At 47.2% G+C, this 115,343-nt stretch carries 117 protein-coding genes (2 of these 117 only partly in view); 49 read left to right on the top strand and 68 right to left on the bottom strand.

The annotated features are described in order from the left end of the window. On the bottom strand, positions 1-39 hold the 5' end (the start) of the coding sequence (mraZ, locus tag VLX91_02545; GenBank protein HUI29070.1) for a division/cell wall cluster transcriptional repressor MraZ. 420 nt of this gene lie to the left of the window's left edge; 39 of the gene's 459 nt are visible here — the first part of the coding sequence; it begins with the start codon at positions 37-39; its stop codon lies off the left edge, out of view. Positions 40-575: 536 nt separating this feature from the next. Between mraZ and lexA the strand changes: the two genes are divergently transcribed. Further along, on the top strand, positions 576-1,202 hold the full coding sequence (gene lexA, locus VLX91_02540) for a transcriptional repressor LexA (GenBank protein HUI29069.1): 627 nt from the start codon (positions 576-578) through the stop codon (positions 1,200-1,202). A gap of 59 nt (positions 1,203-1,261) precedes the next feature. Here the strand turns inward: lexA and VLX91_02535 are convergent, their stop codons facing one another. Continuing rightward, positions 1,262-1,624 carry a hypothetical protein gene (locus VLX91_02535; GenBank protein HUI29068.1) on the bottom strand — a complete coding sequence of 121 codons (363 nt, stop codon included), beginning with the start codon at positions 1,622-1,624 and terminating at the stop codon, positions 1,262-1,264. Between the two features lie 4 nt (positions 1,625-1,628). Further along, on the bottom strand, positions 1,629-3,563 hold the full coding sequence (acs, locus tag VLX91_02530; protein HUI29067.1) for an acetate--CoA ligase: 1,935 nt from the start codon (positions 3,561-3,563) through the stop codon (positions 1,629-1,631). A gap of 302 nt (positions 3,564-3,865) precedes the next feature. Between acs and VLX91_02525 the strand changes: the two genes are divergently transcribed. The 6 genes from VLX91_02525 (at position 3,866) to VLX91_02500 (ending at position 9,102) form a co-directional block, all read left to right on the top strand. After that, positions 3,866-4,972 carry a 4Fe-4S dicluster domain-containing protein gene (locus tag VLX91_02525; protein HUI29066.1) on the top strand — a complete coding sequence of 369 codons (1,107 nt, stop codon included), beginning with the start codon at positions 3,866-3,868 and terminating at the stop codon, positions 4,970-4,972. Between the two features lie 18 nt (positions 4,973-4,990). Further along, positions 4,991-5,560: a cyclic nucleotide-binding domain-containing protein gene (locus VLX91_02520; protein ID HUI29065.1), complete on the top strand. Its 570-nt coding sequence runs from the start codon at positions 4,991-4,993 to the stop codon at positions 5,558-5,560. 78 nt (positions 5,561-5,638) lie between these two features. Continuing rightward, positions 5,639-6,502 (top strand): FAD/NAD(P)-binding protein, encoded by an 864-nt coding sequence (locus VLX91_02515; protein ID HUI29064.1) that lies wholly within the window; start codon positions 5,639-5,641, stop codon positions 6,500-6,502. 1 nt (position 6,503) lies between these two features. Further along, a complete protein-coding gene (locus VLX91_02510) occupies positions 6,504-7,289 on the top strand; it encodes a hypothetical protein (GenBank protein HUI29063.1) in 786 nt (261 codons plus the stop codon). After that, positions 7,282-8,574, top strand: coding sequence for a Ni/Fe hydrogenase subunit alpha (locus VLX91_02505; GenBank protein HUI29062.1), 1,293 nt, complete (start codon positions 7,282-7,284; stop codon positions 8,572-8,574). The genes VLX91_02510 and VLX91_02505 overlap by 8 nt, the downstream gene beginning before the upstream one ends. Before the next feature lie 66 nt (positions 8,575-8,640). Then, positions 8,641-9,102, top strand: coding sequence for a hydrogenase maturation protease (locus tag VLX91_02500; protein HUI29061.1), 462 nt, complete (start codon positions 8,641-8,643; stop codon positions 9,100-9,102). Positions 9,103-9,130: 28 nt separating this feature from the next. Here the strand turns inward: VLX91_02500 and VLX91_02495 are convergent, their stop codons facing one another. The 18 genes from VLX91_02495 to miaB all read right to left on the bottom strand — a co-directional run bounded on the left by VLX91_02495 (position 9,131) and on the right by miaB (position 27,689). Next, entirely contained in the window at positions 9,131-9,823 is a 693-nt protein-coding gene (locus VLX91_02495) for a tetratricopeptide repeat protein (GenBank protein ID HUI29060.1), read from the bottom strand. A gap of 104 nt (positions 9,824-9,927) precedes the next feature. Continuing rightward, the gene (locus tag VLX91_02490) at positions 9,928-10,482 is read right to left on the bottom strand and encodes a YceI family protein (GenBank protein HUI29059.1); all 555 of its coding nucleotides are present in this window, start codon (positions 10,480-10,482) and stop codon (positions 9,928-9,930) included. A 134-nt stretch (positions 10,483-10,616) separates the two neighbouring features. After that, positions 10,617-12,287, bottom strand: a complete 1,671-nt coding sequence (argS, locus tag VLX91_02485; protein ID HUI29058.1) for an arginine--tRNA ligase — start codon at positions 12,285-12,287, stop codon at positions 10,617-10,619. Continuing rightward, positions 12,284-12,733 carry a ribosome silencing factor gene (gene rsfS, locus VLX91_02480; GenBank protein ID HUI29057.1) on the bottom strand — a complete coding sequence of 150 codons (450 nt, stop codon included), beginning with the start codon at positions 12,731-12,733 and terminating at the stop codon, positions 12,284-12,286. The genes argS and rsfS overlap by 4 nt, the downstream gene beginning before the upstream one ends. Before the next feature lies 1 nt (position 12,734). Continuing rightward, positions 12,735-13,217, bottom strand: a complete 483-nt coding sequence (locus tag VLX91_02475) for a LytR C-terminal domain-containing protein (GenBank protein ID HUI29056.1) — start codon at positions 13,215-13,217, stop codon at positions 12,735-12,737. 144 nt (positions 13,218-13,361) lie between these two features. Beyond that, entirely contained in the window at positions 13,362-13,838 is a 477-nt protein-coding gene (locus VLX91_02470) for a hypothetical protein (GenBank protein ID HUI29055.1), read from the bottom strand. A 294-nt stretch (positions 13,839-14,132) separates the two neighbouring features. Beyond that, positions 14,133-14,873 (bottom strand): nickel pincer cofactor biosynthesis protein LarB, encoded by a 741-nt coding sequence (gene larB / locus VLX91_02465; GenBank protein HUI29054.1) that lies wholly within the window; start codon positions 14,871-14,873, stop codon positions 14,133-14,135. A 50-nt stretch (positions 14,874-14,923) separates the two neighbouring features. Then, positions 14,924-15,775, bottom strand: a complete 852-nt coding sequence (larE, locus tag VLX91_02460; GenBank protein HUI29053.1) for an ATP-dependent sacrificial sulfur transferase LarE — start codon at positions 15,773-15,775, stop codon at positions 14,924-14,926. Between the two features lie 131 nt (positions 15,776-15,906). Continuing rightward, on the bottom strand, positions 15,907-17,271 hold the full coding sequence (locus tag VLX91_02455) for a sigma-54 dependent transcriptional regulator (GenBank protein ID HUI29052.1): 1,365 nt from the start codon (positions 17,269-17,271) through the stop codon (positions 15,907-15,909). A gap of 201 nt (positions 17,272-17,472) precedes the next feature. Beyond that, the gene (locus VLX91_02450; GenBank protein ID HUI29051.1) at positions 17,473-19,533 is read right to left on the bottom strand and encodes an ATP-binding protein; all 2,061 of its coding nucleotides are present in this window, start codon (positions 19,531-19,533) and stop codon (positions 17,473-17,475) included. 146 nt (positions 19,534-19,679) lie between these two features. Beyond that, positions 19,680-20,396, bottom strand: a complete 717-nt coding sequence (ubiE, locus tag VLX91_02445; GenBank protein HUI29050.1) for a bifunctional demethylmenaquinone methyltransferase/2-methoxy-6-polyprenyl-1,4-benzoquinol methylase UbiE — start codon at positions 20,394-20,396, stop codon at positions 19,680-19,682. Next, positions 20,389-21,465 carry a hypothetical protein gene (locus VLX91_02440; protein ID HUI29049.1) on the bottom strand — a complete coding sequence of 359 codons (1,077 nt, stop codon included), beginning with the start codon at positions 21,463-21,465 and terminating at the stop codon, positions 20,389-20,391. Before VLX91_02440 ends, ubiE begins: the two co-directional genes overlap by 8 nt. Before the next feature lie 129 nt (positions 21,466-21,594). Further along, entirely contained in the window at positions 21,595-23,115 is a 1,521-nt protein-coding gene (locus VLX91_02435) for a cellulose synthase family protein (GenBank protein ID HUI29048.1), read from the bottom strand. An 18-nt stretch (positions 23,116-23,133) separates the two neighbouring features. Then, the gene (locus tag VLX91_02430) at positions 23,134-23,625 is read right to left on the bottom strand and encodes an LptE family protein (GenBank protein HUI29047.1); all 492 of its coding nucleotides are present in this window, start codon (positions 23,623-23,625) and stop codon (positions 23,134-23,136) included. Continuing rightward, complete coding sequence (locus VLX91_02425; protein ID HUI29046.1) at positions 23,625-24,770, bottom strand: sigma-54 dependent transcriptional regulator; 1,146 nt, start codon at positions 24,768-24,770, stop codon at positions 23,625-23,627. The genes VLX91_02430 and VLX91_02425 overlap by 1 nt, the downstream gene beginning before the upstream one ends. A gap of 45 nt (positions 24,771-24,815) precedes the next feature. Then, positions 24,816-25,574, bottom strand: a complete 759-nt coding sequence (locus tag VLX91_02420; GenBank protein HUI29045.1) for a ribonuclease Z — start codon at positions 25,572-25,574, stop codon at positions 24,816-24,818. Next, a complete protein-coding gene (locus VLX91_02415) occupies positions 25,571-26,350 on the bottom strand; it encodes an SPOR domain-containing protein (GenBank protein HUI29044.1) in 780 nt (259 codons plus the stop codon). The genes VLX91_02420 and VLX91_02415 overlap by 4 nt, the downstream gene beginning before the upstream one ends. Before the next feature lies 1 nt (position 26,351). Next, complete coding sequence (gene miaB, locus VLX91_02410) at positions 26,352-27,689, bottom strand: tRNA (N6-isopentenyl adenosine(37)-C2)-methylthiotransferase MiaB (GenBank protein ID HUI29043.1); 1,338 nt, start codon at positions 27,687-27,689, stop codon at positions 26,352-26,354. A 557-nt stretch (positions 27,690-28,246) separates the two neighbouring features. Here miaB and VLX91_02405 point away from each other — a divergent pair. The 6 genes from VLX91_02405 to VLX91_02380 are packed head-to-tail and all read left to right on the top strand — an operon-like array spanning position 28,247 to position 35,053. After that, the gene (locus tag VLX91_02405; protein HUI29042.1) at positions 28,247-29,266 is read left to right on the top strand and encodes a D-alanine--D-alanine ligase; all 1,020 of its coding nucleotides are present in this window, start codon (positions 28,247-28,249) and stop codon (positions 29,264-29,266) included. Next, positions 29,263-29,571, top strand: a complete 309-nt coding sequence (locus VLX91_02400; GenBank protein ID HUI29041.1) for a septum formation initiator family protein — start codon at positions 29,263-29,265, stop codon at positions 29,569-29,571. The genes VLX91_02405 and VLX91_02400 overlap by 4 nt, the downstream gene beginning before the upstream one ends. Beyond that, on the top strand, positions 29,537-30,913 hold the full coding sequence (locus tag VLX91_02395; protein ID HUI29040.1) for a replication-associated recombination protein A: 1,377 nt from the start codon (positions 29,537-29,539) through the stop codon (positions 30,911-30,913). Before VLX91_02400 ends, VLX91_02395 begins: the two co-directional genes overlap by 35 nt. Continuing rightward, a complete protein-coding gene (locus VLX91_02390; protein HUI29039.1) occupies positions 30,910-31,857 on the top strand; it encodes an ROK family protein in 948 nt (315 codons plus the stop codon). Before VLX91_02395 ends, VLX91_02390 begins: the two co-directional genes overlap by 4 nt. A gap of 45 nt (positions 31,858-31,902) precedes the next feature. Beyond that, on the top strand, positions 31,903-34,500 hold the full coding sequence (locus VLX91_02385; protein ID HUI29038.1) for a putative LPS assembly protein LptD: 2,598 nt from the start codon (positions 31,903-31,905) through the stop codon (positions 34,498-34,500). Then, entirely contained in the window at positions 34,490-35,053 is a 564-nt protein-coding gene (locus VLX91_02380) for an N-acetyltransferase (protein HUI29037.1), read from the top strand. The genes VLX91_02385 and VLX91_02380 overlap by 11 nt, the downstream gene beginning before the upstream one ends. Before the next feature lie 8 nt (positions 35,054-35,061). On the opposite strand, the gene VLX91_02375 is transcribed toward VLX91_02380, so the two are convergent. The 4 genes from VLX91_02375 to VLX91_02360 all read right to left on the bottom strand — a co-directional run bounded on the left by VLX91_02375 (position 35,062) and on the right by VLX91_02360 (position 39,270). Then, positions 35,062-36,177: an acyltransferase family protein gene (locus tag VLX91_02375; protein HUI29036.1), complete on the bottom strand. Its 1,116-nt coding sequence runs from the start codon at positions 36,175-36,177 to the stop codon at positions 35,062-35,064. Positions 36,178-36,376: 199 nt separating this feature from the next. Further along, positions 36,377-36,886: a thioredoxin fold domain-containing protein gene (locus VLX91_02370; protein HUI29035.1), complete on the bottom strand. Its 510-nt coding sequence runs from the start codon at positions 36,884-36,886 to the stop codon at positions 36,377-36,379. Between the two features lie 15 nt (positions 36,887-36,901). Continuing rightward, a complete protein-coding gene (locus tag VLX91_02365) occupies positions 36,902-38,167 on the bottom strand; it encodes a GNAT family N-acetyltransferase (protein HUI29034.1) in 1,266 nt (421 codons plus the stop codon). Continuing rightward, positions 38,164-39,270, bottom strand: a complete 1,107-nt coding sequence (locus VLX91_02360; protein HUI29033.1) for a glycosyltransferase family 9 protein — start codon at positions 39,268-39,270, stop codon at positions 38,164-38,166. The genes VLX91_02365 and VLX91_02360 overlap by 4 nt, the downstream gene beginning before the upstream one ends. Positions 39,271-39,638: 368 nt before the next feature. Here VLX91_02360 and VLX91_02355 point away from each other — a divergent pair, with 368 nt between their 5' ends. From VLX91_02355 to recG, 6 genes are all read left to right on the top strand, one after another. After that, positions 39,639-40,817 carry a M24 family metallopeptidase gene (locus VLX91_02355; GenBank protein ID HUI29032.1) on the top strand — a complete coding sequence of 393 codons (1,179 nt, stop codon included), beginning with the start codon at positions 39,639-39,641 and terminating at the stop codon, positions 40,815-40,817. Between the two features lie 81 nt (positions 40,818-40,898). Further along, a complete protein-coding gene (radA, locus tag VLX91_02350; GenBank protein HUI29031.1) occupies positions 40,899-42,248 on the top strand; it encodes a DNA repair protein RadA in 1,350 nt (449 codons plus the stop codon). Positions 42,249-42,250: 2 nt separating this feature from the next. Next, positions 42,251-42,508 carry a PQ-loop domain-containing transporter gene (locus VLX91_02345; protein ID HUI29030.1) on the top strand — a complete coding sequence of 86 codons (258 nt, stop codon included), beginning with the start codon at positions 42,251-42,253 and terminating at the stop codon, positions 42,506-42,508. A gap of 22 nt (positions 42,509-42,530) precedes the next feature. Continuing rightward, the gene (gene rdgB, locus VLX91_02340) at positions 42,531-43,127 is read left to right on the top strand and encodes an RdgB/HAM1 family non-canonical purine NTP pyrophosphatase (GenBank protein ID HUI29029.1); all 597 of its coding nucleotides are present in this window, start codon (positions 42,531-42,533) and stop codon (positions 43,125-43,127) included. Positions 43,128-43,208: 81 nt separating this feature from the next. Then, positions 43,209-43,919: a deoxynucleoside kinase gene (locus VLX91_02335; GenBank protein HUI29028.1), complete on the top strand. Its 711-nt coding sequence runs from the start codon at positions 43,209-43,211 to the stop codon at positions 43,917-43,919. A gap of 7 nt (positions 43,920-43,926) precedes the next feature. Beyond that, entirely contained in the window at positions 43,927-46,104 is a 2,178-nt protein-coding gene (recG, locus tag VLX91_02330; GenBank protein HUI29027.1) for an ATP-dependent DNA helicase RecG, read from the top strand. Between the two features lie 323 nt (positions 46,105-46,427). On the opposite strand, the gene VLX91_02325 is transcribed toward recG, so the two are convergent. From VLX91_02325 to VLX91_02200, 26 genes are all read right to left on the bottom strand, one after another. Beyond that, on the bottom strand, positions 46,428-47,054 hold the full coding sequence (locus VLX91_02325) for a methyltransferase domain-containing protein (protein HUI29026.1): 627 nt from the start codon (positions 47,052-47,054) through the stop codon (positions 46,428-46,430). Between the two features lie 164 nt (positions 47,055-47,218). After that, positions 47,219-48,184: an alpha/beta hydrolase gene (locus tag VLX91_02320; protein ID HUI29025.1), complete on the bottom strand. Its 966-nt coding sequence runs from the start codon at positions 48,182-48,184 to the stop codon at positions 47,219-47,221. A 201-nt stretch (positions 48,185-48,385) separates the two neighbouring features. Then, positions 48,386-49,213: a CPBP family intramembrane glutamic endopeptidase gene (locus tag VLX91_02315; GenBank protein HUI29024.1), complete on the bottom strand. Its 828-nt coding sequence runs from the start codon at positions 49,211-49,213 to the stop codon at positions 48,386-48,388. A gap of 71 nt (positions 49,214-49,284) precedes the next feature. Continuing rightward, positions 49,285-49,683 (bottom strand): hypothetical protein, encoded by a 399-nt coding sequence (locus VLX91_02310; GenBank protein HUI29023.1) that lies wholly within the window; start codon positions 49,681-49,683, stop codon positions 49,285-49,287. Positions 49,684-50,009: 326 nt separating this feature from the next. Next, positions 50,010-50,564, bottom strand: coding sequence for a hypothetical protein (locus tag VLX91_02305; GenBank protein ID HUI29022.1), 555 nt, complete (start codon positions 50,562-50,564; stop codon positions 50,010-50,012). Between the two features lie 952 nt (positions 50,565-51,516). Beyond that, positions 51,517-51,987 (bottom strand): hypothetical protein, encoded by a 471-nt coding sequence (locus tag VLX91_02300; protein ID HUI29021.1) that lies wholly within the window; start codon positions 51,985-51,987, stop codon positions 51,517-51,519. 154 nt (positions 51,988-52,141) lie between these two features. Beyond that, on the bottom strand, positions 52,142-52,879 hold the full coding sequence (locus VLX91_02295; protein ID HUI29020.1) for a carboxypeptidase regulatory-like domain-containing protein: 738 nt from the start codon (positions 52,877-52,879) through the stop codon (positions 52,142-52,144). 136 nt (positions 52,880-53,015) lie between these two features. Further along, positions 53,016-53,792 carry a carboxypeptidase-like regulatory domain-containing protein gene (locus VLX91_02290; protein HUI29019.1) on the bottom strand — a complete coding sequence of 259 codons (777 nt, stop codon included), beginning with the start codon at positions 53,790-53,792 and terminating at the stop codon, positions 53,016-53,018. Positions 53,793-53,805: 13 nt separating this feature from the next. After that, positions 53,806-54,441, bottom strand: coding sequence for a hypothetical protein (locus tag VLX91_02285; GenBank protein HUI29018.1), 636 nt, complete (start codon positions 54,439-54,441; stop codon positions 53,806-53,808). Between the two features lie 254 nt (positions 54,442-54,695). Next, complete coding sequence (locus tag VLX91_02280; protein HUI29017.1) at positions 54,696-56,090, bottom strand: hypothetical protein; 1,395 nt, start codon at positions 56,088-56,090, stop codon at positions 54,696-54,698. A gap of 183 nt (positions 56,091-56,273) precedes the next feature. Next, the gene (locus tag VLX91_02275) at positions 56,274-56,780 is read right to left on the bottom strand and encodes a hypothetical protein (protein ID HUI29016.1); all 507 of its coding nucleotides are present in this window, start codon (positions 56,778-56,780) and stop codon (positions 56,274-56,276) included. A gap of 159 nt (positions 56,781-56,939) precedes the next feature. Further along, positions 56,940-57,341, bottom strand: a complete 402-nt coding sequence (locus VLX91_02270; GenBank protein HUI29015.1) for a hypothetical protein — start codon at positions 57,339-57,341, stop codon at positions 56,940-56,942. A 515-nt stretch (positions 57,342-57,856) separates the two neighbouring features. Beyond that, entirely contained in the window at positions 57,857-58,129 is a 273-nt protein-coding gene (locus tag VLX91_02265; protein ID HUI29014.1) for a hypothetical protein, read from the bottom strand. Further along, complete coding sequence (locus VLX91_02260) at positions 58,129-58,365, bottom strand: hypothetical protein (GenBank protein HUI29013.1); 237 nt, start codon at positions 58,363-58,365, stop codon at positions 58,129-58,131. The genes VLX91_02265 and VLX91_02260 overlap by 1 nt, the downstream gene beginning before the upstream one ends. Positions 58,366-58,371: 6 nt before the next feature. After that, positions 58,372-59,010 (bottom strand): hypothetical protein, encoded by a 639-nt coding sequence (locus tag VLX91_02255; GenBank protein HUI29012.1) that lies wholly within the window; start codon positions 59,008-59,010, stop codon positions 58,372-58,374. Between the two features lie 174 nt (positions 59,011-59,184). After that, on the bottom strand, positions 59,185-59,556 hold the full coding sequence (locus tag VLX91_02250) for a zinc ribbon domain-containing protein (GenBank protein HUI29011.1): 372 nt from the start codon (positions 59,554-59,556) through the stop codon (positions 59,185-59,187). 65 nt (positions 59,557-59,621) lie between these two features. Continuing rightward, entirely contained in the window at positions 59,622-60,230 is a 609-nt protein-coding gene (locus VLX91_02245) for a hypothetical protein (protein ID HUI29010.1), read from the bottom strand. A 93-nt stretch (positions 60,231-60,323) separates the two neighbouring features. After that, on the bottom strand, positions 60,324-60,614 hold the full coding sequence (locus tag VLX91_02240; GenBank protein ID HUI29009.1) for a hypothetical protein: 291 nt from the start codon (positions 60,612-60,614) through the stop codon (positions 60,324-60,326). 54 nt (positions 60,615-60,668) lie between these two features. Further along, on the bottom strand, positions 60,669-62,315 hold the full coding sequence (locus tag VLX91_02235) for a restriction endonuclease (GenBank protein ID HUI29008.1): 1,647 nt from the start codon (positions 62,313-62,315) through the stop codon (positions 60,669-60,671). 179 nt (positions 62,316-62,494) lie between these two features. Further along, on the bottom strand, positions 62,495-62,851 hold the full coding sequence (locus VLX91_02230; GenBank protein HUI29007.1) for a hypothetical protein: 357 nt from the start codon (positions 62,849-62,851) through the stop codon (positions 62,495-62,497). A 290-nt stretch (positions 62,852-63,141) separates the two neighbouring features. Continuing rightward, complete coding sequence (locus VLX91_02225; GenBank protein ID HUI29006.1) at positions 63,142-63,828, bottom strand: hypothetical protein; 687 nt, start codon at positions 63,826-63,828, stop codon at positions 63,142-63,144. Further along, complete coding sequence (locus VLX91_02220) at positions 63,825-64,007, bottom strand: hypothetical protein (GenBank protein ID HUI29005.1); 183 nt, start codon at positions 64,005-64,007, stop codon at positions 63,825-63,827. The genes VLX91_02225 and VLX91_02220 overlap by 4 nt, the downstream gene beginning before the upstream one ends. A gap of 4 nt (positions 64,008-64,011) precedes the next feature. Further along, positions 64,012-64,395, bottom strand: a complete 384-nt coding sequence (locus VLX91_02215; protein ID HUI29004.1) for a hypothetical protein — start codon at positions 64,393-64,395, stop codon at positions 64,012-64,014. A 306-nt stretch (positions 64,396-64,701) separates the two neighbouring features. Beyond that, positions 64,702-65,364, bottom strand: coding sequence for a hypothetical protein (locus VLX91_02210; protein HUI29003.1), 663 nt, complete (start codon positions 65,362-65,364; stop codon positions 64,702-64,704). Positions 65,365-66,441: 1,077 nt separating this feature from the next. Continuing rightward, entirely contained in the window at positions 66,442-66,816 is a 375-nt protein-coding gene (locus tag VLX91_02205) for a hypothetical protein (protein ID HUI29002.1), read from the bottom strand. A gap of 131 nt (positions 66,817-66,947) precedes the next feature. Continuing rightward, entirely contained in the window at positions 66,948-67,964 is a 1,017-nt protein-coding gene (locus VLX91_02200) for an NAD-dependent epimerase/dehydratase family protein (protein HUI29001.1), read from the bottom strand. Between the two features lie 156 nt (positions 67,965-68,120). Here VLX91_02200 and VLX91_02195 point away from each other — a divergent pair, with 156 nt between their 5' ends. After that, positions 68,121-69,140, top strand: a complete 1,020-nt coding sequence (locus VLX91_02195) for a zinc-binding dehydrogenase (GenBank protein ID HUI29000.1) — start codon at positions 68,121-68,123, stop codon at positions 69,138-69,140. A gap of 178 nt (positions 69,141-69,318) precedes the next feature. Here VLX91_02195 and VLX91_02190 read toward each other — a convergent pair whose 3' ends face one another. The 11 genes from VLX91_02190 to VLX91_02140 form a co-directional block, all read right to left on the bottom strand. Continuing rightward, positions 69,319-70,818, bottom strand: coding sequence for an aldehyde dehydrogenase family protein (locus VLX91_02190; protein ID HUI28999.1), 1,500 nt, complete (start codon positions 70,816-70,818; stop codon positions 69,319-69,321). Between the two features lie 8 nt (positions 70,819-70,826). Then, entirely contained in the window at positions 70,827-71,303 is a 477-nt protein-coding gene (locus tag VLX91_02185; protein HUI28998.1) for a DinB family protein, read from the bottom strand. A gap of 29 nt (positions 71,304-71,332) precedes the next feature. Next, positions 71,333-71,818: a hypothetical protein gene (locus VLX91_02180; GenBank protein HUI28997.1), complete on the bottom strand. Its 486-nt coding sequence runs from the start codon at positions 71,816-71,818 to the stop codon at positions 71,333-71,335. Between the two features lie 93 nt (positions 71,819-71,911). Further along, the gene (locus VLX91_02175) at positions 71,912-72,448 is read right to left on the bottom strand and encodes a hypothetical protein (GenBank protein HUI28996.1); all 537 of its coding nucleotides are present in this window, start codon (positions 72,446-72,448) and stop codon (positions 71,912-71,914) included. 19 nt (positions 72,449-72,467) lie between these two features. Then, the gene (locus tag VLX91_02170) at positions 72,468-73,673 is read right to left on the bottom strand and encodes a 3-hydroxyacyl-CoA dehydrogenase NAD-binding domain-containing protein (GenBank protein ID HUI28995.1); all 1,206 of its coding nucleotides are present in this window, start codon (positions 73,671-73,673) and stop codon (positions 72,468-72,470) included. Continuing rightward, positions 73,673-74,515, bottom strand: a complete 843-nt coding sequence (locus VLX91_02165) for a Phenylacetic acid catabolic protein (protein ID HUI28994.1) — start codon at positions 74,513-74,515, stop codon at positions 73,673-73,675. Before VLX91_02165 ends, VLX91_02170 begins: the two co-directional genes overlap by 1 nt. 64 nt (positions 74,516-74,579) lie before the next feature. Further along, positions 74,580-75,368, bottom strand: a complete 789-nt coding sequence (locus VLX91_02160) for an enoyl-CoA hydratase-related protein (GenBank protein ID HUI28993.1) — start codon at positions 75,366-75,368, stop codon at positions 74,580-74,582. Between the two features lie 37 nt (positions 75,369-75,405). Then, positions 75,406-76,179, bottom strand: coding sequence for an RluA family pseudouridine synthase (locus VLX91_02155; GenBank protein ID HUI28992.1), 774 nt, complete (start codon positions 76,177-76,179; stop codon positions 75,406-75,408). Between the two features lie 27 nt (positions 76,180-76,206). After that, entirely contained in the window at positions 76,207-76,995 is a 789-nt protein-coding gene (locus VLX91_02150) for an enoyl-CoA hydratase-related protein (protein ID HUI28991.1), read from the bottom strand. Between the two features lie 155 nt (positions 76,996-77,150). Further along, positions 77,151-77,858 (bottom strand): YggS family pyridoxal phosphate-dependent enzyme, encoded by a 708-nt coding sequence (locus tag VLX91_02145; GenBank protein ID HUI28990.1) that lies wholly within the window; start codon positions 77,856-77,858, stop codon positions 77,151-77,153. Positions 77,859-77,929: 71 nt separating this feature from the next. Then, positions 77,930-78,922, bottom strand: coding sequence for a putative zinc-binding metallopeptidase (locus VLX91_02140; GenBank protein ID HUI28989.1), 993 nt, complete (start codon positions 78,920-78,922; stop codon positions 77,930-77,932). 230 nt (positions 78,923-79,152) lie between these two features. On the opposite strand from VLX91_02140, the gene VLX91_02135 reads away from it, so the two are divergent. The 8 genes from VLX91_02135 (at position 79,153) to VLX91_02100 (ending at position 88,484) form a co-directional block, all read left to right on the top strand. Continuing rightward, a complete protein-coding gene (locus VLX91_02135; protein HUI28988.1) occupies positions 79,153-79,551 on the top strand; it encodes a hypothetical protein in 399 nt (132 codons plus the stop codon). Beyond that, positions 79,548-82,031, top strand: a complete 2,484-nt coding sequence (locus VLX91_02130) for a T9SS type A sorting domain-containing protein (GenBank protein HUI28987.1) — start codon at positions 79,548-79,550, stop codon at positions 82,029-82,031. Before VLX91_02135 ends, VLX91_02130 begins: the two co-directional genes overlap by 4 nt. Positions 82,032-82,158: 127 nt before the next feature. Continuing rightward, on the top strand, positions 82,159-82,485 hold the full coding sequence (locus tag VLX91_02125) for a hypothetical protein (GenBank protein ID HUI28986.1): 327 nt from the start codon (positions 82,159-82,161) through the stop codon (positions 82,483-82,485). A gap of 17 nt (positions 82,486-82,502) precedes the next feature. After that, positions 82,503-82,799, top strand: coding sequence for a hypothetical protein (locus VLX91_02120; protein ID HUI28985.1), 297 nt, complete (start codon positions 82,503-82,505; stop codon positions 82,797-82,799). 5 nt (positions 82,800-82,804) lie between these two features. Next, the gene (locus tag VLX91_02115; GenBank protein HUI28984.1) at positions 82,805-83,173 is read left to right on the top strand and encodes a hypothetical protein; all 369 of its coding nucleotides are present in this window, start codon (positions 82,805-82,807) and stop codon (positions 83,171-83,173) included. 30 nt (positions 83,174-83,203) lie between these two features. After that, the gene (locus VLX91_02110) at positions 83,204-84,469 is read left to right on the top strand and encodes an FAD-dependent oxidoreductase (GenBank protein HUI28983.1); all 1,266 of its coding nucleotides are present in this window, start codon (positions 83,204-83,206) and stop codon (positions 84,467-84,469) included. Positions 84,470-84,687: 218 nt separating this feature from the next. Further along, positions 84,688-86,664, top strand: a complete 1,977-nt coding sequence (locus VLX91_02105) for a PAS domain S-box protein (protein ID HUI28982.1) — start codon at positions 84,688-84,690, stop codon at positions 86,662-86,664. Positions 86,665-86,684: 20 nt separating this feature from the next. Continuing rightward, positions 86,685-88,484, top strand: coding sequence for a lamin tail domain-containing protein (locus tag VLX91_02100; GenBank protein HUI28981.1), 1,800 nt, complete (start codon positions 86,685-86,687; stop codon positions 88,482-88,484). On the opposite strand, the gene VLX91_02095 is transcribed toward VLX91_02100, so the two are convergent. Next, positions 88,399-89,901, bottom strand: a complete 1,503-nt coding sequence (locus tag VLX91_02095; protein ID HUI28980.1) for a recombinase family protein — start codon at positions 89,899-89,901, stop codon at positions 88,399-88,401. The two genes, VLX91_02100 and VLX91_02095, sit on opposite strands and share 86 nt — an antisense overlap. Before the next feature lie 276 nt (positions 89,902-90,177). Here VLX91_02095 and VLX91_02090 point away from each other — a divergent pair, with 276 nt between their 5' ends. Both VLX91_02090 and VLX91_02085 read left to right on the top strand, forming a co-directional pair. Continuing rightward, positions 90,178-90,747 (top strand): SET domain-containing protein-lysine N-methyltransferase, encoded by a 570-nt coding sequence (locus VLX91_02090; GenBank protein HUI28979.1) that lies wholly within the window; start codon positions 90,178-90,180, stop codon positions 90,745-90,747. Between the two features lie 63 nt (positions 90,748-90,810). Beyond that, on the top strand, positions 90,811-91,437 hold the full coding sequence (locus VLX91_02085) for a hypothetical protein (protein HUI28978.1): 627 nt from the start codon (positions 90,811-90,813) through the stop codon (positions 91,435-91,437). Positions 91,438-91,662: 225 nt separating this feature from the next. On the opposite strand, the gene VLX91_02080 is transcribed toward VLX91_02085, so the two are convergent. Both VLX91_02080 and VLX91_02075 read right to left on the bottom strand, forming a co-directional pair. Then, on the bottom strand, positions 91,663-92,355 hold the full coding sequence (locus VLX91_02080; GenBank protein ID HUI28977.1) for a HEPN domain-containing protein: 693 nt from the start codon (positions 92,353-92,355) through the stop codon (positions 91,663-91,665). 202 nt (positions 92,356-92,557) lie between these two features. Then, a complete protein-coding gene (locus VLX91_02075; GenBank protein ID HUI28976.1) occupies positions 92,558-93,880 on the bottom strand; it encodes a type IV secretion system DNA-binding domain-containing protein in 1,323 nt (440 codons plus the stop codon). 138 nt (positions 93,881-94,018) lie between these two features. Between VLX91_02075 and VLX91_02070 the strand changes: the two genes are divergently transcribed. The 9 genes from VLX91_02070 (at position 94,019) to VLX91_02030 (ending at position 101,105) form a co-directional block, all read left to right on the top strand. After that, entirely contained in the window at positions 94,019-94,456 is a 438-nt protein-coding gene (locus VLX91_02070) for a hypothetical protein (protein ID HUI28975.1), read from the top strand. Continuing rightward, positions 94,440-95,249 carry a PD-(D/E)XK nuclease family protein gene (locus tag VLX91_02065; protein ID HUI28974.1) on the top strand — a complete coding sequence of 270 codons (810 nt, stop codon included), beginning with the start codon at positions 94,440-94,442 and terminating at the stop codon, positions 95,247-95,249. Before VLX91_02070 ends, VLX91_02065 begins: the two co-directional genes overlap by 17 nt. A 4-nt stretch (positions 95,250-95,253) precedes the next feature. Continuing rightward, positions 95,254-95,487 carry a SymE family type I addiction module toxin gene (locus VLX91_02060; GenBank protein HUI28973.1) on the top strand — a complete coding sequence of 78 codons (234 nt, stop codon included), beginning with the start codon at positions 95,254-95,256 and terminating at the stop codon, positions 95,485-95,487. A gap of 54 nt (positions 95,488-95,541) precedes the next feature. Further along, on the top strand, positions 95,542-95,763 hold the full coding sequence (locus VLX91_02055) for a DUF3276 family protein (GenBank protein HUI28972.1): 222 nt from the start codon (positions 95,542-95,544) through the stop codon (positions 95,761-95,763). Positions 95,764-95,832: 69 nt separating this feature from the next. Continuing rightward, entirely contained in the window at positions 95,833-96,843 is a 1,011-nt protein-coding gene (locus VLX91_02050) for a DUF932 domain-containing protein (protein HUI28971.1), read from the top strand. A 388-nt stretch (positions 96,844-97,231) separates the two neighbouring features. Beyond that, entirely contained in the window at positions 97,232-98,278 is a 1,047-nt protein-coding gene (locus VLX91_02045; GenBank protein ID HUI28970.1) for a radical SAM protein, read from the top strand. A gap of 408 nt (positions 98,279-98,686) precedes the next feature. After that, complete coding sequence (locus tag VLX91_02040; protein ID HUI28969.1) at positions 98,687-99,514, top strand: protein kinase; 828 nt, start codon at positions 98,687-98,689, stop codon at positions 99,512-99,514. Beyond that, positions 99,511-100,062, top strand: coding sequence for a hypothetical protein (locus tag VLX91_02035; GenBank protein ID HUI28968.1), 552 nt, complete (start codon positions 99,511-99,513; stop codon positions 100,060-100,062). Before VLX91_02040 ends, VLX91_02035 begins: the two co-directional genes overlap by 4 nt. 230 nt (positions 100,063-100,292) lie before the next feature. Next, entirely contained in the window at positions 100,293-101,105 is an 813-nt protein-coding gene (locus tag VLX91_02030; GenBank protein ID HUI28967.1) for a hypothetical protein, read from the top strand. 256 nt (positions 101,106-101,361) lie between these two features. Here VLX91_02030 and VLX91_02025 read toward each other — a convergent pair whose 3' ends face one another. Both VLX91_02025 and VLX91_02020 read right to left on the bottom strand, forming a co-directional pair. Continuing rightward, positions 101,362-102,012, bottom strand: a complete 651-nt coding sequence (locus VLX91_02025; protein ID HUI28966.1) for a hypothetical protein — start codon at positions 102,010-102,012, stop codon at positions 101,362-101,364. A gap of 206 nt (positions 102,013-102,218) precedes the next feature. After that, complete coding sequence (locus tag VLX91_02020; protein HUI28965.1) at positions 102,219-102,971, bottom strand: glycerophosphodiester phosphodiesterase family protein; 753 nt, start codon at positions 102,969-102,971, stop codon at positions 102,219-102,221. A gap of 514 nt (positions 102,972-103,485) precedes the next feature. On the opposite strand from VLX91_02020, the gene VLX91_02015 reads away from it, so the two are divergent. From VLX91_02015 to VLX91_01995, 5 genes are all read left to right on the top strand, one after another. Continuing rightward, positions 103,486-103,755 carry a hypothetical protein gene (locus tag VLX91_02015; protein ID HUI28964.1) on the top strand — a complete coding sequence of 90 codons (270 nt, stop codon included), beginning with the start codon at positions 103,486-103,488 and terminating at the stop codon, positions 103,753-103,755. A 574-nt stretch (positions 103,756-104,329) separates the two neighbouring features. Next, the gene (locus tag VLX91_02010) at positions 104,330-104,593 is read left to right on the top strand and encodes a hypothetical protein (protein ID HUI28963.1); all 264 of its coding nucleotides are present in this window, start codon (positions 104,330-104,332) and stop codon (positions 104,591-104,593) included. Between the two features lie 107 nt (positions 104,594-104,700). Beyond that, positions 104,701-106,449, top strand: coding sequence for a recombinase family protein (locus tag VLX91_02005; GenBank protein ID HUI28962.1), 1,749 nt, complete (start codon positions 104,701-104,703; stop codon positions 106,447-106,449). Positions 106,450-106,516: 67 nt separating this feature from the next. After that, positions 106,517-107,602: a site-specific DNA-methyltransferase gene (locus VLX91_02000; protein ID HUI28961.1), complete on the top strand. Its 1,086-nt coding sequence runs from the start codon at positions 106,517-106,519 to the stop codon at positions 107,600-107,602. Further along, entirely contained in the window at positions 107,599-109,902 is a 2,304-nt protein-coding gene (locus VLX91_01995) for a hypothetical protein (GenBank protein HUI28960.1), read from the top strand. Before VLX91_02000 ends, VLX91_01995 begins: the two co-directional genes overlap by 4 nt. Positions 109,903-109,916: 14 nt before the next feature. Here VLX91_01995 and VLX91_01990 read toward each other — a convergent pair whose 3' ends face one another. Continuing rightward, positions 109,917-111,800: an ATP-dependent helicase gene (locus VLX91_01990; GenBank protein HUI28959.1), complete on the bottom strand. Its 1,884-nt coding sequence runs from the start codon at positions 111,798-111,800 to the stop codon at positions 109,917-109,919. A gap of 429 nt (positions 111,801-112,229) precedes the next feature. Between VLX91_01990 and VLX91_01985 the strand changes: the two genes are divergently transcribed. The 5 genes in view from VLX91_01985 to VLX91_01965 are tightly spaced (at most 43 nt apart) and all read left to right on the top strand, a layout consistent with a single transcriptional unit that may run on beyond the window. Beyond that, entirely contained in the window at positions 112,230-112,967 is a 738-nt protein-coding gene (locus VLX91_01985; protein ID HUI28958.1) for a hypothetical protein, read from the top strand. 35 nt (positions 112,968-113,002) lie between these two features. Beyond that, a complete protein-coding gene (locus VLX91_01980; protein ID HUI28957.1) occupies positions 113,003-113,341 on the top strand; it encodes a hypothetical protein in 339 nt (112 codons plus the stop codon). Position 113,342: 1 nt separating this feature from the next. After that, positions 113,343-114,566 (top strand): PfkB family carbohydrate kinase, encoded by a 1,224-nt coding sequence (locus tag VLX91_01975; GenBank protein HUI28956.1) that lies wholly within the window; start codon positions 113,343-113,345, stop codon positions 114,564-114,566. Further along, complete coding sequence (locus VLX91_01970; protein ID HUI28955.1) at positions 114,563-115,159, top strand: 7-cyano-7-deazaguanine synthase; 597 nt, start codon at positions 114,563-114,565, stop codon at positions 115,157-115,159. The genes VLX91_01975 and VLX91_01970 overlap by 4 nt, the downstream gene beginning before the upstream one ends. A 43-nt stretch (positions 115,160-115,202) precedes the next feature. Beyond that, positions 115,203-115,343, top strand: partial view of a nitroreductase family protein gene (locus tag VLX91_01965; protein ID HUI28954.1) — the start only. It continues 489 nt past the right edge of the window; the window shows 141 of its 630 coding nt (coding positions 1-141); its start codon is at positions 115,203-115,205; its stop codon lies off the right edge, out of view.

Below are 115,343 nucleotides of genomic sequence, written 5' to 3'. Positions count from 1 at the left end.
GTCTAAGACGTATTCGTACCGGCCTTTAAACGACGACATATTCCTCTATGCGTCCACATTTTTTTAGTAAACAAGGGAAAAACTGGGGTCTTCCCCACTTTTCCCCACCACGTTGGAAATTTAACCAATTGGCTCCAAATGTCAAGCGAATTTTTATCACTTTTTCCCGCCAAAACGAATTGATACAAAAATGAACAAATTTGAGGGCATTTCAGAGATTTACTGCCGTTATAATCTTTACACTAAACAAAGGGAACAAAAATTTAGTATCCTTCTTGACCGCTAAACTTGTGTTTTGTAATTTATTCCTGTCAAAAAAATTCTTCATCTCTTTACTTTGTTGTATCGAACTTGGCGCCGGAGCAGTAAAATCTCATGAACCATGAAAAGGTAATCTCAACGAGAAATGACTCAAGCAATTACATGTTTCTGCAGCAAACTGGCATCTCTGACTTTGCCAGCACTGCTGTTTTCTTTTGCAGGAAGACATTTCTTCGTTCGCTGCTCCAGGGAATCCTGTCAGGCCAATTCATGGTGCAACTCTCGTTCGATTGCGGCTGTGTTGGATTAGGTTGATGGCAAGAGGACTTACAAAACGACAGGGCGAGGCTCTCGAATTTATTCGGCGATTTATTAAAGAGCATTCTAAACCACCGACTTTCCGCGAGCTTGGCAAGCAGCTGGGAATTAATTCAACGCGAGCTGTCAGCGATTTACTTAAGGCCCTTGAGAGGAAAGGCTACATCGAACGTGAAGCGGGTCGCTCGCGCGGAATCAACCTTCCAAAAACCGAGCAAACCAATCCCGACTTGCCCCCCTCGGTGCGGACAATTCCAGTCGTGTCACGAATTGAGTCGCGCGAGATTATTTTTTCCAACATAGTCGACGTTCTACACTTCGACTCCAAACTTCTTCCGGAAGGTGAGCTATTCGCAGTGAAAGTCTCGGATGACGCAATGAATTATGTCGGATTGTATAAGGGCGATTACGTGATATGTAGGAGAGTGGCGGCGCCGGAGCAGAATTCGCTCGTCCTTGGAAGTGCATCAGGAATCTTAGTTGTAAGATTTTTTGAGTTGGTAAACGGGAAAGTACATTTGAAGCCGTCGAACAAGTCTTATCAGGTATTAAATTTTTCGCCCGACGACAGACAATTTTTTGTTGCAGGAGAAGTTGTGTTGACCTTCAGAAAGACGAAATGATGAATTGTGCCACAGACCAGCGGCTCTCCCGCAGCACACGGAGAAACGGCAGGAGCTTATTAGCTCCCGATGTATGTTACCTGTACCTTTGACACGCCTTCAAGCTCTTCCGCGGTGAGAATCCTCGTTACTCCCCGACGTAGGTTATCCTGATGCAAAATTCTTCCGCCGGTATCGAAGTTCAACGTAACTGCTGCAGTGGTGGCCGCATGGAACGTCATCCCGCCTCCATCGGTCTGATTCAGAGATGATGGACTTTTTGTCTGATTTGCTGGAGTGAAATTGATTCCGGGGCCGGAGATTACCGTTACAGTCACTTTAGCTGTTACTCTCAATAACTGCGCTCGCGTAGATGAAGTACAAGTCATCATTCCGAGTATCAGGACGATAATGAACATCGTATCTCTTACCGGGTCTGTCATTCTGCTAATCTTCCAGTGTGCTCAAATCACCTTCGGGCATCCCCAATGCCCGCGCCTTCAAGACCCTTCTCATTATTTTTCCACTGCGAGTTTTCGGAAGCGAGTTAGTGAAATTTATTTTCTCGGGTTTTGCAATCGGTCCCATCTCATGCGCCACATGTTGTATCAGCTCTTCAGCCAAAGGTTCGCTGCCTTCAAAACCGCTTTTCAACATCACATAAGCATGGATCGCGATTCCCTTTATCTCATGTGGTAGCCCTATAACGGCTGCTTCGGCAACCGCGTGGTGGCTCACCAAAGCGGATTCAAGCTCAGCCGTTCCCAGCCTGTATCCGCTGACTTTTATCACATCATCCACTCTACCTATTACCCAGAAATACCCGTCTTCGTCCTTTCGTGCAGAGTCGCCGACAAAATAATAGCCAGGATAACGACTCCAATAAGTATTTACGTACCGTTCCGGGTCCTTGTAAATTGTTCGCAGCATTGAGGGCCATGGTCGTTTGAGAATCAGGAAGCCTTCCTCACCTGGTTTGACCGGTTTGCCGACATCATCAACAACATCGGCGTGAACGCCAAAGTAAGGCTTTGTTCCGGAACCGGGCTTGAGCGGGGTCGACGGGAGCGGCGTTATCATGAATGCTCCGGTCTCTGTCTGCCACCACGTGTCCATGATAGGACATTGTTCCTTCCCGATGACTCTATGATACCATCTCCAGGCTTCCGGGTTTATCGGTTCACCTACGCTGCCAAGGAGACGAAGCGTGGAAAGATCATGGCGGTTGGGCCATGCCTCGCCATAACGCATAAGTCCGCGAATCGCAGTCGGCGTAGAATAGAGAACTGTAATACCGTACTTTTCTATCATGGTCCACCATCTATCAGGGTACGGAAAAGTTGGAGCGCCTTCATACATGAATGAAGTCGAGCCGTTAAGAAGCGGGGCGTAAACTATATAGGAATGCCCCGTCACCCAACCAGGATCAGCAGTGCACCACCATCTGTCTTCCTCTTTCAAATCAAAAACGTCCTTCAGGGTGGAATAAGTCCCAACCATGTATCCGCCATGGGTATGGAGGATAGCCTTCGGCTTTCCTGTGGTACCCGACGTGTATAAAATATAAAGGGGGTCTTCAGCGTCCATCTCTTCTGTTGCACACTTCGATCCGTTGCGAGTCAATGGCAGACTCATCAATTCATGGTACCAAAAATCACGACCGGCTTCCATCGGAACATCTTTGCCGTTGCGTTTCACTACGATCACCGTTTCAGGCGCAGCCGTTCTCCTCAAGGCCTCATCTACAATTTTTTTCAGTTCGACGATTTTTCCGTTCATAAATCCACCGTCAGCTGTTACGATCACACGCGATTCGCTGTCTTCTATCCTTCCGTGGAGAGCCTCAACTGAAAATCCGCCGTAAACTACGGAATGTATTGCACCTATTTTCGCTGTCGCAAGCATTGCTATCACAGTTTCCGGAATACGCGGCATATAAATAGTTACTCTGTCTCCTTTGCCGACACCCATGCTTTTCAAAACCGTTGCAAATTTGCATACCTCCCTATTCAAAGCGTGATATGAAAACGTCCGCAATTCTCCGTTTTCGCCCTCCCAAATCAAAGCAAGCTTATTCCGCCGCCAGGTATTTACGTGCCGATCAAGCGCATTAAGAACAATGTTGGTCTTCCCTCCGACAAACCATTTATAAAAAGGCTTGTTAGTTTCGTCCAAGACCTTGTCCCACTTTTTGTACCACTCGAGTTCACTTGCCCGTCGCGCCCAGTAGCCTTCTAGATCATCTTCTGCCTCTCGGTAGACGGCATCGGGATTCTGGACATTCGCCTGCAAGACTATTTCCTCCGATGGATAAAAGACTTCGCCGTGAAGTTCCTTTTTGACTTCATGGTCTTGTAGAACTCTGTGTACCTTTTCAGCCATCTCTTAGCTTACTCCTTCCCAATTCCTATTCTTGAATCATAAACACAACATTTTCTAACAACGAACAGTTTCCATATTACTGCTTATTCTTGACGACAGCATGGAACATTATCTGTAGAATAATTAAGCGGAAACGATCGTTTTTCGAGACAAAAAATTTACAGTGTCAGAATCGGACTTGCGTCTTTTTTTGTCCCACATCGAGAATTCGGACAATGAGCCGCACGTTTATTCCGACGGTTTAAGTGAAACATGGTGGCACAATCGTTGATAGTTTCTGCTTGATAAAACCCTGGCCCTTAATGAATACGATCTTTAAACTCAGCGAAGAAAACTTTCACAAGCTTTTTACCGCATTAAAAAGTAAAGACTATACGCTCGTTGCACCGGTCGTCCATGATGGTGCAATTATTTATGACAAGGTAGAGTCTCCCGATGAATTGCCTGTCGGATGGACAGACCAACAGAGCCCATCTACGTACAGACTCTCGAGGGAGACCAGAGGTAAGTATTTTGGTTTTCACACGGCACCGCAGTCGTGGAAACGATTTCTCTATCCTCCAAAAAGGAGTCTGTTCCAAATGAAAAGGAATGGGAAATCTCTGGAGTTTCTAAAGGAGACGACACTCCGACCGAAATACGCCTTCATCGGTGTGCGTCCTTGCGAGTTAAACGCAATTCTCATTCAGGACCTGATATTTAACTCGGAAGAGTATGGAGACGAAGATTATAAACTGCGACGCAAAGATTTGTTTATCGTCGCAGTAAATTGCACTGAAACTACGGAAAACTGTTTTTGCTCGTCCTTGAAAACGGGACCGAGGTCGAAAACCGGCTTCGATCTCGCACTAACCGAGGTTGTGAACAAGGGAGAGCATTACTTTGTGGCGGAAGTCGGAAGCGACAAAGGCGCAGCCGTCATGGAACAGACCAACCCTTCGGATGCAACCGAACAGGAGATAAGCGACGCGTCAAGGCTTGTCAAACACGCGGAAAACAAGATGAAGAAATCCGTGGAGACCTCCGATCTTCCGAAGATCTTATCCAATAATTTGGACCACCCGCACTGGGACAACATAGCGAAGAGATGTTTGACTTGCGGCAACTGTACCATGGTATGTCCGACCTGCTTTTGCTTCGCCGTCGAGGACATTACAGACATTACCGGCAACAAAGCGGAGCGGGTGAGAAAATGGGATTCTTGTTACACCATGGACTTTTCAAAGGTGGCAGGAGGTAACTTCCGAATAACACCAAAGTCGAGATACCGGCAATGGTTGACGCATAAATTTTCGTCATGGATGGAACAATTCGGCGTACTTGGATGCGTTGGGTGCGGAAGATGCATCACTTGGTGTCCCGTCGGCATCGACTTAACAGCCGAAATAAATTCAATAAGAGGCGCTTAACGAAAAAGGAAGGTGAGCATGGAACCGCAAGATCTAACCGAGTCATTACACAAGCATCCATTTCTTAGCAACATGGATGAAAGCCTCGTCAAGACCTTGACGTCATGTGCGTCCAACATCGTCTTCAAGGAAGGGACGCGGCTTTTCCGTGAGGGTGATGACGCAAAACTCTTTTTCCTGGTACGAAGCGGCAGGGTCGTACTTGAAACTCAAGCAGGTGAAAAGGGAACAATCAGGATCCAAACGGTCGGCCCCGGCGAAGTGTTAGGATGGTCGTGGCTCATCTCTCCATTCAAATGGCACTTCGATGCAATTGCTCTCGAACAAGTCCATGCTTTTTCAATTGACGCGAGCTGTTTGAGAACGAAATGCGAAACTGACAACCATTTCGGATATGAAATGCTACGGAGATTTTCAGAGGTCCTAGAAAGGCGACTTGCAGCAACGCGCCTGCAACTTCTTGACATTTATGGATCGGCCCCAGCAGAATCCCGTTGGCACACTAAACATCGTCGACCTACGATAAAACAGAAATCAAATAAGAAAGCGCACAAGGGGGCAAAAAAAAGAAAAGTTCATCGGATCTGAGTCCGGCGCAAATTCAGCAGAAGTGACAAGTTTTGGTCATCATGAAACCTAATTCACAATTTATCGGAGTCTACTTAATTGAGCGAAACAATTATTGAAAACACGGTCGACATCGAAAGCCCAATGGCTCCATCGTTGGCCGTGATTCGACGGGTCATCTGGGAAACCGACGATACGTTCACTCTTCTCATCGATCCTCCACAGAACGACGGAAGAGGATTTTCATTCTTACCGGGCCAGTTTAATATGGTTTACGCCTTCGGGATTGGAGAATCCGCCATTTCCATAAGCTCGGATCCTGCAAAACCGAACATACTGGCACACACAATTCATCGCGTTGGAACAGTGACGTCTGCGCTATCCAAAGTCAGGCGGGGAGACTTGATAGGGATACGGGGTCCTTACGGAGGCGGCTGGCCGCTGGAGGAGGCGGTTGGCAAGGACATATGCATCGCAGCCGGTGGAATCGGGCTAGCCCCATTGAGGCCAGTCATCTATTCGCTCATACGGAGACGGGATGAATTTGGAAGAATAATAATTCTCTACGGAGCGAGAAGTCCGCTGGATTTGTTGTACCGAGTTGAGCTTGAACAATGGAGCAAGCTGCCAAATACCGATGTGATCATAACTGTTGACCGCGGCGACTGGACTTGGAAGGGTTACATTGGGGTCGTTACAAATTTGTTTTCTTATATCAAAATGGACTCCAGGGAGACCGTCGCCATGGTGTGCGGTCCGGAAGTCATGATGAAATTTACCGTCGAAGAGCTCCAGCGAAGGGGGCTTACGCCGGAACAAATCTACATATCAATGGAAAGAAATATGAAATGCGGTGTTGGACTTTGCGGACATTGTCAATTTGGTCCGAAGTTCATATGCAAAGATGGACCCGTTTTTCGATTGCCGGAAGTATATCACTTACTTGAGAAAAAGGAAATTTAATATGCCAAGTCGTTCAACGGACAAAAAGCCAAAGGTAGCCGTTTTCAAATTTGCGTCTTGCGATGGCTGCCAGCTTTCTCTTCTCGATGCGGAAGACGAACTTCTCGCGGTGGCAAATGCAATCGACATAGCATTCTTTCCCGAAGCGAGTTCGAGAATGCTTAAAGGTCCGTACGACATCGGGATAGTGGAAGGCAGCATAACCACCCCTCACGATGTGGAACACATCCGGGAAATCCGAAAATCATGTTCGGCACTGATCACGATCGGTGCGTGTGCAACAGCCGGCGGAATTCAATCGCTCAGAAACTGGAAGGACATAAAAGATTTTATACGGATCGTTTATGCATCGCCTGAGTATATTTCCACCCTCGACAGGTCTCTTCCGATCGGCTCCTTCGTTCATGTGGATTACGAGCTTCGCGGTTGTCCGATAAACAAGTATCAGCTCATCGAGGTAATCAGCGCGTTTCTAAACAAGCGAAAGCCGACCATCGACACACACAGCGTGTGCATCGACTGCAAACGGAAAGGCAATACCTGCGTCATGGTCAGCCATGGCATACCTTGCCTCGGTCCAGTGACACAATCAGGATGCGAGGCGCTTTGTCCGGCTTATGACCGCGGATGTTTCGGATGCTTCGGTCCGATGGAATCTCCAAACACGTCGTCACTTGCAGAACACTTCAAAGAACTTGGTGAGACAAAGTTAGATATCTCGCTTGCCTTCAGAAAATTTAATGCTTATGCAGACGCATTCCGCAGAGAAAGTGAAGCACATGAGTAACACTAGAACCTTAAAAGTCGACTACCTTCCGCGAGTAGAGGGTGAAGGAACCCTCTTCATCAAGACACGAAATTCGCATGTCGAAGATATCAAGTTCAAAATATTCGAGCCGCCCCGTTTCTTTGAAGCATTCCTCCGCGGCAGGAAATATTCCGAGGCTCCCGACATTACAGCACGCATCTGTGGAATCTGTCCGGTCGCTTACCAGATGAGCTCCGTCCACGCCATGGAAGATGTCTTCGGCGTTAAAGTCGAGGGACAGCTTCGCGAACTACGTCGCCTGCTTTACTGCGGAGAATGGATAGAGAGTCATGTGCTTCACGTTTATATGCTCCACGCTCCCGATTTTCTCGGATACCAAGATGCAATTCAACTAGCAAAAGATCATCCCGAAGCGGTCCAGCGGGGATTGCGGATGAAGAAAACCGGCAATGATCTCGTTGCCCTTCTGGCAGGAAGAGAAATTCATCCAATAAACGTGAAGGTCGGCGGATTTTATAAACTTCCGCGTAAGGAGGACTTTTCCGAAATTCTCGAAAGACTTAAACAGGCAAGAGACGAAGCTTATGAAACAGTCCTCTGGACTGCGACTTTGCCGTTCCCGAATTTTGAATACGATTACGAGTTCGTGTCTCTGAGCCATCCAAACGAGTACCCGTTAAACGAAGGGAGACTCATATCGAACAAAGGACTCAACATCGACATTCGCGAGTATGAACTGATGTTCCATGAAACACATGCTCCGTATTCAAATGCACTGCAATCGACCATGAAAGGAAGGGGAGCCTATCTCACCGGACCGTTGGCGAGGTATAATCTCAACTTCGAGAAGCTTTCTCCGCTGGCGATGCAGGCGGCAAAAGAAGTCAAAGCTACGCCTCCCGTATTGAATCCTTTTAAAAGCATAATTGTCCGCGCCGTCGAGACGGTTTTTGCCTGCGAAGAAGCAATCAGGATAATTGAGAATTACACACCTCCTGAAAATCCGGCAATTAATTATCCCGTAAAACCCGGCTTCGGGTTTGGATGCACCGAGGCTCCGCGCGGGATACTTTATCATCGTTACCTGGTCGGCGACGATGGCCTTATCAAAGATGCAAAGATCGTTCCGCCGACTGCACAGAACCAGAGAATGATTGAATCTGATCTGAGGAATTTCGTTACGGCAAACATAAATCTGCCCAAACAGGACCTGACACTCCAGTGTGAACAGTTAGTTCGCAACTATGACCCTTGCATCTCCTGTGCAACGCATTTCTTGAAATTAGAAATCGAAGAGATTTGACAGACGAAACAAGTTGATCTCGGATATAATTCATCGGAGAAAAAGGGGAAGTCTCCGATAACGATTGTGGGAATAGGCAACGAATTCCGCGCGGATGACGGTGTCGGACTGCTTGTTCTGAAAAGTCTAAAAGGCGTCCTCTCTTCTCAAGTCAAAGTGGTCGAATTGACCGGCGATCAATCCAACCTGGTTGAACTGATGCAACGCACGGATAACATGATAATCATTGATGCGGTTTCCTCGCCTGCGCCCGCGGGAACCGTCTTCCAAATTAATGCCAGTGAAGAGGCGTTCCCTAATAATTTTTTCACCGTCTCCACTCACAGCATCGATCTTGCGCAGTCGATCGAGCTGGCGCGTACCATGAACCAGCTTCCTGATCTTGTCTTGATTTACGGAATTGTCGGGAAAGATTTTTCTTTTACCACATCGATGAACCAGCAAGTCAAGGAGTCCGCGGAGACAGTCAAAGACAAGATACTCATCGATGTGGACCGGATATTAGGAAGTGAGACTGCGAAGGCATGACCAACCCCCTCGAGCCGTTATGCCTGTCTCACTCGATTTTCGCTTCTGCCATATAATAATCTAGATTCATCGCGTAGGGAGAATCGGGAAAGTTTTTGCGAACCCGAGTGAGCAACTCGGTTGCCTTGTCTTTTTTTTCGATCTTGATGTAACTTCTCGCGGCACCCACAAGATACTGTGGAGTGAGAAAATTCTTCGAATCGCGAGAAGCTGCACGATCATAGTACTCTGCAGATTTCCTGTAATCCCCCTTGACTTCGTAAACTTCGGCAATGCCTGCATCCGCACTCGCTTCAAGCAGCTTGTCGCTCCCGTCGTAATCTTTGAAATATTTCAAAGCATTATCATAATCGCCGAGATAGTAATAGCAGTCTGCAAGGTAAATCTTAGCCTGTTCTCCGCTTTCGGAGCCTCCATAACTTTCGACTATCGATTTCAGCCCGGCGATATTACGAGCTGGATCACCGTTGATCGCTACTTGATACGCCCCGCCGTTAAATAGACTCAAGACCTGTGAAAGCTCAGTTGCGGCTTTCAGGTTATCGGCGCGCCTGTTGTTCAAATACACGACGATGACGATGGCCGCGATCACCAACCCTGTGATGGTACCGCTTACCATTTTCCTGTTGCTCCTGAAAAAATCCACCGCCTTGACGTAGGTGGTGATCAGTTGATCTTGCTTGAGTTCTTTCTTTGTTATTCTCTTCCTGGGTTTTAGCATGAATTATTCCTTTAGAAACTTATCAAATTCTTGACTGAAACGGAACAAAAATTTAGCCAAAAAAAGGGAAGAGTAAAAGAGATATTTTCGTCCCAAGTCTAATCTCAGAATGTGCTATCGAAAACAATGTGAAACTTTATTCCAAATTTATTACCGATTGAAATAAAAAATATCGACGGTCGTTCTACGTTGTAATCGCTGAAGTTTGCCTCGAAACCACCTTCACAATCCGTCGTGCCCGATTCATAATTCAGGGAAACCGGCATGGATATTTCATTGGTGATCCCATGGAACGATAATTTTCCCACCACGAACAAAGTCGAATCCGAGACATAGTTGATCGTATCACTTTGAAAGACAACTTGCGAATAATGCTCGGCATCGACAGCATTCATTGCGGTTTTATCGCGGCTTGAATTACCACTGTTGAAAGAAAGGACATTGGCAGATACATTGATCAATTTTAGCTTATGGCTGATGCTGTCTAATTGACCGGAACAGAATATTTCGCTACTCACACCGTCAACGGAATGAAAGATATGATAGACATGGTAAGTGATCGAAGACAGCCTCCTATCGGCCTCAATGTTTTTGGCCTGTCCGTAAACCACGGTGAGCGATGAGAGTACCGCAAATCCGAACGGAATAATTTTTCTCATTGAAGACCTCTTTTTGATTCAGGAAATTTTCTTTGAGTAATAACTAAGCCGATTGGACGACGGTTCCGACCGCACGGTAGAAAGAGATTTGAATCACACCCAAATGAGATCGTCTTAACAAATCCCCGATTTGTCTACATCTTCTCCGGAGCGCTAATTCCCAGAATCTCAAATCCATTTGCAAGAACAATCTTCGTCGCAAGGCACAGTGCCAATCTCGATTTGGCAAGCTCCCTATCAGGAATTACAACACGGTGGAGGTGGTAGAATCTGTGGAACGCCTCGGCTACTTCCTGCAAGTAGCTGATTATCCTATGAGGCTCGAATGTTGAAGCAGCCGCTTCGATGACTTCCGGTAGCTCCCCGAGCATTTTCGCGAGCTCGATTTCCTCTTTCTCTCTCAATAGCTCAAGGCTCTCGGCGGATAGTTTGCTACCGACAGTTGAGAGTTGTCCGGGGGCATCCTTTGGAGAAATTCCCTCGCTCTCGGCGAAGCGAATGATGCTCGCGATTCTTGCATGTGCATATTGTAAATAAAAAACAGGATTTTCGTCACTCTGTTTTTTTGCGAGATCGATGTCGAAATTCAAATGTGTTCCGATGCTTCTCATTAAGAAGAAAAATCTAACGGCGTCGGCTCCGACCCAATCAATCAGCTCATCGAGTGTTATGAAATTTGCCTTTCGAGTTGACATCTTGACGACTTCGCCGTTCTGAAAAATCGTCACGAACTGGTGGATTAAGACCTTTATTTTCTCGGTGTCGTACCCGAGCGATTTTAGAGCAAGCAGAACATCGGGGTACGTTGCAATATGGTCGGATCCGAAAATGTCTACGATTAGCTCGAAGCCGCGGCGAAATTTTTCGATATGGTACGCAACATCGGGGAGACGGTACGTTGGCTCACCGCTGCTTTTTACGATGACTTTATCCTGGTCGCCGCCGACCGCGGTTGCCTTGAACCATTTCGCCCCCTCTTTATCGTAGGCGAGCCCCGCAGATTCAAGTGCGGAGATGACTTCCTTTATTTTTCCTGTCTCGTAGAGTGAGTTTTCGTTATAAAATACGTCGAATTCTATTCGAAGACGGTTTAGAGTCTTCTTTATGTCTTCAAAGATTTCGTGTTCGGCTTTTTCTTTAAAAATCCCTTCGGGCGGTTCATTTGCTATGCCGGTCCCGTGCTCATCATACAAATGTTTCGCTATCTCTCGGATATATTCTCCCTGATAGTAATCGTCGGGGAAATTAATCCCTTCACCGAGTAGCTCCTTGTAACGCAGACGTACAGAGTCACCGAGCACACGCATTTGTCTTCCGGCATTGTTAAAATAATATTCTCGCGTCACTTCATGGCCCGTCCATTCGAGGAGGTTCGCAACCGTGTCTCCGAAAACTGCATTACGTCCATGTCCCACCGTCAACGGTCCTGTCGGGTTAGCGCTCACGAATTCGACTTGCGTTTTCTTTCCCGCACCGGCACTGGACCTTCCAAAAGCCTCGCCGTTATTCAGAACTTCTCTTATGAACGAAACAAAATATTTCTTCGTGAATTTGAAATTGATGAAACCAGGACCGGCAATTTCACAACTCTCGACTAACGACGAATCCACTTCGATATGTCCGACTATTTTTTGCGCAATCTCCCGCGGCTTCATCTTAAACTCTTTTGCAGCAAGGAGTGCGAAATTAGTCGAGAGGTCACCGTGTGATTCCGCTTTCGGTTTCTCGAAAAAGATATCCACAGATGTTTCAATTCCCGATTTCCGAAGGGCTTCCAGAAGTTTTGATTTAAGATAATCCTTCATTCTGCAGCCCGCTCCACATCGATGGATTTTTTCCGCCTTGTCGTTCCGCCCGATTTCCTGCTACGCGCGGGCGACGCCGCGTCGGCAACCCGCTGGACTTTCGCATCGCCCCAAAGTTTTTCAAGTCCGTAGAACGATCTCGCATCCTTGTGGAATATGTGTACCACGACGTCAACATAATCGAGCAGGACCCACTGCAAGTTCTGCATACCTTCGACGTGCCATGCCTTCTCTCCAAGTTCCTCCATACCGTACATAATCGCGTTGGCAATTGCTTTGACCTGCGTTTCCGAATCGCCGGTACATACGACGAAGTAATCTGTCATGGAAGTCAGCCTGCGTAATTCAAGGATTACTACGTCTCTGGCCTTCTTCGTTAATGCAAGCTCGGCAATCTTATATTGCATGGTTTTCTCTTCGCCGCGAGCGGGATTTTTGGCCGGCATACTATTCAATACTCCTGGTTGGTTTTAGATTTTGGTAATCCATTCCTATGAGGACTTCAACATCGACATAACTGCGGCGATCTAATTTGCTGACGACATTTTCTTTTCTCACGCCAAGGGCTTCGGCAACTCTAGTGGCGTTCTCGTAGTTTCCAGCAGCATCGACGACGGTCGTAACTTCCCTGTTCTGGATCGATCCGTTTGTTGTCTCTACGACATCGAAGCCCCTCTTCCGCAAATAAGATGTAAAGCCCATCGCTATGTTTTTTGTACCGCACTCGTTGCGCACGCTGATCTGAATCATCTTTTCAATTTTTGTAGGAGAACTTTTCTCAATTCGATCCGACCTGAACGGAGGATGAATCAAGAAACGATCAGCTAGAGAATAGACCAACACGACGGCAAGGAAAACGACAAGAACGCGTAATGCAACGACTGCGGGGCCCTTTGCACTCGATAAAAATTTTCCTTTACGCCTCTTCATCAACAAAAATTAATGCGCCAGCATAGCCGGGACATTCTTGATGACCTGAAAGAGAGAATGCAAGAAAAGTATTTAATTTGCCCGATACAAACCCGCGGCGGAAATGAGGGAGAATAATTTTGTTCAAATTACCCCGGCGGCCTATTACCATCCCCACGGATTGTAGTAGTAATAATAAGGATTGTAATATCGATAAAGCGGGTTCTGGTTAAACTGCAAGTCTATCTGAAAACTATTTGTCGGATGATAATTGAGATCTGCACGCGTCAAATAAATGCCGTTCAATCCTTGCGAAAAATTTTTGCCGAGCGAACTGTACGGAGAATTCAAAAGGCTGACATCAGCGCTCAATGTCAAAGGGTCACTGATCTTGTAGCTCATGCTGTTCGTATACGTGCCGAGAGCCAATCCCTGACCTCCGAAAGTCATGTAGCTCATCGAAACCGACTGTCGCATGGAAAAATTTGCGGGATTGAAAAAACCAAAAAGCAAACTACTTTCGTCCGAATGCACCAAGGAGCTTTGTACGCTCGGTTGATTCGAGAGTTGATCTTTAAACTGGGCAAAGCCCACCGAACTCATAATCAGTATCAATGCTAGCGTGCTACTTACCTTCTTCATCTCGATTTCCTCCGTGATGCAAACAAATTTTAAATAAATTTATGATAAATGTCAAATCATTAAGTTAGACGCTTCAACTAATTAACGGTTCAACGGCAGTTTTTCGTTCCACTGGAAACTTAAAATCTTAAGCCCCAGATTCGAATTTCTAAACGCTCATCTACGGTATCCGGACATACGAGCGTTTCCGCGGGGAAAATCAAGATCCAAAACTCTAAAGCACTGAAGTCCTTTACCGACCTTTTTTCAAGGTTTTGAAAATTCAGATTTTGAGGAATTAGGTTTGTTTAGAGTTCAGTGTCCGGAATTCAAAATTTCTTCTTTTAACATGTTCGTCACCCTGCATGCCGCGAATGCCGCCGAAAAGCCGCCGTTGATATTCATTACCGCGATCCCGGGCGCGCAAGAAGAGAGCATTCCAAGCAATGCAGAGAGTCCCTTGAAGTTGGCTCCATATCCGATGTCGGTGGGAACTGCAAAGATAGGTTTTGGCACTAGTCCCCCGATAACGCTCGGCAGTGCACCTTCCATCCCCGCAATGACAACGACCGCAGACGCTGCTTGCATCACATCTAAATTCTTCATAACGCGATGTATGCCGGCAACTCCAACGTCGTAGAGTTTCACAAAGGCAACCCCCATTGCTCCACAGACATCTGCCGCTTCTTCCGCGACAGGAATATCGCTCGTACCTGCCGTTATGATGCAAACGTACGGCTCATCTCTGTTATTCTCCCTCAAAGGAATGGGGTTAATAGTAAATGTGCTCGAAAGATGATTCGATCGTCCCTTCGGAAACTTTTTCTGCAACACTTTCATCTTTACATCGGAGAGTCTCGTAATTAAAATCGGCTCCTTTGCCTTGGAAAGTTTTCCCGCGATGCCGACTATTTGCTCGATTGACTTGCTCTCTCCATAAATAACCTCTCCCAACCCCAGTCTCAATCCGCGGCCATGGTCTATCGTGGCGTAACCAAGCTCCTCAGCGTCGAAGAGAGCATTTTTAATTTTCTCATAAGCTTCGTCCGTGCTCACTTTCCCTTTCCGGACATCAGCGAGGATTTGTTTGATAGAGATTCGCTTGCTCAGGCGTTCCCCCCGCCGGTTTTGTATCCTTCGAGGTCGAGTGTCACCCAATCGTAGCCGCGCTCTTTTGCCGCCTTCACTAGTCTGTCCTTCAATTGGATTGCGAGCGCGATCTCATCCGGCGATGCTTCCAGCCTCAAGAACCGCTTGCGGTTTAGTTCATGGAGGCGCAGACGGAAAATCTTCATTCCACCTTCGCGCAATATGTCCTCAAGGACATCGATGTCTCTCAATTCTTGTTTCGTAATTTCGACTCCTCTCATGATTCTTGAACTCAAGCATGGGCTCGAAGGCTTATCCGACAACTTAAGGCCGTGAGATCGCATCAACTCCCTGATTTCATCCTTTGTGAAATCATAAGCTGCAAGAGGAAATACGACATCATTTTCAATAGCGGCTCTATGACCCGGACGAATATCGGTTTTATCGGATGCGTTGTATCCGTATGCAATTTTTTTACAATTGTTTTCCATAGCAACTTTTTTAGCGATGCCAAATAGTTCGGTCTTGCAATAGTAGCACCTCTCCGAATCGTTTTTTATATAATCCGGATTATCAACTTCGGTACTGTCTCTCCAAACATGTCGAACACCGGCATGTTTCACGAAGTCTTCGACATCGACTTTATCATGGACCGGCATGCTATCGCTATTTGTTGTTAATGCAACCAAGATACCGCCGTATTGCTTTCTTGCTTCTTCTGCCGCCCAAAGCAGAAAGCCGCTATCGACCCCTCCCGAAAAGGCTACTACCAGTCCTTCCACGGTATATCTTCCAAGACAACTTTTCAGTGCATCATATTTTTTGAACAAATCACTCATAGTCACATCTACATCTAATACTTCATTCATAAAAAATTCTTTTCAACTTTTCTCAAGCGAATCTCCGCACAATTTAATACCTTATCTGCCATTCCCGCAAACCGACAAATCTTGAATGGGAAAATTGGACCGTCGACAGCAAGAAAACAGACAGCGTTCGCTTATTCTTGCACCAGATTATACTCTTTGATCTTCCTATACAAGGTCTTCCGGTCTATTCCCAAAATCTGAGCAGCTTTCGACTGGTGCCAGTTCGTTCGCTGGAGTATCTTGACGATATATCTTTTTTCCACTTCCGTCAGCGGCATGTTGTCTGTCGCAAGGTCATCTATGAGATCGCTGGACTTCATCTGGAAAAGATGCTCCGGCAGATCCTTGGTATCAACCACTTCTCCGCTGGAGAGAGCGATGCTCCTCTCAATTATGTTCTCCAGCTCCCGGACGTTGCCGGGCCATGTGTACTTGAGAAGGCAGGCAGACGCTTCATGAGTTATCCGAATGTTCGGCTTCCCGAATTGTTCGCCATATTTTTTCATGAAGTGGTCGACCAAAATCGTGATGTCTTCGGGTCTATCTTTTAGATCGGGGACGTGAATCGAGATGACATTTAACCTGTAAAACAGATCTTCTCTGAATTGATCGTGCTTTATCAGTTCCTTTAGGTCACGATGCGTCGCGGCGATCACCCGGACGTCTACTCTTTTGACCTCATCGCTTCCGACAGGGCGAACCTCACCGGATTCGACCACTCGCAGCAATTTCGACTGAGACCCGAGCGGCATATCTCCAATTTCATCAAGAAAGAGGGTGCCGCCGTTTGCAGTCTCAAAGAGTCCGCGCCTTGAAGTTATGGCGCCGGTGAAGGCACCCTTCTCATGTCCGAAGAGTTCGCTCTCAAGGAGAGATTCGGGGATCGCACTGCAATTGACCGTCACGAACGGCATCGCACGCCTGTCGCTGTTGTAATGCAGCGCCTTAGCGATCATTTCCTTTCCTGTGCCGCTTCTTCCGGTTATCAGAACATTGCTCCGGGCGTGGGATAATCTCTGGATCAATGCAAATATATCCTGCATCGCCTTGCTCTTTCCGATAATGTTCGAGAAAGAATATTTGCGCTCTACTTCCTGACGAAGGAACTCCACTTCCCGTTGAAGTCTTCGCTGCTGCGTCGCGCGTTCGAGGAGCGCTAGTATCTCATCCATGTTAAAAGGTTTACTGACGTAATCGTATGCACCGGCTTTCATTGCATTGACCGCCGAGTCGACCGAGCCGAAGGCGGTAATAATAACGACCATGGTATCTTTCTGCAGTTCCTTAACGCGTCTCAAAATGTCCATGCCGGTCGCGCGCGGCATTTGAATGTCTGTGATGACAATGTCGTAGTTTTTATCATCGATTAACGACATCGCTTTCATGCTTTCGGAAGTTGTATCCACGGTATAACCTGCCCGCTTGAGAAACTTCTCAAGCATCGCCAGCATATTTACATCGTCATCAACTGCAAGAATTGATATGTCTGCTTTCATATTGTCCCGAAAAATTCATTGAAATTTAGTGAATGCACCAAAACACACATGAGGCAATCCGGCTCGCCGGAACTGTTTTCCGGCTTATCCCGAAGGAATGAACCCGGGCGAAATCCGATGAGCGCCCGCCCGTGGTACAAAAAAATCTTTGATGGCACAAAATGCAGGTGATAATTGACCGAAATATTCTTGCTGTTCCTATCACTCTACCGCAATACTTGTGTTTTTATCTTTTTCAATGGCAATTACATCATAAGCGGGAAAACTCAACTTGAAAATCGTTCCCTTGCCGACATTACTCTCGACTGAGATCGCCCCTTTGTGATCCTGAATTATCCTTTGAGTAATGGCAAGGCCAAGCCCGGTCCCCTTGCCCACTTCCTTCGTGGTAAAGAAGGGATTAAATATTTTCTCCAGATCTTCCTCGGAAATTCCGCACCCCGTGTCGGCGATCGTGACCTCAACAACATTATCACCCTTTCCTCTGGCAATCTCGGTTTTGATGCTGAGCCGGGGACCAACTGCGTTGCGCGCGATATTCTCCATAGAATGAATTGCGTTCACTATTAAATTTACGAAAACTTCCTGAAGTTGGGCAGCGTCGCCGAACACCAGGGGGAGATTTTTTTCCAGGTCCAATTCGAGCTCGATGGACGATTTGTCGATCTGGCTTTTCATCAGCTGAAGTACGGCATTGATTTCGGAATTCAAATCGACTTGTTTTGTTCTCATTTTTTTCGGCCGTGCAAAGTCGAGAAGCTGCTGAATCAGTTTTGCGATCCTGTTTGTTTCACCCGCTATCATTTTCAACTCATCATAGCCTTCCTCATTCGGCTTCAAGTCCATCATCAGGTACTCAGCATTGCCTAAAATTATATTGAGTGGAGTCCCGATTTCATGAGCAATGCCGGCGGAAATTTGTCCAATGAAGGAAAGCTTCTCGGTCTGACGCAACTCCTGCTCGTACTGCTTGAGCTGGGTTACATCCCGCATGATCAGAGCTTCGCCAATGGATATCCCTTGTTCATCTCTCAAAATGCTTCCCGTCAAGCTGACCGTGACTCTATGCCCGGACTTTGTCACACATTCAAGTTCGAAATTTCTCACAATTCCTTCACTCCGGATGCGTTCCGCGGTAACTTCGCCGGCCATTCTTTTCTCGCCCGGGAGTAAAACTGAAAAAGGTTCCCCGTTTACTTCTGCAGGCTGGAATCCGAAAAGAAGTGTGGCACCTTTGTTCCACGATGCTATTTTCCCTTGTTCGTCGAGTCCGACTATCGCGTCGGCAGAATTCTCAGTCAATATTGAAATGTATCGTGCCTTGGAAATGACTTCTTCCTCGAGCAAGAATCTTTTTAAACCGTAGCCCAGCTGATCCACCATGGCCAGCAGGACGTTCAAACTTTCTTCCGGTCCCAGAGGAATCCGTTCAGACAACTCCGAAATGCTGCTTTCTCTCATCGGAACCGGGAGAAATGCGAGAAGGAGCAAGCCGATCAAGGATTCGCCCGCAGAAACAGGAAGCATCAGCACAAGCTTTCGATGTCCGGAGATTTCCTGCATCATCCCGTAGCTGCGGCGCGCGCTCGATTCACTCCCGAATTGATTAGCAAGGGCTCTAAGAAAATCGCCGCTCGCCGTCGGAGTTTCTTCGGGAACTGCCAGTCTAAATGTCAAACATTGAGACGTGGCTTCAAATGCAAAGAACTCGACCGAAGCTGAACGCGATTCCTCCTTTATGATCCGGATCCCGGCGCTTAATGCTTCGTCGTAAGAATTCGCCGACCCGATCGCATTCGTAAACTTCATCAACGTCTCGCGCTGCTGCTCTATCACCTTTCTCTGCGACGCGCTGACCTCGGCCTGATATGACTGATAGGCATTTGCATACTGGTAGATTATTTCGTGGAAGCATCCGTCAACCCTTCGTGAGTATTCGAAAATGTCGTCTCTCCTTTCCATTTTCTCCTTGACGACGGAAATGATCGAGTCTTCTCCCAGCAGGAATGTTTCATGAACCGAGGTAAGAGTGAGCAGACCGTTATAAGGCGGCTTCACAATCCGTTCTGTGAATCTGATTAGACGCGATGGACCGACGCCCACAAGAAGGTCAACGATGCAATGGAGGAGCTCGGTAATCTGGCTTTTGTAGAACGATATTTGTGTACTGCCGAAATACTTTGGCATAGTTCCGACTGATGCTACCCACCGGTCGGCTATCGCATCGAAGTTATTCGCAACTATTTGGACGAGTTCATCCATATATCTGAAACAAATTTTGAATTTTAAATCCCAAATTTTCGGTTAAAAGAGGCGGGCGGCTGACCCGGAAAGCGTGGTGCACATTGATTTCATAACCTTGACCTCTCTTAATTCGCAATTCGCCGTTCACAATCTGAAATTGTTTTTTACCTCACTCCGAAATATGCGGTGGCAACTCCGAAAGTAAGTGGAAACGAACGCACTTCGTGGAAATTTATCTCTCGTAAAATATTCTCAAACGACTCACCATCCGGGAAAACTATGACGGAATCCGGAAGATACGAATAAGCTGCCCGATCTCCCGAAACCAACCGCCCGATCGACGGCAAGATTCTCTTGAAATAAAAAAAATAAATTTGTCTCACCAAAAAGAGCTGCGGCCTGGAAAATTCAAGAATCACAACCCTTCCTCCTTTTTTTACGACTCTGCGCAACTCGATCAGACCCTCTTTTAAACGGCCGAAATTTCTAACTCCGAAGGCAACGGCGGCAGCATCGAAAGTTTCGTCCGCAAAAGGAAGCTTCTCGGCATCTGCCTGGACCGGGTTAAGCTTTCCAGCGATATCTAAATTTTTTCCCTTCTCGACAAATATCCGAAGCATCCCTTCCGCAAAGTCGAGGGAGGCTATCCTTGCCGGATTTTTTTTCGCGGCTTCGATAGAAAGATCACCGGTACCGCATGCGACATCCAGGAAAAATTCTCCCGAACGCAGTTGTAAAACATCTATCGCCCGTTTTCTCCAATGCCGATCAATCCCGGCACTTAAAAGATGGTTAAGAAAATCATAACGATGGGATACATTGTTGAACATTTGCCGAACATAGCTGCTCTTCTGTTCTGCAGAAAAAAAATCCTCAACCATTCGTTCTCTGCGTCAGCTCGGCAATCTTCTGCTGATAAACTTCTGCCTGTTCGGGTTTTTTCCGCATCAAGATGCCGTATGCTTCGATTGCAGTCTTCAGCTGGCCCTGCTGCTCGAAAATTTGAGCAAGCGTCTCGGTTACAATTTCGGGGGTGAGCTCTATTCCGGATTCGTCGCTGCGATCCCGTGGATGATCCTCCTGTGGTTTTATCGGCCCCGCCGCTTCAAGCTCGCGCGCGAGATCATCAAGATTGAAATCACCGGAATCGAGTTCAGCCTCGTCTGGCCCAACGTCCCCGGACGTTTCAGGCGGAACGCGTGCCGATGCCGGCCGTTCCGCAGCCGCAGAGTCAGTCTGCGGGGGTGAGCTCCCATTCGTTGAGCCGCCGGAATCGGAAGGTGCCTTCGATTCAATTTCTCTCGTTACTTTTTCTATTATCGCTCTTGCGATCGTTGAAGACTCTTTTCTTTTGTCGCCGGGCAATTCCCGACCATCACGATCGACATCGCGATACTTTGACAACGTTTCGGCCTGAGAATGGATTAATGACGGTGTTTTTAATTCCGGTGTGATCTTTCCCGGCTCGCCGCCAACTATTGCATCGAGACCCGGTATTATGGAATCATCGTTCCGGACCTTTTGCCGATAAACTTCTATCGTGTCCTCGATGGTTTTCATCAAATCCTTGCCTCCGGTTCTGTTCGCATGGAATTGCTCGGCAAGTTTTTTCCCGATTTCATCTGCCTGCTCCTGTTTGTCTAAAGCCGCAGACAGGCTTTCGATGGTTTTTGAATCGGGATTCAGCTCGGCTGCCCTGACTAATTCCTTCCTGGCATCATAGAAAAGGCGGGCTTTCATCATGGCCATCGCAAGGATTGCATGGCCGGTCGAATAATTAGGGTGGGCGATGACGCCGCGCTGGGCTATCGACAATGCCTCCGCGACTTTACCTATCTCAAGATAAAAATACGACAGCATCGCAAAAAAAGATGACGACGGATTTCTCTCCACGCGTTCTTCAAGATAGCGAAGGAGGCTTACATCGCTGCTGCCATAACGATAGTTCATCGTCACGAAGAAAATTCTACAGAAGTCTTGTCGAAAAGTTAAACCGGAAGGTTCGGTAAATCCCGCAAAGATTTCCACGCTTAAGATACTTCGCAGCTCCTCGGTCTTTACATTCAAAATGCATAAGAATCACTTTCCGATGTTTTGTACGACCGGTTCCGTCTTCGGAGTAAATCGCACAGCCGTTTTTCTCGCGAGGACGGCCTGCTTTATAGAAAGGTAAGAAATTGCGCCGAAGCCCGAGAAATACAACAATTGGAATGGGATCGCGGCGATCTCAAGATCAACAATCGACATAATTATTCCCGCCAGGCAGTAAATCGCCAGAAGAATCTCGGCAATCGAGACCCAGTTCACTTTTTTCTCGGTATATTTCTTATCGGCCCACGAACCCTGTTTGCCGGTCACACCGTATTTCGGAGTTCGAACAAATTCGGTTTTCCAGCCCAACAAGCCTTCGATAACCGCCTTAGTATTGTTAACCGAGAGTCCCATGCTTCCTGCCATGAAAACAGGGAAGAGATAAATCCTTCTCCTCCAATCTTTGTAAACATCCTTCTGACTGTAAAGATAGAACATGAATGAACCAAAAAAAGCAAAAATGAACCCGCTCATTAACATAAATGTAGGATCATACTCGCCGCTGTGTTTTATGTAAACTATCGGCACTTGAAGAATCCCGATCAGCAAGACGAAAGGATAGACCATGGCAGCGGAGAGATGGACAGTGGAATGTATTTTGACTCGCAACGGCAGTTTGGACTTCCAAACTCTCGGCAGAAGTTTTTTCGATGCTTCGATTGCGCCTTTAGTCCATCTGAATTGCTGCGAACGAAGAGCATTCACATCGGCCGGAAGCTCCGCAGGCGACGTGTATTCCTTCAAGAACACAAACTGCCAGCCTTTAAGCTGAGCACGATAGCTCAGGTCCAGGTCTTCGGCAAGCGTATCGCTTTCCCAATTACCCGCGTCTTCGATGCAGCTTCTTCTCCAAACTCCTGCTGTGCCGTTAAAGTTGATAAAGAACCCGGCTTTGTTGCGAACCTGCTGTTCAATTACAAAATGGCCATCCAACGCGATCGCCTGCGCACGGGTAAGAAGTGAGTAGTTGCTGTTGATATGTTCCCACCGGGTCTGAACCAGGCCGACTTTTCTGTCTGCAAAATAAGGAAGTGTCTTTTTCAAAAAATCCACACGCGGGATGAAATCGGCATCGAATATGGCAACATATTCGCCGCGCGCCTGGGCCAGGCCGTATTTCAATGCGCCTGCTTTGTAACCTTCTCGATTTCCCCTTCTTATGTGTTTGATGTCAAAACCCTCGCGCGCTTTCTCAGAGACTTTCTGTGCCAGGATGGAAGTGGTCTCATCATTCGAATCATCCAAAACCTGGACCTCAATTTTGTCCTTTGGGTAATCCATGGCACAGATTGCGTCCACGACGCGGTTCACGACGTACAGTTCATTGTAAACAGGAAGCTGGATTGTAACAACCGGAAAGTCCTTCAGTTCCCCCTTACGGGCAACTTGTTTTTTGCGGTATTTGAAATAATAATAGATCATCAAAAAACCGTTTGAGCCGAATATGAAAGGAAAGCTCAACACAATTATGTAGAAAATCAATAATGCGTTCTCAACGCGGGGTGACATTTTATGCTCCTTTGGCATTTACCAATTCGTGACTACAGCTAAGAGAATATCGTCTGTTAGTTTATTTTCTGCCTCGTTTAAACCGAGATCTCTGTTCGAAGGACCTGCACTTGGGTCATAGTCGCCGTAATTCGAGAAGTCTTTCGTCCAGATGTTTTTCTGAGTTTTCAGGTTTTCAAATTTTATTGAAACATTCACAGTGATTCGCCATTCGCTGACTTGCTGGTTCCCGCTGACGGCGCTGGGTTGCGTATTCACGCTTGTCACCGCGCCGATTATTGCGGCATCGGCATTCGACATATTCGTTACTCTTAGCGTATTGTCAGTTATCAATTTCTGCGTCAACTGATTCGTCAGATTAGTTCTCAGATTCGGATCGCCGAAACCGCTATTGTCATCGAACACCTGCACGGCGACGCTATGAACACCCGGCGGCAGTGAAGCTCCCCGGAAAGAGTAAGCGCAGCCGCCTAAAACAATCAAAAACACCAAAACCGCGCAGTATTTCATCAGACATCCTTTAATTTATACTGTTGAACCTTGCGATACAAAGAACGCATGCTTATCCCGAGAGCGTTTGCCGCGAGCTGCTTGTTGCCGTAAAATTTTCGAAGAGCCTTCTGGATCAAAGACTTTTCCATCTCCTCAATATTCAGTTCTCTTCCGTCTTCGGATTCCCCGGACTCATATCGTGGAACGGGTAATGCCAGTTTTTTTTCCAATGCGTTTGACTCGATCGAATTTCTAAGATCCACTATATCATTTTTGATTTCCCACAGAGCCCGCAAAATCAATTCGCGGTCTGATTCCTCAGGTGTCTTGCCGACATGCACCGGGAGAAATCTGCTCGCCACCTCGGCGGAATAAGATGCTCCCGATTTCGGCAGGTGTTTATCCAAAGCTGCGGCGTTCACCTGATTGCCCCGCTCAAGCACGATAATGCTCTCAATCAAATTTTTTAGCTCGCGCACGTTCCCGGGCCATTCCAAGCTGCTAAGCATTTCTATCGCTTCGGGTGAGAACCCGCCAAATTTTATTTTTTGGCTCGCCGTAAATTCCTGTACAAATTTTTCAGCAAGTATGGGAATGTCTTCGCGGCGGTCTCTCAACGGCAGAATAAAAATATTCACCGATCTCAACCTGAAGTAGAGATCCTGCCTGAAATACCCGCGTGCGACTTCAGCTTCTAACGACTTGTTCGAAGCTGCTATGACCCTCACATCAACCTTTTGGTTTGAAGAAGAGCCGACACGCATGAACTCGCCGGTCTCAATGATGCGGAGCAATTTGACCTGAGTGGCAAGCGGGGTATCGCCGATTTCATCGAGAAACAGCGTCCCGCCGTCGGCAATTTCGAAATACCCCTTGCGAGACTCCACGGCGCCGGTGAACGCTCCGCGTTGATGCCCGAACAATTCGGATTCGAGTATTCCTTCGGGAATTGCACCGCAATTCACTGCAACAAGTTGGTTGCCCGCTCGTCTGCTTGCACCGTGAATCGCACGTGCGATTACTTCCTTTCCGACGCCGCTCTCACCGGTTACCAGCACGGTCACATCGGTCGGCGCAACTTGCATTACGGTTGCGACTACTTCCTTCATCGCAGTCGACGCAGCGATTATCCCATACCTCTCTTGAAACTCTTCGACCGTCATTTTATTCGCGACAAACCCTGGATTTTTCTGGATCGTTCTGGGTTATCAAATTGTGAAGATCTGCCCATCATGGATGATATTTATTTTTTGCGTTCCAAACTTTGAATACAATTCCCTGGCCCACGTTCCGCCGGTTTCGAGTTCCTGCGGGATGTGTGTGAAGAAAAGGTTGTTGTGTCCTTTCCTGGAAATTCTAGCGATTTCTTCGAGTTCCGGATGTGCCGCTTCAATGAACGAAATCGTACTGTCAGCATGAGAACCGATCTCCTCGATTGAATCGATGTCGCTGCTGAAGTAGAATGATTTCTTTCCTTCGCGGACAATTACAGAAAAACTCATCGCATTAATTCCGGCTTTCAATGCCGTCTCCATGTACCTATCAAGATGATTTGTCGGGCTGAACTCAAGCTCTATATCATCATACGGTTTTTTCTCACCCGGACTCAATGGGACCAAATCGATCCTGAAAGACCATCTCTCATTATAAATGAAGAAGTTCGCAAGCCATGATTTTACAAATTCAAGCTGACCTGATGGAACATGAACTCTTATGGGTTCCTTTCGCTCAAGCACATGCATAGCAGTTAAGACTGCTGGAATCCCGCCGCAATGGTCGGCGTGCATGTGAGTTATGAAGATATCCTGAATCGAAAACAGATCGGAGCCCGCTTTTTGCAAAGCGCGGAGTGCGTCCGAACCGCAGTCGATCATGAAGCATAAATTGCCCGTTTCCACCAGATAGGCGCTGTTAAACCTCGTTAGGTCGGAAAAAGCCGAACCGGAGCCCAATACCGTAATTTTCATTCTCTTGATTCTCCAACCTTCACCACTATACAATCAATCGACCGGTTTTTTAAGCTCGTCGCAAAAGTGACTGCAGCGTCGCGTGTCGGAAAATTTCCAGTGGTGACAACGTAAAGTGTCTTTGCGGCTCCGGCTTTTTCAGAAACCGACGCCTTAACGTCCTCAGCCTTCATATCAGCTGCGAATTTATCGGCATTCTCGCGGGTTGAGAATACGCCTAGCTGAACTTCATAGGTCCCCTTCTCATACGTCGTTGCCGTCTGTGGAGTCTCCGGACTTTGCTGACTCGCTGGCGACACTGCGCTTTGAAGCGAGTCTTTTTCCGAAGGAACCCTGTCGGACAAACCGAGAGGATCAACCAGCTGTGCCGCTCCGGGATATTTACACAATTCGACATAATCGGTGTGAGCTAAACGGTAGTCTCCGGCTGCATAGTGGTACTTGTAAAGCTGGAGGAGAGCTTCGCGGGCAATCGGCTTACCCGGATATTCATTGACAATCACTCTGTAAATACCGACGGCCTGTGCAGCGTTCTCTGTCAGAGCGGCGCGAACATACGTCGCAAAGGGGTTTTCGGGATCCGCTGAAGCCAAATATTTTCTCGCGTCATCGATTTCCCCTCCCTTAAAAGCGAGATATGCTTTTTCAGCATTTATGAAACCGGTATCGGGCTTCACACGGGTCTGTGTTGTCTGCTCCTTGCCGGTGAATCTCTGTGCACTAGCGGAGCTAGACATGACAACTACTAATGAGACAACAAACGGGTAGACTTTCATTTCAATTAAGGTTGCTGACGACCTCCCCGAATAGAGTGGCTGCCGATGCTCTATTTATCCTGACCTCTGCAACGTCGCCCGGTTTGAGTAAGCATAGAGGAAAAACAACAGTCTTGTTAGTATCCGTCCTGCCACTTTGCTGCAAATCGGATTTCTTGCTTACGCCGTCGACCATTACCTCGAAGACCTTACCAATTTCGGATTGATTTATTTCATAAGAAACTCTTTGCTGCAGTGCGATAATTTCGTTCAGCCTCCTGGTTTTTGTTTCTTCAGCTACATCATCGCCCAGCCTGTATGCCGGGGTTCCTTCCCGTGGAGAATACTTGAACATGTATGCCCCGTCATATCGCAGTTCTTCCATCAAGCGCATAGTCTCGCGGTGTTCATCTTCTGTTTCAGTTGGGAACCCGCTTATTATGTCTGTCGACAAAGCAACGCCGGGGATTCTCTCTCGAATCTTATTTACAAGCTCGACGTATTGCTGACGAGCATAAGTTCTATTCATCGCTTCAAGAATTCTGTTCGACCCGGATTGCACGGGGAGATGGATATACTTGCAGAGATTGTCATGGCTCGCAATTGTATCTATCAACTTATCGGACAGATCCTGCGGATGAGAAGTGGTGAATCTCACGCGGAGCCTGCGGTCCACGTTAGCCACTGCAGCAAGCAAATCCGAAAAATCGTTTGTATTGTCGCGGTAAGAGTTCACATTCTGACCAAGCAACGTAATTTCACGAAAACCCTGATCGACAAGCTGTTCCACTTCCCTCACAACGCTGCCGAGAGTTCGGCTTCTCTCGCGACCGCGGGTGAATGGAACGATGCAGAATGTACAGAACTTATCACATCCCCGCATGATGGAAATCCATGCAGAGATTCCTTCGGTTCTCAGAGGAACAATGTCGTCATACGTCTCCGTCCTTGAGAGTTGTACCCCGATACCTCGAACACCGGCAAACGCGCCTTCGAGAAGCTGCGGAAGCTTTCGGTAATCGTCAGGACCGACCACGATATCGACATTGTGCTTCTCCAAAAGACTCTTGCGCAACCGTTCCGCCATACACCCCAACACTCCGACCAACAGATCGGAATTTTCAGATTTCCGTTTCATTATTACATGAAGACGCTGGTGGATTTTTTCCTCGGCATGATTGCGAACGCTGCACGTATTCAAGAGAACCACATCCGCATCATCTATGCTTTTCGTAGGCGAGTACCCCCACTTGTTCATTATGCCGAGAACAATCTCAGAATCAGCCAGATTCATTTGGCATCCATATGTCTCGATATACACTTTCAATTCTCGCGACTTTCGATCATCATGACTGTTCATCAGCGCCATTTTGACACTTTTATGTTAATTTTCGGCAATAAGTTAAATCAAGCAGGGCGAACAAGCAATCCATTCAAGACAACTAGCAGTTGGAGTCCTAAATGATTGCATAATGTTCACCATTCATGCATGCCCTCACCATATCAGACGTCCCATGAACAGTGGGGCACATTGAGACTGAGGAATTGGTATTCCGAATCCAGGTGGGACTCTGCATAATGATTGGCAAATCTCAAGCTGGCATGAATCCCCAGCGGTCAAACAGAAATGACTTATCGACCAGGCAAAAAAAAGTGCCTGTTAGGCTGGCAACAGGCACCGTCGTGTCTTAAAGAAAATCAGACACTCCCCAAAGGGCTGGTATTTCTCCCCACCTCTGCCTAAAAATAATGATTTAGTCCTGCAATAGCTTTGACGATTTTCACACTTGAGCGGGAACAAATGGCACGCTATTCGAGAATTGTATTTCGCCAAGCCGTTAAATAACTTGTAACGGCAAGATTGGAATCAAAAAAGTTTTACAGCAAACCTATCGGGAAAAAAACCTTGGAGCTTGAGTGAAGATCGCGGTTCTGCTCGGCGGGAGTTCGCCGGAGCGGGAGGTCTCTATCGCCTCCGGCAAAGGAGTCATGAAGGGGCTCCGCGAATTGGGACACGAAGCAGTCGCCATTGACCCCGCTCTCGGCAATGATCAAATTTCTGAGACGGAATTGTTTTCACGGGCGATTGAGGCGGCTCCGCCGTCCCGGGAATTTCTGGCAAAATTATCTACAAAAAATTATTTGGCTACCGTTGAATCGCAGATTACCGGCAATTTCGATCTCGTATTCATCATACTTCACGGCAGATGGGGAGAAGACGGAATAATCCAATCGCTTCTTGAGTTAGCTCCCATTCGTTACACCGGCTCGGGGATCATGGCAAGTGCGATTGCGATGGACAAGGTCATGTCGAAAAAATTATTCATACACCACGGCATACCGACTGCAAAGTGGTACGATTACAAAAGGAACTCGCAGCCGAGGCCCGAAACGATCAAGAAGGAAATTACAAAATTAGGATATCCGAACGTTGTTAAGCCGAACGACCAGGGATCATCGGTTGCAATTTCAATAGTAAAAAACGAAAGCGAACTCGAGACCGCACTTGACGAGGCTGAGAAACATTCCGACGTGGTACTCGTTGAAGAGTATATTCCCGGCGCCGAATTAACGGTAAGCATACTCGGCGATGAGCCGCTTCCAGTGATTGAGATAAGACCTCATGACGGCTTCTACGATTATCTTCACAAATACACAAAAGGAATGACAGACTATCTCGTGCCGGCACCCATCGAAAAATCATTCGCGCTTAAACTCCAGGAAATTGCGCTCAACACATTCAAATCTCTCTGCTGCAAAACCTTTGGAAGGGTCGATTTCAGAATCGGCGATGACAATGTTCCCTACTGTCTCGAGGTGAATACAATTCCTGGAATGACTGAGACAAGTCTTGTTCCTAAGGCAGCGGCCGCTGTCGGAATTTCCTTCAAAGAGCTCGTTGGAAAGATCGTCGAGCTGAGCCTGCAAGGCAAATGACTTTAAAAAATTTCCGGGGATTTCTCAAAAGGCTGAAGAAAAAAAATGCAGCCATTCTTTTCGTCCTGTCAGTAGGCTTGGTCTACGTCCTCTTCGATTCACACGGGCTAATTCAGCGGATCAGGCTCGAAAGCGAAAAATCTTCACTCGAGAATAAAATCAGGGAGCTGGAGCAGGAGGATGCGTCTCTTCAAATTGAGATCCAAAAATTGGAGACTGACTATAAGGAAATTGAACGGATAGCGCGAGAGAAGTATTTTATGCATAGAAATGGCGAAAAGATCATCAAAGTTCAGCCAAAGTAAACGGACTCCTTTAGGCCGCGAATCCGGATTATTTGCTCCACCGAAAACAGTAATCCCGCTTGCAGAGAGAGTTAGGCCGCAGGAATTTGGAGAATTTGTCGGGCAGGATCATCTGGTCGGAGAAAACGGCACACTCCGCAAGATGCTCGACGCCGGCAACGTTCGTTCCATGATACTCTGGGGTCCTCCGGGAACCGGTAAAACGACTTTAGCGCGCTTGATAGCGGGAAAACTTCAGGCGGATTTTTTTCAGATCAATGCAGTTTCTTCGGGCGTTCAGGAACTCCGTGAAATAATCTCAACTGCGGAAAAGTCTCTTGAGGCGGGAAGGCGCACCATTTTATTCATAGATGAAATCCATAGGTTTAATAAGGCACAGCAGGACGCACTTCTTGAAAGCGTTGAAAACGGATCGATAATCCTTATCGGTGCAACGACAGAGAATCCTTCGTTCGAAGTGATATCGCCTCTTCTCTCGAGAAGCCAGGTTTATGTTTTGGAAAACCTCGGCGAGAAGGAACTTAGGTCCATTCTTAATCGTACTCTTCAACACGATGAAATTCTCAAGAAAATCGGCGACGAATCGGGTGAGGGTCCCGTTATTTCGCAGGATGCCGAACAGGAGATGATCAGGCTGAGCGGCGGTGATGCGAGAGTGATGCTGAACGCATTGGAAGTGGCTACCGATCTTGCTAAAAAACAAAAGCCTTTCCACATAAACCGAGAGATGATACGTGAGGCATACCAGATCAGGCATTACAAATACGACAGAACCGGCGAGGAGCATTACAATTCCATTTCGGCTTTCATAAAGAGCGTCCGCGGCAGCGATCCTGACGCTGCGGTTTACTATCTCGCGCGAATGCTGGAAGCGGGCGAAGATCCCAAATTTATCGCGAGACGGCTGATCATCCTTGCGTCCGAGGACATCGGAAATGCCGAACCTTATGCTCTCACGCTGGCGACGGCATGTTTTACTGCAGTCGACTACATCGGAATGCCCGAAGCAAGGATCATACTGGCACAGGCAACTACTTATCTTTCGAGTTGCCCGAAGAGCAACGCTTCATATATGTCGATCGAAAGAGCAACTGCAGACGTGCGCGAAAAGCCATATCTTCCTGTACCACTTCATCTGAGAAACGCACCGACGAACTTAATGAAGGAACTCGGTTATCACAAAGATTACAAATATTCTCACGAGTTTCAGAACCATTTCATCGAGCAACAATATCTTCCCGATGAACTCAAAGACAGAATTTATTATGAACCCACGGAGATAGGCCGGGAATTAACTCTAAAAAAATATCTTGAATCAATCTGGAACAAGAGAAAAAAATGAATTACATCATCGGAATCGACCTTGGCGGAACGTATATCAAAGCGGGTGCAATAACTAAAGAGGGAAAAATTCTTGAAGAAGTTTCCGTACCGTCGCATGCCGAGATAAATCCACAGGCGGTCGTCGGGCAAATAGCGGGTGCCGTGAAAATATTGAAAGAAAAATTTAAGAATGATGAACTATCTGGTGTTGGGATAGGCTCACCGGGAATGGTTGATCTCGACGGAGGCACGGTAAAGTATCCGCCGAATTTTGCGGCCTGGACCGTATTTCGTTTGGGCGAGGAGACCGCAAAGATCATCGGCGACAATGTTAGAGTCGAGAACGATGCGAACGCTGCGGCGGTCGGTGAATTGAAATTCGGTGCCGGAAGAGGATTGAAAAATTTCGTGATGATCACACTCGGAACCGGCGTGGGTGGCGGCTTCATAATCGACGGCGATGTTTTCCGCGGCGAGAACGGCGGCGCCGGTGAAATCGGGCACACCACTATCGATTACGACGGGCCACGATGCAACTGCGGCAATTATGGATGCGTCGAAGCTTATGTCGGACAAAAATACCTGTCGCAGAGAGTGATAGAAAAATTGAAGGCTCATCCTGAATCTGTTCTGAATGAGTTTGTCAGCCGCAACGGAGAAAAATTGGAACCCAAGATGATCAGCGAAGCCGCCGGCAAGGGCGACAAATTCGCACTCCAAATTTGGGAGGAGACCGGATCATATGTTGGCGTTGCAGTAGCATCTGCACTTAACATGTTTGATCTCTCAACGGTAATTGTCGGTGGCGGAGTCTCAGAAGCAGGAAAACCATTGTTGAGCTCGATCGAGAAGACAGCCAAGGCCCGGGTCCTTTCGCCGTTGAAACCGAAGGTGAAAATCTTACAAGCTCAGCTGCAAAACTCGGCGGGCATACTCGGCGCCGCAGCGCTCATTGCCGACTAGAATTCGATCTCTATCCGGGAAATAAATTTTGACCATTGATGTGCCGTGAAATCGTTCTGTCAAATACTAATCCTTTCTATTGCCATTTCCACCCTTCATGCACAGGACACGACAAAGATCCCGCTGATGACCGACACGACGAAGATCGCGCAGAAAACGGTCGAGGATACAACGAAAGCGCAGATCGATTCGGTCGTAACTTATAGCGCGACCGATTCTGTAGTCTATTCCATAGATAACCGCCAGATGTTGCTTTACAAAAATGGGGACATGAAATATAAAGATTTCAAGTTGAATGCCGGGCAGATCGATATCAATTGGGATACGTCGATACTTACGGCTCAAGGGAGAAAAGACAGTGCTGACAAAACCGTCGAACAGCCGGTCTTCAACGACGGTGGAGAAGTATACAATAGCTCTCACGTCACATATGATTTCAAGACTCAGAAAGGAAGGGTCAACGTCGCCAACACGGAGATTGACAAAAGTTATTACCATGGTGAACTGATAAAAAAATTCGGAAAGGATGTTCTCTTTATTGAAAACGGAAGATTTACTACATGCGATAATACGGCAGACCCGGACTATTGGTTTCAGAGTTCAAAGATGAAATTGGTTGTGAACGACAGAATTGTAGCGGAGCCGATAATTTTTTATCTCGATGGCGTGCCGGTCTTTGCACTTCCCTTCGGAGTTTTTCCCAGCAAGGGAGGAAGACGAAGCGGGATAATCACGCCTGCATTCGGCGAGAGCGCAAATGCAGGGAGGTACCTCTCGCATTTCGGTTACTTCTGGGCGATAAATGATTACTCGGACTTAACAACCACTGCAGACTGGTATACTCGCGGTGGTTATGCACTGAGAAGCGGGTTCAGATACAATGTTAGGTATTACCTTAATGGGAGCCTTTACGGGGCTTACGACTACAGATATACGGGCCAGCCCGGAGACGTCCCCACCAGTTCGGAGCCCCAAGGGTACTCACTGCAAAAAGACTGGGACCTCCAGTTCACGCACGATCAGGTGATCGATCCAACTACGCGAATCGTGGCCAATGTCAACATGAGTTCAGGAAGCTATTACAGAAACACGAGTTTGGATTACGGCCAGAACCTTCTGCAAAACCTTGTGTCAGACGCTTCATTCTTCAAGACCTGGGAGAATTCCGGCAACAGTCTATCTCTCAATATCCATAGAGATCAAAATTTAGGGAACGGGTCTATCTCTGCAACGCTTCCAAGCATGAGCTTCTCGCATTCGACGAGTTACCCTTTCAGGAGATCCGACCAGTCCAGCGACCTCAGCGACAACCTATCCTGGTACGAGATGATAGGATATTCATACAGCGGGGAGTTTGAGAACCAGACTTCAAAAACATGGGACACGACTGTTGCCGGTGATTACAGAAGATTTAGCGCCTATGGGGCATCCCACTCCGTTATTATCAACGCATCCCCGAAGGCGGGTTTCTTCACGATCACCCCTTCTCTTTCCATCACAGACAAGATGTACACGTCGCGGACAATTTATGACGAACAAAGATCCGGCTTCGGACACCCCTACCAGCTTGGAGATACGGTTGTAGGAAGAACGGAATATGGTCTCTACAATGTCGGGACATTCAGCACCGGAGTATCGGCAAGCACGAGACTGTTCGGAATCATGCAGCCCAACATCTTTGGAATCACCGCTTTCAGGCACACGCTCGAGCCGAGTATTGCTTTCTCATACCAGCCGGATTTTTCAAAACCATATTGGCACTACTATCAAACCTTCGTGATAAACGGAGTTTCGCAGCAGTACAATAATTATCAAACTGCGGTCTACGGTGGCGCTCCATCAGGGACGGTTGCGGCGGCAAGTTTCTCCCTGGCCAATATTTTTGAAATGAAGACTCTATCAAGCGACACTTCGCAAGCTGAAAACAAAATTCAACTCCTCAACCTAGATTTGAGTACATCATATAATTTTGCCGCCGACTCGATGAAGCTGGCACCGCTCTCCACAAGTTTTCGCACCAACATCGCTCAGAAATTCGATTTCAGCGGAAACGCAAATTTCGACTTTTATAAATTCGACACAGCCTCCACTGTCCGAGCAAGAATAAATAAATATCTGTGGTCGGAAGGAAAACTTCCCGACATGACAAGTTTTTCACTCAGCCTTTCTACTTCGCTGCAAGGACAGAGCAAGAAGTCTGCATCCTCTCATCAGTCGCAATCACCTGATTCTCTGGCGCAGCAACAAGACTCACTGAAAGCATTGCAGCAGTATAACGGTTTTTACCAGCAGGTTGAGTCTCCAGATCTCAGCATACCGTGGAATTTGAGCTTCGGAATCGTTTATACCCGAGACAAACCCGAGCCGGACGTGCTCCAACAAAGGGCAAGCCTCAGCTTGAACCTGGGATTTAACCTCACTGATAACTGGAATATCAAGTTCAGCGGCGGCTACGATATCTTAAATCATCAGATCGTTGTTCCTACGGTGCACGTCTACCGCGACTTGCATTGCTGGGAGATGAATCTCACATGGAACCCGATAGGTGCATATCGTGGTTTTAACCTTGAAATAAGAATAAAAGCTTCGCAACTTCAGGATATAAAGGTGACAAAGAGAGAGGATACGTTAGTTGGAGATTGATAACAAAACTTCAAGCATAAAAATCCGGCGTGCAAAAGTCTGCGATGTTCCGCAGATCGTCTCATTGATAAATTCCTACGCGGAAAAAGGAGAAATGCTTTACCGCTCTCAAAGCCAGGTCTTACAACAGGTAAGGAACTATTTCGTTGCGGCTTCTACGGACTCAGAGAACCGAAATAATGGAGGGTCTTCGCCGGAGGCTTCGGATTTGATACTCGCCTGCGGTGCATTGGACATAACGTGGAACGACCTCGCCGAACTTCGTTCCTTGGCAGTTCACACCGACACCCAAGGCAAAGGCCTCGGTACACAGGTCGTTGAAGCCTTAATGAACGATGCAGTCGAACTCGGCTTAAGGCATGTTTTCGCTCTTACTTACAAGCCGCATTTCTTCGAAAGACTCGGATTTAAGACTATCGACAAGCAGCTGCTTCCGCACAAAGTTTGGAGCATTTGTATCGACTGTCTGAAGTTTCCGGTTTGTGACGAAGTTGCAATGCAGATCGAAATGGAAGACTGGGTGAAGAATAAAATTCTCCACGAAGCAAGATAAGAAAGTTTTTACTTCGCTATTTCGCTGACAGTAATAACTTCAATTTTCCTCTTCCTCACTTTGTAGGCTTCTATCCCGTAGACCATTCCAACCATTGACGACACAACTCCAACGACGAGAAGAATTGCAACCGCGGAGTTTGTCCCTTCCGGAATCAGCTGCGTAAGGCCGAGATTTATCGGCGAACCGTAAACGACCATCAGGTGCACGACATAGATCGTGAGGGAATTCCTGCCGAGCGCCGGGATAATTTTCGGAAAATGCCTAACCTTCAGACTCAAGTAACCGACCATGGAAGCTACAAGTCCTACGATGCCGAATCGCAAAAAATTTATCGCCGGCAAGGCACGCCAGTAGTCGACATAGAGAGAAACAAACAGAAGCTGGATGGGAAAGAAAACGAGGAACAATAACAGAGAGACGATAGAGGCTTTCATGAAATTTCCGGACAACGCGCGGGAACGGCTTTCAATCGGCATAGTAAGCGAGGCAGCGCCGAAAGAAGCTCCGGCAAATAAATAAGCCGAAAAGGGGAAAAAAGTGAAAAACGACCCGGAACGGAATGTAAGGTAGGAATAGAAAAACGGAGCGAGAAAATTTTCCCACCTGATGGGCTCAACCACCGGCGCAATTGCGAGCGATAAAACGGCAGCGATAACATAAGAACGAAGCAATGCCTCTGCCTTTTTCGCGAACAACGCAATGACGAGAATTACCAGAAGTGACAATGAGATTACATGCAGCGCATCCACATAGAAAAATATCTTTAAGTTATATGATGGAACACCTGACGGCTCATAAAGAAGTTCAAGAGGAAAATGCAGACCATATCCCAATAGCAGCAGCGTCGCTATTCTTCTGATGCGCCTGGATTTTGTTCTGTTAGAAATACTAAGGCCTCCAAAATCGTTTTTAACCGTCGCCACCACAAACGCAAGTCCGGCGGAGAAGAAAAAGAACGGCGCGGTCAGTCCGCGAAAAAAAGTCCACAGCTGAAACATGAATGTGGAGCCATCTCTGTACAGTGGGCTCAAAACGGCATCCAGCGTATGCCCTTCAATCATCAACATGACACCGATTGCCCTGAGAATATCCAGGAAGATCAGCCTATTTCTGTTTTCCATTTCACACTAGAATTTTATTTCAATTACGATTTTACCTCAACGTCAGACGCACAACCAGACAAAAGGTTGAAATGGCCAAAAATCCAAAACCGTGGAGCAGAAGGACTCCTCTTGTTATCTCTTATTATCCTTCCACCGGGAGAAAGTAGGGATTCGTCTGGTGAGTGCTAATCGCAAACAGTCAATAATTGTTCATCTTTTATTTCGCCGGCACGCTCTGCGAGTTCAAGTAATCCTGGAAATTCATCTTTTCGTAATAGTTTTCGCCGATATATTTCAGTACCTGTAAAAATTCGGCCGGTTTCATGTATCCCGGAACAGAAGTAATCCGCTGACCATCGGCCGTTAAAAAAACCGTCGTAGGATAACCGTCCACTCGAAACGCGGATGCAATATCCGCCTGTGTTACCTCCTCATTGCCAACGGTTTCTTTAGAATCACTCTCCGCATTCAATCTTATGAGAACATAATTCTGTGCAAGGTAATTTTTTACGCAGTCGTCGCCGTAAGTATCCTTTTCCATTTTTTTACACCAGCCGCACCAATCGGTATAGACGTCGACAAGCATTTTCTTCTTTGCGGTCGATGCCTGTTTCATGCCATCGGTAATATTCGTCCACTTTAGACTCTCATCAGCACCATTATTCATTTTGCAACCCATGTTTATAAAGTTCAAAACGCCTAGAACCACCATCGAAATCAGATTCATTTTTCTCTCTGTTGATTAGAAAATGTCGTACTGATATATAAACGGTGCAGGAGCCTTAAAAAGTTCATCAAGTTTTGCTGCGATCAATTTTCCGCCGCGCGCAAAGCCGAGTTTCAATGCGTCGCTGGGCTTTAAGAAGCCGGCATAAATCTGCGAAAATATCTCAATATCCGATTCAAACTGCACGTTTTGTCTCGTTTCATCGATTGTCGTCTCGCCGTTGTGTACATGCAGGTTGAAAGTCCGCGAGTTCATCGGAAGGTTGCCATCACTGATCTTAATTACAAAGTCTGCCGGCAGATCAATGTTATGGCGCAACCTGCTGAGCGCGCTCGGGACATTTATGATTCTCATCATGAAACCTGACGCGAGTGTTGAAAAAGTTTTATACTCGAAGAACAATCTCCTGTAATGGGACTCGCTCGGTTCCTTCAGAAAAAGATGGACCGGGTAATCCGCTGGAGCGAGAAATTTTACGCGGGTCACCTGCTCCCGGAGCGCGCCAAGGAAGCCCCATAGACCACGATGCACCATGGCATCAAGTCCGACAAATTCTTTTATGTTCAAAACAGTCTCCCCGACGAGCCCATCGGCTGCAGCATGTTCCTTATAGACTTCAAATGCGACATATCCCTTTATTTCGCCGTCGTCGTAGACATAAGCATCCTTGAACTTTGGAAAGACCACCAGATCCCAGAAATTATCATTCCGCAGAACGGTGAATCCGCCATTCGCCTGTATTTCCTGCTGCAATACTCTTTTTATCTTGCTTTTGTCTCCCTTTGCGAATGCACGAACATGAGACCGCTCCTCTCTTAATGACGAATTTGCTGTCGAAGAAAAATTACAAATATTAGCCGGCGCAAATTCGTAATGCATCACGGCCCCAACATAGCCGTAACCGAACTTTTTGTAGAAGTGATGCCTGAATGGAAACAACATGGAGATAGGGTAGTCCATTTCGTACATCCTTCTCAATGAATCTTCCATGAGAGCTTCTGCAATTCCACGCCTTCTCGCTTCCGGTTGAACCGCAACTGCGGCGATACCGCCCATCGGCATCCTTACTCCGCGAGAGTAGACTTCAAGCGGAGTTATTCGCAAACAACCCACGATCCCGGCGTTCACGCTCTTGTCTTCGGCGACAAACATGTCGGACAACGAATAGCGCGGATTATTTTCTATGCTGACGCGGACGATGGAAGTATCTTCCAGAAAAGATTTTGACAGAAGTGAAGCTATGGAATCGACATCGCTGGAAGATGCCTGGCGAATTATCATCGGAGTCGCTGCATCTCGCTGGAAAAACCGGACACTCCGCTCACGGGAATTTCCTCGGTCTTGCGAATTGTCTGAACGGCGGCATCAAACACTTCCCTCACGGCGATTCCGCTCGTGCCATCCCCGAACGTGCAGACATGCGGGTCACCGGGGCATTGTGTCTTACAAAAATTTTCCGGCGGAAGGATTACTTTATGTGCTGAAGACGCGCCGATTGGCCCCCATAATTTCGGCGAGCAGGCAGTCAACGGGCAAAATGTCGAAACTGTAGGAGTGCCGACTGCCGCCGCTATGTGCATCGGCCCCGTGCTGGAAGAGATTAGCAAACTCATTTGAGAGATAACCGAAGTCATCTCGCGTAATGAGAGCTCACCAAAAGATGTTCTTATGTCTTTACCTGTGATCTTTGAGAAAAACTCCTCGATGTATTTCTCGTGGTCCGCGCCCGTCACGAACACCTGTGTACCGTTCCGTACCAGCATACTCGCCAACGCGGAATACGTTTCGGGTTTCCAGCTGGGAGAAGAATGCCCGCTGCCAGGATGGATGGCGATGATGGCACGGCCCAAATCAAACCCTTTTCGCATTAAGAATTCATGTGCAAAATCTTTTTCTTCCGTGGTCAAAAAGATTTCCGGCTGCGTCCATATTTTCTGCGCGCCGATCCTCCTTGCCAGATCAAGCATGTACTCGGACTCGTGCCTCAGCGGATTGTATTTTCTTCTTGAGACTCCATGCATGAGCGTAATAACTTCATACAGAATACGCCCAACTCCAACACGGTAAGGAATCCCTGCAAGAAACGTCATGTAAGCGAGACGTTTCGTCGGCATGAGAAGAAGGGCCGTGTCAAATTTGTATTTACGAAGTTCCCTTACCTTCATTCGGAGATTTTTTCTGGCAGGACCGTCCGTGATGACCGCATCTATGTAAGGATTTCCCTTCAAGAGCGGACCCGTGTAAGGTGAAACGAGGGCAGCAATAAACGAACCCGGGAATGAATCTTTCAGTGTGTGAAAGACCGGCGTCGAGAGGACAACATCACCTATTCTGTCCGGCCTTGCGACGAGGATTCTTTTATGATTTCTTCCGAAAATGCTCAATAAATTCTGCTCACTTCAAAATTTAATATAAGGAATTGCGCCGTATGTTGCATTATTCCTGGAGGGTTGATTGAAGCCTACCGACACCTTGCGACTTGACAAGGTTTGATGATCTAAAGTTAACCCAAGTGTAACGTTTACTTAAAAATTTCAAATTTTTCACTTGCATTAACAAAAACGCGCAACTATATTAAAGCCGGGTTTATTAACGAGTTTCGACGAGGATCCCACCCTACCCCAAGAATCCTCGGACTATCCGTACCGACCTGCTGGCTACCCCACAGCGGGTCGGTTTTTTTATGGGGTTGCCCGCCTAGCTTTGAATCAACCGCCGTCTTTTCATAACTTGTGAAAAACCCGGAGCATCCATGGAACTTCAAAAAATCCAAACCGCGATCAAATCCCTGGGCATCGATGGCTGGTTGTTCTTCGACTTCCATAACCGCGACCACATGGGCTTGAAAATTCTCGGGATGGACCCGCATGCCATGTCGACACGTCGATGGTATTATTTCATTCCGGCGAGCGGCGAGCCTGTGAAACTTGCTCACCGCGTGGAGCCGGCAAAATTAGACCACCTTCCCGGAAACAAGCTTATGTATTCAAGCTGGCGGGAGCTTCACTCAAATTTGAAAAAGATGCTTGGCAGTCCTTCGAAAATTGCAATGCAGTGTTCACCTATGAACGCAATTCCGTACGTTTCGATCGTGGATGGCGGAACCATTGAGCTCGTGAAAAGCTTCGGACATCAAATCGCTTCGTCCGCGGATTTAGTCCAGCAATTCGAGGCGCTCCTTGATGAGAAAGCGATCAAGTCGCACTTCAAGGCCGGAAAACTCATCGACAGAATTTTAGACGAAGCCTTCAACGAGGTTCGCAAGTCCCTGCGGAACAAGAAATACAAGACCGAATATGAGATAGAACAGTTCATCGAGAAGCGTTTCAAGACAAACGGTCTTATAACAGACGACCCGCTGATAGTCGGCACCAACGACCATCCTGTAAATCCGCATTTTGCTCCGACTCCAAAGAACTCCCGCAAAATAAAACCGGGCGACAAACTTCTTATCGACCTCTGGGCAAAATTTGACAAGCCCGGATCGATTTACTACGATATAACATGGAGCGCATTCGTCGGAGATGATCCGCCGGAAGAATATGTGAAGGCGTTCCATGTTGTCCGAGACGCGAGGCGAGCGGGCTTCGAATTCTTGAGTTCGAGACTAAATGAAGGGAAGCAGGTCGCCGGCTGGGAAGTTGATGATATATGCAGAGACGTCGTCAAAGGTGCGGGCTATGGAGAATATTTCACGCATCGCACCGGACACTCTATCGGCGAAGAAGTGCACGGCAATGGAGCAAACATCGACAACTTCGAAACTCAGGATACGCGGCAGCTTGTACCAGGATGTCTTTTCTCTCTCGAGCCGGGGATTTATCTGGAGGGCAAAATGGGAGTTAGGTCCGAACTCAATGTCTTCATCGACAGTTCAAACAAAGCCGTGGTAACCGGAAGGGAGCAAGACGAGTTGGTGCTGATCTGTTAGGGAAAAACGAATAGTGAACGTCGAAAAATCTTCTGCTATTCACTTTTAACTATTGGTTTTTCGCTGTTAAATTGAGTTACCATGTCCAGGCAAACAATCCGTTTCGCATGTCAGAACTGCGGATACGTCTCACCGCGCTGGATCGGGCGTTGTCCTGAATGCGGAGAGTGGAACTCCTTTGTTGAAGAGCTGATCAACGAAACCCCAAGGAAAAAAGAATCCAGAAGCAAAATTGAAATCGTCCCGCTGAGCGAAGTTGAGGTCAGTGAGGGAAAACGTCTCTCAACGGGGATCGAAGAATTCGACCGTGTGCTCGGCGGCGGACTCATGCCGGGATCAATCATCCTCATTGCGGGCGATCCGGGAGTCGGCAAATCCACCTTAATGATGCAGCTTGCGCGAAATCCAAAATTAGGCAAAATACTCTACGTCACCGGAGAGGAATCGCGTGCACAAGTCAGGGTGCGTGCTCAAAGGCTGGGAATAACCACCCTGGACAATTTATTCGTCCTTTCTGAAACCGATCTGGAGTCCATAGTAAAAGCGGTTTCTGAGTTCAGCCCGCCCATCTTGATCGTCGATTCTATACAAACAATTTACCACCCCGAAGTCGTCTCGGCACCCGGAAGTGTCAGCCAGGTACGCGAGTGCTCGGCGAAGCTAGCACAGCTTGCAAAGCTCACGGGCACTGCGGTCTTCGTGGTCGGTCATGTGACGAAAGATGGAATCGCTGCGGGGCCAAAGGTTCTGGAGCACATCGTCGACGCAGTCCTGCAGCTTGAAGGCGAGCGGCATTACGCCTTTAGAATTCTCCGCGCGAACAAAAACAGATTTGGATCGACCAACGAGATCGGAATATTCGAGATGCGCGAGACTGGACTCGTTGAAGTCGAGAACCCGTCGGAGATTTTTCTTTCTGAAAGAAGCTACGGCGCGAGCGGTTCGACCGTCACCGCTGCCATCGAAGGAACGCGTCCGATACTCCTTGAGATTCAGGCACTCGTCACGCCGACCGGCTACTCGGTGCCGCAGCGAACTTCTACCGGATTCGATTATCGCCGCCTGGGAATTATTCTTGCGGTAGTCGAAAAAAGATTGGGATTGAAATTGGGCGGCTTCGATGTTTTTCTAAACGTTGCCGGTGGAGTGAAAGTCGACGAGCCTGCAATCGACCTCGCGGCGGCTGTTTCCGTCATCTCAAGTTATAAGGATGTCCCGGTTGATTCGAGCACAATCGTTATCGGAGAGGTCGGGCTCGCCGGTGAAGTGCGAAGTGTCAGCCAGATCGAGCGGCGCGTGCAGGAGGCGGCCAAGTTAGGTTTCAAAAAAGCGATTGTGCCTCACGCAAACTTCAAGGGCGCGATGTCGAAATTAGATATCGAAATCTCAGAGGTGCGGAAAATTTCGGAAGCGGTAAAGCTTCTAATATAAAAATGAAAATTGTCGGACTCATCGGTTTGATTGCCATCGTCGCGTGCTGGATTCCTCAGACACTTGAAGTCGTTAGGTCCAAGCGTTCCGGCATGAAGCTCTCTTTTCTTTTGCTTTATTTTCCCGGGAGCATCGCACTGACCGTCTACGCGATTGGCGACCCGATCTTTGTCATTCTAAATTTGCTCACCGCGATCGGAAGCGCCGTGAATCTCTACTTCAAAGTTTTTCCCAAGAATGCGGAAGATAAAACTTCCTGAAATGATGTGTTGTGCTTCGTAGATGAAGATCGTTCTTGCAACCCACAACCGACATAAGGTTGAAGAAATCAGAAACATTCTATCGGACCTGCCTCTGGAACTGTCGTCATTGGATAATTTTCCGGAGATCGGCGAGATAGATGAAGATGGAGAGACGCTCGAAGATAATGCAAGGAAGAAAGCGAGGACTGTTTTTGAAAAGACAGGTATTCTTTCGATCGCCGACGACACCGGACTCGAAGTGGATGCCCTCGGCGGAAGACCCGGAGTTTATTCCGCGAGATACTCGGGCGAGAACGCGACTTACGAGGCAAACAACAGGAAGCTCCTTCTGGAGTTGAAAGGCGTCCCATTTGAAAAACGGGGTGCGAAGTTTCGATGCGTGATTTCAATATTTGGAAAAGGAATAGATGAGATCGCAGTCGGCGAAGTGCCGGGAAAAATTCTGAACGAAGTCAGTGGTGCCAATGGCTTCGGATATGACCCATTGTTTCAACCGGACGGATACAAAATGAGTTATGCCGGGATGGATCCGGGATTGAAAAACAAAATGAGTCACCGGGCACGTGCGTTAGAAGAAGCGAAAAGGACTTTGACGGACTTGATAAGAAACCGGTGATGTCACATCCGTACTCATCTCCAACCACTGCGTTGCAATTTCTGCAATCCAAAACTAAATTGATAAAAATCCGAGGCATCGATGGCGAGCCAGTCACCCAAAAAAGTATTCATCTCAATTGCCGGAAACATCGGCAGCGGTAAGTCATCCCTCACCAAGCTGCTCAGCAGACATTTCGGCTGGATTCCATTTTACGAGTCGGTTGAAGACAATCCATACCTGAGCGATTTCTACCGCGATATGAAGCGGTGGTCGTTCCACCTGCAGGTTTATTTTTTATCCAACCGCTTCAAGAACCACAAAAAAATTATCGAGATGCCGGAGTCGGTAGTACAGGACAGATCGATTTACGAAGACGTCGAAATTTTCGCCCGCAACCTCCACGAGATGGGCAACATGGACAGGCGCGACTACGAAAATTATCGCGAGCTTTTTAACATCATGGTGGATTACCTGAAACCGCCCGACCTCCTTATCTATCTTCGCGCGAACGTCAATACGTTAATGAAGCAGATAAAGCTCCGCGGCAGAGAATACGAACAGAGCATAAAAAAAGAATACCTTGAACGACTGAACAGCAGCTACGAAGAGTGGATCACAAAATATAACACCCGATCGGAGCATTCAAGCGAAGGCATCCGGAATCTTCTGATCATCGAATCGGACGAGATCGATTTTGTCAACAACACCGGCCACCTGGATGATATCATAAGAAAAGTAGAAGCGGCCATCGGGAATCATGGATCGGCATTCCGCAATACACCGGCATCCCAGCTAAATGCCGACACCTGACCGCTGAATGCCTGATATGAATTCCTCTTCCTTCAGCGGCAAAGGTTCGATTGCGGAGGACGATGTTAAGTATTTAAAAGGCGTCGGTCCTAAGCGGGCCGAGGCACTCGCCACCGTAGGTGTTAAAACTCAGCTCGACCTCCTCTACTATTTTCCCCGCAGATATTTAGACAGGAGCAGGATTCTCAAGATAAAAGATGCCCAATCGGCACTTCTGACGCCGGACGAAGTGACGTTCGTCGGGAGAATAAAATCGCTTTATGTGAAAAGAGGTGGACGACAATTTCTTTTCGCGAAATTGGCAGACGAAACAGGGACGATGCGATGCGTCTGGTTTAACGGAGTACAATATTTCATACGCGCCTTCAAAGAAGGCGAGCTCATTGCATTCTCGGGAAAAGTCACGACGTACCAGGACGAGCCGTGTCTCATCCATCCGGACTACGATTATCTGGAAGATGAATCGGACGAGGAATTCCTTCACACCGGCGGAATAATTCCGGTGTACCCTGCCACGGAGGGCTTGAGGAGGGTCGGCATGGATTCTCGCGGATTGAGAAGAATCATCCGGAATTTCTTGGAGTCACGGCAAGATTACGAATTCCCGGATGATATTCTTCCTGCTGAAGTCCTTTCCACAAATTCTCTCATGAATTTCAAGGATGCGGCAGCTTCGATACATTTTCCCAAAGATGAGCGGCATCTCGGTTACTCACAGCGCAGGTTCAAGTTCGAAGAACTTTTCTACCTAGAGCTGCTCCTCGGCATCAGGCGAAACTTGACAAAACTCGCACCGGGGATTCAGATGTCCGCGAAGAAAAACCATCTGGTCGGAAAGCTGACAAACGAGATTCTTCCATTCAAGTTGACCGATTCGCAGAAGAAGGTCCTGCAGGAAATCTTTATCGATCTGAAGTCAAGTCACCCGATGCAAAGACTTCTTCAGGGAGACGTCGGAAGCGGAAAGACAATCGTCGCACTCATTGCGATCCTCATAGCGGTTGAAAACGGCTACCAGACAGCCTTCATGGCGCCGACGGAAATTCTCGCGGCTCAGCATTTCGCGACCGTGAAACAATACGTCGATCTGCTCGGGATCAAGTCTGCAATGTTGATCGGAGGACAAAAGAAGGGAGATCGAACGCAGATTTATTCCGATATCGAGGACGGCAGCGCATCCATAGTGGTCGGCACACATGCGCTCATCCAGGAGAAGGTCAAATTCAACAAGCTCGGATTAATAGTTGTCGATGAGCAGCATCGTTTCGGAGTCGTGCAGCGAATGGCACTTCAGGGGAAAGGTGAGAACCCACATTTGCTGGTCATGACGGCGACCCCGATACCGAGGACGCTCTCACTCACGATTTACGGCGACCTGGATGTCTCGGTCATCGACGAGATGCCCGGCGGAAGGAAAAAAATCAAGACGGCACTGCGCAGCGAATCACAGCGAGAAAGCGTTTACAAGTTCATCCGTGAACAGGTGCTGGCCGGCCAGCAGATTTTTTTCGTATACCCGCTGGTAAACGAAACGGAAAAGCTAGACCTGAAAGCGGCGACCCAGAGTTTTGTGCGCTTGAGAGACGAGGTTTTTCGCGGGTTTAAAGTCGGGTTGATACACGGGCAGATGACCGAAACCGAGAAGAACGACATCATGCTCGCATTCAAGAAGAACGCGATAAATATTTTGGCGGCGACAACCGTGATAGAAGTCGGCATCGACGTGCCGAACGCCACTGTGATGGTGGTGGAACATGCCGAGCGCTTCGGTCTGAGTCAGCTCCACCAGCTTCGCGGGAGAATCGGCCGCGGTGTGCATCAATCTTATTGCATACTCATGACGGATGAGAAGTACCTCGATGAAAAGAAAATCCGAACCCGAGAAGATGCTGTCGCCTATCAGCGGCTCAGGCTCTTCACATCAACATCGGACGGATTCAAGATCGCGGAATATGATCTTGAGATTCGCGGTCCGGGGGAATTCTTCGGCACGAAGCAGAGCGGCGTTCCGCCGCTGAAGTTAGCAGATCTAATCAAAGACCGCGACTTGATAATTCAGGCGAGAAGATCGGCGTTCAGGATCGCCGAACGTGACCCGCACCTCAGAGAAGGCCAGCATGCGAAGCTGCGGGAGACTCTTTTGAAAAATTACCGAGAGAGTTTCGAATTCTTGAAGGCAAGTTGAAAGCTATACTAAGAATTGGAGAAATTTATCCCGGTTATCTCTTGACAAAGGTTCGAAAGTCGGAGGCTCTCAAAACTCTCTATCTTCGATTTGTTTTCAGCCTGCCATATGTGGTTTCTTTGGTCGCACTGTTTGGATAACGTCCGCCTGAACCACGCCTGCCCAGCACTCTTTCATTGCAGGGCCGTGCCACATTCCTATTTGGGGGTACATTATGTTTGCGGCATGGAGCGAGTTCGATCATATACGACAATCAAGCGTCTCTCTTGAGCGTACCATGCGATGCGCAAATGGAGACCTGCGCAAACGCGGAAGATTTCCGTTCATGGTTCAAGTAAATAGATAGCGGCGACCCCGCTATCGAATATGAATCTTTTCTCCAGAGTATAATGCTGTTCAAGAACGAGCGTCTTCAGACCTTGTCGGGTAATGAAGTCACGGTAGTTCGCATAATGCTCGCGGCCCGCGCTGATCTCCATTAGTGTAACGAGGATTTTCCATACCCAGCCCATCGGAAATGGATGCGGCCCGAAATGGTAATCCATGAGCATGATACGACCGTCTGTTTTCACAACCCGCTTGCACTCTTGCAGCACGGCGGAACGAAGCCGGGCCGGCATTTCATGAAGTGTCAATACCATCGTGACGAGATCGAATGTCCGGCTGTCAAATGTCATCTGTGAGGCGTCTTCTAAACGGAGGTCGGCGGTTTCGCCCAGTCGTTGCCGCGCAATCGCCAGCATAGCTGGTGATAGATCGATGCCGAACAGTTTACAGCCTCCCCTTTGATACAAGGCCAATTGTGTCCCGGTCCCGCACCCCACATCAAGGATTGAGAGATTTTCTCTTGGGGGGAATGCCTTCAATCCCACTTCTCTCAATCTCTTTGCGGCAGGCTCATAGAACCGATCGTAAATTTTTGCGTGAAACCTGTACGGGTCTTGCTTCATCGACATGCCCTCCTTTTCAAAGGCTTCAGAAAACTACCGCGCGGCTATCGATAATACACCGCGCAACTTTCCATCGGGCTGCGTTGCGCATAATGTGTCGCGCAAAAAAAATCGTGCCGATCTTTGAGGGAGGCATCTCTTTCGCGCGTGTTATGCACCGCTTGTCATTTATATTTATCCATAAATCTAATCACCTCATGAAAAGTGTTGCTTATTTGATTGTTGCTTAAACCTCCTCCCAGTTTATCAAAGGCGTGACCCAAGCCGGCCATCCTAATAAATTGATGATCAATATTCTTTTGACTCAACGCTTCATCCATTAAGATAGATTGCTGGAAAGGCACATCGGTATCCTTATCGCCATGAATGAGCAACACAGGAGGAAAAATGCTGGTAATATTCTTGACTGGACAGAGCCGGTCAAAGTATTTCGGTTCTTTTACCGGATCACGACCACTTATAATACTTGTCCATATCCCCTGTTGACGACAATATACATATAAGTCAGAACGCTCATTGGAGGAGGCACTTGTTATGACGGAGCTGCGAATTGATTCAAAAGCTTTTTCTTTAGTTACCATCCCAAGACTGACATAAAAAGAATCGGGTCGATTGCACCATTCACTTTGTATATCGCCATAACCATAAAACGAGACGATCGCACGCGGGGGATTGTCGAGAATATAGCCGGTCATTAAAGCTAAATATCCTCCCGCGGAGTGCCCGATTACAAAGATTCTTTTCGGATCAATTTGTAATCGTGCGCCATTATTTTGAACCCAGATGATCGCATCCTTAATATCTGCGATTATCTCACATAATTTTGTTTCGGGAGCCAGTCTATAGTCGATGGATAACACGGAATATCCTGCGTCCAGATAAAATTCCAATTGTTCTTTGGGTAAGCTATTCCTGCTGCCCCAAACGAAAGCACCTCCATGTATCCAAACGATAATAGGGCGCGCTATTGTATCATCTGATATCCTATAAAAATCGGATCTTATTGAATCCTGTCCGATTATTTTGTATACAAACGTCTTCTTCTCGTATTCTAACCTGACTTCGGTTTTTTGGTTATAGAAATCGGTGAATAAGAAAACTAGGACTATAGAGAATATAAATCTTGTCATATAGTACCTCCGTTCATTGATTCTGTGTTTAAATGCCGCCTAATGTCCGCCGGGGAAAAAAACCTGTCCTCGCTAAAGTGGCGGCTCGGCCCGCGCGTTTCGCGCGGCTCCTTCCACGCATTCATGATAGCCTGTCCCGACCTTGGAGGGAAGCGTCGTGATACGGCGTGCTATTCGCAGCGCAACTCATCGTTCTGATCGTCAACCAGTCCACTCTTTCTGGAAGAAGAAATCCTTTTCCTTTAATACGATTCCAACGGCCAATACACTCAGTAATATTGTTTGGATAATCTTGCTGTCGGGGTGTGTGGCAAATATCTCGTTGAAGTAGCCGGCTGTAATGTGGAAAACAATAGCGACAAGAATATTCCGGCCCGTCTTGTAGTACAGCCAGTTCATTAACAGTACATAGGGGACAATGCTGACCAGGAAATTGACGCCGTGGATCCATCCCGTTTCGATAAGATTACTCTGGTAGTAATCTCTGATGGTTGAAAGTGGTATGTGCCAGACGCCCCAGAAGACACCAAACAACAATGAAGTCTTGAAAAGGTTCATTCTGCTGCGTAGGCAATCGGTACCATACGAGTGCCAGCCTAACTCCTCTACTATGGGAGCTATGATGAGCATAAACCAGACCGGGAAGATACCCGAGGAGAATGTGAAGTGGCCGGTGATGACGAATTGGGTCGGACTATATCCGAACAACAATGAGATCGCTTGAGAAACAAGTATGCTCGCCAGCATCAGAAAGAGAGTGAGGATAAGGTAGACCGGCCTTATGGATTGAAGATTCAAGATCCTCTTCGATACGTCGGCCCGTAAATCGGGGTCTTTTGAGATCAGCCAGTACGCAACACCCATTGGGGCTAGAAGGCCGATAAATCCCAGGACGCTTGCAATGGCCATGTTCCGATTTGTGTAAGGAGTGATGTGGCTGACGTAGCCGGCAACGGACCAGAATGCCCAGGGAATGGCTATCGCCAGACTGTAGAAGAGAATTGGACGATTGTATTTGTGGATGGACACAGAATTATCTCAAGTTGTGAGTTGTGTTGCGCCTAACGTTTGCCAGAAAGAATTCGTCCCGCGCTCCATCTTCACATGTATAACACTATATTGTGGTACACCGTGAAAGACAGATGGTTCGCGCTTCGGTTGTAATTAATGCCAACGGTCATAGTGTCGCGGATATCAATAACCGTGTCGGCAGCAGCTGACAATTCAGGAATCGATGCTTGGATCCTATGAGACCCAGCTGACACAGATGGCGATAAGTGCACCGCTAAGCTCAGGACGGAATTGGTGAATGCGGAGTCATTATAAATCGTCCTGTTATCCAGGCTCACGGTGACCACGTCATGTTGAAATCCGTCCTGCAAATCAATTGCAAATAGTGGCCTCGTTTCGTCGGATACCTTCGTTGAATGACTGCATCCTTGACTTAAGCCGAGTGCCACCAAGATCACAAAGCCTGCTAAAATGGAATGAGTTTTCATTTTGCCTCCTGCGACTTTCGCCTCCCCTTCACGTGTATCACGCCGCGCTCCTTCTTGATATGCGTGCGGTGACCGACATATGCCGCCTTGCGGCATCTCCCGCTCCGACATCATAGCCATTTAAATGATGCGGGACCCCGAGCGCGCTTGCGCCATCCCGGCATACAAATAAACTGGTCAGGACTTCGCGGTGACCGCATACCAAATATACAATAATGAGGAGGACAAATACTTTGCACGGGACATGCTCCTGATCGGGGAGCCTCTCCCGCCTCGCTCCCGGTCGGGAAGCGTCTTTGTCCCGCTTGTTAGGCGCAGTGCGCGACTCATTTCAACAACTCAAACTTACAAGTATTGAAAAAGGTGGTGCCGCTTACTATTTCAGTTCCGCCGCCATTGACGACTACGAACAAGGTGTCCGAAGTTGCCGCGGCGACGGTGTCCGTTTGGGAATAGTACGTCCAAGTCATGCCAGAATCGATGCGAAGAGTCGCGACGAGAGATGAATTGGATGCACCAGGGCGATTGAGGTAAACGTACACACCGCCACTGATTCCTGTATCCTTCCCAAAAACGGACAATGCATATTGGTGACTTCCCACCTGAGGAACCACCGTCGCAAAGATCGAGTTGCTTGGCCATGGAGCGAACCATGCTGCGTGCATGACAATGGAACTTCCTGAACCACCTTGTGGCACATCTGTAGAAAAATGAACCGCTGAAGTGTCGAGGACAACCCAACCCTGCAAGCTCGGCGTTCCGTTCATTTGAAAAGTGGAATTTGTGAGTAAGTTCTGGTTCCCATTCGGCCCGGTAACTGAATTGCTGCAACTGGAGCTTACCAAGCCGCAGAAAAGCAGTAGTAAGATTGCATGTTTCATGGTATCATTCCCTTCCGCCTGTCGTGCCTAGCCTCCGCGCGAATCGTGCCGCGCTCCTTCTTGATATAATGTGTGCGGTGACCGATAAAATATTTTGCACGCGCCACGCTCCTGCTCGGGAAGCATCTTTGTCCCGCATGTCATTTGTCGCAGAACCGCGACGGTCCCGCGGCAAATCGCTCAATCTTGGGCGCATTGTGAATCGGACCCCGTTCAAGGATGATCTCCCGCATGAATGGGCGCATCCACAATTGAGTTATAAGCCGAATCAAGAGTAGTAAGTGAACCTGTGCTATTGACAGTCAACTCCACTCATCCATAGTTATAATGACCATTGCGGAAAAGACGCAGCCCTAAGTAGCATGGGGTCGTGCTTACAAACTGCCCAGACCATCGACCTGCTGACTGGGAAGAAACAGCCAATGGCCCCGAATACGATCCCCATCCGGTCGAATCTGAAATCAGTGCGCCGTTAGATAATGCCGAAGTGAAACCTGAGACCGACGTTTGCACCTCGTTGCTATCAAGACACTGCACATATAAATCGTCCCAAGTGGATGGCGGGATGGACATCGTGGTTCCACCCGTACAATGGAAGGCAAAGTCCGGATTGCCATCGGCATTTAGATCAAAAGACCGGTCCTGAAAAACGGGTGTAGTATACCCAACGAGGCTTCCCCCGTTTGTGTTGCAGGACTGTGTGCAGCAGGCAACGAAGGCCAAGGTTAACATCAGAAGAACCCGAAATCCTTCTGCGAACAATTTGACAAACATCATACTCTAATCCTCCTTAAGGCTGGGTGCCACACAACCTCCGCGCGAATCACAGCTTGGCGCGCGCTTCGCGTGGCCTGTCCCACGCTCCTGGTCGGGAACCGTCGTTGATTCGCGTTGTTAGCCGGCGCGCAACTGGTCATTGAAAGACTTTCCAACCTATACATCATATTACAGCTCAATTGACTGTAAACTTCAGTGAAAATGTCCCAAAGCCGTTGTCCGTTGCCAATACGTATGAACCTTGAGCATTCTGCGTTCCTTCAAGGTCAACTATTGCGATCATGATCTGCAACAGAGAAATCTGTTGTGATTGATGTGGTAGAATCGAATATTCAATCGCAGAAGCGCAACCATAATCGCGTGGCGCGCTATAACTCAATCTCGTGGTTCCCCTACTGTCCTGAACTGAGTACCAGGCTATCGGCCAGCAGACGGGAATAGCAAAGCGAATCGTGGTGTCCCCGGGGTTATATACCGTCGTCGTTGCCCTCAAGGTGTCATGAATTCCGTACGATGGTCGGGGAATGCTGAATGTGACCTGCAAGTTATCGGATTCAATAGTTTTGGTAACTTGTGATACGGGATTATCCTTGATACAGCCAGCCCATAGTAGAGAGAGACTTAGGATAACGATGCTACGTCGCATAAATACCTCCATATTATGTCCTTCAATCAACAAAGTCATGTTCTGTTGCGTGTCGTCTAACCTCTGCGCACACCGCGCTCCTGGTCGGGAAGCGTCGTGATTGCCGCTGTTGGTTGCAGTTGCCGATCGGATGAGAGCGAAAGCATTATGACTTTCATGGCACAACAATACTCGCTCTGGTCACATTTGGATTAAACGACGTGTAAATCTCCTTCCCTGTTGAATCGGTGTAGGTCGCTAAGCCAACATAAGTGCGCGCCGCTAAGTAGGCGACGGAGCCGCTTTGAAGACCAAAGTTATGAAATGTCTGTGTGGCGATTGAACCATAGAATTGCGAAGAGTCAGAAGGGATTTGCGCAAATATATAAAAAGCTGAATGGTTGTAATCGGCAATAGTAGAATCCATTCCGACAAATATCAGAGCAAGCTTCTGATAACTCCCAGAATCTGATAAACAGCCATGGATCGTTACAGTGCTATCTAATACAACGACTCTAAGTGCCGAAGCATAATAGCTGGGAATCTGGAACAAAATCTGAAACACAACAGGAGAGAAAGTATCATTTGGGACAAACTGATATGACTCCAGTTCGGCAGTGCCGAACCCTGACTTGTGAAAAATGATTCTGTAGGTCCCAGCTTTCAAGTCAGAGAATTTGAAATAACCAGAAGTATCCGTTGTCGTTGAAAGAGAAGTTCCTTGAATAGAAACCTGTACACCCTCTCCGTTGCCCGCAAACGTGCGGTCTTGCTGCATCAGGTCAATGTTACCGACAAGACTTCCAGTTGTGCCAGTCGTTGGTCCGACAGCATTATCGGGGCGCTTGCAGCCCGCCACCAAACAAGCTATCATTAGAACGATAAGCAAATTCGACTTCCCAGTCCCCTTCATAGAACAATTTCCTTTCTCATTACTTGGCCGAACCATCGGCAATTGCGCCTAACCTCCGCGCGAATCACTGCCGTGCTCCTGGTCGGGAAGCGTCTTTGTCCCGCCTGTTAGGCGACGGCACAAATTATTTCCAAATTTACTTGTGTCCATGCTCTTTCAAATAAGCATCCCAGTCATCCCAAAAGCGTTGATACCACCCTTGTCCATTTCGTTTTTCTAGATACTTGATGACGACAGCATTGTAAGCATCGGAACCAAATGAATTACATCCCAAAACCACGGGGGCAAAACCGTACTTCTCAGTAAATGCCGAGTCGGGGGTCGGAGATACGCCCAGTCCCGCGAACCAAATTCGAACAAAACCATTAGCTAAGTCAGACCTTGCCTGGTCTGCCCACTTGGCATCCTGGTCCTTGAAATAGATGTCAACGCGGGTAGTCTCATTTGCCGCGACCTCAACCCCATATCGCATAACCGCGTCATACCCGATGTATGATGCCCTTAATGAATGCTTCCCTAGAGGGACTTTAGAAATCAAATAGTTGCCTCCTGTGTCGCTCCCAACCATAAGCTGTACCGAGGAATCTAGAGCAATCGAGGCATTGTGTATTGGCTCACCAGTGGCGGAATCTCGAACCGTACCAGTGATTGTACCATAATGGCTTGAAGAGGTTCGCGGGACCACTTGTCCATAAGCAACGGTAGCTTCTACAAGCAGACCCCAGACGAACAATCGGATGACGAATCTGCGAAGTATAATACTCATTATCTTGTGCTGCTCCCAACCTCCGCGCGAATCACGCCGCGCTCCTTGATACAATGTGCGGGACACGCTCCTGATCGGGAACCGTCGTTGATTCGCGTTGTTAGCCGTCCGCTGCGTTGCAAGTTTGTAGGCACTTAAATGAGACATGATGCAAACCTTGTTAAAAGAAGTATCCGATCGACAATCCAATCGGGAATGTTCCGACAGGCCCGGCCAAACCGTCTGGTCTTCCGTCACCAGCATAGACATGGATATTCTCTTTCAAACTCCCAAGGTAGTCGGCGGTGATTGAAACGGCTATCGACTGAGTCATCTTGTATCGAACGCCACCTCCTAATGCCAGCGCAAATGCCCACGACTGCCCACTTAGCGAAAAGAAAGAGGCGGAGTCTGGTGAAATCGTTACCTTCGATATTCCTACTCTAGCTCTGAGGAATGGACTAATCACAGAACTTGTGGATAGTTCAATGCCAGCCAAAATGAAAGACTGGTAAGTTTCGATCTTTGGCGGATCACTCACCAGTAATCCTATCTGGACTGTCTGTATGGCAGCATATCCTCCCTCGGCAGAAAGAGATGCCGTTAGAGATTCGTGCGAAAACATCTGATAGTTTAAATAGCCTTGAACGTAGAATCCTGCGCGCGATGGCTCAAGAGCATTGGTTCCGTACAGGAAGAGACCAGTGACAGGGATTACGTCCACTGAAACCGACGCCATCAATGGTCGGTCTTGGGCAAATGCAGGAATCGTGACCACGGCAATGACGGTGGACCAAATCGCAAATAGCCTTTTCATAAACTGCCTATTTCCTTTAAAGGAGATGGATGCAACGCATTGGCGCCTAACCTCCGCGCGAATCACGCCGCGCTCCTTCTTCATATAATGGGCACGGGACACGCTCCTGATCGGGAAGCGTCTTCTTTGCGCGTGTTAGTTGCAGTTGCCCGCTCATTTCTATGAATCTATTCTGTTAGTTTTGCTATTTTCGTCATTTAATCTCAGTGTGCATAGTAGAAGGTAAGTCATAAGATTACATCCCGTCCTGTTGGTTATCGCTCACCTACAAGTTCTCTGATTCGATTATTAGCGGCTTGCCTGACAAACTCATCCATGTCCTCGATAGCAATCTTAGTTAGCAGCGTCTGATCTGTAAGCTTAGTGACGGCTATTGCACGGACATCCCAATGTTTGCCGTTGATAGCCACTTTGGCTACCGCGTTCTCATCGGTAAGTTTCTTGGCGGCGGCTTCGCGGACATAATAATCAATATGGTCATCCTCAATCGCCACTTTGGCCACCACTTCTTCATTGGAAATCTTCTCGAGAGCGGCTTGCCCGGCATTCAAATCCAAACCCTCAATCGCAACTTTGGCCAGCATTTCCTCATCAGTAAGCTTCCTAACAGCGGCTTCGCGGACCTGCCAATCACCGTTCTCAATAGCAATCTTGGCCAGCAGTGCCTGATCGGTGAGCTCATTGACAGCGGATTGACAGACCTCCGAATTTTCACCTTGGATTGCCGATTCTGCGAGCTTGTTGATAGCAATGACACGAACGTCCTCCCGCCTATCCCCGACAGCAATTTTAGTCAGCAGTGCCTCATCCGTGAGTTTCTCGACGGCGGCTTCGCGGACTTGCCAATCATCGTCCTCGATTGCAAGCTTTGCCAATAGCACTTGGTCCATGAGGTTCTTGACAGCAGCTTTGCGGATAACCCAATTATTGCCCTTAGCTACAAACTTGGCTAGTACCGACTGGTCAGTGAGCTTTTCGACAGCAGTTTGGCGGACATACAGATCCTTGTCTTCAACCGCAACCTTGATCAGAACATCCTGTCCGGTGAGCTTCTCGACAGCGGCTTCGCGAACTCGCCAATCATCGGCCTCAATGGCAATCTTAGCCAGCAGTGACTGATCGGTGAGCCTATTGACAGCGGACTGACGAACTCCCCAATCGTCCTCTTGCCTATCCTCGATAGCTACCTTAGCCAGCAGTGACTGGTCGATGAGTTCATAGATAGCCGATTGACGGACATATTCGTTCCTGTCCTGAGTCGCCACCCTTGCCAGCGCTGCCTGATCGGTTAGCTTGGTAACAGCGGCCTTGCGGACATCAGAGACCGTGTCTTCAATCGCAACCTTGGTAAGAATTGCCTGATCGGTAAGCTTCTCGACAGCAGCTTCACGGACATCAGAGACTGTGTCTTCAATCGCAACCTTGGTAAGAATTGCCTGATCGGTAAGCTTCTTGACAGCAGCTTCACGGACATCAGAGACTGTGTCCTCAATCGCAACTTTGGCCAGAACCTCTTGTTCAGTTAGCTTCTCGACAGCGGCTTTGCGGACTCGCCAATCCTCATCCTCAATTGCTGATGTGCAACCCATCAAGAAGCTGACAAGCAAAGAGAACAAGGTCATAAATAAAATAGAACGAATTGCAAGCATGGGACTTTTCCCTTTCAAGTATTAGTGTAACGCCATTGGCGCCTACCCTCCGCGCGAATCACGCCGCGCTCCTTCTTGATATAATGTGCGCGGGACACGCTCCTGATCGGGAAGCGTCTTTGTCCCGTGTGTTATCTGCCGTTTGCACCCTGACGAACCCGCTTTCCCTTCTCGTAGTCTCAATCATTGCACGACAGAAAACTTGATCTGTTCCACGGTATCTAGAGTGGTTTTGTCAAAAGAAGGGAAAGATACTTGAGCCGTGTAGTTGCCATCAGCGAGAACGATACTAGAATTTTCATATGGAGTGTCAGGTGCCTTCCATTGGGTATGAAGTGTGTCGTAAGGTTCGAGGAACATCGCTTCGATTACGACGTTTGGATGAGCGATAATGGGACCTGTCGGTTTCGGGTTTGAATAGACCACAACGCTATCCCCTTGTAGGATTTCAAATCTGACGGGTGGCATTGGAGGAAAGTGCGCTGTGAACGTATCCCCACTGTTGTTTGTCAGAGCGAATGACAGCAGGAATGGTTCTCCAGAACGGAACGTTGAGGTGGCCCTCCCTGTTGTATCGCTGATTGTGAACGTGGTCGTCAAGCCGTTCTTTGCACCACCATGAGTGTTGAGCAATCCGCAACCCCCGGCAACCAGTGAAAGCAATATCATCAAAATGATTCTTCTCGTCATGTTAATCTCTCCTTTCAAATTAAATCTAGTGCAAATGTCGCCCAACCTCCGCGCGAATCACGCCGCGCTCCTGGTCGGGAAGCATCGTGATGCGACGCGTGTTAGACGACGCCCCGCTTGCCTTGTCTATGTATATCTCTGGAGAGTAGCTGCTCATATCTACGGGCTGTAAAATGGGATAACCTTCCTTGTGGTTGGGTCGTAAGCCGATGCACTCTCAGCCCCTGGAGGATTGGGGTCTTGCAACGCGATCATAAAAATGTCCTTGTCATCATAATATTGCCAGAATGCGGAATGCAGACGAAGAATCTGTCCATCGGAGTATCCCATCTTATTGAAATAGTTCCGAAACATGTATGAGCTCACCTTTTTGAAGAAGTCACGGCGCCCATCGCCCGGGTGAACGGTATCTATGATTAGTTTGGTCATACCATCAAGGAAGATATTTTTTTTCTTGGAGAGAATACTGTCGTGTTGAGACGCGGAGGGCGCGTCTACCAGTTCATCATCGTCCACCCAGCCTGAGTCAATTTTGTGGAGCAGTGTGTCATTTCCAGCCATGAATTCCTCGGTCCAAGAAAGCGTGCTATCCCAACCATCACCCCAAAGATGATATTTTAGATACTGAGAAGGCAAAGAGGAATAAAGGGGTACCGAGCAAATTATTGTTGTGTCAATTGGAAACCTTTTAGGATGAACCGGGACACTCAGATGTGTGGAGGCACTTCGGTCTACCACTGGCTGTTGCTTACGGTTTCCGCAACCATAGAGGAGCAGAACCAAACATAGTGTCAGAGTGCGGGTCATTCTTCACCTACCTTTACACATGTTATTTGAAATGCGGCGTGTCGCATAACGTCTCGCCGGACAAAGTCGTGCCGCGCTCCTTGAAGCCTGCTATGTGCGTGCCATGAAGCGAACTCGACATATACGATAACTGAGCGCCTTTGTGCCGTTGTTATACGACGTGCGCCGCGCAGAAAAACAAATCTCAGAAAAGACTGGAAGCCGGACTGAGCGAAGCGGCCAATCGTGATATTCGCTACGGTCTTGTTGCTCAGAAACATGATGCGCCGTCATAGCCACTTTATGTACAGGTAAGCGAGTCCAATGACGATGCCCGCCAGACTTCCCCAGAGCATGTCCCGCCTTTGCCTTTCTGTAGTCCAACCCGGTTTTTTCAAGCCGTCTGGAACGAATGGGCGCATCGCTAGACCAGCGAGGCCTGCTAAGATAAGGAAGTACCCCGTTCTCATCCCGTTCAGGGGCCAGAGGATAAAAAAGATTATCACAATGAAGACGTACCAGGACGTGTAGACCAGGTACGGGCGGAGTGCATTCTTGTTCATCAGTCCCACGAGCTTAGCTCTATATGAGTGACACGGTTATAGACATCACGTAACATCGCTGCCATTGAACGTGTGCGCGGCGCATGTTCGCATAACGTCCTGCCGCATCTCGCCGTGCCGCCGTTCCATGAAATATAAAATGTCGGCGGCATGGAGCGAGATCCTTTTGAGCCTGTCCCGACACGATTTAGGTCGGGAAGCGTCGTGATGCGGCTTGTCAGACGACGTTTGCTCATGCGTCATCATAGATTGAATTGTACCCGCGCAGCGAGAGGTACGAAAATTTCATTAGGGACAAAGACCTGAGTGAACCTTCCTTCAATCGAAACACAGACCATCGAATTAATGGGCACCAGGAGACCAAAGCCAACGGCAGCAAAAAAGTTAATATTGGAACTGCCCGTGCCATTATAAGTCCAATGTGAAACATCTTGCGGAGTCGGATCAAACCACTCCGCCACGTCGATTTTTCCCGTAGATAGGTTGCGCAGGCCTCCCTTCACTGAAAGGAATGGGCTAACGACTGGCGTAGCTGCAGTAAATCGCACGCCCAACGATGCTTCCTCTGCAATCGAAGGTTTCCCGGTAACGGCGTATCTAAGACCTGCAACGGCTGGAAGAACAAGCTCCACGTGACCGCCTTCATACGGGTAACGGTCATAACATAGATCGAAATCAATATCCACGTTTGGCATAACGTGGTACGCTAAGCCTCCACCGACAGTCCATCCATTACCCCAGTTGCTCAGGGTACCGCCGCTGTTAACGGCATTGAAAGACTCTCCTCCGAGTACCTCGATAGCCAGTTTTGATTGACCAAACGCAGTACTGGAGACACAGAAAGCAGCAGCCATGACAGCCGCTAAGCTAATAGTCTTCATTCTAATATCCTCCTTTTTTAGAGTAATTGTAACATCCGCGCGAATCACAGCTTGCCACGCGCTTCGCGTGGCCTGTCTCGCGCTCCTTCTTGATATGATGTGCGCGTGGTGTGGAATCCGTAGCCTCGTTTGTGGCGAAGTCACATGACCAGCGATCCATGATATATCTCTTTTTCAAAATGAACCATTGACACGATTAGCATATCCCGATATGAAGCCGATAAGAAACCAGATGAGCCACAAGGCAAGGATGAACCACCCATTTGTCTTGCCCGTGTGATTCTTCGAGGATATGAGAACAACGGCGCATATCAGGGCCGCGGCCTCAAAAATAACCCCGAGAGATGAACCGAAAGCACGGTCAAAAAGCATAAGTACCGACACAACCCATCCCGACGCAATGAGAGCAGTCGGAGTCGGTCGCTCAACAACAGTGGCCTGAGCGGGCTGCTCTGAGGGATGGGGTAACGTCCCGAGAGGCGATCCACAATGTAGACAGTATTTCAACTCGCCTTGATTGTCTTTACCACAGTGAGGACAGAACATTTATCTTTTCTCCTTCAGTTGGCGTTGCACCCAACGCTTCGTCTGTCTCGCGCAACGGCAAACATTCAATGCCCTCCTTGCGAGATGGGCTGGACATCGGTGATCACGAACTCGAAAGTGTAATCCAGAGTTTTGTTCTGGTACTGAATCGGCAGATAAATGCTAAAGCTCTTACCCTTCGATTTCAGTATTGCATCCTTGTATTCAGCCTTATTGAAATCCGCGGTCGGGAATAGATCGTTTTCTTCCCAACCACCTGGATTGGAATAATATTCTCCGTAGTAGCCCTCCCGCCAATAAACATTGTCCGAGGGCAATAATAGGTCGTCTATTGAAGCACCCGGAGGTACTGCGGTTGAAGGATGTGATTCATTACGGTCGGTGTACTTGACTCCAGCGTGCATTACCTTACCAGCCTTCCCATATTGAACTATGGTGGCTTCGTCCCAATTTACTTTTATTACTTCGTTGGTCTTATTCCTGAGAGTGAAGTCCACTTCTTTGTCAGAGACGAAGAAAGAAATTGCAATTTTGTCGTCTTCCCATTTCATCCCGTTTGCAGAATCTGGCTTTGTCAACTTATAGCTATATTCGTATCTGGTACCGAGGTTGAGCGTCATACAGCCCACCAAGGAAGCAAGACTCAATGCGGTGAAAATTATTCTAAGTTTCATGATGCCCTCAATTTATTAATTCTGTTTGCCGCTTGCGCTTAGCGTCTGCGCGAATCATGCCTGTCCGAACATTCCATAGACATTCAAATGACTCTATTTCTTCTTGAGAAGATTGAGCGCATTCTCAACACCAACTAACATTTGAGCATACCACTCGACCATTACTGTTATCAATGCCGCAGTGTACTTTCCAATGACATAGCCTCCCACGCCACCAACCAGTGCCATTATTATTGTGACGTTTCCAGAGTCCTTCCAAACCATTGCAAAAAGGCCTAAGAAAATAAAAGTGAACACGATGATGATAATAAATCGGATGATCTTGCTGATCGTTATGAGACGACGCACTACATCTTCAGTTCGACTTTCTTCATATTCAAGCATATGTTTTCTCCTTACTAATTGTTGAGCGGCGGCACCGCTCTAGATATTCACACTTCACGACTTGTCTTTCTCCTTCTCGGACAAAATCAGTTTGGCAGCTTTGAGATTAATCGTTGCCTTATGTCCGTGTTTCTCAAGCAAATGCAAGAGGTTGCTTCCGTTGAGAAGTGTCAGCGGCTTGCCCTTTGCAAAATCGTAAGCGTCGGGTCCATAGTCGGCAGTAGTAACAAGAATTCCTTTCGTTGCTCCTTCGTTCATCACTGTCCCATATAGATCACGGACCGCTGAGACTCCGACAGTGTTGGTATAACGCTTGGCTTGGATAACAATCTTGCCACCACGAATTGGATCGGGATCAAATGCGACTGCGTCGACTCCACCATCCCGACTGGCTTGAGTTACCTTAACCTCTCCACCCGATTGTGCAAACTCTTTTTCGAATAACTCTCTTATAAGATGTTCAAAATCTTCCCAATCCATTGCCGCCAGGTTGCTAGACTCATCAAGTTCATCGGCAACCTCATAAGACGAGATGAATCGTTTGTCCTCGTGGCTAATGCTGAGAACTGGGGCAATGGGAGTCATACTGTGTAGCTTTGAACTGCCAATACCCTTGAGGTTTTTGAAACAGAGTTTTGGATCGACGCTCGCTAAATTAATGGAAAGAAACTCGGATCGATTAGCTTGAACCGATAATATGCAAGCATTTACGTGCTTCCCCGTCGCCTTATCAATGGACTCAACCCAACCGTTGAACACGATAGAATCTAAAGCGTTGATAACATCTGCTTCATAAAGCTCGTGAATTGTCCGAAGGGTAATTTGATAGATCAAGTTGTCATAGAGTTTGTCAACGGTTGATTCCGTGAGGTAACTCTCGACAAGTTCATTTCTAGATTGGACGTACTTGACTTCCTTAATTGTTGGCATGACATCTCTTGAGGGCAGAGAATACTCGACTATAAGGATCTTTGTTTCAAGATTATAGTCAAGATCAAACTCCTTTGGGAAGTAGTCTGGATAATGAGAGTTAGAGAGAACAAGTTCGCAATAGTCCAGAATAGCATCTCGGTTTCTAGCCAAATATTGGTCTTTTCTTTTTTCAATTGCCTCATTAGACTCTTTTTGTTTGACGAGAAATGCTTCTTCGTCAGCTTGCCATTGCTTTAATTGCTTTTCATACTCCTTATTAGATTCTTCATTCTTTCTCAGTATTTCCTCTTTTTGTTTTTCCCAACGTTGTAAATCAATCTTGTAGAGTTCTTTGGCGGCTTTAATCTTCTTTTCTCTCCGTGAAGAGAATATTTTATCAAGAAAGCTGAGCGCAGGTTGGTAGAGTGGTGTTGTCTCTATCGGTCCCTGCAAAATTTCTTCCGGTTTCGGGGCCTGAGGTTTCGGTTTCGAGAAAGGTGATGTATCCTTTAGCGCTTCCCACTTAATGGTATCATCAACAGCGAGTGTATGTTGCAGTATTTTCTCAAGTTCATCGATTGCGTCAAATGCTTCTTTGGCCCTCGATTGAGCTTCTTCAATCATAGATCGCTTGTTAAGCACTCGCCCTTCCCTTTCCACCTTCTTGCGCCACATTTCGTCCCAGACTGCTTTCTGCGCAGCTGCCTTTTGTTCAACGACGTATTTATCCGTTCCTTTGATCAGTCGGTATTTATTCAAGCCGTCATGTTTTAACTCGACTTCCCACATCTTTTACCTTTCAATTTAAATGGATAGACATCATTCATGCTGGCAACTTACGTGCGCGAGAAAAGGGTCGCGGCGCACTCCTCGTAGCCAGTAATGTGTGCGCCGTGAAGCGAGCACCATGATACACAATAACCGAGCGTCTCTTTTCTCGTTGTTATGCGCTCGTTGCTGCCCGTTCATCAATCCTCCAAAGTCAGCGCAAGGTACTTCTTGAACTTTCCTTCGGCGACACCGTATTGGTCAGCAAACCATATCTTAAGTCTGCCCCGTTCAGTAACTTTGTGTCTCCGATCCTCTGAGTTTATGTCGGGATCAGACAGTTCTTCATTCAGAGCCCACAGCTCTATGCCTTTCTTGTACAAGTCCATTAGGTATTCAGCAATTTCTTCCTTGAAGAGAAATCGTCCATCTGCAGTCTCTCGAATCATCTTGACGGCAGACTGGTCGGCGGGAGGCGTCGGGCGAACCACGGCAGTGAGGTATTCCACCAGCGCCTTGTAGACTTCTAATCTTCGCTGAAACAATTCGTGACGCATTTTGAATTTCGCAAGCCGATATTGCTGGATAGCAATAAATGTGGTGACGATTGCAATTGCGGGTGTCAATAAAGCTGACAAAACTCTAACCCATTCTTCCATATCATTCAACCGGAGCTATTTGCATTGACGGACAGTCGTGGCTGCCTAACGTCCGCCAAGAAGAAGTTGTGCCGCGCCTCCACGCTCTTTCCATGAGTGCGGCGTGAAGCTAACTCTATGTTATATACCATGATGAGCGTCTTTTTTCTGGCTGTTAGCTGCAAGCTGAAGAATCGCATCTACGTGTGTCATTTCTCGCAAGCCACGACAGATATTGGTTGATATCCTGCTGCCACCACGCGCCCACTTGATACGTCAAACATCACGCAATGTTGTTCGTTTATAACATAACAGATTTTGACTGGAGGGGTGTTGCCAATTCCAGTCGGCGTAATGGTAAGCCTGAATTGATAAGCGTAGGATGTGTCCGTCTTCGTTTCGGGATATTTCCACGTCACGTAAATAAGCTGACCTGTGGTTTCAACGCTCTGAGGACATGCCCAAGCTAACGTATCTTTACCACAGAGATCGGCAGCCCTGCTGAAGTACAGGCCGTCGAGATGCTGTGCAAGGCTATCACGTGTAAAGTGACCATAACTGGGGAATATGGAGTACAGAAGTTTGTCCTCTTTCACCATTCCACGTTCTTCAGCTTTGACGATCTCCTTGACCATTTCCTCATCACTTGTTGGGACGTTCAATTCCCCAGTAGTCCAGATAAAGTATGCCAACTTAGCCATCATGGCGTGATGAGCGTCTGCCCACTGCTCATCGGGATGGAGCTGATTTACACCCCGAGCAATCTGGCTTGGCTTGCCAAGGGCTTTTTCCACTTCATCATAAGTCATCCCCACAGCAATGGTCGGTTTCTTACTAGAACAGGAATTTACCATGAGGACCGTGGCAAGAACGAGTAATCCCAATAATATTTTCATTTCGTTTCCTTCTCTGCAATCTCACGTAACGCGCTTCCGCTCGCGGCTAACATCCTCCAGAAATAAGTCCCGCCGCGCATCCATGTTATTCCAATGAGCGCGGCATGAAGCGAGTTCCACCGTATATAATAACCGAGCGTCGTGATTGCCGTTGTTAGGCGGAGTCGCTTTGCTTTCATTGATCTAGTTAGCTTTATCTATTCGCATATCGAACCAGTTATTGTTATAATTGGATTCCTCGATAACAGGCAATTCAGCTCCACGGCCGCAAAGATTATTGGTATTGATCACGAAGAACACTGACGAGGTCGGTGGTTCGATGAAAGCGACAACTTCCACATCAAGAGATGAGTCAGGAGTAATTGTCTCTGCTTGTTGATTGACTATTGAGGTGTGGTCGCAATATCTTTTTTCAAAATCTTCCTGTGTAGTGGAAAACGAAATATAGAAAGGCTGTGCAAGCGGCGCATTGCCAAGGTTCTTAATCCTTAAAGTAAACTTGAATGTCGGACCCATTGCTATAGACCTTCCATATGGATCGTGCGAAATCTCTGATGATCTATTCACCGATACCTCCTCTATCACCAAATCTGGCTTGCCCGTCACATGGGGGTCACTTTTCTGCGCCAAGCCAGAAACGGACCACAAAGCCGAAATTATTAAAATGAAAATCCTTTTCATCACATTCCCATCCATTGTAAAGAGGTCAAGCTTCAAAACAATTTCGCTTAACCAATACATAATTGCATTGCTTTTATTTTTCTATTAATCATACTCTCCAAATTTCACTTGCGGAAGCCTTGCGGCCTCCGCAAGCTTCATACGGGCAATTCATGTCGAAGATCCCGCCTCATGCGGGAAATTGCCCTTGTCTTATTTCTCCGGGCTCGTCGGCGGCTCCGGCACAGGTGGAGCTGGCTTTGCCGATCTTCCTCTCGGGATCTTTATCGGCTTGATCTCTTCGAGCGCCGCCGCGTTTCCCTTGAATGCGGCCTTCGCAAAATTGCGCGTCGTCGTTATCTTCTTGCCCAGGGCGCGAACGGCGGCATCCCTCGTCTTGGTCGCAGCGTTCCGCACCTTCGCCGCGTTCTTCTGTGCCGCGATCGCCGCCACCAGGTTCGCGTAAAGCATCGGGAAGTTTGCGACGTCGTCGGCCGTCATTCCGTTTGCGATGAGCGCGTCGCTGTTCATGTGGACGGGTCCGGTCATGTAGTCCATGTACGTGACCCAGCCCTCGTCGCTCTTCGGCTTGACCGCGCCGATCCTGAATTCCTTCTGCTTCGCCGGGTCGTCCTCGAATGCCGACTTCGCCGCTTCGTCGACCAGTGCGACCGCGTCTTTTACGGACTTGACCGCATCGTTCTTTTCAGCGGTCCTGTCCTGCAATTGAGTTTCAGAGGCGATCTGACTCGAATTGGATTTGACGACGTTATCGTGAGATGAAATGAGGTCGTCGATCCTCTTCTGGCCGTTCCCTCTTGTAATGATGATGTCCTTGTGGTTGTCGAGAGCCTTTCCGAGCCCCTCGGACTCCACAAGTTTTTCATCGACTTTTACGGGGATTGTAGTCCTCCTTTTCTCCCCGGCAAGAGCCCACGCTTGCCGCAGCAGTTTGGTTATACGATGTTATCCTATCTATGTACCGTCCTTTATCGAAAAGGCCGGCATTATAGCCAACACCCTGAACCGCTTCGCATCTTGCTCGTCATGATGCCTCCCGACTATCGTCTCAGGAAGGAGGAGCAAAAAGACTCATGCCTCAAAGTCCTCTCTCGTCACGAGAGGATTCATTTGTATAAGGATCGAGAATCTGAAATAGCCCGCCGTCGTGTAATGAATAACCATGCTCCCTAACGCATCTGACATCCTGCTGCGGGCTGCAATGTTTATCTTATCGTTGACTTAATTTGATAAACGCCAAACACAAAGTCAAATGAATTACGCCGCGGGTAGTGGTTCAGTTTGGGGGTAGGTGGCCCGGTTTGAATGGAAGTTTAGACAATAAAAATGGCAGGCACTCAAGAACCTACCTGAAGTGTACCTGCCAGCGTTCAGGAGAGAATAGGAACATTGTTAATCTATGTATCGAGCAAAACAGTTGCAACTTAAGGGAAAGGCTGGTAGTGGCTCAGTTTCATCCTAGTTGTCATTCCGGCGAACGCCGGAATCCAGCCATTGACCTGGATGCCAGCTTTCGCTGGCATGACAAGGTCTCGCTTATTTAGATGTTCAAACTGAGACACTGCCTAACTTAAGGGAAAGGCTCGGTTTGAAACAAAAAAAAGGAGGAAACATCGGGGAGATGTTCCCTCCTACAGATATGTCAGGGGACAATGAAGTATAATCCATTTGGGGTTCAATGTCAAATAGATGGTAGTGGCTCAGTTTGTTTTCTCTTATAAGACTCGTATATTCTAAATGCGCAAAGTACTCTTTAATTCGTGCAGCTTTGTGCGCCCTGAAAAATGACCGCATCAGCACCCCGCTGGTGCGGTCTCTGTGTTTTCAAACCGAGCCGCTGCCTCAGGGATAGATTCTCCCCGGGAGCAGGCGGGAATCACAGGTATGCTCTGTTTGAATGATTTGAGATGGAGTCCGCTAAACAATCCCGAACTAATCTGAGACTGATGCACAATACCCAATCCCCGGAACCATGTAAGACATCCTTTTTCGACGGAAGAACCCGCTTGAGCATTCCTCCTTGCCCTTTGGATTCCATGTCTGGGCGTTTGGAGCGAATGTCGTAATGTCCGGAAAGGCTGTCTGAGCATCCGGAAGACTTGTCCGGGCATTCGGAACAGTTGCCGCAGCACTCGGAATACTTGTCTGAGTGTTCGGAACAGTTGCCGCAGCGCTCGGAAGACTTGTCTGAACGCTCGGAAGTGTTGTCGCAGCGTTTGGAACGACTGTCTGAACGCTCGGAAGTGTTGTCGCAGCACTCGGAAGCACTGTCGCAGCGTTTGGCGGTATCTTCCGACTACACTGCAAAGGGTCTATTCTATAAAATGTCCCGGATAGGAAGAGCGAAGAAGAATATTTGGCCGTGTCGTCGCGGCGAAGCCTGTTGATCCTGTCATTCCGGGTATAATACTCAAGAAATGTTGATGTGATGCGCTGCCTTATTTAGACTTATAGAGCCTTGTCACCGCAGAAACAAGATACCCGTCAAACGCCTTTTCGAAATCATATGCCGGCATCCATCCCCAGTCCTTTCTCGCTTCTGAATCGTCGACGTCCTCGGGCCACGTGTCAAGGATCGCCTGTCGTTTAGAGTCCGGCTTGAAGTTCACTATGGAAGAAGGGAATGCCTTCATAACGCGGAAGTTCAACTCGCTCGCCGAAGGGCTGAATGAACCGACATTGTAAACCTGCCTCCCGAGTTTCTCGCGCGGGGCCGCATCCAGCTTCAGCAGCGCAGAGACCGCGTCGGGCATGGCCATGAAAGGAATTCTCGTGTCCTCCCGCACGAAGCACGCGTACGGCTCACCCCTCGCGGCATAGTGGAGCATCTCCGGCGCAAAGTCGCTTGTCCCGCCGGTCGGGAGCGTGACTGCGCTGATGAGCCCCGGGAACCTGACGCATCTGAAATCGACTTTGCTTCCCACCTGATGTATATCGAGCTGCCGGTAAAACTTTGTATAATACCTGCCGAGCCTCTCGCAATACAGCTTGTTGATGCCGTACATCGTCCGCGGCTCCGTCCACTCGTCCTCCTTGATTTTCCCGACGACGTGCTTCGTCGCGATGTCGGGCAGACCATAGACGGCGATCGAGCTGGGATAGATGAACTTGATCTCTTTCCCCTGCAGCCGCGATTGCGTCACGGCCATCTCGAGAAGGTTCAATGTACCGTCGACATTCACTTTATGCGCGATTGTCGGCTGACGCTCCGCCCGAGTGGAGAGAAGGGCTGCGAGATGGTAAATGGTGTCGAAGTCGTGGCCGGTGGCCATGGAATCCAGGAAGCGCCCGTCGAGAATGTCGCCCGTATATGCCCTGTAACATTTCGATCGTGTCGAATCGTCGAGAGAATTCAGATCGAGCGCGACTACCCTGACTCCTTCGCGCTCGGCAAAATAAGAAATGAGTCCGTGTCCTATTTCGCCGTTCGCACCGGTAATTAGAATTGTGTCCATTTCCCGACTAAGTTAAATCCTTGCAGCCGAGTTAAGCAACCCCCGATGCTATTTTATTCGGAATACGATACTGAATTCATGAAAGAAATTGATTTTAAACTATGCGGCTTATAGTTTCATAAGAAGCTGTTTTCCAAAAACCAGTCCGGGAGTCTCATGAAACGAAAATCATACAGAATCTCCAAAGTCGGATCACTGAATAATCTAAAGTTAGTCGAAGAAGAAATCCCGCGCCCCGCCGACAACGAGGTTTGTGTCGAAGTGAAGGCGATCGGGCTGAATTTCGCCGATGTGTTTTCAATCCTCGGATTGTACAGAGCGGCTCCGAAAAGAGATTTCATTCCCGGACTCGAGTTCAGCGGGATCGTCATCGAGAAAGGCAAAGACGCGTCAAGTGTAAAAGTCGGTGACAGGATAATGGGATCGATCCGATTCGGATCTTACACGACGCACTTAAACATCGACCACAGGTACGTCTTGAAACTTCCGGACGACTGGTCGTTCGAGGAAGGCGCATCGTTCATCGTTCAGGCATTGACAGCATATTATGCGCTCGTCCCGCTGGGGAACATAAAAGAGAATCAGACGGTGCTCATACACAGTGCGGCCGGCGGAGTCGGAATCTACGCGAACCGGATCGCGAAGAAATTTTCGGCATATACCATCGGCACAATCGGAAGCCCGTCGAAGATCGAATTGTTGAAGTCGGAAGGATACGACGGCATCATAGTCAGAGATAGAAATTTCAAAAGCGAAATCGCAAACCGTCTCAAGGGAAGACAGCTCGACCTCGTACTCGACTCAATCGGGGGAAAAGTTCAGAAGATCAGCTTCGATTTCCTGGCGACGACGGGAAGATTGGTTGCTTACGGGCTCTCACAATTCGCATCACCCGGCCCGCGTCCCAATTACTTCAAGCTCGCGGTCAAGTTCATCACGATGCCCCGGTATCAGACGTTGACTCTCATCGAATCCAACAAATCTGTCCTGGGATTCAACTTAATTTGGCTTTACGAGCGCTACGATTTGTGGATGAAGTTGCTGGGCGAGCTTCAGGCGCTTAACCTAAACAGGCCTTACGTTGGAAAAGTATTTCCATTCGAAAAACTTAAGGATGCGGTAAGGACATTCCAGGCGGGAGGAACAACCGGGAAAGTCGTAGTGAAAGTGGGATGAAAAGACACCGACGCGCAAAGTTATTGCGCCGCATTATGTTGCACGTGGAATAAGATGGATGAAGTTTGATGAAATCCCGGAATAATAAAATAAAAATTGTTCCATTCAGGATACCACAGAAGCTGAAGAGGGAAGAACAATTGAGATAGGGATCCATCTTTGGACTCGCCCCTATCTTTTATTTCGGCACCACAACATCGTACCACGCTCTCTTTTCCCGTGGCACACCATCATCGACATAGATGTGTTTAACCTCCAAATATTCTTCCAGCCCGATTCTGCCAAACTCCCTTCCGATCCCGCTTTGCTTGTAACCGCCGAACGGCACGCGCTCGTTGAGCAGATGCCACTCGTTTATCCAGATTGTGCCAGCCTGGAGCCGTTCTGCAATCGCTTTGGCTCGCTCAATATCTTTACTCCATACCCCGGCGGCCAATCCGTAAGAAGAATCGTTTGCCAGTTCGACCGCTTCGTCGTCGGTCCGGAATTTGTTCACGACTAAAACCGGCCCGAAAATTTCCTCCTGCGCAATTTTAGATTTATTGTCGACATCTGCAAAGATCGTCGGCTCGACGAAATTTCCCCCCGCCAACTTCGGCGCCGACGGCATTCCGCCTCCAAGCAAGACCTTGAAGCCGTTTTTCTTCCCGCCCTCGATGTAATCCAGAACTCGATCTCTCTGCCTTTTCGAAATGAGGGGACCGATGTCGGTTGCAGGTTCGATCGGATTTCCGATTACCATCTTCTTAGATCGCTCAACAAGTGCGGGGACAAAATCGTCGTAAACTTTTTCGTGCACATAAAGGCGAGTCGCCGCCTCACAGCACTGGCCGCTGTGATAAAACATTCCGTAGATGCTTCCATCGATTGCAACTTCAAGGTCGGCGTCGTCCAAAACGATGTTAGCTGATTTCCCGCCGCACTCCAGCGTAAGTCGCTTGAAATTCTCGGCGGCAAGCTGCATGATCTTTTTCCCGACCGCGGTGGAGCCGGTAAAAGCGATTTTATTCACGTCAGGGTGGCTGACAAGCGCCTCACCCGCTTCCGCTCCGTACCCCGGAATTATGTTCACGACACCCGGCGGCAAGCCTACCTCGTCAATTATTTTTGCAAGCTCCATCGCCGTAACAGGAGTAAGCTCCGAAGGCTTCAGGATAACGGTACACCCGGCGGCGAGGGCCGGTCCGATTTTCCACGCAGCCATCTTGAGCGGAAAGTTCCACGGTATGATTGCTCCCACAACTCCCACAGGTTCATACCTTAAGAAATTTCTTGCAAGCCCCGGCTTCGATATTTCCGCAAGTTCGGACCCGTAGCTCATCACGCCCAATTTTCCGAACACGTTAAACGCGCGCGCGCTTAATGCTATGTCCTCCTTCGCTTTCTTTATCGTCGAGCCGGAATCAAGGACTTCCAACTCGACAAGATCGTTTGCGGCGTCATTTATTTTTTCGCTTATCTTTTTTAGGTAGTCCGCTCTCACCTCCGGAGAGAGTTCGCTCCACACGCCGGATTCATACGCCCGCCTCGCCGACCTGACTGCCTCGTTGACATCTTCGCCCATGGCCACCGCAAACTTTGCTATGGTCGACCCATCGAACGGATTTAACGTTACATCATACCCGCCGTTCTTAGGCTCCACGAATTTTCCGTCGATGTAAAGATTATATACGCGCATGATATGTTTTACTTGATCTTGAACTTGCTTTTTATCTTTCCAATCATTTTCACATGATGGTCGGCGTGTTCGACTGTGTCTTCAAGAAGACTCAAAAGTGTCACTTTCCCGGTTTCCGTGTGGATCCCGCATCTGTCAAAATCCTTGTCTCCCATCTTCTTCAATACGCGTGTCATGGAAGTTCGAAGCATGAAAAAAAGTGCGACCGAATCATCCACCGATGATTTGCTGTAAAACAAGCTGTCCGCCCATCTATCCTGATCGTATGCAGGAAGAAGCGGCGTGTCTTCCGCGATAATTTTTTTCATCCGCTGCACCATGTTCATTTCGGAATCCGCCAGGTGATTTACCTGCTGCCTGATGCTCCATTTGCCTTCACCAAGTCGTTTATCCAATTCAGAATCCTTCAAGCCCTCGACCGCGGCAATCAAGTTGCCGGGTTGATCGGCATACTTGCCAATCAATTCGGCAATCACGGACTTCATAAAAATATCCCTTTCTCGAATAAGACTTTCTACATCCTCGACAGCGTCAGCATCAAAATAATAAGGACGAGCACCCAATTGATCACGAAGAAAATAGTCTGTCTCTTGTTAATGGAATCCATCCTGTCATCGATATCTTCAGGCGGATTCGGCTGGCTCAAATGCTCGAGGAGAGCCAACCGCTGACGTGCATTCTTCGGACTCAACACCATCCCCATGGCAAGCAGCACGATGAAGATTAACAATTTTATGCCGAGCCAAGCCTGGCTTCCGAACAGATTTGCGAAAGTTATTTCAAGAGCGATCATATTCGCGATCCCGCTGATCACAAGGACAAGCGCACCGAACGGCGAGAGCAGACCGATGTTCCGGAGAAGTTTCGCGGAGTGCAGCTTCATCCTGAGATCATTTTCCCACCTGAAATTCGATTCGAGTACAGGTCCGGCAAAAAGGAGCGTGAAGATCATGCCGACTCCGACCAAGTGGAACAACAATGATATTGTAAGCCAGTTCATTTAGTTCTTCCCTGATATTGATTCTTGAATAGTGTTTTTTATGGAATTAGTCTTTTTGCGATTGGGTGTTTGTTCTTTGAAAACATACCGTTATCATTTCTGGCCGCCTGCTCCGCCGGCAGCGATTTTCCTCAAGCCATCAATATCGGTTTTCCCTAGGAACGAATACAATACCGATGAATCGGCGACGCTGTCTCCGTTGATCTCAACAAGGAATCTCGTCGCGACGGTAAGTTGCAGCTTTGCCTGATGCAATGTGCTGTCGTAGGTTTCAATCACGCTCAAGCCGCCGTAGCTTACGGTTTTCCTGTATCCCGTCCCGGTTGCCTGATTGGGGCTTGTTGAACTCGAAGGAGGAATAGACATATATGACGGTATGTTAAGCATATCGGTGATCTTGATTGAGATCATAGCCTTATTTGAATCCGGGTGCGATGAATAAATAACGGATGCCCACGAAGTTGTGAACCCCATCATGGTTGATGTTTCCCCGTCTGTTTTCCCGCGGATGTAATCTTGAAAATTGGCCTGTGGAAGGAACTGCTGCAATTCTCTGAAGTTCACAATTTGCGGCTGTGCCGCCGCGGACAGAGAATAAAGAGAAAAAATAAAAATCAATAGCCTGTTCACAAACAAATTCTCCTCGTTATCAATTTGACATCAAAAGACTCGGCCTGTAAATGTCGCCGTAAGCACGCCGCATGGCTTGAAGGAACTCTGCAATTAAATACTTTCCAATAGAATCTGCAAGCTCAAGCGGACCTTTTGGGAAGTTTGTGCCCAGCTTCATCGCCAGGTCAATATCCTCAGCTGCCGCGACTCCCTCTTCCAGCATGAAGAATGCCTCATTGACTATCATGGAGATGGTACGTGCAAGAATGAAATGCTGCATGTCGTTTAATGGATTCTTCAACTCGAGTTTCCCCGATATCTTGCGTGCCATTTCATGCATGCTTTCACCGACAATTACGTCGCGCCGGTCTATTTTCAGCGAAGCACGCGAACCTTTTCCGTTGTAAAAATAAAAGCCCTCACCTGTTTTCCTGCCGAGTAAGCCCGCCTCAATCATCTTCTGCTGCAAAACCACCGGTCTGAACCGGGGCTCAAAGAAAAATTGTTCGTAGATGGATTTGGAAACGAGCAGGTTCACGTCAAGTCCGACCAGATCGAGGAGCCTGAACGGTCCCATCGGAAAGTTTGAAGACTCAAACGCAAAATCTATCTCCTCAATACTGCCGGCTCTTTCGGAAATAAAACGAAGAGGCTCAAGATAAAAATGTCGCGCGCATCTGTTGACAACAAAACCGGGCGTGTCGCGTGCCAATACGGGGGTCTTACCGATCTGCCGAACAATCTGTGCAAGCTCAACGCCGATTTCTTCCGACAGGAAATCAGTTTTAACAACTTCGACAAGTTTCATCTTATGTGCGGGATTGAAAAAATGAAGGCCGGCTATCCTGTTTCTTCCCTTGCAGTTTTGAGCGATCGCTCCAATTGAAAGGCTCGATGTGTTCGACGTGAGGGGGACCGAAGGATCTGAGATCTCATCGAGTTTCGCAAAGAGTTCCCGTTTGACCGCAATGTCCTCACTTACCGCTTCGACAACGAGATGCGCTTCCGCGAAATCGGCGAGCACCAAGCGCGGATGAATTCTGGCAATCGATGCCTGCGCGTCTTCGGCTTTTATTCTTCCTTTGTCAACCTCGCGCTGGAACTCTTTGCTAATTACTTCAAGTGCGTGAGCGACGTTCTCTTTTTCCACGTCAAACAGAAGCACGTCCCATCCGCTGCGCGCAAATGAGATGGCAATGCCCACACCCATTGTGCCGGTGCCTGCAATACCTACCGCTCTCATCAGCCTGAGATCACTCCATCTTCTTCAATTCTCTCCCATTGAGGCTTCCAGTCAGGGAGGTTCAATCCCCATTCGCTGCATTTCAATCTCACTTCGTCGTGGAATGCCCGGCGGACATCGTCATTATCCCTTCGTTTGAGTCCGTATTTTCTGTAAATCTCATTTCTGGGAGTCCTCGGTTTTCCAAAAATGTTCATGGTACGCGGATACCATTTATCGAGCGCGGTCTGCACTTCGTTTTTAGTTGACTTATCGAGCGCCAGCTTTTTCACCCAGTAATCACCATGGTTCACATGCATCATTTCCTCTTTAAAAATGCGCTCGATCTCTCTTCTCCACGGCCCGTAGGTAGATTTCCTGACGTCTTCAAGCTGGTGACCTGCCCCGCGATCCATACAAAACTGAAACATAATGAAATCCGCCCATGTGTCTATCGGATAGTAAAAAATATTTACCCGCCTGTCGTCCGCGGCGCGCTTATCTTTCAATTCGTCCGACTGCAGTTCCACTCTGAAGGTGTAATCATGCTTGGCGACGTGAGAATCCACATCGACGCCGAGGTCCTCAAGAAGCCTGTACATCGCTCTGGCATGACGCACTTCATCCTTGACTATATTTGCAACGGCGAGCTTCTCTTCTGTAGTAGGCGCCTGCATGATCCATGGTACATAACCGAATGCACCCGCAAGCTCTGAGTCCGCCTGCTGGAGCATGAGGTTTGTCAAGTTACCAAAATAATCGTCGCTCATTTCATCGACGCTCTCTATCGATTCCCCGGAGCGAATTTTTCCCCACATTCGTCTTTCACGTTCCTCATTGGAAAGTTTCGATGTTTGTACCATCTTATCCTCCCTTCCTAGTACAGAAGAAAAATTAAATCATAAAGATCGCAATAGTTTGCTGTCTCTATTTGCCTCTAAAAATCGACGGCCGCTTGTCTACAAACGCTTTTATACCTTCCTTCGCATCTTCTGACTGCCCAGCAATTTCCTGCAAATAAGATTCGTATTCAAGACATTTTTCGAGATGTGCACCCGACGAAAAATTCAGTGATTTCTTTATGAGCGAATAAGCCTTTGTCGGGCCGTTGGCAAAACGCTCAAGAATTTTTTGCGATTCATCGAAAAAATTCTCTCCGTGAAAAACTCTATTCACAATCCCGAGCGCCAACGCTTCGTCTGAGGAAACCTCTTCTCCGAGTGCTGCAAGCTCGAACGCCTTCGAATAGCCGACGCTCCGCATTAGGAAAAAAGATGAACCGGAATCGGGAACCAATCCAATTTTGACAAACGACTGGATAAACTTTGCATCGTGGCTCATTATTTTGAAATCGCAGGCAAGCGCTACGCTCATCCCCGCGCCGGCTGCGACCCCGTTAATCAATGCAACAACGGGCTTATGCATTCCCGTAATCTGCATGATTATCTGATTATAGCGTTGCTTCAGTAAATCTGAGAAAGACGTCGCCTGAGAAACCTCTTTCAAATCTTGACCGGCTGAAAATGCGCGGCCGCTTCCGGTGATAGCCACGCATCGAACATTTTCATCACCCGAGAAGCTCTTGAGTGCAGATCCAATCTCCGAGGTCATTTTTCCGTTGAACGCATTGAGAGAGTCGGGCCGGTTGAACGTCAACTTGCCGATGTGATCTTTAATTTCTGTTCTTATTGTTTCGAAATCAGCAGCCTTTTCCATTAATGTTCGTAATTCACTTTAACGGTTTAAGCATCTCTCAAGCAGCAACCATGGCATCTGTTCTTAACGGTCTGAATTTACGCAGGTAGTTTAAGACGGATCGCATATCTTTCGGCATCTCCGCCGTGAAAGAAACTCGCTCTCTATTCACAGGATTGACAAAAGAAATCGATACAGCGTGCAGAGCGGTTCTTGAAAGAAGCGGTTTCTCATCGCCCTCTGAAAAATATTTCGGTTTGACCCGCGACAGGAAAAATGGCTCCCCGTCACCGTAGATGCGGTCGCAAACGATTGGAAGTCCGATCGATGCAAGGTGTACCCTGATCTGATGCATCCGGCCGGTCGCAGGCCTCACTTCGACAAGCGCATATCCGTCAAACCCTTCGACCACGCTATATTCGGTTTCGGACGATTTGCCGTGCTTGTAATCTATTTTCATGACGCCCGGATGTCTCTGGCTCTCCGAAATAGGGGTTCTGATAATTCCATGGTCTTCCTTCAGCCGTCCAACGGTGATCGCGCGGTAAGTCTTTTCTACTTCCCTGTTCTCAAACTGTGAATTCAGAGCAGCATGCATCTCCGCATTCTTTGCAAACACTATCACTCCGCTCGTCTCTTTGTCTATCCTGTGCACGACGAATATCTGACCAAACTCCTCCTTCAGCAAGCGAAACAAATTGTGAAGCGATTGATTGTACCTGTCGGGAAGAACGAGGAGCTGAGAGGGCTTGTCTATTGCAATAATATTTTCGTCCTCAAAGATTATTGAGCCGTTGTGCGACTTCAAAATAAAATCAATTTTACGTTTCATGTCATTTAATCATTTGCCGGCTATGAATTATTTCCCCTTCCATTGGGGTTTTCTTTTTTCGATAAATGCTTTCATACCCTCTTTCTGGTCTTGGCTCGAGAATAGCGCGTAAAAATTCTTCCTTTCCATTTCCAGCCCTTCTCTCAATGGCATCTCGAAACTCTTCAAGACTGATTCCTTCACAAGTCTGACAGCAAGCGGCGGCTTGGACGCGATGACTCTCGCCAACTTTTTCGCCTCTTCCAGATATAATTCTACCGGGACGACCCTATTTACCAACCCAAGCCGCATTGCGTCCTCTGCGTCCATCATTTCCCCGGTCAAGACCAATTCCATCGCCTTGTACTTTCCAACACTTTTTGTAAGTCGCTGTGTTCCTCCCGCCCCCGGCATGACGCCGATATTTATTTCAGGCTGGCCAAACTTCGCCGTTTCCGATGCGATAATCATGTCGCACATCATCGCAAGCTCGCACCCGCCGCCGAGCGCAAAGCCGCTGACGGCAGCAATCAAAGGCTTTTTGATTTTTCTGATCTTATCCCATATACTGAAATCGTCTCTCGACAGCATTTCAACCGTGTCCGCATCTGCCATTTCTTTTATATCGGCACCTGCAGCAAATGCCTTTTCATTCCCCGTAATGACGATGCACTTAACGGATTCATCGGAGTCGAGTTGTTCCAAACAACCGGTGAGCTCTATCATCAGTTCATGATTCAAAGCGTTAAGAACATCAGGACGATTAAGATAAATTACAGCGATTGGAATCTCTTTTGAAAGAAGGATATGTTTGCCGCGTCTCTCTTGAAACTCCATCCTCTCTCCAGATTTGGTAAGTATTTGTGCCCGATCGCGTGTCAAAATATTTTGACCTCCGGGCACGAGAAATTTATTGATGCACTTAAAAAGAAACAAGGATAAGTTTGGCTCGCCGCAAACGGTCAGTACCTGCTAAGACGTCGAGCCATGCGTCAAGGATGTCTTTCACCGAATATTGCGCTTCCTATCCTTATGATCGTCGCTCCCTCTTCAATCGCAGTTTCAAAATCACCGGACATTCCCATGGAAAGCTCCAGCATATCGACCCTGTTAATCGCTTCTTCTCGAGCGCGCAAAAATATTTCACGGAGTTTCACGAAACACCGTCGCACTACATTGTTATCTTCGTTCAACTCGATCTGCGAAACAGGAGCACCGACCGTCATCAAACCTTTAACTCTTATCGATTCAAATTTCGCAATGCCTCGCATCAGTTCGATTGCTTTTTCCGGATAAACCCCGCTTTTGCTGGTCTCGCCGGATGTATTCACTTCGACGAGGACTTCTCTCGACTCACCGCGTTTCTGCAGCTGTCGATCTAACTCAATGGCTAATTCCAATCGATCAACTGAATGGATGTATTTCGTCGGAACATCGAGAAGTTTCTTTACTTTGTTTGTTTGAAGATGACCTATGAAGTGCCATTCAATTCTCTGGCTTCCAATATGCTCGAACTTAGAAACAATTTCCTGCACGCGGTTTTCCCCGAACCCAAAAATCCCCGCCTCCATGGCGCCCACGATTTTTTCCACCGGGAAGGTTTTAGATACCGCAACCAGCTTAACCGCTCGGGACACGTCTTCCGACCTTGTCAGCGCCCGCAAGACTCTCCGCTTTACTTCCGCCGCATTTTCCGCTATCGAATCAATTGCTTCCTCCTTTTCACGCAGCGATAATCTTCACTAAGATGATAGTTCGGGATCAGTTCTACCTAATCCTGACTGAACCTCTTGGAGAGATAAATCGAAATTGCGATCACTTTCTCGTCTTCATCTCCCTGACGCGTCATGAGATCATATGTCCGGCAGATACTCTCGAGCACGCGCAAGACTCTGTTTGTGGAGTGCTGCGGAATATTTAATTCCTCGGAAAGTTTATGAGAGATCAGAGGGGAAAATTTATGAATGAGCTTCCATGCATCTTTCAAATTCCTCTTCGTGCGAAAGCCATTCGGGAAAATCCGCCGCATAGCATCGACATCTTCAAGCAACTGTTCGGACGGGCTGATGTCCTCATAGTCTGCTCCGTAAAATTCCCTGATCGTCATCTTTACTTTCTCGACCGGAGCATCTCTTTTTATCTTGTTGTTAAGCGGTTCCCTGCCGCTGATCTCGGCAATTTTCCTGTCGACATAGAGAAGCTTCCGAAGTGCGGGGGTCTTCGAATAAATCCGCCGCCAGTTGCTCCCGGGAGTCAGCCATACGGCAAACGTTTCCGCCCAATCTTCATCGGGATGTTTCTGAGCGTAATAATCGGGAAGATGCTTCACGTGGCGTTTGCTCCATGGATTGAAACGGTAATAGTCCGAATATTTTTTGTAAAAATTTCCGAACATATTTCTCCACTCGGGGTCGAGATAAATTTTGTACGCATAATTTAAAGCATGTCCGAATTCGTGACGGAGTCCCATCTTTATTTCGCTTTCGTTTTCGACTCCGTCATAAGCCATCTCGTCTTCGATTTCGGTCAGCGTTTCACTCTGAAACCAGAACGGGATTTCAATTGAGACGCTCTTATTCACGCACCCCCAGCCGATGCCAAAATAATATTCCGGCCTGAATTTTATTTTTTTCCTTGCGGCTTCGGCCTCGACTTGCTTTATAAGCTTTTGAAAACTTCCATTGATTTTCGTCGGCAAATCACAGATCGGTACATCCAAATACTTGAGCTTTTCCAACGCTCTTTCAATTTCGATTCTGGTCATCAAAACCTTTCATTTGCTCTATTTTTCGCTAATTTTTGATTTTTTGCAGGCACATCCGCTGAGGACCTCATGCCGCGGGAGAGTTAAATAACACTAACTCACTTGAAAATGCAAGCCAATTTCTTGCACCAGATTCCCTTCTATTTTGCATCGAAAAACGTGATTGCATGTGTGAGAAGAATTACAGCGGATGTTATTTCCCGAGGTTAAATTTACCTAAATTAAGGAACGTGAATTTTATTCTTGCGATTCTTGTTATTATCGGAGCGCCAAAGGGACCTCAAGTTTTCTACTATGACGGAACAAATCTGACAAAGCTTAACCCTATATTTGTCCCCAATATCGGAAATGAAATTTTTCAGCTCTTCGTCAAATCGTCTTACGAACTAAAGTATGCATCAATAGATTCATCCGGAGTCGGAATGTGCCTGGTCGACCAAGCCGCAATGAAGGAGATGAAATTACGTGGAAGATGGTACAAGATTAGCTGGGAAACCCAATTAAGTCCAGGATCTAAGCAGCATGTTATTTTTCTAACGGCATTTTCAGGAATCATATTTAAAAGAAATTTTATTGTAAATGTTGAAGGAACAAGGAAACTAGAAAAACCAGCAGGAGGAAGCAGATGAAGAAAGTTTTATTAATCGGCATCATGGTTGGGATCAGCTTGACAGTCCGTGCACAGTCAGATGAGTCATCGGAAAAAGGCGATGCCGTCAAACTGGAGAAACCTTATGACTGGGAGCTTCGAAATGCGCCGGTGATACCCGCAGGAAGGCTCTTCAAAGCCGAATCGCAAACATGGGTCGGGATCGGGCCGACCCCGATGAACTTCGCCTTCTACGGAGACGTATCCGGAAGAATTACATCGCTTGCGGTCGATCCGAACAATTCAGACATCGTCTATGCTGCTGCTGCAGGTGGAGGACTCTGGAAATCTACGGACGGCGGTTCGACATGGTCTCCGCTGACCGATAATCTTCTCAGATTGTCATCCGGCTCAGTAGCCGTCGATCCAACCAACTCGTCAAACATATACTATGGCACAGGAGAACTGAACTTCAATATCGATGGTTATCCCGGAGCGGGAGTCTGGAAATCAACTGACGGCGGCGGCACATGGAGTCAAGTGATGACATTTTCAAGCAGCGGTGCACTTTACTACACGGGCAAAATTATCGTTGCATCAAACGGCACCGTGTACGCCGCAGGCTATTACGACGTTTACAAATCAACCAACGGCGGACAAATTTGGACCGAACTGCATCTGACAGATGGGGCGGTGGATGACATAGCAGTTGACCCGGCAAATCCAAACTTGATATACGCATCTTATGGGTCAACATGGTCGGGAGACAGCGTCCATTACGGAATATATAAATCCACAAACGGCGGCACATCGTGGACATGGCTCACTTCCGGTCTTCCGCCATCAAATCAGATATCGAGAATCTCTCTGGCCATGGCACCGAGCAACAATCAAGTTCTCTATGCCTTCATAAATGGGAACAAGCCGAGCAGCACATCACAGGATACAAACCGCGTTTACACATCGACCAACGGCGGTGCATCATGGACGGTCCTTTCCTCCGCAACTTCCAACAACGGTTTCGGCGGAAACCAGGGATGGTATAACAATGTGATCGGAGTTGACCCGACACATCCCGATACAGTTTATATCGGAGGGATCGATTTCTGGAAATCCACTAACGGGGGACAAACATGGACAAATCTTACGAACGGCTACGGTACATACAACGGCTCAAACATCCATGTTGACCAGCACGCGATTGCCTTCGCAAGCGGGAACGGCTCCGTATTTTATATCGGCAACGACGGCGGAGTCTGGAAAACTTCCAACGGAGCTTCGACATTCACCGACTGCAACACAAATTTGCAGACGATTCAATTTTACGACATCGATGCCGATCAAGGTAACTCGACCAAAACTGTCGGCGGGACACAGGACAACGGTACCGAATCGGACAACCAGCCATCAACCACATGGAACGAAATATACGGCGGCGACGGAGGTTATGTGTTGATCGATCCTAAGAATTCGAACATCGTTTATACAGAATACGTGAACGGTCAACTCTTCAAATCGACAGACGGCGGCAATAATTTTAGCGTAATTACTGCCGGAATCAGTGAGGCGGGTTACTGGCTTACACCGTATGTGATGGACCCGGTAAACGATAATCTACTCTACTGCGGCACGAGCAAAATATATAAATCGACGAACGGAGGGAGCAATTGGACTGCCATCAGTTCAAATCTAAAATCCTCAAGCGATCTCTTCACGACTATGTCGATTTCACCGGTTGAAGGAAGCGTAATCTATGCCGGAATAAGCGGATACCGGGGAGCAGCGGACACCGCGTTTCTCTTTGTCACAATAAACGGAGGAAGCTCGTGGAACAATATCTCGGGCAACCTTCCCAGCGGGACGAATTTCGCCCGTGTCACAGCAGATCCGACACAGAAAGGGGTCGCTTATATTGCAGTTCTGGTCGGCAGCTCTTATCACGTGATGAGAACAACTAACTACGGGGCCACATGGACCGGGATTGCTTCTACCAGCAACGGCTTCGACGATGTTCCAACGAAAGTGATCGCAGTCGATTCCACAAGCGGTTATATTTACGCCGGCACTTACTGGAGCGTATATAGATCGACTGACAACGGTGCATCATGGTCAAAGTTCGGCAGCGGCCTGCCTAACGCAGTCGACGACGATATTGCTATACAATATTCGACACATACTTTGAGAGTCGGAACACATGGCAGAGGCGCATGGCAAGTTGACTTGACCACCGGTATCGCCTATCCGTCGGGAACGCCTGACATGTTTGCGCTGAATCAAAATTATCCGAATCCATTCAACCCGAGCACGGTCATCACCTATCAGTTGTCCGGGGTCAGCCAGGTCACGTTGAAAGTGTACGACGTACTCGGAAGAGAGGTGTCGACTCTGGTAAATGAGAAACAGGTAGCCGGCGGGCATTCCGTACGATTTGACGGATCGAATATACCCAGCGGTGTGTATTTCTATAGATTGATTGCCGGAAAATTGACGGTGACAAAGAAAATGGTACTTCTTAGATAATGCAAGTGCTGAACTGCGACTCGCTGAAATTCATTTCGTTTTGCCGAAAAGCGAGTCGCAGTTTGAAAAGTTTTTTGTAACAAACCCACCTTATTTATTATCTTCATTTAAGAACATGAGTTCACAGGTGCTTATCCTAGTCGGCTCGCAGTTACTTTTCAGCACGGGCGATCTCCTTGCCCGAACTTATATGGGCAAGTATGGTTTCACCCTCGCGGCGTTTCTGAGCTTATGGTTCGCAGCTTATTTCACAATCAGAACTCTGGCAATGTTCGGGCAGCTTTATGTTTTCACTTCGGTCCAGCTCGGAAAGACCATGGCACTATTCGGTGCTGTCTCGATAATCTTATCGAGTATCCTTGGACTGCTGTTCCTGAAAGAAATTCTTTCCCCAACAGCGTATATTGCCGTTGCGCTTGCGGTGATGGCTTTTGTCGTGCTCGCGATCAAATAATAACCCGCTCAGGCTGAATGCCGATAAATCTCAATGAAATAATTCCTCTGGGAAGGAGAGCCAGCGAATACATTGGTATGTTCGGCCTGACAGAGAAGAAACAAAGGATCCTCGATTGCGGCGGTGGTCCTTCGAGTTTCAACGCCGAAATGAATGCGCTCGGCAACACAGTCATTTCAGCGGATCCATCGTACAGGTGTTCGAAGGAAGATATAAAGCAAAGGTTCGACGCGACGTTCGAAGACATAATGTGCCAGACGGAAAAGAGCAGAGAAAATTTCGTCTGGGAAACAATAAAGGACCCCGGGATTTGAGGAAGATGAGGAAATCCGCCACCGAGATTTTCCTCGAGGATTATGAACGGGGAAAAATCGCGAAGAAATATGTGGGAGAAGAGTTACCGGAATTATCATTCGTGGATAAGGATTTCGACATAGCGCTGAGCTCGCATTTCCTATTTTTGTATAGTCATATACTGAATCTGGATTTCCATATCGGTGCCATCTCCGAAATGCTGAGAGTTGCGAAGGAAGTCCGGATTTTTCCCCTGCAAAACCTGGAAGTCCAAAAGTCTCCTCATCTTGATTCAGTGATCAAGAAATTTTCCAGCGACGGATATGAAGTAGCCACGATAAAGGTCGGTTATGAATTTCAAAGGGGCTCGAACGAATATCTCAGGATAAGATAAAACTTCTCGCCCTGTCTTGTTGTTATTATCATGGCAGCAATGTCGACAGCCCAACATGCCATGAGAGACGGAAAAAGCAAATTAGTGATTCTGGGAAGCGGATTTGCCGCGCTCAGTATTGTCAAAAGCGTCGACCTTGATTTCTATGAAATCAGCATCGTCAGCCCTCGAAACCATTTCCTTTTCACCCCGCTTTTGCCGAGCACGACTGTCGGAACGATCGAATTCAGAAGCATAATTGAGCCGATACGGACTTCGAGAGACGACATAGAATATTATCAGGCAAACTGCGTCAGCATCTCCGGGGCCGATAATGTCGTCGTATGTGAAACAATCCAGGGCCATAAGAGGTTCGATCTTAATTACGACTACCTTGTGATCGCAGTCGGCGCAGTGAACAACACATTCGGAATTCCGGGCGTTCACGAACATGCGATGTTCCTGAAGGAACTTGCGGACGCGAGAAAAATACGAACTGCTATCATAGATAATTTTGAGCGCGCGAGCACTCCGGGTATCCAGGAAAGCGAGCGGAGACGACTCCTTCACTTTGTGGTGGTTGGCGGAGGACCGACGGGAGTCGAATTTGCGGCCGAGCTGAACGATTTCATCCGGGAAGATCTTGTTAAATGGTACCCGGCGTTCATCCGCGACGTACAAATCACCCTCCTTGAGGCGACAAAGCAGATTCTCAACTCCTTCGACTCCGAACTCGGCAGATATACAATGCGCCTCTTCCAGCGAGAGAGCATCAATATAAAGACGAATTCACCGGTTAAAGAAGTAAAAGAAGACTTCATTTTCTTGCAAGATGGCACAGCAATTCCCTACGGCTTGTTGGTTTGGTCAACCGGAATCGGACCCGCAGAACTTCTTCAGACCCTTCCTTTCGAAAAGAATTCTTCTTCACGGCTCCTAACCGACGACTTCCTTCACATAAAGGGCACCGATAACATTTACGCCGCAGGCGATTGTGCCACACCTGTCGACGAAATAATCGCCGCGACTGCACAGGCCGCACAGCAGGAAGGAAAATTTCTCGCAAAGAATTTCAACAGGATGGCGCGTGGGAATCCGGTCTCACGCTTTCACTACCACAATCTCGGAATGCTCGCCTACATCGGCAGAAACCGCGCTCTTGCCGATCTGCCGAACGTAAAGGGAAAAGGATTCGGAGCATTTCTTTTTTGGAGGTCCGCCTACTTGACAAGGCTTGTTAGTGTAAAAAACAAAATTCTCGTCTTATTCGATTGGATCAAAACATTAATTTTCGGCCGGGATATAAGCAGTTTTTGAATCAGCGGGTCTTCTCCCTTATTTCCGGCAATGACGCTGCCTGTCATTTTCAGAAATCGAAAAAGCCCTGCCAAGGTTCGTTCATCAGATTCTTGAATCTCCATGATTTCATTTGGAATTAAACTTCCTGCGTAGCATCTTAAATAGGCAGTTGTTATTACCCTGTAATGAGTCCTCGATTACATTCAGGCGTATAAGGCAAACTCGGCAAGCAGTTTGTGAAACCTATCAAAAGAAAAAAAGCATCGGACAATGTTCTTCGCGAGCTTGGCGAGCAAAAGCGGCTCTACGAGGAGTTATTTAAGAATGCCCCTATCGGTCTCGGTATATATAAAAATGCCAAGATCGTGAGAGTGAACGACACGGGGGCCATGATGCTGGGCTATGACTCACCCGATAAGCTGATCGGCATGCCTGTATACGAGATTATCCACCCGGGCGATCTATCCGTCGTCAATGAAAGAATAAAGCAGGCCATGCTTGATCGGGTTTCCACTGATCCTATGGAGGAAAGATTTCTCAAGAGGGGTGGAGGTTTTATCCATGTTCTCGTTTTATCGCAACCGGTTGCCTACGAAGGAGAAGATGCCGTCCAGGTTGCTTTTGTATCGTTGGAGGACAGAAAGAAGTTAGAGAAGAACCTTGCACTGGAGGCCGCTCATCAGGCTGAAGAAAAAATCAGGCTTGATACTCTTTTGCAAAGCCTTGAAGAGGGGATACTGTTTCAGAATCCCGATGGAAAAATCGAATTTGCCAACTCGGAATTTTGCAGGATATTTGGCTTTCACAATTCCGCGCAGATTGTCGGCAGGCCTTCAAGAGACATTGAGACACAATCCGCGCACAGGACAAAGTTTCCTGAAGATTTCATGGAGCATGTAGCTCGCGACGTCAGAGAACGCGCAGCCGTCAAAATGTACAGACTTGAGATGGTGAACGGTTCGATCATTGAAAGAAGCGCGCTTCCGCTTTTCGACTCCACCGGGAAATATATCGGGCGGCTCGCAGTATTCAGAGATATAACGATGCGGGAGCAAAACGAAGAAGCTATAAAGAGGCTTCAGCGCACCGAACTCCTGGGGAGACTTGCCGGAGGAATTGCCCATGACTTCAACAATGTCCTTGGAGTCATTATCGCAAGTCTGGAGATGATCTTGAGAAAAGTTGATAACCCAGTCATGGTGCAGGAAAACAGCCAGCGAGCCTTATCGAGCGCGATCCGCGGTTCGGAAGTGTCCAAACGGCTCCTCCAATTTGTCCGCTATTCACCCGAAGGTTTCAAGGTTTTCTCAGCGAGACAGATCATCGGAGAGACGGTTTCAATCATCAAACACACTTTTGAAGAAAATATCAGCGTTCACGAAGAATTTGTGATCCACGATGCTTTCATTTACGGCTCACCGGGAGACATCCAGCAGGTTCTCATAAATCTCGCAAACAATTCCCGCGATGCAATGCCGGAGGGCGGCAACTTGACGTTTTCGCTTACCACCGCAGACAAGAAGCAAGTTGAGAAGAAACTGGGGAGTGTGACCACTGACCAGTACGTTCTTCTGATGATTCAGGATTCGGGGAGAGGAATCGAAGAGGACAAGTTAGACAAGATTTTCGATCCCTTTTTCACGACGAAAGAAATAGGAAAAGGAACAGGACTTGGATTGTCCATTGTTCAAACAATCATTTCCGGCCACGGCGGATTCATAGAAGTCAGGAGCCATGCGGGATTGGGGACTACGTTTTTTATTTATCTTCCGATGAGCAAGGAAAAAACTAATCACGTGAATCCGGCTACACGGGACGAAGCCGAACGAACCAGCGACACAGGAAATATCAGGACGATTCTCGTTGTCGAGGATGAAGCCGATCTTCTCGAACTGTTGTACCAATATCTATCGGACAAAGGATTTAACGTCCTCCGCGCAGGCGATGGAGAAGAAGGGTTAAGGATATTCGAGAGTCATCCGGAAATTTCGGTTGTAATTTCAGATCTCGGCCTTCCTAAGGTTCCCGGGGACAAGTTGATCGCAAGGATCAAAGAAGCCCGGCCCGGAGTAAGGTGTGTTCTTGCCACAGGATATCTTACTCCTGCTTCGGACAGTGTTTTATCCGGTCTGGAAGTAAGTACGATAATGAAACCCTACAACCTGACGGCGATTTATAATCTTGCGAAGGATGGGATACCGGAAGAAACATAGGACACGAGACGGGGGCGGGCATGAAAAAAGAAATTATTCTTCTTCTGATTTTTGTTTCATCGGGCTTCTCTCAAGCCATCAAGATAAACGAGATCATGTACTCACCTAAAAATGGAGAGCCGGAGTGGATAGAGTTGTGTAACACATCGGCGGACAAAATAAACATTAAAGGCTGGAAAATCCGACACCATACAACAACGTGGTACACCATCACATCCACAGATTTTTTTGTCCGATCCGATTCATTTGTCGTGATGACCAAATCCGACACAATATTCTCTTTCCATAGTTTGGATTCCTCTATCGTCTTGATCTGTCCGGCAGTGCCAACGGATTTTCTCGTCAACACCGGCGACACAATCTCAATTCGCGATTCGACGGGGACGCTCGCAGATTCGGTTTTGTATGAACCATCGTGGGGCGGCTCCAACGGTAAATCACTTGAAAGAATCTCGACTGAACTCTCGCCATTCTTGAGCACGAACTGGGGCACGTCTCTCGATTCGTCAGGCGGCACTCCCGGCAGAAAGAACAGCATTGCAGCATGGAGTTACGACTTAAAAGTTTCTTCGTTCTCCGCTTCTCTTTCTTCAACAGATTCGTCGGCTGTTTTCGATATTGTCGTCAAAAACTGCGGCGTGCATTCGACTTCTCCATTCGACGTAGATGTTTATCTCGACTACAACGGAGACCACCTTCCCGAGCCCGATGAAGTTGTTGCCGAAACTGATAACGTACCGGGACTTAAGGCGTGTGATTCGACGTCCATCGTCTCGAAAGCAAAACCACAGAATTTTCGCGCGGCCGGCGCGTTCGCCGTCGTAAAATTTGCATCCGACCAGGATACTACGAACAATTCCATGTGGGTAAAACCAAAATTCTCTTACAGTAAAGAAAGCTTAGTCGTCAATGAGATAATGTACGCACCCAAGAGTCCGGAACCGGAATGGGTGGAATTGTACAACAATTCAAACGACTCACTCAACCTCAACTGCTTCACGATCTCGGACAACTCGGGCACAGAAGCGGTGATTACAGGGACCGATTATTTGTTCCCGCCAAGTGATTACGTCGTCGTTGCACATGACACCGGTTTCTTCAACCTCCATCCAGGAGTCCGCACCAAGACTTTGATCGCAAAGATTCCTCCGTTAAACAACACGGGCGACGCAGTGACGGTCCATGATGCTGGAGGAAATCTAATTGATAGCGTGAGCTACGCTCCATCCTGGGGTGGAAACACGGGCGGCAAATCACTTGAAAGGATCCTGCCGGCCGGAGATTCGAACGATCCGCAGGATTTTGAAACCTCTGCGGACTCCTCAGGGAGTACGCCCGCAAGAATCAATAGTGTAACTCCACGCAGCTTCGACTTGGCAGTCGGAACCGTCACCTATTCGCCATTTCCGATTCAGTCCGGCGGCAGCATAACGATTTCTGCTTGCGTTATAAACCGCGGAATGAAACTGTGCGGGCCGGCAAAAGCCGTTTTATTCTCGGACAAAAATGGGAACGGCAGCTGCGATTCCGGGGAGCCGATTGATTCAATTGAGATACCCGCGATGACTCCAGGTGACTCGACCGTGGCAATCTTCACTGTGCACGACTTATTATTCGGATCACATCGGTTCGGGATATTCATAAGTTACCCTGGCGACGAGCTGACAACGAACAACACGAAGATAATCTCCGTAGATGTCGGTCTTCCGCCCGCATCGGTTGTAATAAACGAGATCATGTACGCCCCGAAATCACCCGAACAAGATGGGTCTGGTGCCCTTCTGTCACCAATTCGGAAGAGGGTAAATAGGATAGTTTGATATTTATATCGTCCTTGCCAACGGTGATCCGTTCGGTAATGGTTTCTATGATCTTGCGTTTCTCGGTAGGTTCGAGGTTTGGCCAACGGCTATAGAGGTCTTTGGCTTCGTTCACGAGTTCGTCGCCTGAGATGTACTGGATTTTGAGAAAATCAATTTCAGCCTGAACCTCCGGTATTTGTTTCGTTATCTGCTTGTATCGTTCATCATAAGGTTGGTAGTGCCGGTTGAATCCCTCCGGCTTGATTTCTCCCTTGAGGTATAGCTCCATCACCTTCTCCATATCCGCCCGCACCTTTCCTTTCTCGTCCATAAGTGTCGCAAGGATGGCTTCCTTTTCTTTAAGCGCGGTATCCGCCTGCTCAAAATAGTTTTTGACTTCGCTTTCCGAGAAGACGAACGATTTCAGTTGTTCGCGGAAGATTTCCTCAAGATCAGTTTCACCGACCTTGTTGCGGCACTTGGGGCAAACATACTTCGGGTTGTTTGAGGGAACGTACATCTTCCCTCCGCACTCGCAGGTGACGATGCTTGTGAAGAGGTGGGCGACCACCTTGGTAGGCGGACGGTTCGTCTTGATCTGTTCATCAAGGATGCCGTTACATTCGTTCCACAGTTCTTCGGAAACAATAGCCGGAGCTTCCGTATATATCCACTCGGATTCGGGTTTGAAAACATATTTCTCGGAATTCTTTCCGCCTCGTGTGCTGTAGTTTGACCTTCGGATTCCTTTGGCAATGGGATCTCTGAGGAGCCGGTAGACGGTGCTGAAAGTCCACTTGTTCCCTCTCCGCGTGCGGTATCCTGCTTCATTCAGAAGGCGACAGACTCTCCGCTTTCGCTTTTGCTCTTTGAAAAACTCGAACATCAGTTTCCTGATCGGTGCTTCCTTTGGATCGAGAGCCAGCTTTTTATCCACATATCGGTAGCCATAGGGAGCTTCCCCACCCAAGGATTTCCCTAACTTCGCACGAATGGGAACCGAAGCAGCCACCCTATCGGCAATCTCTTCCCTTTCCCATTGCGCCATAGCAGCAATCATTGTATAGAAAAAGCGCCCTGCTGCCGTGGAAGTGTCAATTGATTCTTGGAGTGAGATGAGGTCGGCGCTGTGCTCCTGGAAGAAGTCTGCGAACTCTAGAAGTTCCTTGGTGTTCCGGGCCAGACGGGCAAGCTTCGAGAAGATGAGTCCTGTGATATGGCCCGATTTGATGTCATCAACCATTCTCCTTGCCTCAGGATGATCCTTAACAGATTTCCCCGATACAGCCTCAAGATGGTACACCTCTTTAACGTCCCAGCCTTTGGACTCGGCATAATATCGGGCACGTTTCTCGTGGTGCTCAGGGCTTTCGCCCTTGGCTTGGTCTTCAGTCGAGACCCTTATCCAGATACCAACCGCTTTGTTTGTCTCCACGCCCTCGTTCCTTGCATCTTTTAGTAAAGTATAAAAGGGAGAGAAGAAAATAAAGGGTACATAATCAATATCGGTTAGGAATTTGGAGCTATTTGTAAAATGTTTTGTTGAATTAGAATAAAAAGCTAATTACATTAGCATTAATTTAAGCTCGAAAACTTTTGATAAATTACAATCTCGATGTAATTACTTTGACGATTTCAAAGGCAAAGCGGCTGTTCAAAATCAAGTCTATCTATACCCTTCACATGTCAAATGTTATCATAAGTGGGTGAAATGAATCTAAAGATTAAGGAGAAAAACATCTACTCCCAAGAAAAGGCTTTGATAAAGCACATTAACGATCAATTCACTAGCCGCAGTATCTACGTCAGTATTTGCGAATTAGGGTATTGTGTAAGAACAAAGCGCTCCATCAAAAAGGGGGAGATCATTTATAGATTCAACGGGCCGACCATCTCCTTTGACGAAACAATTCGACGCGGAGAAACCGAGTGCATGTCTTTACAATATGATCACGACAGGTACATTGATACTGAGATTCCAGGAAAATTCATCAATCATTCTTGCGAACCCAATGCGGGTATAATAAATGATTTCGATCTAATTGCACTTGAGGATTTAAAAGTTCATACTGAAATCAGATTTGACTATTCAACTTCGATGGATGAAGACCATTTTCAAATGAAATGCGAATGTGGAAAACCTAATTGCAGAAAAATCGTGACTGATTTTAAGTTACTGCCTGACGAGACAAAAATGAATTATTTGAAGGCAGGGATCGTTATGAGTTTCATAAGAAAGCAATATCTAAGAGATGGATCAGAGCACCATCTTAACGATTAATCAATAATGTGAGGGGCTTGAAGTTGAACCAATTACCTTTACAATTCGGTGAGGAGGTCCTAAATGAGTAAGCATAGATTTTCTTCCAGCACGGCTACATCAATCTCTGTTTCGGCTTTAATCCAATTGTTTCCTCTTGCTCTTGGTATCAATATTCTTGCGTCGAAGCTGATTAACGCCGACTTGAACACATCTATATTAGTTGCTGGGTACCTATTCGGCTTTTTTCTTCTGATCTTAGATTCTATAATAGAATATGGAGCTTACGATTTTTCCAAACTCCCTTTTTCGTTATATGTACTTTCCATATTGTATACTTTTTCTTTAACTGCCTATGCTGTTTGTCTCGGATTTCTTTTCAATAACAATTTTCCTTCTTCATTGACAATCGCTTTTATGGCCTTGGCGCTTGGCCCGCTTATTGAGGCAATATTTTGTTTTGTGTATCATGGGCATTTTGACGAGATCAAGAATTTTGCGCTCTACGAAAAGAATGATTATAAAATGTACGGCATTTTCGAAATCATTTTTGTTATTATTTATTTCTTTTCAGGTATAATTTCGTTTGGTAGGGAATCTCCGCAGAATATTTGGTGGGTACCTTGGCTTATTTCTCTTTTAGTTCTAACAGAACAAGTTGCTTGGTTCTTTTTGAAAAGTGATCTTATCGCCCAGAGTACAAATCCATAGAAATACCTTTACACTTCAACCTGAGAAGTAAGTCTTCCCACTCGCTTAATTCCGCGGACGCTCTGGGATGCCCTTCATGACGTTCAGGATTTCCGTCCTCGACCTGATCTTCCGTCAAAACCGGAATCCGGATGCCTATTGTTTTTGCTCGCATTAAGCGATGTGTTCTGTCTGGATAAAATGAGTCCCGGTACATCAAAAACGGAAGGAGATTGATGATGGGAATCATGATCCCGTGTATTCGGTCCATGGCTCTTTTCCCGTAAGATTCAAAAGATGAGTTCTAACACTGTTGTATGAGCAAGCAGCGACCCTGTAGACGAAATCACGATAGCCTGTCACGTAGTCCTTGTTTATACGTTGATTTGCCCTCGTCCTATGAGCAATAGAACCGCGATCTTCAACTAGTTTTGTTAAATAATCTGAGGCACTTTGATGAGACATCTTTCTCCAGTGCCAGCATGATGACAACGAGTTGAGACCGATTAGTTCCTTAAATAGCTTGTCAACCTTATCTGGTTTAGGCGTATTGAATCCCTCAATATACCTGGCAATGACAAACGACCTATGGTTGGCGAGCACATCCTTCCAACCATCTCCAGCAAGTTCCCATACTTTTCGCTCATCTTTACTCTCGGCGAGAGGCTTTGATGCGAGCGTTCTTACGCTATCCGGTATCGCATCAGGGGTCGTTGCGGTTGACAGTAGGAAGTCAAAAGATTCTTCAGCGAGGTCTTCTATAAATGCCTCTAAGCACGCAGTTAGTAGTACAACTGCGCTTTTATTAAGTACCTCCACATTGCGGCGTCGACCTCGAGCGTCGCCCGTCAAGACCCGATGAATTTCAATAAGCCGCTCAACATCCTGGATGTTCAGAATAAAGCTACTCAGGGATCTGTGGTTTATTTCATAGGTCAACTGGGACTCCTTTCTCTTTTGCGGAATCTTGGGTGAAAAAAGGTTGCCCGCAGCCAAGATAAAAAATTGTGAATGATCAAAATCACACAATCTCCTTCTTGCGATGCCCGTATGCAGATTGCGTTAATCTCCGCCAAAGGTCCGCTAGGAATATATCAACTCGACACTTTGCAGTGCAAGGCGGAACGCCGTGCAGCCAGTTTCAGAGGAAAGCTTTTTGGACCGGATGTGTATCGCCTTGTTGTGATACCCTTGCGGTGATTGTGCGTTCGATATCGTCCTTTCGTCTGCCGTACCTGATTTTCGACTCCCTGATGATTTCTGGGGCGAACGAATTGCCTTCCACGGGTAAGGGAATTGTCGAGGCGCTGAATGGTGTCGAGGTCGCGCCGTCAATCATAAGTCTCAGGTAGATGTTGTAGTTCGGAAGGCTTATGAAATCCGGTTCGCTGAAAGGATGAAATTCCCTCGCGAGATATTGCGCGTCCTCAGCACCAACCCTGAACGATATAATCGAGCCGACGTTCCCGAATATCGCGTCGCGGACTTTCTTGTCAAGCTGGCTCATGTACTGGTGGCCGAGCACGAGGTTTAGTCCGTATTTCCTTGATTCGCTGAGGACATCGGCGAAAGAAGTGGTAATGAAAGAATGGAACTCATCGACGTACAAGTAAAAAGGAATTCTTTCGCTTTCGGGCACCTCGGCCCGTCCGAGAATAGCCAACCAGATTTCCGTGAGAAGAAGCGAACCCAAAAGGGACGTGTTGTCCTCGCCGATCTTCCCCTTCGGCAGACTGGCTATGAGGATTTTCTTCCCGTTCGTAATTTTCCTCAGGTCGAATGTGCTTCTCGTCTGCCCGATGATGTTCCGCAAAGGTAGGCTGACCAAGAACTGTCCCACCTTGTTGAGGATGGGGGATATTGCTTCCGATCTCAGCCACGGCGAATACTTGTCGAACTCGTTGAGCCAGAAGGAGAGTATTTCCCGGTGTTGGACGTGCGACAGCAGTTCCTTCCTGAATCCGGCGTCGGTCAGGAGTTTCGGCAAATCGAGAAGCGTGCTTTGAGGGTAGTCCATCAGCGTGAACAGGGAATGGCGGAGGATGTGTTCCAGCCTGGGCCCCCAGAACTCCGACCAGATTTTTCTGAAGACGGAAATGACTCCCGATACCACGAGGTGGTGTTTGTCGTAAGGTGCTTTCTCTAGTGGGTTGAAGCCCACGGGGTATTCCATGTCAGCGGGGTTGAAGAAGACCACGTCATGGATTCTTCCCCTCGGAATGCGTTTCAGCACGTCGTCGGCGAGGTCGCCATGCGGGTCGATTAGGCCGATGCCGTTGCCCGCCCTGATGTCAGACAGTGCCATGTTCGCGATCAGGCTCGACTTGCCGGTCCCGGTCTTCCCGATGATGTGCATGTGGCCGCGCCGATTCTTCTGCTTTATCCCGAATATCTTCCGTATGTCCCGCCAGTTTGTCACTGCTATGGGGGTGACCTGCTGTTTGGTCGAGTCTTTATCATCCATATCTGGATGATAAAGCGTCAGATATCCCTCACATAAGGAGGGCACAAGTGACGGAAAGAACAAAATTGCCCGCCTTATGGACACTGAGCCATGACGGTACGATGCATATCAGAATCATTAACAAAAGGAGAAACTGATATGAAAAAGATGACTAAGCTCATCGAGGTACAGACCCCGAAAGGAGAACCCCTCTTCCAACTCAGGATTGTGGAGAGTGTACTGTCGGAAGGAGAAGATCCCGCAAAGTCACAACCCGCAGCCAGTCTCCCCGCATCAAAGCCGCCGATCCCTTCAGGTGGAAACGGAACGAAACCTCAGAACGGTAACGGGAAAATGACGACCGAAGAGATGATGACGGAACCGCAGAAGAAGTATCTCTTCCGCATCATGGCCATGCGCGAAAAGATAGGAGATGAAGCTCATGATGAGCTGAAGAGACTCTTCAAGGTCAAAACCCTGAAAGATGTCACGAAGCTCGATGCGAGCCGGATGATCGAGGAACTTCTCAAGAAGGAAAATGCCGGAGAATCCGCGAACGTATCTGGAGAAGGAGGCGACGATGGATCACCTTTCTAGCAGTCAAATCAACCTATTTCTTCTCTGCGGTCTCAAGTATAGATACCAATATGTCGAGAAGCGCTTCAAGCCATTCAGGCCGTCTGCATTGGCATTCGGAGGTGCCCTCCACTCCACTATTTCTTGGATACACAAACAGGAAATGGAAGGGAAAAAGGCATCACCGGACATGGTCTTGAGGATCTTCGATGCTGACTGGTACAGCCAAAAGACCGACATGGAGATACGGTACAAGGACAATGAGCGGGAGCTAGGACTCATCATCTTAGCAAAACAGATGCTCCAGCTTTTCCTCGAAGAACCCCGGAAGAAGGTCAAGGGAACCGAAGTCCCTTTCACCGTGCCTCTCGTGAATCCAAGGACAAAGGAAAACCTTGGGATCACCCTAGAAGGGTTCTTCGACATCATCGAGGCTGACGACACGATAGTCGAGTACAAGACTTCGGCTACGACCATCAGCCAGAGCGATGTCGATAAACACCTCCAGCTTACCGCCTACGGCTATGCCTTCCAGCAGCTCTTCCATAAACCTGCCAAGGGTTTTAGGATCGTAAACTTCGTAAAGAACAAAAAGCCGAAGATCGTTTCGACCGAAACTGAGCGGAGCAGCGCCAACTACGAAGCTTTCTTCTTCCTCGTGAAGGAAGTGCTGAAAGCGATCAAAGTCGGCACGTTCCATCCGAGGCCGGGATACTGGTGCAAGGACTGCGAATACGGGGATGTCTGTCCGTTAACGCGAGGAACCAGGGTCAAGGCCGAAAAAGCGAAAGAGGTTGAGGCCTATGGAGAATAAGGGATTGAGAAAACTTCGGAAGGTCCAGTACGGACACTACGAAGACAAAGCCGCCAAGCCTCATCCTGTCATAAGGATAGCCGGTAAGTATCTTGAGCGATTTGGGTTCAATATAGGGGATGTTGTCGAAGTCGAAATCGCTGACGGCAGGATAATGGTTCAGAAGTTGTCCGAGCCGGACGACAATTACGCTGATGCGGATACGAATCCAAGAGAATCAGGTGGCGAGAAGCGATAATAAGCTTCCCCTGCAAGATTCAATCCATTCACCAAAAACCAAAGGAGAAAAGCCATGGCAAATGAGAATGGCCTCTATTCCACAGTGATCAAGGCGGGAAAGAACACGTACTTCGTGGACGTGAAGGAAGCGAAGAACGGGAACAAGTACCTCGCGATTACCGAAAGCCAAGCCGGTAACTCTCAAAGGAAGACTATAAGAATCTTCGGAGAGGCAATCGGCAAGCTCAGGGATGCAGTTGCGGAAGCATCTGCTACTATTCCTGAGCAGCAATAACCAACATGTCCGCCCACGGTTTCATGGACGGACATTTCTTTAATCACCAATAAAAAAGGAGAATTAATCATGCCACATAATATTAACGTCACGAATGGTGGGCCTTCCATGATGTATGTGGGAGAACCGCCCTGGCATAGCTTGGGAACCAGACTTGATGGACCTGCCACAGCAGAAGAGGCGATCCAAAGGGCTGGACTCGATTTCACCGTCAACAAGTTTCCACTATTAGCATCAACGAATGGCCTTTCACTTGAGAGTCATTTCCTTTCTGTAGATAGTCACTTCGCTACGGTGAGAACCGATACAAAGGAAGTCTTGGGAGTGGTCGGTTCCCGCTACGAACCAATCCAGAACAGGGATGCCTTCACGACATTCGATGCTCTGGTTGGTGAAGGCGAAGCGATCTACCACACGGCAGGTGCCCTCGGCAAAGGTGAACGCATCTGGATTCTCGCGAAGCTGCCTGACTACATCCGAGTCAACGGAAATGACATCGTGGAGAAGTACCTCCTTCTCGTGAATTCCCATGACGGGAGCAGCACGGTAAGGGTGAAGCTCACGCCTATCAGAGTCGTTTGTGAGAACACGCTATCGTTGGCGCTGGGTGGTGTGGAACAAGAAGTCCATATTCGGCACACCTTGAACGCGAAAGAAAAACTCAAAGAAGCTCACGAAATCCTTGGCCTCACGAACAAGCTTTACGCACAGCTTGATGCGATATTCAATCGCATGAGTGAGACCATGGTGAACGGGAAGACCCTGACAGATTACATCGAAACGATTTTCCCGAATAGGCCTGAATCCCAGGACAACTCTTGGATTGCGAAGGTTCGTTACGATATCGTGGAGCTTGCAGAATCAGGACAAGGAGCGGAGATGGCAAATGGCACTCTCTGGGGACTCTACAACGCAGTGACGGAACATGTCGATCACTATCGGAATACAAAAGGAGACGAAACTCAGCGATTGAAATCGATGTGGTTCGGTTCAGGTGAGAGGATAAAGAAGAAGGCTTTCAGGATTGCCCTCAACTTGCTGGAACAGAAACATGCCGTGCCAATCGGGATTTCCCGATGATGGCACAGCGTCAAAGGAAGTAGTCTATCTACTTCCTTTTTGATTCCACGGCACGTAGGGTACGGAAGACTTGAATCTATCCGCCTTGATTTGTAGTTTATCGCGATTGAGGGCCAGTTCATGAGTGAAGAATATGTATTTAATAGTCAACTCTTTATGTTAAGAAGAGAATCGTTTGGTGGGCTACTGTTTTGCAAGCAGAATTTTTCAGTGTTGAAATTGGCGCCGTTCGCGATTGAAGTGCTGGAGTTCTGCCGAGAACCGGCCACTGAGAAAGACATCTTAAATGTCCTGAGCAAGAAACACGAAGTTGAGCGTAAGGCTACATTCGAAATCCTAAAGACATTCCTTGCGAAAATGAGGGATGAAAGAATTCTAATTTGCGGAGATGGGCATGATGGAGCGACAGGTTAGACGTCTTTCTGCTCCGCTCTTCGTATGGTGGGATATAACATATAGATGCAATCTCAGATGTGAGTATTGTTACTCTTCTTCTGGCAAGGCGGACCCAGACGAACTGACAACGCAAGAGTGCCACCGAGTGATTAATGACCTTGGCTCAAATGGGATCTTTTATATCTTTTTTCTCGGTGGCGAACCTTTCATGCGTCCCGATTTCTTGGAATTACTAGAGTACTGTCACCGTGTCGGCGTAGAGACTATGTTGACTACTAACGGTTGGTTCGTCACTCCGAAAATAGCCAAGGAGACAGCAAAGGCTGGTGTCACAATTGCGAGGGTCAGTATCGACGGTGCGACAGCTGACGTGCATGATGACATAAGAGGTGTCCCGGGGTCGTTTGATCGGGCAGTCCAGGCCCTTCACTATTTTAGGGAGGCTGGAGTTCCTGTTGTAGGAGTGAGCCCGACTATTTCGCGTCGAAATTTGCATCAAGTTGAGGATATTGTAGCAATGAGTCTCCGAGAAGGCGCAACTGAAATCCGATTGAATCCCGTCTGTGTCACTGGACGCGCCTCTCAGTCTGGATCTAGCTTGTCAGGCGAGGATTCGGAGTTCTTGCGTGTAGCATACAATAAAGTAAAGCAGCTCTTTGGCACGAGAATTAATATTGATGCACCAGAGGGAATAGCGCTGGACAAACACAAGAGCGAAAGATGCGATGCTCACACTGGTCCAGCCGACATGATGGGATGCGGAGCAGGAACAGTTAGTCTGGCCATATCTCCGCTAGGGGAGGTGTTCCACTGCATTCTCTATCGGAAGGAAGTTGGCAACGTTCGAACGTCGTCGTTTCGCGAAATTTGGGAGACATCTCCACAACTTGTTGAGAAACGGAAATTTCGTGGAGTATGCCTCGATTGCGTAAACCGACCTCTTTGTTCAGGTGTTTGCCCACTAATTGAAGATATTGGTGATGACACGAGACTTGCGTTACTTGAGAAAACAAACGGCTGTGCAATTCCTTTGAAGTAGAAAAGGAAAAACGATTGTATCATACATCAAATTGGAGTAGCGTCACTAATGTTGAGAGAGGAACGGCACATACAAGAGACCGCGGTTACGAGATCAAACTCGCCGCAGAATTTTAGAACTTAGGAGTGACTAACAATGTCTGCTTTAGTGATGGTGACCAAAACGACCGAATCATTATCAAGCATGTTTGACGTACGACCTTTTATTTTACAGGACACACCTGCATGCATAGTTCTCGCTGAGAAACAAGGGCTTGTAAACGAGGAGTACGTCCATGCTTGCCAATGCAACTGCACTTGTACTTGCACATGCACCTGTCCTTGCATGTGTACGTGTACTTGCTTGAATACCAGATAGCAAGTGTGGTTTGCAGGACGAGCCTCAATGGCCATTTGATCCAGCTCCTATTTGTCACGAAATAAAAAGCTATGGTACTTTAACATGATGGTTGACCCTAATAGGTTTAGCAAGCTCAAACCGTTACCAGATAAGACCAACATACTGTATGCAAGTGATTCGAAGCTAAGGCGTGAAGTTGTCCTTAAGATTGCACCGAGCAACGATCCCGTTTTGACAAAAGAAGCCTTCGCGCTTGAGAAATTGCAATCAAAAGGAGCGGTTGAACTTCTTGATGTGTTGGATTGGGATGGTCATATGTGCCTTGTATTAGAGAAGTTGACTTGGCCATCTCTGGCAGCGAACGCAAGGGGGAAAAAGAAGCTTTCAGCCACTGATAGTTTGAGGATTTGCTCTTCAATGGCGAATACTATAGCAGCGCTGAACAAAGCGGGATATCTTTACCGAGATTTCTATGACCACCATGTTTTTTACAGTTCCTCAATGGAGACTAAATGGATCGATTTCGGTAACATAATAGGACCGCTTGGTCCGGACGGTTCGTTGGAAAACCCACATCATCATGGATTTTGGAGAACCATGGCACCCGAAGAGTTTAATGTCGGTGCAAAGCTGACCACAGCGGCGAATGTTTATTCACTCGGTAGCTTGTTTTGCTTTGTTTTGCTTGGGAAATATCCGCTGGACCCGATAGCGACAACGGCCGACGGCTTAAGGTCGTATTTTGCCTCCGGAGAGAGGGCGAGTCGGCAGAGTCCGGTACTTTTCAGTTTGAAAAACAAGCGTCTTGGCAAAGTGCTCGACCGGGCGCTTAAATGGACCCCCGGTGAACGATATCAGTCGGTGGATATTTTGATAAAAGATATGGAGGCAGTGTGAAAGGATCGCTGGACAATAGGAGGGCGGTGCATCCCTCACCGCAGCCTGATCTAATATGGATTGTAGGAAGGAAATTGGCGATTGGTTCGCGCCCGGGTCACTTACCTGACCCTCATCCACAGGTAGTCACTGGGAAGAAAGTCGTCAATGAATATGTAGAAGCGCTCAAGAAACGTGGAGTTGAAAACATCATTTGTTTGTTGACGGAAGGCGAGATAACCAAATACTATGACTTTTCTCTTGTCGATCTTTACAAGACGAAAGGGATCAAATTTTCCTGGTCTCCCATGTTGGCGGTTCCCACAATTGATTCACTCTGCGAGATAGTCTCCAGAGCGATCTCTGAATCGCGTACACTTGTCCATTGTGCAGGAGGGACACAACGATCAGGTATTGTTGCTGCTTGCGCGGTGGGTCGCCTGGGTATCCGTCACTCTCCACAGGAAGCGATAGAGCTTGTCACTCTGAAACGTGGATTCAATTTGCATCTGACGGGAGAACAGGTTGACTTGATACGGAGGTATTATGCCTCTGACCTAAAAGGGTAACACAAAACGACCGACGTGGGGCGTCCATATTAGACTTATCTGCTCACGGAAGAGTAAATTTCACCCACCTTACATTGCGTAACCGGTTCTCTATAATAATCACATACTTGGAGTAGAGGATACACCCTTCTTCAACTTGTCCCTGAAAAAAGTTCTAACATCATTCATTATGACTCAGTGCACTGACATTGGTGATGCGTAAGTGGCGAAAGATTGCTAATATAAAAGCAATGGAGATAATCGCTGATAAGTCTGGGCTACTTCACTACTTGAAAGGGACAAATGTCCATCCTTCACGTCCTTTTACAGAATCGTTCCTATTTTCGATGAGGAGAGAGTATAAGAAATGGTGTGCTTTCACGGGCCACGGAGATAAAGTTGGTGAAGACTGTTATTTATTAACTCAGTATCAAACTGGATGGGTAGATTACTTAAAAGCGTTTGTGACCATAGCTAAGTATTTTACTACTGACAACGTGAATATGAATTATCTAGAAGAATGTGTTACTAACCTCGGAAACCCCTTGCTTAACTCTACAAAAGAGAAGTTCAAAGAGAATCTTGACGAATTAATTAGTGAGGTATCTTCTAGAGAAGAAGAGATTAACCGCCAGCTTCGAAAGATGACGTGCCTTGAATGTGAAAGATTGGGCGAGGCTATAACATGCAACTCCGAGGGGTGCTTCACTGCTAGCACAGTCATGGCAGCTTCTGCCATAGAAGCGAGGCTTCATGAATTGGTCAAGAAAAAAAACAGGAAGCTTTATAACCAGTGCTTCAGAAATCAGACTCTTGGTGCGTTAATTAAGCTTTTTGATAAAAATGAATATAAGGACAAAAAGTTTTCCGGCTTAAAGAAGATTGTTCCTGATCGCCACAAATCACTGCTCGATATAGTGAACACGTATAGAATACTTTCTGCCCACCCACTCGTGCCTGCAATAGATCATAAAATCTCTGAATCAGTAATAAACCTAAGCTTTCTATTTCTCTTGGACCCCGATTTAGAGATACCTAACAAGAAGTTACTGCTTCATAGATAAACCTGAGCTGATAGAGTTTGAACCAAGGCAAAGTTGCCTGCATAAGCATTTTATTCCACCTTCCCTTTTGAAATCCTGTTCTGTACAGTGATCACAAGCTGGGAAGACGGAATCACTTATCCGAAATCTTGTCCCAGAAAAAGTTTCGAATACCGTCCGCTAGCGCCTACCCAAATCTCTCAAACTCAACATCTTCATAGTAAACAGTGCAGGAAGTCGAGAGCATGGCAAGGCTGTATCATGCCGCGCAGTCATATTATTTGACCGCGCTGGTGATAAGAGTACCTAAAATCTTGACCAAGTGGTCGTCGGGCATTGAGATAGACTCGGGCGGGCCTATCTCGGTTGAATCACCGCTATTGAGCCAATATACCACACCCTTTCCGTTTTCTCTCCTTGTGAGAAGGGGGATGTTTGGATCCTCCTTACTCACGTAAATGAACTCTACTCCATTCGCCCAGTTTCCAACGAGAACCTCGCCATCCGAAAGCGGAAATTCGTCTGGTAATGCTTTCAGGAGGTTTGTGTCTCTCGACACCCTGTGCTTGACACTACCAGAATTCTTTACATAGTATGTTTCTGTCTGGAAGACAAAGCGAGATAGAATGCATCCAAGGATACCTTGAAGAATATCATTCTTCGACCTCCTATAAATCGCGTCATGAGTGAGAATCAAACTTCCACCATTTTGTGAAAACCTGACTAATCTTTTTTGGATAATTTTTCTTTTTCTTTCATTCGAGCTTAGCGGGGAGACATCAGTGATAATAAGGATGACGGCGGAAACGGCAAAAGGCCAGAGTGGATAAGTTAAGATTGCTTCGGGGTTGCGAAGCACAATGGACTTATATCGTTGATTCCTGAGTGCGCCGTCAAGTCGGCGAGCTAGGGTTCTGGTTGTTCTCATGTGATCGCTACAATCGGTGTAGATCAGGAATGTTTTTCTCCCGGTCAGGCGTCTGAAGAAAAGTACGAGAAGACGGACCAGCCACTGAAGTTTCGTATATACATCAACTCCCAGTAACCGCAGTAAGAAGAGAATAAAAACGAGGGCAATTTGTAAAACTAGAGATTTAAGAAATTCTTGGAGTAGGGGAATGAAACGAGCCGGATTCACGGCGTCATATCCTCAAAAATGAAATTGTCAGCGCCGCTTTTTGCCTTTTCTTCATCTGCTCGTGACCTTACCGTCCATGCAATGATCGGAATGCCGATTCGCCGTGCCAGAATGGCTGGGAGACGGTTCAGAATCGAAACGTCCAAAGATAAAAACGCTGGCTGACACATCTTGAAGAACAGCAGATTTCTCAAAGCAGCCTTTTCAAAATAACTGAGTGGTGCTGTCTTAAAATCACTCACGAGCATACCTCTTATAATCGCGGGCGCATTTTTCCTAAACCATGTGACAGAAAACGGATTGAAGGATTGGATCGCAAACTGTCCCGAATATTCAGAAAGACATTTTAGTGTGAGTTCGTCTAGGGTTCGGTTATTTGCCGCGTTCTTTATTTCGACCAGCAGAGGCACCTTGCCATTAATCAGTTTGAGAACCTCATCGAAAGTTGGAATGTGGTACGTGGTTCCAAGGAGAGTCGCAGTTCTAAGCGTGGAGCTATCGTGCTCCTGTATAATGCCTTGTAGTCCCGTCATCCTTTTCAACTGTTCATCATGAAAAACGAAAAGTTGGTTGTCGAGCGACAATTGGACATCAAGTTCTATCGGGTAGTTCTCTTCCACCGCACGTTGAAAGGCAACAATTGAATTCTCTGGGGCATCTATCCCTGAGTGAAGACCGCGATGGGCTATCGGCTTTTGGATAAGCCAAGAGTCTAGACCTTCTGATGAGAAAAGAGATTTCCGATGCATTGTTAACTACGGTGGATTTTTGCTAACGATGTTGCGGGGGTGTGAAAAGCAGAACAGAACAATGGCCTTATTCCAAAAACTGCCCCATGGTTGCCAACTAGGGGATTAATCACGGAACACTGACCAATCTTGTCTCTCGCATATTCTATTGCTGAGAATATATAACAGGATGACGAAAAATAAAAACTTGGATACTTTTCATTTCTTTCAATATGATCATGCAATGTCAAACCTTCCATGCAACTCCTCATCCTTTACAAATCCATGGTGTGCGACATACAAAAAATAAGTAGTACGAGTCTCAACCACAGAGGATAAGTTCTCATTCCCCATTTCAGCAGCATATCAGGAGCTTCCTGATTTGTCCACCCTTTTTGAGGCAAGTCCTCCGGGAGGAGATACTCGAAGCTGATGGACAATGGTGGGCTTTACAAAAGCATCACTCGACGGACTGAGCAAGTTACCCTACTTACAGGTAGGGATTTTTTGTTTTATAATATTGGCGAAATTGGACATGGTGGTTGATTCCCAATGCTGGAAGGCTGAGCGCCCTATCAATCCTATCTTGATTCTAACCGGCAACGAACTCTTGAACTATCCGGGTCCTCTTTATTGTTGGGATGATCCGATACGGAAAAAGTTCGGCAATATTCGGGGTGTGCTTGGCTTGTGCAACGCCACACAGCAAATCTATCTGAAATTGCTGCCGTGGGTAGCGGAGTGGCGCGAAAAATGGAATAAAAAGCGCCAACCTCCTACCGAAAGCGAGGCTGCCAAGATTTAAAAACAGGCAATCGACTGATGGACCGGGCGCGATAATTAATTGCCCCTCCCGTCATTTTCACCCACCTTACACTATGCAAATCTCTTTCGTACCATGATCACATGGTAATGCTGGACAGTCCTCTTTCCCATAACTTGTCCCTGAAAAAAGTTCGAATATCGTCCGCTAGAGTAGGGTGCACCATACGAGAAATTGAAGGGACGAAAGTGCAGATTGAGTAGTATTCATCTCGTTTTCTGGAGATTCTAACTCTCCATTTTCAGATGATAGGGTGGTCAGCGCTTTTTGAATAAGCTGGAACGGTTTTGTCACAGCAATACTGAGTTTTTTGTCCCATAACAAAAAAATTCGAGCCTATCTTATCAAATGTAAGGTTGTTTGACTGCCTTGATGGATTTCGGCATAGATCTTCTCGGAGGAATCGTCACATTATACTCCAATGGGTACCAATTGTCGCACCCATCCCCAAGGAATGATGGGCAAAGAATAACCTACCGGCAATTTCACCTACGTTACTATTCCCTTCCCTTTTGCAAAAACTTAAAGGAGATCAAGAAATCTTGATCTTCCTATAATGAACAAGCTAAAAGCTCGATCACTCACAGTAGTTTACGAGGCAATAACCGAAGAAGACGACAAACAAAAATTTGAGGTAAACAAAGCATTTGATCTCCTCTTCGAAGAAACTTTGAAAGAAAACGACTTTCCCTTTAAGGGATACAACAGGCCGAAACTGGCGTTGACAACTTTGGGCAGCATGGAGTATGATGGTATATCTGGAATTCATGACCAGAAAGGAGGTGGCCGAATATCTGAGAGTCCATCCGAGGACGTTTGAACGATGCCTAAGAAGTAGAGCACTTAAGGGATATGAGCTAGGGAAAGGGCGAATATCTGATAAGCAAACTCGGAACTTTTTGGAAGGCGTAGGAACAACTTACTACCATGGAGGAAATCAAAAGGGAAATAAAACTAATTGCAGTGTATGCAAGGGTATCTACTGCTCGTCAGGAGGAGGAGAAAACAATTGAGACACAACTCTGTGCAGTCAGAGAATTTGCGAAGAGTAACGGCTTCACTATCGTAAAAGAATACATTGATGAAGGCTGGAGTGGCGATATTCTTGTACGTCCTCAATTGGATCAACTCCGGCAAGATGCAAGAGACAAACTATGGGAAGCGGTCTTGGCATATGATCCGGATCGTTTGGCGCGTCGTTATTCGTACCAAGAGCTGGTTATGGATGAACTGCGGGATACCGGTATCGAAGTTCTTTTCGTAACAACGCCAACTCCCAAAAACGGTGAAGAAAAAATCCTACAGGGGGTAAAGGGGCTGTTTGCCGAATACGAAAGAGCCAAGATTACTGAAAGATTTCGTCTTGGCAAACTAAGAGTTGCTAAGGAAGGACATGTTCTCGGAAGCGATGCACCCTACGGTTATAGATACATACCCCGCCACGAGAAAGTACATGGTTATTACGAAATCAATGAAGATGAGGCGAAGATTGTGAGAAATATTTTTTCATGGGTCGCCGATGATGGGTTAACCATCAGAAAAGTAATCAAACGCCTCAAGGATGAGGACATTAAACCGAGAAGAAGCCATCGCGGGATTTGGAAGTCGAGCACACTAAGTATTCTTTTGAGGAACGAAGCTTATATAGGCGAGTCTCACTATTTGAAATCATTTGCCGCAGTACCAGAACACCCTTTGAAGCAGGACAAATATCGAAAAACAAGGAAAAGCGCGAGACGCAGGAGACCCAGAAATGAATGGATAAAGATCACCGTTCCATCAATCATTAATAAAAACCTGTTCCAGCGGACTCAGGAGCGATTGAGGAAGAATTTCGATCTTGCAAAAAGAAACAGGAAGAATGAATATCTTCTTGCTGGAAAACTTTGGTGTTCCTGTGGTTATAAGCTTGCTGGAGAAGGATTGCGACAAGGGACCTACTTGTACTATCGTTGCACCCAAAGAGCGCGTTCTTTTCCCCTTGCGACTACTTGCTTCGAAAACGGAATTAACGCTCGGGAAGCTGACGATATTGTCTGGAAAAAATTGGCTGAATTGATGAGTTCTCCAGAACTTCTTTTGGAACATCTCAATCGTTGGATCCAAGGGTGGGGGAACAATTCAAAGAAGCTCAAGACAGATATGGAGAGCGTAAAAAGCGAGATTATTAAAATAAAGGACGAAGAGGAACGGTATACCAAAGCCTACGGTGCGGGGATTTTGTCACTTGATAAATTATCTGAACATGTGGGCCCATTGAAGAAAAAAATGTCCATATTGAACGACCGCCTTGTAAAAGCTGAAGTAGAAGTGAACAAATTAGAATCCTTCAAATTGCCCTCGGAGAATGAGATTAGGTCGTTTGCACAAGCGGTTACATCTAAGCTTCATAATCTAAATTTTGCTGTAAAGGAAGCTATAGTAAAGCGCATAGTAGGAAAAATAACCGTATCGCAAAATGTGCTACATGTTCTTGGGCGTTTACCCGTATTGAACACCGCTAATATCACGTTATGCTCAGACGATAAGGACGGATCGAACACAACACGACATGAAAATTTTCCGATGGTTCCTACCATACCGTTTGAGTTTAGGATTCCGATCCCAAAACTGAAGAGAGGTAAAATGGTCGCAAGCGACAATTCTGCCAGAGATGAGTTGAGGATAGCTGCATGAACATTTCTTCCGTCCATTAGCGGGGGACATTGAGTAAGACAGCACATGTAGTTATTTGAATTTCTGGGTGTTTCTTCCGTACATTGAAAATAAGATGAGTCAGCGGGATAATCATCATGAGGTGGAATCCTCAAAGATTGGGAATGCGGCAAACCTGGCGTCGACGCTACCCTTTGATGAAAATCTGATGCATTACACAGGGAGAAAACCAGCAAAGTCTCTTAACCGAGGACATCGTTCCAAGAACTCATTTGAAGTTGTTTATGAGACTACCAGGGGTAGGATGTACCGCGGTGACGCTGCTACAGTTCTCTCGTCAGCTAAACTCAAAAGCCATATCGGGAAAGTGCAGATGATTTTTACCTCTCCACCGTTCCCTCTAAATCGAAAGAAGAAGTATGGTAACTTGCAGGGTGAGGCATACATTCGTTGGCTTGCAGGCTTTGCTCAAGTTTTCCGAAAGCTTTTAAAAAAGGATGGCTCGATAGTATTAGAGCTTGGCAATGCTTGGGAGCCGGGGAAACCAGTAATGTCCCCACTTGCTCTACGTGCGCTACTTGCGTTTCTGGATGCTGGTAGGTTCAACCTGTGCCAACAATTTGTTGTTTACAACCCTGCTCGCTTGCCGAGCCCTGCGCAATGGGTCAATATCGATCGCATTCGGGTAAAGGACGCATTTACGTTTGTGTGGTGGATGTCTCCTTCGGAACGTCCGAAGGCCGACAATAGGAAGATTCTTGTTCAATACAGCGATTCAATGCGGCGACTTTTAAAAACCAAAAAATATAATCACGGGAAGAGACCGTCCGAGCATCACATTGGAGAAAAATCATTCCTGCGCGATAATAACGGAGCGATCCCTTCAAATGTGATCACTCTTTCAAATACTGCTTCAAGTGACGATTACCTCAAGTTTTGTAGAAAGAAACAAATTGAACCACATCCCGCGAGAATGCCAATTGGGTTGCCGGAATTCTTCATTAAGTTTCTAACGGCACCTAGGAATATCGTTTTAGACCCATTTGCTGGTAGCAATACCACCGGCGCAGCTTCTGAAAGACTTAGGCGGCGATGGATTTCCATCGAAGCTAATAGCGACTATATAAAGGGATCACGAGGGCGTTTCGCAAAATCTTCTAAGAAGAAAAAATGACACCAGCTGAACTATTTGACGCTGTGAACACGGCAAATTCCGTTGAGGATGTTGCACGTGCCGTAGCGCGTTTCGAAGAAGTGAACGGGGCACGTGTACAATGGACTCCATTTGGGAATCGCGATAATAATCGAGGGACCATTGAAGCATCAGCAGATCCTGGCCGTTCGCTTGTAGAAAGATTGACGAATGGCATTGATGCTGTTCTTGAGGATGAATTTGAAAAGCATCATGGCACGCCAGTTTGCAGAACCCCTAAAGAAGCAGCAACAGCCTGGCTCAATATACCATCTGGCGGTCTGAGTGAGATGACGCCAGCTCAAAGGCGTGCGGTTGCTCGTCGCGTGAGTATCAAGCTTAAATCAGCAGAAGATAGAGCTTCTAGAATCGTGGAGGTTAGAGATGAGGGAACTGGATTGTTACCCGATGAAATGCCACGAACGATACTGAGTTTGAACGAAAGTAATAAAGTACAAAAACATTACCTGGCTGGGGCATATGGACAAGGTGGATCAAGCACGTTGGCAACAAGCAAATATGTTTTCTTTGCCTCTCGACGCGAACAAGGCACTCTTGTCGGTTTTACGATAGCCTGTTACCAAGATCTTCCCGCAGATCTGTTCAAGACCGGGCGTTATGTTTATCTCACCTATGACGGCAATGTTTTGACTGTTCAAAAAAGCATAGCTGAGTTTCCAACAGGAACATTGGTGAAGCATTTTGGATATGATCTTACAAACTATCCTTCTCCTCTTGGGCCGAATAGCATCTACGGGCTACTAAATCAAACAATGTTTGATCCGGTTTTGCCTGTGTGGCTCGACGACCATGAAATACACGGATATCGTCGTGTCATCAAAGGTTCCAGAAATGCTCTCAATGGGGCTGTCGATGAAGGAGATGCAGAACAACGCGGACCATCACTGTCACATAGCGTCAGGCAGTTTTATACGAACATCGCTGACTACGGCAGGATCGGGATCGAATATTGGGTTCTAGAACGTCCCACCGTCGCCAACAAGAAGCCTATAGCTGCGTTTGTTAATCCGGCAAAACCGATCGTTCTCACTATTAACGGCCAAAACCATGCTGAAATGTCGCAGCTGATTGTTCGTAAAGATGCTGAGTTACCTTATTTATCGCAACGTTTGATTTGTCATGTCGATTGTAATTTTCTCACTCCAGACGCGAAGCGTTCACTATTTGTATCCAACCGAGAAGATGCCAGGCGCGGGATTGTCTATGATTTGATATATAAAGAAATAGTTAAAGCACTTCGATCTGACGATGATCTCGCAAGACTCAACAATGAAGCGCGTGAACAAGGAATGCGAGAAAGGGACGAAACTGCTGTTCAGCAGATGCGTACAGAAGTTGCTCGTCTTCTGCGTCTTCAGGGGGTCAATGTAGGAGTAGGTGCGGCAGAGGCATCATCTGGCCAAGGCGAGCGTAACGGACACACAACCGGTGGAGGTAGACGAGGTCCCAGACACCCTCAGCCTATTGAGCTTCACGAACCCCCCACATATATCAAGATAGTATGGGATGAAAATGAGGAGATAGGTTTTTACCCCCAACAAAGGCGCTACATAAGGATTGAAACGGATGCTAATAGTGATTATCACAATCCCAGCAATCCATCTGCTTCGCGCATCAACGTGATTGCCCCATCTGAAGGGTTAGTATTCCGAGGGTCGACCCCACTTTCAGGTGGAAGAATGAGGGCAATATTCGAGGCAAAGAATGATGCTGCAGTCGGGTCACAGGGGACGATCCGAGTGGAGCTGTCACGTCCCGGGCATAAAATGCTGGTTGATCAGCGCACATTCAAGATCGTAGAAGCCCCGCCAGCTCGCACAACAGAGCGTTATATAACATTACCCCCATTTAGGGTCGAACCAGTAGGCGGCCCGGACGATCAACTGTGGGCAGAGCTTGGCTGGCCTGACAACATTAACAGTGTTGCTTCATCTGCGGAAATGGATAATGGCACTTTAGTAATTTACTATTCCAAAGTTTTCCCCAAATATGCCGACCGGGTAGCTGTGTTTGAGCGACGGGATACAGCACTTGCCAGTTCCTTTACTGGAAGGTACGAAATATGGCTTGCAGTTCATTCCTTACTTTTACACCAAGATCAACAACAAACTGCTACGGAAGCCCAAAGATCTCAGCCCACGGAAGATCTAGAAGTTGAGGAGACGCGGGAGCGCCAGGAAAGGTGCAGGCTAGCTACCATGGCTTCAATGGTAGCCGCACGCGAAATTCAAAGCGCACCACAAGCAGCAGAGGGTGACTAATATGACATCGGGGTCTACTTGTTGCCCATTTCCACCAAGAAGCGACTCTTGATTTTGCCTATTAATTTTCTCCCTTCAACCTTGTGAATTTCTTGTCCAGATCTCTGGCTTGCCCAACTCAGAAATAACGCATACTTCGTTCTTGTCACAGATACATAAAACAACCGGCGTTTCTCTTCTACGTTCTGTGCATTTCCCGGAATTATATCATCCTCCAGAGCAGGCATAATGACGATGGGGCTTTCACATCCCTTCGCTGAGTGCATTGTCATAATCCTAGTCTTATTTGTTTCTTCATTGGATTCCAATTCTCCCGAATCAATCTTCTGCTCAAAGTCTTCAATAATCTCTTTCAAGTTCAATATCTCTTCCGCACGGGAAAATCCCTTGACGTGTTCAATTAGTTTTTCAACTCCATGGTCATCTACGGCAGCTGGAAATTGTTTTTTTATGCGTTTGATGATCTGAACAGGTTTATCAATCTTTTGTAGCTCAAGAATGAATTCGCGAAACGCCAATACTACTTTCCTTTGTCTGATTTCTTTGAACGCATCTTGATGATCAGCCACTTTATTAACGGCTGTCCATAAACTGCCCTTTGAGGTTGTGACTAGACTTCTTAAGTGCCTAACGGTCTCGGGACCTATGCCCCTCCAGAAATCCATGGCTTGTCGAGCATTTAGGTTATCGTTGAGATTCGATAGTAGTTTTAGCATTGAAAAGAACCCGACAAATTCCTCGGATTCAAAAATATGTGATACCTTGAGCTGTATGTCTAAAGGAATTTTTTCTTTTTCAAGTTCTATGATGTAATCTTTTGCGATGTCTCCGTCGGTGAACAATATCATAATATCTCTCGGCTGAAACTTCTTCTTTTCGAGTAATTCTTTCATTTTAGAAACGAGCCATGCGATCTCTCCCTTCTTACTGCGGTGAGAAAGGGGAACTATGATGCCTTTTCTATCTTTGTCAAAGGCTTTTAGGTTCTTATCTTGCCGTTCTCTATTATTCTGAATGAGTCTTAGTGCGGCTTTTATGATTTCTGGAGGGCAACGGCGGCAAAGAGTGATGAATTTTGAGACTGTTCCTCGATGATTTTTTTCAAAATTAATTATTCCTCGAGGGGCAGCGAAGCGGAATGATTCGTAGATGCTTTGATCATCATCTCCAACAACGCAAAGTCCCGACTTTTCATCTATAAGCTGTTCAATAAGATCTTGCTCGAGTGGACTGAGGTCTTGATATTCATCTACGAGCAAATATCTGATTTGGTCATGAACCTCTTCACGGACTCCTTTATCACATTCGATTAATGCGATCGCGGATTCTATGACATCGCTCCACTCCAGTGCGTCATAGAATCTCAATTGTTCATGAAAGATCTTGGAGAATGATGTTAGGGCCTTTTTCTTTTTTAAATTCGAAGATATATGAGATGGGATACCTGCTCGAGCCTTGTTCTGATGATGTGCGTGGTTAAACTCTCTCACCTCATCTTGTGATAATTGAATTCCCGCTGCAGAAAGTGCTTGGACAGTATCCTTAAGTAGAATCCTAGCGAATACATTAGTGATAGGTTGGAAGTTAGCAGGTAGACCAGCTTTGCTTTGATGCTTCTTAAGGATTCGCATTGCGAGTCCATGAAGCGTACTAACATAGGGTAATTTTTCCTTCTTGATGCCGCTTTTCAGAAGCCGATTGCGAAGTTCACCGGCCGCTCTTTTAGTAAAAGTAACGACGAAAATGTGTTCGTGTGAGATTTTCTTTTGAGTGATAAGAAATCTTACCCGTTCCACCAGGCAAAGTGTCTTACCGGTTCCTGGACCTGCTAATACTCGAAGTGGGGCACCAAAAGAAGTGACAACCGCTTTCTGTTCGTCAGTTAATACGATGGCCATTTATAGGGTTGATATATGCATGTGAAGATCGACGCATCAGCATGTTCCTTCGGCTTCCTATAGCGATCAAAGATAGCAGTGCCACTATCATAAAACAAAAAAACCTCGACTTCGTAAGGTGGGTAATTTTAATAGCTGTAAAATCGGATTCGAACCTAAGGAACTATGTCAGTGCAGTTGCTAATGTTGTTTATTTGAAAAGCTAAACATAACTTAGTCATGAAATCAAGAAATTTAAGATTTCCCGTTCTTGAGTCGTCTTATACCGGCTTTATCGAGGGAACAGATTCTTTGCGTTGGGCATATGATAATGGGTTGCTGAGTTGTGCAAGAATTAAAATAATGACTCAATTCAGGGATTATTACGAGTTCCAAGAATACTAAATCAACTAAGGTTTCGGCTCATCTATATGATGGAGTTATCCGTTGATGCAGACCATAGCTAAGCTAGTAGGAAACCGCATTAAGTATAAGCAAATTCCTAATCCAAGCGAACTCGTTATGGATGGAGTAAGGTGGGGTAGATTTGATGAAGTCTTCACACCGGCCTACTGGGTAGGTCAAGCATGGCTCTATGAAGACGGATTCTCAGAAAGAAGGTTTAGAATCGGAGGAACTTTCAAAGAAGAAGTAGCAGCATGCCTACTCGGTGGGTATGGCATACCAGCAGAAATAGGCTTGGCTGCGTTTTCTAGAATTCGCAATCTTGGATATTTGATCGGCGATCCACCATCTCAAGAACAGATCCTCGAAGCCCTCGGGAGCCCATTCCAGATTCGCGGACATCGGCTTCATTACCGCTTTCAAAGACAGAAGAGTAAGTACCTTTATGAATTTCTGCATGCCATCGACAAAGAACCTCCACCGAAAAATAAGTCGAAAAACTTAAGAAGTTGGCTAATGAAATTTAGGGGCATTGGTCCAAAGACCGCATCATGGATAACTAGAAATTGGTGCGCGAGCGATGAAGTTGCAATTCTGGATATTCATATTCATAGAGCAGGTATTCATATCGGCCTTTTTCGGCCTTCCCAGCTGATACCAAAAGACTATTTTGCAATGGAGGATAGGTTCTTGAATTTTGCTCGTTCCATTGGTGTGAGGGCATCTATCCTAGACACTATCATATGGTCTCAAATGCGATTAATCAGTCATGTGGTGTTTTAGTTTTCTATATTGTTTATCATCTCTTCTACTAAAGATTGAAAGGGAAAAACATGTCAGGACAACCCAGCGGTCCCCCGTCATCGAGGGGTGGAGAAACTAATTGTGCTAGTCTAATTGAAGAAACTGTCCTAAATTCTCCAAATCCAAAAGTTGTTGAGAAATTACGTGTGGGTGATGTTTTGGAACTGCATCTTCAAAAAACCGGAAAAGCGGTGGCGCTTTACGCCATGCGTGGTGCTGAAGCAGCTGGCTCAATCACGTCAAGCCTACTCTCTAAAATCATAGATTGTATTAATGATGGATTTGAGTATGTGGCGGTAGTACAAAAAGTTTCTGGAGGGGCCTGCAGGATACAAATCAGGCCGAAGAGCTAAAATGCTAGAGATTGCGGGCGGAACCTATTTGGAATATTGCTCTGAACCTCAGTGGTCCCAACTATACGGTTCTGGGCTACGTGCGGCTGCCGCTCTCTCTAGATTGTCCAAAGAGATTGTGCTTCATACATATATTTCGAAGCAGGACAAACGTTCTCTTGAAGTTACCGCGAACACCTTCGGCTTTGATGTCCTTAGTAAAGGGATTCTAAGAACTGTCTCCTTCAGCTATCGGCACGGACTTTCTGAGCCCGAAATAGATCGAGGTATTGGCCCAACAGACAAACTCGAACCTCATAGAATTGAAGCAAAAAACATTCTCCGTTTTGGTTTCATGGAACAGGAAGCGATCGTGAACGGAGAAAGGGTGGTCTATGACCCGCAGTCAATACAATCGCCGAAAGAATTCAGAGGGAATGGTTCGACAGCAAAACACCTTGCAATTGTTGCAAATTTGCATGAAGGCTCCAAGCTAACAGGTGAGACTGATGCGGTGAAGATTGCCCGAACACTCATATCAAAGCAAAACGCAGAAGTGGTTATCATCAAGCGAGGCCCATTTGGAGCCATGGTCTTCACAAAAAGGGGAGTCGTAAGCTCGATCCCACCATTTAAAACTGACTTTGTCTGGCCTATTGGTTCAGGAGACGTTTTTGCAGCGGTCTTTGCTCATTACTGGACAGAGAAAGAAATTAACCCAGTAAAAGCCAGTTACCTAGCTTCCCAGGCAACCGCAATTTATTGTAATTCACAAAGTTTACCTATTCCCTCTAATTTCAGTTCGAACTTTCGTTTTGAACCTTTAAACATTGGGAAGAAAAAATTGGGTAAACAAACACTTGGGAAGAAAGTCTATCTTGCCGGACCATTTTTCACAATGGCTCAACGTTGGTTGATGAACGAAGCTAGAATCTATTTGGAAAGTCTCGGATTCCAAGTTTTCTCTCCTTTTCACGATGTTGGTATCGGCGCAGCCGTTGACGTAGTTCCTTTAGATATCAAAGCAATAAACAAAAGCGATATCGTTTTTACTATCGCTGAAGGGCTCGATGCTGGCACAATGTTCGAGATAGGCTATGCAAGAGCAAAGGGTATTCCGGTAGTGATATTTGTTCAGAATGAGAAAGAAGAAAACCTGAAAATGCCCCAAGGAACAAAGTGCCTGATTACGGACGATTTTGTCACAGGTATTTATAAAACCTTCTGGTTCGCCGTCGAGTCATGAGAACAGGAGTACTTCTTTCTGGAGGAATCGATTCAACGAGTCTGGCCTTCTGGAAACATCCTGACGTGGCAATCACAGTGGACTATGGGCAATTACCGGCACAGGGCGAAATTCGGGCAGCTACCAAAATCGCTCGAATTCTGAAAATCAAACATGAGATCATACAGGTCGATTGCCATACGTTAGGTTCAGGAGACATGGCTGGTCGATCACCCAACCGAGTTGCTCCAGTTCCAGAATGGTGGCCCTACCGAAACCAGTTATTAATAACTCTTGCTGGCATGCGAGCCATCGCCCTTAACATTAATCTTCTAATGATCGGATCAGTTAAGAGGGATGGAGTCCATGTAGATGGGAGAAGACAATTCTTCCGAAGAGTCAATCAACTAATGAAAATGCAAGAGGGGAAAATAAAAATTGAGTCTCCCGCAATTGCTCTAGATTCAGTAGAGCTTGTACAAAAGTCCAAGATTACCTTTGACGTCTTAGCTTGGACACATTCCTGTCATGTATCTGATTATGCCTGTGGAAATTGTCGTGGCTGCTTCAAACATCAATTCGTCATGAAGAAACTGGGGTATGAGATTTATTAAACTGAAGAGCCCTTCCGTCAAAGCATCGGACACGAGGTTCAAAGTGTTTCACTACAATATTGAAAGAACTTGTTATCTCATTAAACCGGACACCAAAAACTCGGTTTCATTTTTTGCAGTCGCTGAATCTAGAAGAACAAGAAGAGAATTTAGACGAATTCCAATTGAGGATTTGTCGGCTCTT

Source organism: Candidatus Acidiferrales bacterium (assembly GCA_035515795.1).
Taxonomy (GTDB): domain Bacteria; phylum Bacteroidota; class Ignavibacteria; order Kryptoniales; family JAKASW01; genus JAKASW01.
The sequence above is the reverse complement of the archived record's forward strand: the minus strand, read 5'-3'. Positions and strand labels throughout refer to the sequence as shown.

What these genes read in the sequence shown, in the direction of transcription:
- lexA (HUI29069.1), top strand. Translation starts at nt 576, where the DNA reads ATGGCAAGAGGACTTACAAAACGACAGGGCGAGGCTCTCGAATTTATT.
- VLX91_02535 (HUI29068.1), bottom strand. Translation starts at nt 1,624, where the DNA reads ATGACAGACCCGGTAAGAGATACGATGTTCATTATCGTCCTGATACTC.
- acs (HUI29067.1), bottom strand. Translation starts at nt 3,563, where the DNA reads ATGGCTGAAAAGGTACACAGAGTTCTACAAGACCATGAAGTCAAAAAG.
- VLX91_02525 (HUI29066.1), top strand. Translation starts at nt 3,866, where the DNA reads ATGAATACGATCTTTAAACTCAGCGAAGAAAACTTTCACAAGCTTTTT.
- VLX91_02520 (HUI29065.1), top strand. Translation starts at nt 4,991, where the DNA reads ATGGAACCGCAAGATCTAACCGAGTCATTACACAAGCATCCATTTCTT.
- VLX91_02510 (HUI29063.1), top strand. Translation starts at nt 6,504, where the DNA reads ATGCCAAGTCGTTCAACGGACAAAAAGCCAAAGGTAGCCGTTTTCAAA.
- VLX91_02505 (HUI29062.1), top strand. Translation starts at nt 7,282, where the DNA reads ATGAGTAACACTAGAACCTTAAAAGTCGACTACCTTCCGCGAGTAGAG.
- VLX91_02495 (HUI29060.1), bottom strand. Translation starts at nt 9,823, where the DNA reads ATGCTAAAACCCAGGAAGAGAATAACAAAGAAAGAACTCAAGCAAGAT.
- VLX91_02490 (HUI29059.1), bottom strand. Translation starts at nt 10,482, where the DNA reads ATGAGAAAAATTATTCCGTTCGGATTTGCGGTACTCTCATCGCTCACC.
- argS (HUI29058.1), bottom strand. Translation starts at nt 12,287, where the DNA reads ATGAAGGATTATCTTAAATCAAAACTTCTGGAAGCCCTTCGGAAATCG.
- rsfS (HUI29057.1), bottom strand. Translation starts at nt 12,733, where the DNA reads ATGCCGGCCAAAAATCCCGCTCGCGGCGAAGAGAAAACCATGCAATAT.
- VLX91_02475 (HUI29056.1), bottom strand. Translation starts at nt 13,217, where the DNA reads ATGAAGAGGCGTAAAGGAAAATTTTTATCGAGTGCAAAGGGCCCCGCA.
- VLX91_02470 (HUI29055.1), bottom strand. Translation starts at nt 13,838, where the DNA reads ATGAAGAAGGTAAGTAGCACGCTAGCATTGATACTGATTATGAGTTCG.
- larE (HUI29053.1), bottom strand. Translation starts at nt 15,775, where the DNA reads ATGAATGAAGTATTAGATGTAGATGTGACTATGAGTGATTTGTTCAAA.
- VLX91_02455 (HUI29052.1), bottom strand. Translation starts at nt 17,271, where the DNA reads ATGAAAGCAGACATATCAATTCTTGCAGTTGATGACGATGTAAATATG.
- VLX91_02450 (HUI29051.1), bottom strand. Translation starts at nt 19,533, where the DNA reads ATGGATGAACTCGTCCAAATAGTTGCGAATAACTTCGATGCGATAGCC.
- ubiE (HUI29050.1), bottom strand. Translation starts at nt 20,396, where the DNA reads ATGGTTGAGGATTTTTTTTCTGCAGAACAGAAGAGCAGCTATGTTCGG.
- VLX91_02440 (HUI29049.1), bottom strand. Translation starts at nt 21,465, where the DNA reads ATGAACTATCGTTATGGCAGCAGCGATGTAAGCCTCCTTCGCTATCTT.
- VLX91_02435 (HUI29048.1), bottom strand. Translation starts at nt 23,115, where the DNA reads ATGTCACCCCGCGTTGAGAACGCATTATTGATTTTCTACATAATTGTG.
- VLX91_02430 (HUI29047.1), bottom strand. Translation starts at nt 23,625, where the DNA reads ATGAAATACTGCGCGGTTTTGGTGTTTTTGATTGTTTTAGGCGGCTGC.
- VLX91_02425 (HUI29046.1), bottom strand. Translation starts at nt 24,770, where the DNA reads ATGACGGTCGAAGAGTTTCAAGAGAGGTATGGGATAATCGCTGCGTCG.
- VLX91_02420 (HUI29045.1), bottom strand. Translation starts at nt 25,574, where the DNA reads ATGAAAATTACGGTATTGGGCTCCGGTTCGGCTTTTTCCGACCTAACG.
- VLX91_02415 (HUI29044.1), bottom strand. Translation starts at nt 26,350, where the DNA reads ATGAAAGTCTACCCGTTTGTTGTCTCATTAGTAGTTGTCATGTCTAGC.
- miaB (HUI29043.1), bottom strand. Translation starts at nt 27,689, where the DNA reads ATGAACAGTCATGATGATCGAAAGTCGCGAGAATTGAAAGTGTATATC.
- VLX91_02400 (HUI29041.1), top strand. Translation starts at nt 29,263, where the DNA reads ATGACTTTAAAAAATTTCCGGGGATTTCTCAAAAGGCTGAAGAAAAAA.
- VLX91_02395 (HUI29040.1), top strand. Translation starts at nt 29,537, where the DNA reads ATGGCGAAAAGATCATCAAAGTTCAGCCAAAGTAAACGGACTCCTTTA.
- VLX91_02390 (HUI29039.1), top strand. Translation starts at nt 30,910, where the DNA reads ATGAATTACATCATCGGAATCGACCTTGGCGGAACGTATATCAAAGCG.
- VLX91_02375 (HUI29036.1), bottom strand. Translation starts at nt 36,177, where the DNA reads ATGGAAAACAGAAATAGGCTGATCTTCCTGGATATTCTCAGGGCAATC.
- VLX91_02370 (HUI29035.1), bottom strand. Translation starts at nt 36,886, where the DNA reads ATGAATCTGATTTCGATGGTGGTTCTAGGCGTTTTGAACTTTATAAAC.
- VLX91_02365 (HUI29034.1), bottom strand. Translation starts at nt 38,167, where the DNA reads ATGATAATTCGCCAGGCATCTTCCAGCGATGTCGATTCCATAGCTTCA.
- VLX91_02355 (HUI29032.1), top strand. Translation starts at nt 39,639, where the DNA reads ATGGAACTTCAAAAAATCCAAACCGCGATCAAATCCCTGGGCATCGAT.
- radA (HUI29031.1), top strand. Translation starts at nt 40,899, where the DNA reads ATGTCCAGGCAAACAATCCGTTTCGCATGTCAGAACTGCGGATACGTC.
- VLX91_02345 (HUI29030.1), top strand. Translation starts at nt 42,251, where the DNA reads ATGAAAATTGTCGGACTCATCGGTTTGATTGCCATCGTCGCGTGCTGG.
- rdgB (HUI29029.1), top strand. Translation starts at nt 42,531, where the DNA reads ATGAAGATCGTTCTTGCAACCCACAACCGACATAAGGTTGAAGAAATC.
- VLX91_02335 (HUI29028.1), top strand. Translation starts at nt 43,209, where the DNA reads ATGGCGAGCCAGTCACCCAAAAAAGTATTCATCTCAATTGCCGGAAAC.
- recG (HUI29027.1), top strand. Translation starts at nt 43,927, where the DNA reads ATGCCTGATATGAATTCCTCTTCCTTCAGCGGCAAAGGTTCGATTGCG.
- VLX91_02325 (HUI29026.1), bottom strand. Translation starts at nt 47,054, where the DNA reads ATGAAGCAAGACCCGTACAGGTTTCACGCAAAAATTTACGATCGGTTC.
- VLX91_02320 (HUI29025.1), bottom strand. Translation starts at nt 48,184, where the DNA reads ATGACAAGATTTATATTCTCTATAGTCCTAGTTTTCTTATTCACCGAT.
- VLX91_02310 (HUI29023.1), bottom strand. Translation starts at nt 49,683, where the DNA reads ATGAAAACTCATTCCATTTTAGCAGGCTTTGTGATCTTGGTGGCACTC.
- VLX91_02305 (HUI29022.1), bottom strand. Translation starts at nt 50,564, where the DNA reads ATGAAACATGCAATCTTACTACTGCTTTTCTGCGGCTTGGTAAGCTCC.
- VLX91_02300 (HUI29021.1), bottom strand. Translation starts at nt 51,987, where the DNA reads ATGCGACGTAGCATCGTTATCCTAAGTCTCTCTCTACTATGGGCTGGC.
- VLX91_02295 (HUI29020.1), bottom strand. Translation starts at nt 52,879, where the DNA reads ATGAAGGGGACTGGGAAGTCGAATTTGCTTATCGTTCTAATGATAGCT.
- VLX91_02290 (HUI29019.1), bottom strand. Translation starts at nt 53,792, where the DNA reads ATGTCTCATTTAAGTGCCTACAAACTTGCAACGCAGCGGACGGCTAAC.
- VLX91_02285 (HUI29018.1), bottom strand. Translation starts at nt 54,441, where the DNA reads ATGAAAAGGCTATTTGCGATTTGGTCCACCGTCATTGCCGTGGTCACG.
- VLX91_02280 (HUI29017.1), bottom strand. Translation starts at nt 56,090, where the DNA reads ATGCTTGCAATTCGTTCTATTTTATTTATGACCTTGTTCTCTTTGCTT.
- VLX91_02275 (HUI29016.1), bottom strand. Translation starts at nt 56,780, where the DNA reads ATGACGAGAAGAATCATTTTGATGATATTGCTTTCACTGGTTGCCGGG.
- VLX91_02270 (HUI29015.1), bottom strand. Translation starts at nt 57,341, where the DNA reads ATGGCTGGAAATGACACACTGCTCCACAAAATTGACTCAGGCTGGGTG.
- VLX91_02265 (HUI29014.1), bottom strand. Translation starts at nt 58,129, where the DNA reads ATGAACAAGAATGCACTCCGCCCGTACCTGGTCTACACGTCCTGGTAC.
- VLX91_02260 (HUI29013.1), bottom strand. Translation starts at nt 58,365, where the DNA reads ATGAGCAAACGTCGTCTGACAAGCCGCATCACGACGCTTCCCGACCTA.
- VLX91_02255 (HUI29012.1), bottom strand. Translation starts at nt 59,010, where the DNA reads ATGAAGACTATTAGCTTAGCGGCTGTCATGGCTGCTGCTTTCTGTGTC.
- VLX91_02250 (HUI29011.1), bottom strand. Translation starts at nt 59,556, where the DNA reads ATGTTCTGTCCTCACTGTGGTAAAGACAATCAAGGCGAGTTGAAATAC.
- VLX91_02245 (HUI29010.1), bottom strand. Translation starts at nt 60,230, where the DNA reads ATGAAACTTAGAATAATTTTCACCGCATTGAGTCTTGCTTCCTTGGTG.
- VLX91_02240 (HUI29009.1), bottom strand. Translation starts at nt 60,614, where the DNA reads ATGCTTGAATATGAAGAAAGTCGAACTGAAGATGTAGTGCGTCGTCTC.
- VLX91_02235 (HUI29008.1), bottom strand. Translation starts at nt 62,315, where the DNA reads ATGTGGGAAGTCGAGTTAAAACATGACGGCTTGAATAAATACCGACTG.
- VLX91_02230 (HUI29007.1), bottom strand. Translation starts at nt 62,851, where the DNA reads ATGCGTCACGAATTGTTTCAGCGAAGATTAGAAGTCTACAAGGCGCTG.
- VLX91_02225 (HUI29006.1), bottom strand. Translation starts at nt 63,828, where the DNA reads ATGAAAATATTATTGGGATTACTCGTTCTTGCCACGGTCCTCATGGTA.
- VLX91_02220 (HUI29005.1), bottom strand. Translation starts at nt 64,007, where the DNA reads ATGAAAGCAAAGCGACTCCGCCTAACAACGGCAATCACGACGCTCGGT.
- VLX91_02200 (HUI29001.1), bottom strand. Translation starts at nt 67,964, where the DNA reads ATGGACACAATTCTAATTACCGGTGCGAACGGCGAAATAGGACACGGA.
- VLX91_02195 (HUI29000.1), top strand. Translation starts at nt 68,121, where the DNA reads ATGAAACGAAAATCATACAGAATCTCCAAAGTCGGATCACTGAATAAT.
- VLX91_02190 (HUI28999.1), bottom strand. Translation starts at nt 70,818, where the DNA reads ATGCGCGTATATAATCTTTACATCGACGGAAAATTCGTGGAGCCTAAG.
- VLX91_02185 (HUI28998.1), bottom strand. Translation starts at nt 71,303, where the DNA reads ATGAAGTCCGTGATTGCCGAATTGATTGGCAAGTATGCCGATCAACCC.
- VLX91_02180 (HUI28997.1), bottom strand. Translation starts at nt 71,818, where the DNA reads ATGAACTGGCTTACAATATCATTGTTGTTCCACTTGGTCGGAGTCGGC.
- VLX91_02170 (HUI28995.1), bottom strand. Translation starts at nt 73,673, where the DNA reads ATGAGAGCGGTAGGTATTGCAGGCACCGGCACAATGGGTGTGGGCATT.
- VLX91_02165 (HUI28994.1), bottom strand. Translation starts at nt 74,515, where the DNA reads ATGGTACAAACATCGAAACTTTCCAATGAGGAACGTGAAAGACGAATG.
- VLX91_02160 (HUI28993.1), bottom strand. Translation starts at nt 75,368, where the DNA reads ATGGAAAAGGCTGCTGATTTCGAAACAATAAGAACAGAAATTAAAGAT.
- VLX91_02155 (HUI28992.1), bottom strand. Translation starts at nt 76,179, where the DNA reads ATGAAACGTAAAATTGATTTTATTTTGAAGTCGCACAACGGCTCAATA.
- VLX91_02150 (HUI28991.1), bottom strand. Translation starts at nt 76,995, where the DNA reads ATGGAGTTTCAAGAGAGACGCGGCAAACATATCCTTCTTTCAAAAGAG.
- VLX91_02140 (HUI28989.1), bottom strand. Translation starts at nt 78,922, where the DNA reads ATGACCAGAATCGAAATTGAAAGAGCGTTGGAAAAGCTCAAGTATTTG.
- VLX91_02130 (HUI28987.1), top strand. Translation starts at nt 79,548, where the DNA reads ATGAAGAAAGTTTTATTAATCGGCATCATGGTTGGGATCAGCTTGACA.
- VLX91_02120 (HUI28985.1), top strand. Translation starts at nt 82,503, where the DNA reads ATGCCGATAAATCTCAATGAAATAATTCCTCTGGGAAGGAGAGCCAGC.
- VLX91_02115 (HUI28984.1), top strand. Translation starts at nt 82,805, where the DNA reads ATGAGGAAATCCGCCACCGAGATTTTCCTCGAGGATTATGAACGGGGA.
- VLX91_02110 (HUI28983.1), top strand. Translation starts at nt 83,204, where the DNA reads ATGGCAGCAATGTCGACAGCCCAACATGCCATGAGAGACGGAAAAAGC.
- VLX91_02100 (HUI28981.1), top strand. Translation starts at nt 86,685, where the DNA reads ATGAAAAAAGAAATTATTCTTCTTCTGATTTTTGTTTCATCGGGCTTC.
- VLX91_02090 (HUI28979.1), top strand. Translation starts at nt 90,178, where the DNA reads ATGAATCTAAAGATTAAGGAGAAAAACATCTACTCCCAAGAAAAGGCT.
- VLX91_02085 (HUI28978.1), top strand. Translation starts at nt 90,811, where the DNA reads ATGAGTAAGCATAGATTTTCTTCCAGCACGGCTACATCAATCTCTGTT.
- VLX91_02075 (HUI28976.1), bottom strand. Translation starts at nt 93,880, where the DNA reads ATGGATGATAAAGACTCGACCAAACAGCAGGTCACCCCCATAGCAGTG.
- VLX91_02070 (HUI28975.1), top strand. Translation starts at nt 94,019, where the DNA reads ATGAAAAAGATGACTAAGCTCATCGAGGTACAGACCCCGAAAGGAGAA.
- VLX91_02065 (HUI28974.1), top strand. Translation starts at nt 94,440, where the DNA reads ATGGATCACCTTTCTAGCAGTCAAATCAACCTATTTCTTCTCTGCGGT.
- VLX91_02055 (HUI28972.1), top strand. Translation starts at nt 95,542, where the DNA reads ATGGCAAATGAGAATGGCCTCTATTCCACAGTGATCAAGGCGGGAAAG.
- VLX91_02050 (HUI28971.1), top strand. Translation starts at nt 95,833, where the DNA reads ATGCCACATAATATTAACGTCACGAATGGTGGGCCTTCCATGATGTAT.
- VLX91_02045 (HUI28970.1), top strand. Translation starts at nt 97,232, where the DNA reads ATGGGCATGATGGAGCGACAGGTTAGACGTCTTTCTGCTCCGCTCTTC.
- VLX91_02030 (HUI28967.1), top strand. Translation starts at nt 100,293, where the DNA reads ATGGAGATAATCGCTGATAAGTCTGGGCTACTTCACTACTTGAAAGGG.
- VLX91_02025 (HUI28966.1), bottom strand. Translation starts at nt 102,012, where the DNA reads ATGAGAACAACCAGAACCCTAGCTCGCCGACTTGACGGCGCACTCAGG.
- VLX91_02020 (HUI28965.1), bottom strand. Translation starts at nt 102,971, where the DNA reads ATGCATCGGAAATCTCTTTTCTCATCAGAAGGTCTAGACTCTTGGCTT.
- VLX91_02015 (HUI28964.1), top strand. Translation starts at nt 103,486, where the DNA reads ATGGTGGTTGATTCCCAATGCTGGAAGGCTGAGCGCCCTATCAATCCT.
- VLX91_02010 (HUI28963.1), top strand. Translation starts at nt 104,330, where the DNA reads ATGAACAAGCTAAAAGCTCGATCACTCACAGTAGTTTACGAGGCAATA.
- VLX91_02005 (HUI28962.1), top strand. Translation starts at nt 104,701, where the DNA reads ATGGAGGAAATCAAAAGGGAAATAAAACTAATTGCAGTGTATGCAAGG.
- VLX91_01995 (HUI28960.1), top strand. Translation starts at nt 107,599, where the DNA reads ATGACACCAGCTGAACTATTTGACGCTGTGAACACGGCAAATTCCGTT.
- VLX91_01990 (HUI28959.1), bottom strand. Translation starts at nt 111,800, where the DNA reads ATGGCCATCGTATTAACTGACGAACAGAAAGCGGTTGTCACTTCTTTT.
- VLX91_01985 (HUI28958.1), top strand. Translation starts at nt 112,230, where the DNA reads ATGCAGACCATAGCTAAGCTAGTAGGAAACCGCATTAAGTATAAGCAA.
- VLX91_01975 (HUI28956.1), top strand. Translation starts at nt 113,343, where the DNA reads ATGCTAGAGATTGCGGGCGGAACCTATTTGGAATATTGCTCTGAACCT.
- VLX91_01970 (HUI28955.1), top strand. Translation starts at nt 114,563, where the DNA reads ATGAGAACAGGAGTACTTCTTTCTGGAGGAATCGATTCAACGAGTCTG.